Source organism: Anaerococcus sp. Marseille-P3915, from assembly GCF_900258475.1.
Classification (GTDB): domain Bacteria; phylum Bacillota; class Clostridia; order Tissierellales; family Peptoniphilaceae; genus Anaerococcus; species Anaerococcus kampingae.
Map to the genome: position 1 here is coordinate 612,774 of NZ_LT984887.1, position 115,343 is coordinate 728,116.

Genomic DNA, 115,343 nt, shown 5'->3' on the forward strand with positions numbered 1-115,343 from the left:
GTCTACATATACCATTGATACAAAAGACTTATCCTCATCATAGTAGCCATCAAACTCTGGATCATCTTTAAAAGGAAATTCATCTTTGATTGTTAAATCCTTAATTGATGATTTGCTTGGAAGTCTGCCTTGTGTTTCCACAAGGTCACTTGCTAATATTCCTAGATAATCACTCGCCATAAATAAGGCATCTTCAATAGTATCACCTTGTGTACCTGCCCCTTCCAAATCTGGAAAGTAAACAAAGTAACCACTTTCTTCTGGTGTATAATAAAAAATTGCAGGATAAGAAACTAACATAATATACCTCTCCTTTTTTAGGAATTGGGACTATAAAAGCCCCGCATCCTTTAAAATACCACGCTCAGTTCCCTTTTTAAGTTCACCATGTGGTATGATAATAGGTCTTGGAAGTCCGGGCTTAGTCATTTTTACATGACTCCCTTTACCTCCATCTACTTTTATAAAACCATGTTTTTTAAGTAGCTTGACCATTTCATTTTGTGTCATCGGCATTTTTATACCTCCTGACACATTTATTATACTACGTATTAATACGTGGTGTCAATTCTAACTTCATCGAATGAACCTATTTCAATATTTTTGCAAAACAAAAGATTTCTCCACTCGCTACGCTCGGTATAAACACGGGTAGGCAGGGAAATTCGTTGCATTATAGTAAAATAAAAAAATCTGGATTGTCACTGCTCTCCTTCTCAAACGCAGTGAGAGAACCCATGGTTCTTTATGTATTTGGTTCTGTAACTACATCGGTATTAGGTAACTATAACCATAGCCTTATAACAACAAAAGTTTTCGAAGAAAACATCTCCTTCGCTTTCATCGACCTAAGACAAGCCCGTCGGCTCTCAGAGACATGTCTATTAGAACTTCTAGTCGTTATTACTTTCTTAAATCAAAGCACAACTACATATACTCTTCGTATAAGTAACATGTCGTTCATGGTTTTTCTTAAAATTTGAGTATACGTAATAGGTTTCTCCACTACGGTCGAAACAAGGGAAAGGTATAAAGCTCGGACGTCACCAACCTCCCTTCTCGAACGTAGTGAGAGAACTCATGGTTCTGTTTATAGATGATTTGGTAATTACATCGGCATTAAGTCTATATTGCTATCACCTAATATAACAATAAAAGTTTTCGAAGAAAACTATCTCTACCAAAATTCTTCTAAAACAACAGATTTCTTCACTCGCAGGCTAGGTCGAAACAAGGGTGTTGAAATATAGCTCGGACGAAACAAGGGAAGAAAGAAAACTCAGTTGTCGCCACTAACCTTCTCGAGTGAAACGAGAGAACTCATGGTTCTTTTAATAAAGGGTTCTGTATCTACATCGGCAATAGGTAAATATAACCATCACCTTATAATAACAAAAGTTTTCGAAGAAAACTATCTCTACCAAAATTCTTCTAAAACAACAGATTTCTCCACTCGCTAGGCTCGGTCGAAACAAGGGTGTGGAAATACAGCTCGGTAGAAACAAGGGAGCAGAAAAAAACTCCCCAAACCCAACTCTGGGTCTGAGAAGTTTGTCTTATCTCAATAAGTCTGATCTGATGTAGCCTTCACGGCCGTTAAATCTTACCTTGGACCAAGCTACTCCGTCTTGGTAGATTTCTTCTATGAAGTCAACTTTGCTTTCAGCTGGCACTGATAATATAAAGTTTTCTTCAAATGAAGTTGGGCCTTCTCTTAGGTTGGCTAGAACATTTGTTGTCCTAGTTTGCTGATTAGGCTGATTTTTATTAGCTTGAGCTTGGTTTTGCTCAGGTTTTTCAGCTGGTTTCTTAGCTTCTTCCTTCTTAGGCTCTTCTTTCTTCTTTTCTTCCTTAACTTCTTCGGCTGGCTTTTCTTCCTCTTTGCCTTCTATATTATCAAATACAGACTCTACTTTTACATCTCTTTTCTCATATACTTCTTCCTCTTTGCTGCATGATGCAAGCAAGACAAGGGCAAAAAGAGTTAAAATTATATTTCTTAATTTCATTTCTTTCTCCAAAAATCAAATATAGATCTTTTCTTCTTTTTAGCTTCCTTAATCTGGTCATATCCTGAGCCTATATACTCATTATCCAGAATCTTTTGTGGATTAGTTTGAGATAATATTTTAAACTTATCCTCCCCTATTATATCAATGATTTCTCTTTTTTCATCCATGATATTTGGGCTTCTCCACTCTGATTGGTGGGCATCAGTTCCTAGGAAATGGACCATATTTCTCTCGAATAAGGTCCTTGTGGTCCTTTGGCTTGAGACTATTGATGAGTAATTGACCTGGATTAGAGCTCCCATCTTGATGAAATCTAGAAGATAGTCAGGATTTTCCTTGACATAGGCATATCTTTCAGCATGGGCAATGATTGGAACCAAGCCCTCCAGCTGAATGTTAAAAATCAAATCCTTAAGAAATAGGGCCTTGTTCATAAAGGGCAATTCCAATAGAACATACCTGCTATCAGCAAGTTTGTTTAGACTACCATCATTTATAAGCTTGACAGTATTTGGCTCTACCTGGATTTCATGGCCTGGATAAATTTTAAAATCCATGCCTCTTTTTGCAATCTCTGCATTAAGGATGGCAGCTTTTTCTCTAATCTCGTCAGGGTCAACCATATATCTAGACCTATCGAAGTGGCTTGTGGCAATAGTTTTTGTAAAGCCATTAGCCAGGTAGATTTCAACCATCTTCATCGATTCTTCAATCGATCTAGACCCATCATCCACGCCATAGATAATATGGCAGTGTGTATCAATCATTAATAGTATCCCTTATAATTAAATTCTTTTACATCAGCAAAGGTAAGGACAGCACCAATAACCTTGGCATTAACCTTCTTTAGATTATCAAGGGCTCTAGCTATCTCTTCCTTTTTGGTGTCGTTGGATTTAATTGCAAAAATCATACCATCGCAGAAGGTAGACACAATTGATGCATCTGTAAATAGACCTACTGGAGGTGTGTCTATAAATACATAGTCAAAAGACTGGGATAATTCATTGACCAAGTCTTTGATATGGTTAGAAGCTAAAATCTCAGCTGGGTTAGGTGGTGTTGGACCTGAAAGAAGCAAGAAAAGATTCTCCTGACCCTTATCCCTATAAAGGGCCCTATCAAGCTCAAGCTTACCTGTAATAACATTGGTAAGACCCACGTTATTATCAATACCAGCCACAACACCTAGCTTAGGAGCTCTAAGGTCGAAATCCATTAGGACAACCCTCTCGCCATTTTCGGCAAAAGATTGGGCAAGTTTGTAGACTACAGTAGTCTTACCCTCACTAGGCTTAGAAGAAGTCATAGCAATTATTTTATTTTTATGATCAATATCTGAAAATTGGATATTAGTTCTAACAGAACGAATAGCCTCATCATATAGACTTGAATTGTAATAAGAATGTTTTTTAGCCATAATCTCCCCCTACTTTCTTACCTTGTGCTTATCAGGAATCAGACCAAGAACAGGAATATCAAATGCCTCAGTCACTTCTTCGCTAGTCTTAACCCTAGTATTAGATAGCTCCATAATAAGAGCAATACCAATACCCAAAATAAAGCCGAGCATAACACCTATAGCGGTATTTCTCATAACATTTGGTGAAGATGGTGCTTCAGGCAAGGTCGCCTTATCTAGGATTTGGACATTGTCCACATTCATAATCTGAGTAATAGAATCCTTAAAGATCATAGAAGTCTCATTGGCAATATCAGCTGCCCTTTGAGGTATGGTATCGACGACCTGGACAGAAATAATCTGAGTATCCTTAACAGGCTCGATAGATACCTTATTAGAAAACTCCTCATAATCCATATCAAGGTTAAGGTTAGCAATAACCTTATCAGCAATCCCCCTAGATTTAACAATCTCAGAATAAGTAGAAACTAAAGCCCTGTTAGCATTAATCTGACTAAGCTCCACATCTGCTTGCGGATTGTTTTGATCAACATTTTGTTTAGAGCTACTAACAATCATAGAAGTATTAGCCTCATACTTCGGACTAATCACATACTTAGAAAGCCCAAAAGCCCCCGCTCCCGCCAGGATAGCAAGAATCAGAATCAGTAAGCTATGCTTAAGAATCTGCTTACCCAATTCCAATAAATCAATTTCTTGTTCGTTCATTAAAATCTCCTCGTAAATATTTCTTTGTATAATAATTTAGTATGAAAAAATACTATATCTAACTACTATTTTATAATAAATTGACTTAAATTTCAATGATTATTTGCATTTATATCAATAATCCATCTATTTTTATTATTAAATCCTATAAGTCAATTTAATTCATCTATAAAACAATCAAAGTTATTTTAAATAACACTATTTATAAATTTTATCTATGAGATATTATTTTTGACGTTTTAATTGACTTTGTGAAGTCTTATAATATGATATAAATGATAAAATGAAAGGAATTAGATATGAAAAAACTATCACTAGATAAATTAGCAGATACTATTAGTATAAATAGGAAAAAATTAAAAATAACCCAGCAAGACTTGGCTGATAAGACAGGTATAAACAGATCTATGATAAGCAGAATAGAAGCATGTGATTATATGCCAAGTATAGACCAGCTTCAGGCTATAGCAGAAGTTCTCGATTTTGAACCTGTAGATCTATTCATAGAAGAGAAAAAATCTCACGCTCATAAGTCATTAGATAAAAAATATAAGATAGCTGTTGCAGGCACAGGCTATGTAGGTATGTCTATAGCTACTCTATTAGCTCAACACAATTCTGTAACAGCTGTGGATATCATTCCTGAAAAAGTTGATATGATAAATAATAAGATATCCTCTATTCAAGATGACTATATAGAAAGATACCTAGCCGAAAAAGACCTTGACCTAGTGGCAACACTTGATGGAGAAGCAGCCTATAAGGATGCCGACTTTGTAATAATAGCAGCTCCAACAAACTACGACAGCAAAAAGAACTTCTTTGATACGTCGGCTGTAGAAGATGTAATAGAATTAGTCCTAAAGGTCAATCCTGATGCCATGATGATTATTAAATCTACCATACCAGTTGGCTATACCAAGCATGTAAGGGAAAAATATCATACAAAAAATATAATATTTAGCCCAGAGTTCTTAAGAGAATCCCAAGCTCTCTATGACAATCTCTACCCATCTAGGATAATAGTATCTTGTGATGATGACTCAAGAGAAGCGGCAGAAATATTTGCCACTCTCCTAGAAGAAGGAGCTATAAAGTCAGATATAGATATCCTATACTTAGGCTTTACGGAAGCTGAAGCAGTTAAGCTATTTGCAAATACTTATCTAGCCCTAAGAGTGTCCTACTTCAACGAACTAGATACCTATGCAGAAAGCAAAGGCCTAAATACAGAAGAAATAATCAAAGGAGTCTGCCTAGACCCTAGAATAGGAGACCACTACAACAACCCATCCTTTGGCTACGGTGGATATTGCCTACCAAAAGATACCAAGCAGCTCTTAGCAAACTTCGACCAAGTCCCACAAAACATGATATCAGCAATAGTTGATGCTAATAGCACAAGAAAAGACTTCATAGCTGATCAAGTATTAGAAATAGCGGGCGCTTATGCAGCAAATAGTAAATGGGACCCTGAAAAAGAAGAAAATAAAATAATAGGTGTTTATAGACTTACAATGAAATCAAATTCAGACAACTTCCGCCAATCATCAATCCAGGGTGTTATGAAAAGAATAAAGGCAAAGGGAGCTGAAGTTATAATCTACGAACCTACCCTAAAAGATGGAGAAACATTCTTCGGGTCAAAAATTGTAAATAATTTGAATAAATTCAAAAAAATGAGTCAGGCTATTATAGCTAATAGGTATGATTCAGAATTAGATGATGTGAAAGATAAAGTATATACTAGAGATATATTTAAAAGAGATTAATTTTAATGAAATCTGAAATAGATATATTTAAAGAAGACTTAATTAATTATTTTTCATTGGAAAATACCAACGAAAAAATACAATTAGGAAATTCTTTAATTAAAACATGGAGAGAAAGTAAAAACAAATTTGAGCATTTAAATACTCATATATACCTAGTAGTTCGTGATTTATTATCGGTTTGTTATTCACAGAATAATTACTCACCCATATATGATATATATAAAATTATTTGTGATCTTCCTTACTTCAAAGATGAGAGTAATTCTAATAAATTTATTATTAGAAATATTGTAATCAAGTCTTTACTTATAAAGTACTTAGAGACAGAGAGAAGTGATTTATTTCAAATAGCTAAGAAGCTAATACAAGAAAATAAAATAATAAAGGATGAAGTATTTTTTGATTTTATAAATCTTAGTTATTTTGATGCATTGAAAAATGAATTAAATAACTTTAACATGAATATTGATTTCATTACATCAATCCAAAATAATAATATATGGACAGAAATAACATTTATTTTACCTTTTCCATTGAAGTTATCAGAAATTCAATATAAATATAAAATTGATAAATTAAATGTTACTGTATCAACCGAACTATTTCAATCTGAAAATAAAGATAAGCTTAATATTAAATCAAATTCTGGTGCATTAGAAATGAAATATGATAAATATGGTCTTGTTACAAATACTGAGGTTAAGATTTGTGTTAATAAATATATGTCTATTGATAAACAGGTAAATATATTTCAAACTGACGAAAAATATCAAATTTCTGAACTATTACATGAGGCAATTTTTATATTAAATAAAATAATTGATTCGCGAAGAATAATTGGTGACAACTTTTGGCTGAATAATATCAATATGTTCATGATTAAAAGTGTATCAGCCAGAATTTTTACCCCAAAATATGAAATAAGAAATATACCATTCTATAGTGGGCATAGTTATCAATTAAGTGATAGTTACAAATATAACTCAAAAGGTGAAATGATTGAGATTAATAATAATATTAATCTACTAAATAATAAATTACTTTGGAAGTTAGCCCTTGCAGATAGTAAATCATATCTGCTTATCAATAGACTTGAAGAATCAATAATACAATTAAATATTTCATTAGAAAATTTCTTTAATACTGTCGTAAGTGAATTGTTAAAAAAATATATGGACAATACAGACTATAATAACTTTATAAACGGAGTAATTGACTATTCTAAATCAGAGCTTGAAAGCATAATAGAATATGATCAATTTGTATCATTAAAAACTAAAAATATTATAAAAGAACTCAAACCATCTATATTTCAGTATATTAAATACTACTATAAATATGTACCAGAAAATAACAGAATAGATTGTAGCAAAACTCAAATAATATCGTCTGTTAAAAAAATTAGAAAATACAGAAACGATATAGTACACGGTAATAATTTTGAACCTATAACAACGGAGCATGTATCAGAAGCTATAAATGAATTTGAAAATTTAAGTAACAAATTTTTATTAAGTAAAGAACTTTAAAATACAAATTAAGTTAAATTAAAAAAGGAAAATTATGAACAATATAGACTTAAAAAATAAAACAATATTTATAACAGGCTCTGCTGGCTTTATCGGCAGCAACCTTGTTTTAGAACTTTTAAAAACCCAATCCCCTATAAATATAGTGGGAATAGATAATATGAACGATTATTATGATGTAAACATCAAAAAATGGAGACTTAAAGAAATCGAAAGATGTTTAGAAAATCATGATGATTCATCCTATACCTTCTACCAAGAAGATATAGCAGATAAGGAAATAATTGATAAAATATTTAAAGAGCATGAGCCAGATATAGTTGTAAACCTAGGTGCCCAAGCAGGAGTACGTTACTCAATTTCCAACCCAGATTCCTATATCCAATCAAATATGATAGGGTTTTATAATATTCTTGAAGCCTGCCGCCATTCTTACGACAATGGAGCAAAAGGAGTAGAACACTTAGTATACGCTTCTTCATCATCTGTATATGGATCAAATAAAAAAGTGCCTTATAGTACGGATGATAAGGTAGACAATCCAGTATCACTTTATGCAGCAACAAAAAAATCTAACGAACTAATGGCCCATGCCTATAGCAAGCTTTATAATATCCCATCAACAGGCCTAAGATTTTTCACAGTATATGGACCAGCAGGCAGACCAGACATGGCCTACTTCGGATTTACAAACAAACTCCTTAAGGGAGAAACTATAGAAATATTCAACTACGGAAATTGTAAAAGAGACTTCACCTATATAAATGATATAGTAGAAGGGGTAAAAAGAGTAATGCAAAAAGCACCAGAAAGAAGAAATGGTGAAGATGGATTACCAATTCCACCATACAAGGTATATAATATAGGAAATAACAATCCAGAAAACCTCCTAGACTTCGTAGAAATCCTACAAGAAGAGTTAATAAGAGCAAAAGTCCTCCCAGAAGATTATGACTTTGAATCTCACAAAAAATTAGTCCCAATGCAGCCTGGCGATGTACCTATCACATACGCCGACACAAGACCACTTGAAGAAGATTTCTGTTTTAAACCTGATACTAGCCTTAGAGAAGGTATTAGGAAATTTGCTGAGTGGTATAAAGAGTTTTATAAAATATAACATTCAAATAAAAAATTTCGTTATAAATGGATCACTATTTATAGCGAAATTTTTATTTTACATATCTAGTTTTTATAATTAATAAAATTATTATTAATATAGTCTTTAGTAGCGTGTTGATTTGGGATAATTTTACCTGGATTACCTATTACTATCGAGTGATCAGGTACATCAAAATTAATATATGAATTTGGTGCAATCAATACATCATTCCCAACTCTAATCTTTCCTACTATTGTTGAATTGATACCTATCCATACCTCATCACCTATTATAGGCACACCTTTTTTCTTTCCCCTATTTTCTTGACCGATTGTTACACCCTTATGAATATTACAATTATTTCCTATGGTTACATTAGGATTAATAGTTATAGCAAATGGATGTCCTATATATAAAGCATAGCCTATTTTGGCATCAGCTGAAATTTCAATAAAATTTTTATTCCTATTTACCACAAATAAAATCTTGTAAACAAATTTCATTACTCGATTATTAGTAGCTTGGTATTTTCTAAAATATTTCTGAAATTTAGGTAACTATTTTTATTTTCTCCATATCTAAATATATCAGATTCTAATTTCTTATCCATTACTTTAATCCTTTCATTTTATCATTTTAAATTATAAAAATTCTATCATATAATATTTAATGGCATAAATAGATTACAAAAAATAGGAGTAGTTAAACTGACCTTTTTTACATAATTACACGTATTCTATTAATAAAAGTAAGACCTTAAGAATTTTAAAATTTACTTAAGGTTTTTTATGATCTCAAACTTGTCGATTAATTAAATCTTACTTCATATAAAAAATCAAAATTTTATTCTAATCTTTGAAAATATACTTTTTATATATGTCTTATAAAAAATAAAGTTAATTAAAAACATAAAAAAAATTGAAATTAAAGAAACTTTGAAAGCATAGATTATCCAAGTAATCCATGTTAAATCTTCTATCTTAAATAAATTACCAATTAAAATAATTACTAAAACAGTTATAATATCTATCATAAATTGTTTTATAAAGTTACTAAACGGCCAATGAATGAGATTCTTAGAGTCATATATTGCCATCCATATTGTTTGATAAAACATTGCAACTAATGTTCCAACGGCTACACCAGCTAGTCCTAAAAACTTAACTAATACTATCGAGATAACAATATTTAATATTGATGCCACTACATAATTACTTTGTGTTTCTTTATAATGGCCCCCAGCTAGTATAAGTAAATTATACGGTAATCTCAAACAGTGCCCTGCATTAGCCGCAACTATTAGCATTGAAAATACTGGTTGAATATAATTAGCATCGTGTATTCCTGCTGTGTATATTGCTACAAATGGGACAATTAGAACACTTGTTACACCGAATATAAAAATAGTACCTGTATGAATACTCCATTCAACCCAGCCAAAGAAATTTCCTAACTTTTCTAACTCATTTTTTGCAAGCATCTCACCCATTAGTGACTGAATACCATTAGTCATAGATAAAAGTAATCTTTTTACACCAGATACAACCAGATTATATACTGAATAAATTGAGACAGCTTGAAGTCCCATAAAAATCGTAAGAACAATATTATCAGTTCCATCTAAAATAACTGCAGCAACGTGTTGAGCAATACCATTCCATTTTTGCTTAATTGGTTCTCCAGTATATTTTATCTTCCAATCAATATTGTAATTTCTCTTTACATAAACCGAAAGAATAAGTGGTCTAAAAAGATATATAAAAGACGTAGTTAGTTTTACTATGTGGATAGAAGCCCCTAATTTTATTAATATAAAACAAGCTAATGTATTTATAATTAAAGTAATTGTTTGTATATTATAAGAAAAGTAGCCCCTTTGGTTAGCTGTAACTAGCAAACTATTTACAATTCCAAAATAATATTGAGCAAAAGAACTTATACTTATTACGAGAATCATAGTAGCAGAATATAAGTATCCAAAATTACTCTTTGCAATTAATGGATAAGCAAACATAAGTATAATTACATAAATAAATAAAGTCCATGCTAGTCTAGTAAAAAACTTCTGTCCCGATACTACAATTTTACTAATTTCATTATCATCTTTACTTGCTAAAGGTCTATAAAGAGATGATTGGATAACAGCACCAACACCCAGCTCTAGAAAAGCTATAATAGCTAAAAATTGAGTGATAGAATTAATTAATCCATTTACCTCTGATCCGTAAGTTTGTAAAATTAATTTAGGTACCACAAACCCACATATTATAGTGGTTATTTGAAATACCAGTGATGAACTTGTGTTGAATGCTAAAAGTTTTCTTCTGTTCATTAAGATTATTTCCTTATATTATTGGGTTTTAGCAGGTAGATTTATCCAGCTACCTAACTTAACATCCCATTCAAATGGTTCTATTTTATCAAAACCACTCCCATCAAAAAATGTTAATTCTCCAAAATAAATCTTATCATTACTTAAATATAGATCAACTCTAACATGTGGTATTCCTTCGGATAAAATCTCTGCAATTTCTTTCATCTTTTCGAAATGATCTGGCTTAGATGGAATAATTTTAGCATTAGGCATATTAAATGTAAAGCCTAACCAATTGAAATCCATGTCAAAAAAATCACCTGTAGTTTCTTTATTAGTATTCCTATCCTGGTATATTCCAACCACTTTAGCTTTGCCATCAAAACAGTAAAATTTGTAATCCTTTAAATTTGTACCTGTTTCATCAGTCATATATTTTTCAGCAATAATCTTTCTAGGGACATCTTTATAAGGCCATTCTCTACCTAAAAGGTAGTAATCCTGTTTTAATCCTTTTCTCAAGTTTCTTTTAACTTTTTTTATATCCAATTTTGATTTATCTTTACATATACACATTCCAAGACCCGAATTATGATTACACTTTAGTACAAACTGGTTTGGAAGAGAATCGAAATCAATATCATCAGGATTATCCCAGACACCAATCAGTGGAATAAGATATTCATCTCCAATTTTTTCGGATATATAATCTCGCACTTTGTACTTATCAACCATAATAGTATATTCTGGTCTTCTATTATAAAGTTTTAACCATTGTAACTTTTCATTGAATGTTGTTGGGTTATATAAATTCAATCCATACCCCATTGATGCATCAAAAAGCTTTACTAAAAATTTTGCATCGTCCGTGTCACTCAATATTCCGAGTTTAGAATTTACCCTAATTCTAACCTTGGGATTAATTAAATAATTTATAACATTTTCAAAAACATAATTCATACTAATTCTCCTCAATAATTTTAATGAATGTATTTTTATATGAGCTCTAACGATTTACATAAATGATTTATATGGGACCACTCCCAACCCATTATTAAATAAACCATATATATAAAGTGCTGAGAATATAAAAGTAAATATAATTATGTATAATCTTCTATATTTAGACTCATATACAATATTAGGTATTGATAAAGTAAATAATATTGAAAAATAATTTGTAACTCTAGTAAATAACGAAAATGATATCGCACCCATTTGTATATAAATGGCTCCAAAAGAAGACTCATATCTCATAATTTCACTGTTCACTTTATTTTTCTTTAATAATACTCCTATAAAAATTACAATAAATGCATAGAAGAATAGAAGTTTAATTCCTTCACCACTAACCGCCACATTAGAGTAATTATTACTATACAAATTATATATTTTAGGTAATAATATACTAAATCCTATATAAGACAAAAGTATATATATAATATTTAATTTAAACGATGTTGATTTTTTTCTATTATACGATAATACATATGTCAAATAAAAAAATATTGCTGTTTTATGGAACGAAATAGCTAATAAAACTAAGATAAAATATTTTATCAATTTATTTTTTTCTAAACACCTAAAGGCTATAAAACATAAAACACATGCAATGGATTGGCGTAAAATACACATATTGAAACCGATAAATTCTAATCCAGAATATATCAAAAAACTTAATGCCGGATATTTTGAATCCTTATATATAATAATTGAGAAAATGCCAAAAGTTATACAAAATACGATAACTTCAAATATTCTAAAATTTCCAGTAAATAATGCAATAATTTTATTTAATAGAACATAACCCGGATCATAAATATGATTTGTAATAAAAAATTTCATACTAAAGTTAGGGTATAAATTTGAAAAGTAACTTCTGTAATTAATAACATCAACACCAAGTTCTTCATGCCTAAATATTCCAATTGAAAGTATTAATAAAAAACACACTATAAAACTTATATCTCTTAATTTTATTCTGTAGTCAAATATTCTTATATTTTTGAAAGTTGTTTCTAAAAAAATATTAAATAATAATACTAACAGAAGTATAAAATATATCTTCAAATAATTCTCCTATAAATATTTTTACTGATAAATTACTCATTTAATTTTAGACTTTCTAAATACTCTATCCAAGAGTTTAAAACAAAGGTAGATTTATACTGATTTGCATTTTTTTTACTTTCTTTAGAATACTTATCTTGTAATTCCTTATCTTGTAAAACATCTATGATAGCAGAGCTTAATTCTATATAACTACCTGTTTCTACTAAGAGTCCACTTTCATCATCATTTATAAGCATTCTAGGACCTCCACACGGGCAGTCAGTTGATATAGATGGGACTCCTGCTGCTAGTGCTTCCATAAGAGCATTTGGCATTCCTTCATAATCTGAAGATAAAACAAAAATCTCAGCTCTACTAAGAACACCAGGTATATCATCTGAATTTCCGCATAATTTTATATTATTATTCAGTCTCTTTTTATCAATAATATTTTGAAGTTCATTTCTTAATGATCCCTCACCATATATATATAACTTAGCATATTTACATTTTTTAACAACTATTTCAAATGCATCAATAAGCATCTTATGATTTTTTTGCTCTTCAAGTCTTCCGCAAGTGACTATCGTATTCTCTTCAACGTTTCTTTGAATCTTAAAAAAATCATCTTTAACAGCATTATAAATTACCTTTGATTTTCTCTGTAGTTTTTTTGGAAACCAAGCTTGAGCTTCATTAGTTTGGAATACACATCCATCAGCTATAGGCATTATATAGTTACCAACAATTTTACCTAATTTACCTGCATATTCTTTTTCTGGATCATTTCTTACTGAAACAATACATTTTGTTTTTAAACCTATGGAAGACAATATAGCTCTAAAGTTTGCTTCAGCCATAAAAGAAATTAAAAAATCAGGATTTTGTGTCTTAAGTATTTTCCTTAGCTTGTGAATAAGTACAAAATTTCGTTTTATCCTATTTCCGGTATCTTGTTTGTCTAATAAATTAATCCTATTTATGTTTTTAGGAAAATCATATTCATTGTTACCTTCAAAGGTTGTAATTACTGTAGTTTTGTAATTTTGTTCGTGAAATCCAGTAGCCAATTGTAACATTGCACGTTCTGCTCCACCTTTTTCAAGGTTATTTATATATAATACTATATTTGGTTTTGTTTCCATAATATATCCTTAAAATATACGCTTAATTTTAGTAAATCACAAATTCAAATAAAAATTTTGGATAGACTTTGCTACTTTTTTAATATTAAACTCACTATTAACTAATTCGCCATACAAATTTTTATGTTTACTGTTCTTTAAGCTGAAAATTTTATTTGACCATTTTTCTAAAGAGTCATTATCGTCTATCGAGATAAATTCTAGATTTTCAGTATACTTTACTTCTTTTGTAATTCGGTCAGAAGCGACACATTGTAATCCTGACGCCTGTGCTTCGACTAAAGAAACAGGCAAACCCTCATAAAGTGATGGAAGTATAAATACATCGAAAGCTTGTAATACTCTGTTGATATCATTTCTAACACCTAAAAATGTTATTTTATTTTCTATTAATGTACCCCTAATACTTTCATATAAATTTTCTTTTACACCTTTACCCACAAGAACTAACATAGCATCGGAGTATTTTTCTGCAATTATTTTAAACAATTCAATAATAAATTTGTGATTTTTGGGATAAGTATAATTAGCTACATGACCTATAACAAACTTATTGCTCAGATTTAGTTCATTTCTGACTTCATTCCTAATACTTTCATCAAAAATGAACTTTCTCATTTCTATCCCATTATAAATAATAGAAAATATAGACTTTGTACCAAATAACCACTCACCTGACTCTGTTGAACAAGCCAAATTATAATCAGAGTATTTTACAATATCTCTATGCAAGTAATCAACGATTATTTTTTTAAGTCCAGTCCCGGATGATGTTGAATGACTATGTGCTATTGTTATCAGTCCATAATTCTTTGCAATCTTTAAATAAATGGAAGCCGTGCTATCTAAATGCCCATGAATTATTTGCCAGTTTCCTTTGCTTAGGAGCTTATTCCGTGCAATTTTATAATCTAGTATATTATAAATCCTAAATCTAGGAATCGGATAAATTTTGCCTCCCAAACTTTCTATTTCATCGTCATAATGGCACCTCTTATTAGTATGAACAGCGAAATCAAATTGCACCTTTGTCCTATCTATATTCCTATAAATATTCATTATTAGAGTTTCAGCACCGCCTCTATCCATTCCACCAATCACATGCAAAATTCTTTTTATATTACTCAAAATATCTCCTAATTTTATTTCTTGAAATCATAACGTAGAATTATAAATATATCTCAATTCCTTCTCTACAATTAGAGAATCATACTTTTTTATTTTTTTAAAATTGTGTTCTCGCATATTTAATCTCTTATCTAAGTTGTCAGCTAATTCCATAATTCTATCGGATAATTGATGCTTATCATTAACATCAACAATAAAGCCCCCTAAACCATCATCAATAAGATCTCTGTTTCCTCTAATATCTGATACAATACATGGTAGTCCACATGCCATTGCCTCCATTACTGATCTTGGGAGTCCTTCTCTTAGTGACGTAAGTAAAAATATGTCTGATGCTTTCATTATTTCTATGACATCATCCCTATAACCAAGAAAAAATATTTTACTTTCTACACCTTTTTCTTTAGCATATTTTTTAAGCTCGACCTCACTAGGCCCAACCCCACATATCAAATATTTAATGTTATCTTTATCCTTAACCAAAGATAAAGCGTCTATGGCAGCTTTATAATTTTTATTTTTTTCTAATCTCCCAGCAGATATTAATACAGTATCTTCAAATTTAAGTCCTAATTTATTTCTAATCTCCTTTTTTGATACATCAATGTTTTTAATACTTGTTGTATCAATACCTACTCCATGTACTTTGAAAACTTTACCATTCCTTTTTAACTTGAATTTTTTTGCTGCTTGATAATCTTCTTCATTTAAAGTTATAATTACATCAGTAAACCTAGCCAATATTTTTTCAGAGAATTTAAATAAAATATTTTTAAAAAAAGGTTGGCCTTTAAAAAAATGAAAGCCGTGAACTGTATATATTATTTTATCAACATTGTATCTTGTACCAACTAATCTTCCTATTAGGCCACCGATAGGAGTGTTACAATGAATTACTTTTATATTGTTGTTTTTTACTACTTCACTTAAATTCTTATACGCGATTATATTATCCTTAATATTTAACAAGTCCCTATACGTATGAGAGTCAAACATTTTTACTGGTAATTCACATTTTAACCCATTTGGATTACTTCTATTTGTGCCAAAATATACAGTATAACCCATGTCAATAGCAGCTTTTAAACATGGTTTACTGACATTAGTTAATTTTACTTCTGTTCTACTTAATTGTTCTTGAACTGTTGGTTTAGAACTATTTGATAAAAACACATATCCAATCAATTCATCTCTCCTTGATTAAAAAAATCAAATCTTATAGTTTTTATGGCTCTTTCGGCAATAGATATAGCTTCTTTTGGATTCGAAGCTTGTGATATTACAAATCCTGACCTATCTCCGCTACACTTTATTCCATTGAGAGTTTCATTAACACCACTAACTAAAATAACATCTTTAATTCCAAACATATTCTTTGCTTCATTTAATCCATAAATAAATTTGATTTTACCTTTATTATATTTAAGATATCTAATAGCAGAAGCTAAATTCAGTTTCTTCTTTAAATTAATATCTTCACCAATAGATAATTTAATACAAGCTTCAACCATATTTACTCCTGTCGAATAAGGAACTAAATGTGTTGTTATATTATCTCCACCTAATCTAGCACCAATTTCAACAATCTTTGGACCATCTTTTGTCACTTTAATTTCTGTATGTGAAGGTCCATATGTGATTCCAATTGCTCTATTAGCATCTACTGCAACTTTCTTTATCTTTTCAACTAATGAAGGTTCTAACTGCGATGGCTGACTATGACCCATCTCTACAAAGTATGGTGCTCCTGTGGTTAACTTGTCTGTAACTTGTATAACATGGCAAATGCCATCTTTAGAAATTGTTTCTACACTGACTTCTGGTCCTTCCATGTATTCTTCAACCATCAAAGTAGAAGAATTTGAATTATTTATACAATAATCATATATTCTTCTTAAATTTTCTGAATCATAATTGTCGACTAGTCTTATACCTCTACTTCCTGAATTGTCAGCAGGCTTAATTATGCACCTATAATTTTTTTCTCTAATTTTATTGATTGCTTTAATGTAATCATCATAATTAGATACAGAAAAATACATAGGTATAGGAACATTATTGTTTCGCAATGCCTTTCTCATTTTAGACTTGTTAGTTGCATTTATAGCTGTACATTCATCTATCCCTACTAAGTTTAATTCTTTTGCAACTTTTGCTACAGTAGTCATAGGCCTGTCACTTGCAATTGTGATTATACCATCTATTTCATTTTTCTTGGCTTCTTCTAATACTTTTTCTGTATCAGTAGTGCTAACTACAATTTTTTTATCTGCATATGAAAAACCTTCTGCATTAGGATTCATGTCAACTGCTATAACATATAGTCCCATTTTTTTTGCTTCCAAAATAGCGGGGATTTGTAAAATACTTGCCCCTAAAATCATTATTTTCTTCATGTTTAATACCATCTCAAATTATGCTTACATTAATTTTAATCTTCGATTATATCTAAATTCCTGTTGACATTGTTTCTTTTTAATAATGCTAATATAGTCAGAAAAATAATCTTAATATCAAACAATAAGGATAAATGCTCAACGTAATAAATATCATTTTTTAGTTTTTCCTTTGTCAAAACAGAATTACGATTTATAGCTTGGTTATATCCTGTTATACCAGGCCTAACAGTAAGAATTATTTTTTCTTCTTCAGTATACTTGTCCAAATACATCGGTGTATCAGGTCTTGGACCTATAAAGCTCATGTCACCTAACAAAACATTTATTATTTGTGGAAGTTCATCTATACTTGTTTTTCTAATGAATTTTCCATATTTAGTAACTCTTGGATCATCATCTCCATTATATGTTGAACCATCCTCTAACCTTATATCTGGTGCATTTTCTTTCATAGAACGCAACTTATACATCTTAAATGGTTTTCCAAAAAGTCCTGTTCTTTCTGCCTTATAAAATATAGGTCCTCGATCTTCAATCTTTATAACAATAAAGGAAATAAAAATAACCAACATAACTGGTATCATTAAAATTAATGAAAATATAATATCAAACATTCTTTTAGTTAACCTAAATGGCAGTGACCCAGTTGCCACCATATCACTTGACATAATTAAATAGCTCCTGATACTTACTATTGTCTAAATCATTCTTATAATCTTGCATCATTAATCTAAAATCTGAAAACTTAGGGATATAACCAAAGTCATCCCTAGCTTTTTTCATAGAAAATAAATATGAAGTGGTATTATTTTGTATATCTGGTCTGTAGGTAATTTTAGATTTTTTTTCTATATTAGGGGCCCAAACATCCGCTATAATTTCTGCTTGTTCTTGTAATGTAACACCTTTACCAGATGACATGTTGTAAAGTCCTTGAGTACTCTCGCTTTTTATAGCCAAATAGAAAGCATGAGCTACATCTTTAACATAAGCTATGTCTCTACTTAAATTTCTATCACCAAAAATGCATAGATCCTTCCCTTCTTTTGCATTATCAATAAAAATTTTTAAGCCTGATTTTTTTATTTTCCCATTAACGTAAATAGAGTCGTGAGGTCCTACACCATAAACTGGTGGAAATCGAAACCAAGCATTTTTCATACTATATTGATTATTATAATATTGCATAATATCATTAGCAGCATTTTTAGAAAAAACATAAACAGCATGATCTCCTTCGTATATATAATCTCGTGGTTCATCCTCAGTTATAAGTTTTTTGCCCCATGCACCTCTAACATCTGCATATGAACATGTAGATATAACTCTTTTTATTTTATTCTTTCTGCAATATTCAAGAAGATTTATTGTGCCAATAGTATTTACTTCAAAATATTCTGCAGCATTTTCTACATTTTCTAAATCTGCTTTGGAATTTGCTGGTAACAATCCACCCAATAATATTACTCCCTCTATATTCTGAGTTGGAAGTGAGTTAAAGTCTTCAGGTTTAGTTAAATCTAAATTAATATATTTCACACCTAATTTATCGTAATGTTCTCTGAACTTATTATTTCTCCCTGTTACTATAATATCGCAATCTTGTTTCAGAAATTCTTCTACGGTATATACACCTATAAAACTAGACGCACCTATAATTAAATACATAAATCATGCTCCTCAATAATAATTATAATTACAAGTATTTACTTAAAATTATTTCGTAGTTATTTATAACATAATCAACTTCTTCATCTGTAAGCTTAGTATGAAGAGGTAGTGTTATTTCATTTTCATATCGCTTATAGGCATTTGGATAATTTTTTATATCAAAACCTAAATTTTTATAAGCTGTTAATAGAGGAAGTGGTTTGTAATGTACGTTACAAGCTATTCCCGCTTTTGCCATTTCTTCTATTATTAAGTTTCTATCTTCTAGGCTTATTCCTGGTACTCTTGTTATATAAAGATGTCCTGATGATGAATGAATATCGTTATAATGGTCCAAGACTTCTATGCCTATAGGCTTAAATGCTGCACCATATTTTTCAATAATTTCCCTACGTCTTTTTAGAAGCTCTGGGTATCTTTTTACTTGAGCTAGACCAATTCCAGCTAGGACATCTGTCATGTTGCATTTATACCATGGACCAACTACATCATACTCCCATGAGCCTAGTTTAGTTTTGCTTAAGGCATCTTTTGATTGACCATGTAAGGATAAAAGTTGATATTGTTTGTATAATTTCTCATTATCTAATCCTTCTCTATCTTTCCATGTAGAGTATCCACCTTCAGCTGTAGTGAAGTTTTTAACAGCATGGAATGAGAAGTTTGAGAAATCTGCTACTGATCCTGTCTTCTTGCCCTTATATTCAGCTCCTAAAGAGTGGGCAGTATCAGCAACTACAATTATCCTTCCGAAATTTTCTTGAATTTCATTATTTGGCTTAAATAGATTCTTCTTTCTTTCTACTATTTCAAAGATTTTATCATAGTCACAAGGTATACCTGCTAGGTCAACAGGAATTATTACCTTTGTCTTTTCTGTAATAGCTTCTTCTAGCTTTTCATAATCCATCTCTAGATTATTTTCCTGAGTATCTACCATTACAATTTTAGCACCTACATGGTCTATTACTGAGGCAGATGCAGTATAAGTATAAGCACTGGTTATAACCTCATCTCCAAGTCCAATACCTAGGACTCTTAGGGTCATCTCAGCTGCAGCTGTCTGTGAATTTAGGCATACACCTATGTTAGTATCAGTAAATTGATTTAATTCTTTTTCTAGTTTCTTTGTTTTTGGTCCTGTTGTTATCCATCCAGATTTGAGTGCATCAACAACTTCATCTATCTCTGCTTGTGATATGTCTGGTGGCGAAAATGGTATTTGCATCTTAACTCCTTTGTTTTCCTATAAAAGTAGTAATAAGTTTATTAATTATGTCTACTATATCATCATTATCTAAGTGTTCTTCATTGATTACCGACTCTAGGTCTTGGAAGAAGTCTTCCCTTGAGAAATCTAATGGCTTCCCTACAGATATGCCTTCGTGGACTGTTTCTGATAGGTTTTCCTCATCCATTAGCTTTTCTTCGTAGAGCTTTTCTCCTGGTCTAAGACCTGTGTAGACTATCTTCATGTTTATATCCGGTTCATAACCTGATAGCTTGATTAGCTGTCTCGCTAGATCATCAATCTTAACAGGATCTCCCATATCTAGGACGAATATTTCGCCACCCTCAGCAATTGAGCCTGCTTGTAATACTAGTTTTACAGCTTCCTTAATTGTCATAAAATATCTAATAATATCAGGATGGGTAACTGTGACAGGGCCCCCTTCAGCTATCTGTCTTTTGAATAAGGGTATTACTGAACCATTTGACCCTAGGACATTTCCAAAACGTACTGCTACAAACTCTGTCCTTTGAGATTTGCCTGCTAATTTAATAGCTGGGTCGACTGTGAAGGTGTGGTCACCATCTCTTGCCACTATCTTGCTTAGCATATTGTAGTTCTGATTTTCTCTTACATCGTTTAGACCTTGGATTATCTTCTCACAGACTCTCTTTGTAGCTCCCATTATAGATGTAGGATTTACAGCCTTGTCTGTGGATATTAGGACAAAACGCTTAGTATTATATATAAGTGATAAGAGTCCCACTATATAGGTACCTCTGACATTATTTTTGATAGCCTCCATTGGGCTTACTTCCATAAGTGGTACATGTTTATGGGCTGCTGCATGGAATACTATGCTAGGCTTATATGTTTCAAACACCTGCTTAACCCTGTTGTAGTCTCTTACTGATCCTATTAGAGTTAATAAATTTAAATCTTTATGAGTTCTTTTTAATTCTTGCTCTATGTCGTAGGCATTGTTTTCGTAAATATCGAATATTATAAGAAGCTTTGGACCATATTGGGCAATCTGCCTACATAACTCTGATCCAATTGAGCCTCCACCTCCAGTGACGAGTACCACTTGGTCATTGAGATATTCATAGGTTTCGTTAGAAAATATTTTGACTGGTTCACGACCTAGGAGGTCTTCTATCTCTACATCCTTCATCTTGGATACTGATAGCTTGCCTGATACTAGCTGATAAAGTCCTGGTAAGACCTTGACTTCTGCATTTGTATCGCTACAAATGCTTAAGATTTCTTTCTTATCTCTTTCTGCCGCAGAAGGTAGGGCTACTAGGATTAGGTCTACTAATTCCTTATCCACAAGCTCTTTTATCTTATCTCTACCGCCATAGATGATAGTATTATCTATATAGCGACCCTTCTTGCTTGGGTCATCATCTATAAATCCTACTACCTTTATTCTTGTATTTTCCTGAATGTTGGATTTATTTATATCTTCCTTTATAGTTTGACCAGCTGATCCTGCACCAATTATTATTGCCTTCTTATATGAAGGATCTCTCCTTAGTGTATTATACTTAGCTTGAATAAGGAGCTTTTTAGCAAACCTTAGGGCGACTGTACCTGTATATTGCATAAGATATCCAAATATGAAATATGAGGCAGGCATCCTTTGATATAATAATGTTATACCTATAATATGAGTGAGTAGCGATAGAATACAAGCCAAGCTAATATGAATAAGTTCATTATATGAAGCATATTGCAAAATCATCTTATAAAGTCTAAAAAATGAATATATAATAATTGTAATAGCTGTATTTATAAAAGCATATTTGGTAAACGCCGACAAGTACTCCATAGGTATGGCTGAAAAATCCAAATCAAACCTAAAATACAAGGCAAAAAAGTATGAAAGATTGATTATTATAATATCAAAAAATAATAATATTAAAAACTTAATTAGTATTCCCTTTTTATCCTTCATTGTTTCTCCTTCCAAATCCAACTTTAGTTTTGGCTATATTAATGAATTTTTGTATTTCTTTTATATTAGCAAAATAAATTAGTATCAAATATACTATTCCTGGAATTATAATAGATATCGCTAGTGATAATATCAAATTAAATCCTGACATCACTTTGAAATGTAAACTATAGGCTATGGCAGCCATAAAAGAAGATGATAAGACTATCTTAATCAAAGATGATAGGTTCTCCCTATAATCAAATTTGTCAAACTTGATATAATAAACGATACTTACTATTATAGAAGCTACTGCTGTAGAAATGCTTGTAGCATAAGCTAGTCCATCTATACCATATTGTTTTACTAATATTATATTTAATACAAAGTTTATTACTTGTTGGATTAGAATTATTATTAATGGAGATCTGGAATCTCCTATCGCATAAAAGGCATTAGACAATATTCTCATAAAAGAAATGAAAATTATGTATGGGCTATAAGATACAATAAGTGATGATACTATATTTGTATCTAAAGATGTGAAAGCATGCCTTTCATAAGCTAATTTTATAATTGGATTAGCTAGGGCCATTAGTCCAAATGTGGCCGGTATAACTAGGGCCATAGTGAGTATAGCTGATGATGAAAGCTTTTCTTTCATCTTATCGAGCTTTTTGGAATGAGCAAAGTTAGCTATTTCTGGAAAGGTAATTGTAGCTATTGTTAGTGTTATTACTTCTACTATGAAGTCTAGCATATTTTCAGTATAAAAAACCTTGGCTACTCCATCTATGCCAACATAGGCTGAAGCCATCGATTTATCAACTAGTAATGATATTTTATTTGCAGCACTTGATATTATTACGGGAATCATTATTAAAATCATCCTATTTATATCAGGGTCAGCAAAATTTATTTTTAAACTATATTTAAAGCCTTTTTTCCTGCTAGCAAATGGAAATCTTATAAATTGTAAAATATTTGCTATCAGGGTTCCTATTATAAGTATATATGGATTGTTGAAGGCTCCTGTCATAATAGTTGATGAAATAATTATTACATTAAGTATCAATCCTGATATTACTGGATCAATAAAATTACCTTTTGCATTTAAATATCCTCTCATCACAGAGGAGTATAAGAATGTAAATATAGAAACTGCCATTATCCTGGTCCAAGATATGGCCATTTCTAAAGAATGGCCAGACAGTTTTGGTGAGAATATTTTTGCTATTGGTCCTGCAAATAAAATAATTAATACAAATACTATTATTCCACAGACCATCAGAACGTTAATTAAGTTTGATGTAAATAGGTCAGCTTCTTTATCGCCCCTATCATTTTTAACCTTAGTATAGATTGGTATGTAGGCAGATACTATTCCAGCTACTACTGTATACATCATTATATCTGGAATAGTTGTAGCTGTGACATATATGGACTTAATCTCCCCAGCTCCAATAACAGCAGCCATTACTGATTCTCTTACAAAACCAAATATTTTTGTAATAACAGTCAATATCATTATGATTACTGTCATCTTTCCCATATCTTCCCCTACTTGTTATTTTCTTCTATACTTTCCTTAACTTTGTTTTTAGAATCTTCGTTTGGTACCATCATATATAATCTAGAATCTGGCATGAGAGCTGATGGTAGGTCCATGGTACCCGCTCCTTCTAGAGCTTGGCTCTTTATCTTCCATGATGTGCCTTCATCTAATTGTCTATTGACTAATTCTATCATTTTATCATAAGGCATGTTTGTGTTTACTGATTTGAGGGCTACACCTGCTATGTCTCCGAAGTTTAGGAGCATTTGAGGGCTAAGCATTTTTCTTATAATTCCCTCTATTATCCTGGTGTGGTTCTTGCCCCTGTCAAAGTCTCCTGCTGCTTGGTGGTATCTATCTCTTGCAAATACTAGGGCAGCAGTACCATCTAGGTGGTTTTTACCCTGAATGAAATTATAGCCATCCGCTGAAAATGCCCTTGGATTTTCTACTTCTATACCACCTAAGAGGTCTATTAAGTCTTTTAGGGTGGTGAAGTTGACCTTGGCATAGTAGTCGATATTCTCTCCAAAGAGGCCCTCTAGAGTTGCTATTGACTTGTCTACTCCATATAGGCCGGCGTGGGTTAGCTTGTCCTTGCCTATGCCTGGGATATCGACGTAGGAATCCCTAGGTATGGTTGTGATTAGGACCTTGCCTGCTGTTGGGTTGACACTTATTATAAGGTTGACATCTGATCTAGACACTGTGGATAGGGATCCATAGGTGTCTATACCTGATATATAGACATTAAAGGAATCATCTTTAGCGACTTCTTCCTTTTCCTTTTCTTCGCTCTTGCCTTCTACTAGGACTGAGTCTAGGATTCTGGTCTGGTCTGCGAAGTCTTCGATGTTTTCTTCTATGATTTGTCTAAAGCCTTCATTGAGGAGGATTACTTCCTCTTTGCCGCTTAAAAGGCTCTTGGCCAGGGTTATATAGTCTACGTATTTAACCTTGGATAGATTACCCTGATATTTGTCATTATATTCGCTTATTATCTTATCTATAGTTTCTTCATTGTCTGCCTCAGATGTAGCTAGACTAGCATCCTTTATATCCTCTAGGCTCTTATATGGTGAATCTTTCCTTACTATATAGGACATCTGTGTTTTTGTGATGTTCTTATTTTTGTTGATTTCATCGATTGTCCTGATGGATGTATTGGCATAGGACATGGCGACTCCCTGGCCTAAGACAATAAAAACAAGGGCTATCAAATAAAGCACGTTAAAAGCGCCTTTGATTTTACCCTTGGTGTATAAAAGAATATAGATAAGCATAAGCAAAATAGAGCTTCCTATTACTAGTATTCTGTATTTCATTGGTAGAATATTGTATCTATTGATAAAATAAGCAAAGGCTATATTCATCAATAATGAAATTATTATTATGATTTTTGGAAGATATTTTTTTATTCTTTCCATTAGTTTCTCCTGTGTTTAGTCTACCTATATTATCTTTTATTATAAGTTTTTTGCAAGATAGTAAAAAGCTTAACAAAATACTATGTGAATTGATTAAATTCATGTTAAGACATATTGGTATATATTAAATTATAATATAAAATTGTGACTTTGTAAACAAAATCAAGGGTTCGTTTATGTTATTCGCCAATAAAGTCAAGAAAACTAAAATCAGTTGTTTTTTCTTGTGGGTTTGGGATGGAATTGGTTTGTTTTATGCGAAAACTTTATCTCCCCTCGTTTCGACCGAGCATAGCGAGCTGAGAAATCTGAGATTTTTTTATTAATATTTTTAAAGATATATTTGTGCTTTGATTTAAGTAAATAATAACGCCGGAGTAGTTCTAATAGACTTCTCGACGGAGCTCGAAGAAAGGGAAATGTAAGATACACCTACTGCCGATGTAGATACGGAACCCTATATATACATATCTATGAGTTCTCTCACTCCGTTCGAGAAGGGAAGGTGTCTGTTCGGAGAGGCTTCTCAGGACGAGCCGACGGGCTTGCCACTACTGTCGAAGCAAGGGTATTTTAAGTTTTCTGCGAAAACTTTTGTTTTTATGAGGTAATGGTTGTATTTACTTAATGCCGATGTAGGTACAGAACCCTTTATATAAAGAACCATGAGTCCTCTCACGAAGTTCGAGGACGGAGGTTGGCTGCGACCGAGCCATGTTTAAACACCATTTTTTCGACCGAGCTTGCTCTCCTCCCCTTGTTTCGACCAAGCTTGCGATTGGAGAAATCTTATCCTTTACATTTCAAACGCAAGAATTTTGCGTTTGCTTTTGTTCATTCTCGTTTGTTTATCAAACTTAAAAGCCCTCTTGTGTTTATTTTAGAGGGCTTTATCTTTTTATTGGTCTTTTATTTTTACTGCTACCATTTTGGCTTTGGCTCTTATTTCTCCTTTTGCTTCTAGGGTCATTTCTATTATTGCTTTTCTTTCTCCTAGTTCTGCTAGGCTTGACCTGATTATGATTTCTTCATCCATTGGGGTTGGTTTTTTGAAGTCTACTTCTAGTCTGGCTGTGATGTATCTTTGGATTACTGTGTTTTTAGTTAGTTCTAGGCCCTGTGCGTGGTGGTTGAAGTAGGCTGCGCTGGCTGTGCCGTGACAGTCAAATAGCATTGCTATCATGCCACCGAAAAGGTTGAATGGGACTCCTCCTGTGTACATCTTATCTGGTTTTACCTTGCATATTACTTCTTTTACATCATCAGTTGGGTAGGATTTGAGGTGGAGGCCTTCTTTATTTTGAACACCACATCCCCAGCAGTGTTGGTATTTTTCGCCGTAGGTCTCTTGGATTGCTACTTTTTCTGTCATTTCATTTCCTTTCCATACTCTCAATATTGTTTTTATGTTTCTATTATATTTGATTTTATACCCATAAATATGAACTTTATAAACAATGCTACAACTCAAAAAATCGCTCGATTATTGAGCGATTCAGATATTTTTATATTAAAGTTTTGTTAAAATTTATGAGCCTTTATTTGAATTACCACTATAAAAAAACGATAGTTACAGCTACCGTCTTTTTTGATTCTCATGAAGAATCGCACTCTACATTTTCCTTGAATTAATCAAGGGCTTTTTTGATGACCTAAGAGGTGGCTTCTCTTACAATTATTATATCATTATTTAGGTATTTTACAAGCTAGAATTGTTTTTAACTATTTATTTAATGGTTCTTATTTGAATTTATTTCTTCTTACCCTTTTCAAGGATTCTCATTAGATTTTCCTTGCCATTTTTGAGGTTTTCTTTGAAGATTTGCTGGATATTTTCTTTGCCTTCTTTTGTTGAGATGTCTTCTAATTTCATCTCTCCCTTAAAGACTTGCTCCATGATTGCTATATAGGCTGTTCCTAGGGCCGCTGTGATTACTCCTGCTGTGCCTGCAGATATAGCACCTCCTGCTATAGATCCTGCTCCTGGGACTAGTTTTATTATATTGGCTACAACTGTTCTTCCCAAAAGTGTGGCACCTCCTGATCCCAAGGTGGATGATACTAGGGCTGTGATAACTGATTTATTAATATCAAAGCCAAATATGACTGTAATTGATGCTATCATTGCGATTTGGGTTGGGATTAGTAAAGTAGCATCGGCAAAGGGAATTGGGGCTGCACCTTGACCTGTGGCAGCTAGGGCCGCTGCAGCTACAGCCTTAACTGCTCTTGACTTTTTTGCTTCAAGATTTGCTATCTGTACGTGTTGGAGGGTGTCTTGGAGCTCTTCTGGCAGAGCGTGTCCCATGATATTTATAAGCCTATCTAGGCCGAAAGACTTAACTGTGCCTACATCTTCTATCTCAAAGTCCTTGGCAAGGACTGGCACAACTTGGATAATATCGAGGTTTTCATCCTCAATTATAGAACGGAGTTTCTCGGCATTTTTCTTTGAAATTGACTGGGTTAGGACAATTATGATTGGAACTTGGGTCGTCCTATTCTCATGGGTGAGCTCTCTTATCCACTCGATTTCTTCTGGCTCTACCCTATTAGAGCTGGTGTTTATGCAATACCAGATGCAGTGGATTGCCTCATTGATGTCATTTTTGCTAAGGCCCTTATTAATTGTCGCTATTATCTCAGATTTGACCTCTTCCTGGACATCTTTCCCAAGCTCAAAGCCCTTGGTATCGTAGATATTTAGAGGGACTCCCTCCTTGCTTATCTTTCTCATATGACTTGTTACAGGCTTACCCAGGCCCTCCTCGGCTAAGTTATCTTTAAATACAGCATTGATAAGAGTAGACTTACCTACTCCAGTCTTACCAGCCACTATTATATTTAGCTTATTTAAGTTATTTATTTTTTCTTTTATTAGGTCAATTGCCTCCTGGGCAATGTTTATAGCATCTAAGGCCATGGGTCCTCCTTTATAATTTTAAATTCATACCGCTAATCTGGTATAATTATTTTGAAAGCGAACGATAAGAAAATGAATTACTTATATAAATACTATACTCCAAGAAATTTTGATAATATAATTATGACTTCTGAAGAAAATATTCTTACTGGTCTTTATTTTGAGAAGGCATTTCCTTTTGACGAGAATGATTTTATAAAAAATAAGCCCGATATTTTTAAGGAGACCATTAGCTTTCTAGATTTATATTTTAAAGGAATAAATCCAGGTTTTATCCCTAAATTTGCCTTGCCTCATATGAGTGATTTTAGAAAAAGTGTAATAGAAATCCTCCTTACTATCCCCTATGGCAAGGTCATGACCTACAAGGAAATAGCAAGCCTTATTGCCAAGAAAAGAAAAATAGAAACTATGTCAAGCCAGGCTGTGGGTGGAGCTGTTGGAGCCAATCCTATTTCTATAATCATCCCCTGCCATAGAGTAATCGGGAGCAACATGAATCTAACAGGTTATGCAGGAGGGTTAGATAATAAGTACGAACTACTAAAGATAGAAGGCCATGATATGGTTAAGTTTAAAATGCCAAAGAAAGGAAAATTCTTATGAAAAGATGCTCATGGGTAAATCTTAATAACCCTGCCTATGTGAGCTACCACGATAAGGAGTGGGGAAATCCTAATTTTGATGAAGACTATCTATTTGAGATGCTTATTTTAGAAGCCTTTCAGGCAGGTCTTTCTTGGGAAATCGTCCTAAATAAAAGAGAGGCCTTCCGCAAGGCTTATGATGAATTTGATTTAGAAAAAATACTAAGCTATGATGAAGCAAAGATAGACGAGCTTCTAAATAATCCTGATATAATTAGAAATAAGCAAAAGATAAGGGCTAGCATTACAAATGCTAAGGTTTTTAAACAAATTGAAGAAGAATTTGGATCTTTTTATGCTTACTTAAAAGGCTTTGTAGGAGATGAGATAATCTATGAAAATGATAAGACCACTTCAGAAATCTCTGATAAGCTCTCAAATGACCTTAAAAAACGCGGCATGAAATTTGTAGGATCTACGACAATATATTCATTCCTCCAGGCGGTAGGCTTTATAAATTCTCATGATGATGAATGTTTCCTAAAGAAAACTCCCTAACTTAGATTTCCTAAGCTAGGGAGTTTTTTCAGTCCATATTCTTAAGTTTAGTAAAGTTTTTAAATTCGTAAGGATTTCTTGCCTTAAATAGTGGATTTATCTTCCATTCTCTTTTTATGCTTGTTGGAAGGGTCGGTTTGCCTAAAGCTAGGCTTTCTTTTGCCTTTTTTATTTCTTCATCCATGAAATCTTCTTTGATGATATTTTTGGATTAGGTGAGATGTTTTATTGTGTATTCGTGGGCTGGATAGACTAGGGTTTCTTCTGGAAGAGACCTTAGTTTATCAATTGTTTCAAAAGAAAGGTCGAATCTTCCTGTAAAGACTCTTCCACAACCTGATGAAAATAGGGCATCTCCGCAAAATAGCCTGCCATCTACAAGGTAAGAAATATGGTCATAGGTGTGTCCAGCTGTATTTATTACTTTGAAATCATAGTCTAGAAGATTAAAAGAATCCCCTTCTTTTAGGGTCTTATCATTTAAATTTTCTATTTCTATAGGCCCAAATACTCTAGCCTTTGGATATTTTGCCTTAATCTCTTCTACCCCACCTACATGGTCTAGGTGCTTGTGGGTAAGTAAAATTGCCACAAGATTTTTACCTTCTAAATATTCAAGGGCTGGCTTGGCTTCGCCTGGATCAACTAAGATTATGTCTTTATCTTTTTCTATGGTCCAAATGTAATTGTCTTCAAATGCTTTTATATAAGAAACTTTCATATAAACTCCTTCGAATGACTTATACCCAATCTTTTTACCTTTTATCCATTGGGATGTATTCTTTCTTGTCATTTAAAGACTTATAGGCAGGCCTTATTATCTTTTCATCTTCAATTTGCTCAAGTCTGTGGGCACACCAACCTACTGTCCTTGCTATGGCAAAGATTGGTAGGTACAAATCTTTTGGAATATTTAGCATATCATAGACAAAACCTGAATATAGGTCGACATTGGCACATGGAAGATAGGCCATGTTTTTCCTATCCTTAATAAGCCTTGCCCCAATATTTTCGACCCTTTCTATAAAGAGGAAGTCCTTCATCCTGCCCTTTATCTCTGCTATCTCTTTGGCCTTCTCTTTTAGAAGAAGTTCCCTAGGGTCTGATAGGGTATAAACTGCATGGCCTAGGCCATAGATTAGACCCTTATTGTCAAAGGCCTTTTTATCTAGGATATCTTCTAGATAGGCTTTAATCTCAGCCTCATCTTCAGTGTTTTTAATATTTTCCCAAATATTATCAAGCATCTTGCTTACCTTTATATTGGCTCCTCCGTGTCTAGGACCCTTGAGAGAGGCAAGGCCTGCTACGATTGATGAGTAGGTGTCTGTGCCTGATGAAGATACAACGTGGGTTGCAAAGGCTGAGTTATTTCCTCCGCCATGCTCTGCATGGATTATTAATAAGAGGTCTAAGATTTCTGCTTCCTTCTTGCTATAGGCCTGGTCAGGCCTTAGCATGGAAAGAATATTTTCTGCAATTGACTTATCTGGGCTTGGATTGTGAATTATGAGCGACTCTCTGCCAAATTTATGTAGTTTTGCCTGGTAGGAATATATGGCAAGGAGGGGAATCTTGGCTATGAGCGATAGGGATTGGGCTAGGACATTTTCTATAGAAGTATTGTCCGGGTCCTTATCATATGTATAAAGGGCAAGCATTGAACCCATCATCTTGTTCATTATGTCTGTACCTGGGAGGTTAAGAATGGTGTTTTCAAAAAATCCCCTAGGTAGGGTCATATTTGATGCTAGAATTTCCTTAAAGCCATCAAGCTCTTCTTTTTGGGCTAGGCTATTAAAAATCAAAAGATAAATAACTTCCTCAAAGCCAAGCCTGTGGGTATCTTCAACATCTTTTACAAGCTTTGTTAGGGGATAGCCCCTGTAGTAAAGCTCGCCATGGGTGGGGATTTTCTTGCCATCTTCTATCTTATAGCCACAAACATCCCCCACCTTGGTTATGCCAACCAGGACTCCTGTCCCATTTTTATTCCTAAGGCCCCTTTTTATATCAAATTTGTCATAGAGGCTCTTGTCTATGTTGTTTAATTCTTTGATAGGACCTGCGTATTTATTAATTTCCATCCTAGGCCCCTAAATTGTCGATTATCGCTTGGGTGATTTCTTTTGTAGTGGCAGAACCACCCAAGTCTCTTGTGTAATTTGTCTTATCTGATAGGGTCTTATAGATTGCATCTCTTATCATTTTGGCCTTAGCATTTTCTCCTATATCATCTAGCATTAGGCAGAGGGTTAAGAGCATGGCAATAGGATTTGCAAGATTTTGACCAGCTATATCAGGGGCTGAGCCGTGGATTGATTCATAAATTGCAATGTCCTTACCCTTATTTACTCCTGGCATAAGGCCAAGACCGCCTACAAGACCTGCTCCAAGGTCTGATAGGATATCGCCGTAGAGGTTTTCTGTGACAAGAACATCAAATCTATCTGGGTGCATGACCATCTGCATAGCCGTGTTATCGACTAGGATTTCTTCCATTTCTATATCTGGATAGGCTTTTGCGACATCCCTTGCCACATCTAAAAAGAGTCCGTCGGTTAGCTTCATTATATTGGCCTTGGTTACGACACTCACTTTTTTCCTGTTTTGAGCTTGGGCGTAGTCAAAGGCAGCTCTTATAATTCTTTCTGACTTATCTCTTGTGATTATCTTTATAGAGTGGGCTTCATTTTCTGAAATTTGCTCTTCAACTCCTGCGTAGAGGTCCTCTGTATTTTCCCTAAAGATTACCATGTCTACACCATCAAATTTTAACTCTAATGGACCTGGGGCCTTGATTGGTCTGATATTAGCGTAAAGGTCAAATTTCTTCCTTAATTCTACATTTATAGACCTAAAACCATGGCCAATCGGTGTTGTGATTGGGCCCTTGATGGCGATTTTGTTTTTATTTATGGAATCAAAGAGAGCTTCTGGTATATAGGTGCCTTCCTTTTCAAATACGGAAAGGCCTGCATTTATCTCTTCAAATTCTAGGTCTAGGTCTAGGGCCCCAACCACTTCCTTCATAGCTTGGCTTATTTCTGGGCCTATACCATCACCCTTTATTAGTGTTACTTTCATACTTACTCCAATACTAAATTTTTAGCATAAGCTAGGTAGCCTCCTTCTAGGAGAACTTGCTTTTCTCTTTCTGAAAAATCGGATTTTAATTTTATCTTGATATTTTTTGTCAAATCTTCTAAGAAATAGGAATCTTTTTCTATAGATTCTTTCATATTTACAATTCTAATATCATCGTATTCGTCGATTTTATCATAGTCTGCAGGGTCTTCAAATACTAGTGGAAGAATTGCGTTATTTATGAGGTTTGACCTATGAATTCGGGCAAAGGACTTGGCAACGACTGCCTTTATTCCAAGATATAGAGGAATTAGGGCTGCGTGCTCTCTAGATGATCCTTGGCCGTAGTTTTCGCCTGCAAGGATCACTCCACCGTCCATGTCTTCACATCTTTTCTTAAAGTCGTCGATTTTAGTTGTGAAGGCATATTCGGATAGGTAGGCAATATTTGACCTAAATGGCAAGAGCTTGGCATTTGATGGACAAATATCATCGGTTGTTATTCCATCTCCTGCCTTAAAGACTACCTTTTTATCTATATCGCTTGCCTTGCTTGCCTTTGGGAAAGGCTTGATATTTTTTCCTTTTATAGTTTCTTTTATTCTTTTGGTATGGTCATCTTCTGGTCTTATAAAATAGGCATCTGTATGGTTAAAGTCTACGTCTTTTGGAAAATTTTCCTGATAGTCAAGCTCGCTAGGATCTGCTATATAGCCTAGGACTGCACTTACTGCACAGGTTTCTGGACTTGCAAGATAGATTTTTGCATCCATGGTGCCAGACCTCCCCTTAAAGTTCCTATTAAAAGACCTTAGGGAAACGCCGTCTGATTTTGGTGCCTGACCCATACCTATACATGGACCACAGCCTGATTCTAGGATTCTTGCTCCAGCTTTTATCATTGTAGCAAGGGCACCATTTTCTGAAATCTTTTCTAAAATTGTAGCAGAACCTGGTGATATAACTAAGGATACATCTGGATGGACCTTCCTTCCATCAAGAATTGCCGCTACCTTCATTAGGTCCATATAGGATGAATTGGTACAAGATCCGATAGCAACTTGGTCAAGCTTTATCTTTTCTAGATCACCCACAACTGCATATTGGTCCGGATAATGTGGCTTGGCTACAGCTGGCACTATCTTACTTAAATCTATGTCTATAGTTTCATCATAAAAGGCTCCTGGGTCAGCTGATATTTCCACATAGTCTTCTTCCCTATTTTGGCTCTTAAGATAAGCCAAGGTATTTTCATCTGATGGGAAAATCGAGGTGGTCGCACCGAGCTCTGCTCCCATGTTGCAGATGGTTGCCCTGTCTGTTACAGAAAGACTCTTGACCCCATCACCTGTATATTCCATGATATAACCTGTTCCACCCTTTACGGTGAGCTTGCCTAGGATATAGAGAATTATGTCCTTGGCATTGGCATTTTTATTTAGCCTGTTGGTTAAATTCACCCTAAAAACCTTAGGGACTTTTACAAAATAAAACCCCCTAGCCATGGCAACAGCTACTTCAAGGCCTCCTGCCCCTATAGCAAGCTGGCCAAGGCCACCGGCTGTAGGTGTGTGAGAGTCAGATCCTAAGAGGGTTTGGCCGGGCTTTGCAAATTGTTCTAGATTTACCTGGTGGCAGATGCCTGCTCCAGCCTTTGAAAAGGTAATACCGTATTTGTTGGCAGCCGACTTTATAAATTCGTGGTCGTCAGCATTTTCAAAACCTGCTTGCAAAATATTATGATCTATGTAGGCAAGAGAGTTTTCTGTGGCGACATTTTCTATATCCATTGCCTCAAGCTGGAGGTAGGCCATAGTACCTGTCGAATCCTGGGTAAGGGTTTGGTCGATTTTTATTGCGACTTCTTCCCCTGTTTTAAGCTCTCCTTTTAGTAAATGATTTTTAAATATTTTCATAGCTAATGATAAAGCCATATGAACTCCTTTTTACTTTAATGTGATATCGTATAGTGGGTATTATACTTTGAATTTTTAAAAATACCATCTAATATTTATCCATGAATTATTAAAGAAAAATCACCCCGCCACAAAAGATGATCTTAAGCGACAGAGTGATCTATGAAAATTATTTTTTAGTATAGTTTGGAGATTCTCTTGTGATTTGAATATCGTGTGGGTGGTTTTCTACAAGAGAAGCTGGGCTTATTTTGACAAATCTTGCTTTTTCTTCTAATTCTACTAGATTTTGGGCACCGACATATCCCATACCTGACCTTAGGCCTCCTAGAAGTTGGTAGATAACATCACCTACTGATCCCTTGTAGGCTACCCTACCTTCTACTCCTTCTGGGACATATTTTTTGGTATCATTTTGGAAATACCTATCACTTGAGCCTGATTTCATAGCTGCAAGAGAGCCCATGCCACGGTATTCCTTAAATTGCTTACCTTCAAACATGATTGTCTCTCCTGGAGATTCTTCAGTACCAGCAAATAGGGATCCTGCCATTACTACACTTGCTCCACAAGCAAGAGCCTTTGTAATATCACCAGAATATTTAACACCACCATCAGCTATTATTGGAATGTCGTATTCCTTAGCTGCCTTATAGCAATCGATAATGGCTGATATTTGTGGAACACCAACACCAGTTACAACCCTAGTTGTACATATTGAACCAGGACCTATACCTACCTTTACACAATCTACTCCAGCTTCTATGAGGTCTTTGGTAGCTTGGCCTGTGGCAACATTGCCGGCTATAACTTGTAGTTCAGGATATTTAGCTTTTATCTTTCTTACAGCATCCATAACTCCCTTTGAGTGGCCGTGTGCTGTATCTAGGGCGATGACATCGACTTTTGCCTCTACTAGGGCATCAACCCTTTCCATCATATCGCCTGTAATACCAACACCTGCACCGACTAATAACCTATCGTGTTCATCACGAGCTGAGTTTGGATACTGGCGAGTTTTTTCAATATCCTTGATGGTAATAAGACCCTTAAGTTTGAAATCCTCATCAACTATAGGTAGTTTTTCAACCTTGCCAGATTCCATCTTTTTGACAGCATCAGTCATTGAAATACCAACATGACCCACTATCAAGCCATCTTTTGTCATTATATCATCAATAATTACACTTGGGTCTTCTTGGAATCTTACATCACGGTTGGTTAAAATTCCCTTAAGATACATCCCATCATCTACTATTGGCACTCCTGAAATCTTGTAATTTGACATAATTTCTAGGGCATCCGCAAGGGTATTGTAAGGATGAAGGAAGAATGGATCAGTTATAACCCCATGCTCGCTTCTTTTTACCCTGTCGACTTCTCGAGCTTGCTCTTCTATGGACATATTTTTGTGGATGATACCTATGCCGCCTTGTCTAGCCATAGCTATGGCCATCCTAGATTCTGTAACTGTATCCATGGATGCAGACATGAGTGGGATATTGAGCTTGATTTTCTTAGTCAATCTTGTTCCTACTTCAACTTCATTAGGTAGGACCTCTGAAGGACCTGGTACTAATAGTAAATCATCAAATGTTAAGCCGTCTCCAATAATTTTCATAATAACCTCATTTCTTTTTTGAATTTACCTAGCCAGTACTGGCTAAATATAAGCTGGAATAATTATTTTTCTTACTATACTTTGATATAATTTTAAGTCTAGCATTAAGATAAAAAAAAGAAGCCAAAAATAAATTTAGCTCCTTTAGTAATTATTCTCTTGCTTTTTTTGATGCGTAGGCAAAAACTATGGTATCTGGTCCTGTGTGAGCTCCTATGGTTAGGCTCATTTCATAGAGATTTACCTTAGATATACCTAAATCTTCTATTTCCTCTTTAATAATTTCTGCTTCTTCTCTATTTGATGAATATGATAGGTAAACTTCATTACAGATACTTGTGTCTATATTTTCTTCAATGTCTTTTAGGACCTTAGCTATAGCTTTTTTTCTACCTCTTACATTCTTATATTGGGTTATCTTTCCATCCTTATCTGTAACTAGGATTGGTGCAATTTTCATAGCTTGACCTATGATTGCCTTGCCTTTTGAAAGCCTACCACCCTTTTGAAGATACATTAGGTCATCAACTACAAATTCTACCCAAATGTAAGGAATTTTTTCCTCAAGGATTTTTTTAATCTCAATCATATCTAGGCCCTTGACCTTTAATTTGTAAGCCATATCTAAAATTAGACTTTCTTGAGTCGAACCTGCAAGAGTATCCACTATTTCTATTCTTCTATCTGGAAATTCTTCTCTTAGGTTTTCACAAGCTATAGAAGCATTTGTAAAAGATGAAGATAAGCCTGATGAAAATCCTACATACAAAATATCCTTGCCTGCTTCAAGTACTTCTCTGAAGTATTCTTCATAAGTTAAAGGATTGGCTGCAACTGTCGTGTGCTTTTTACCTGCTTTAACAAGCTCGTAAAATCTATCTAGGCTAATACTCTCTTTATTTATGCCATATTCAACCCCGTCTAGAACTGTATTTATTGGGATTAAACTAATGTTTTTATCTTTTATTTCTTGCATATCAAAATCTATACAAGAATCTCCTAGTAAACAAAAATCGTTCATATATTACCTCTATCTTTATATAATCAAATTTAGATTCTTGCTATATATTATACCATAATTTGCTTATAAAGATATTATTTGACCTGAAATTATTTATAATATATAGATTATATAATTTTTTAGAGGAATTATTCTCCTATAGCATTTCTATAAAGGCGGCCATTCTTGTGTTGAGTTGACCCAGATCTTGGGATGAGAAGTCTGTTTCTACATAGGTATATGGGATATTTTTTTCTTCCTGGACAAATCTTTTTATTTTTTCTCTTTCCACATTATAGGTGTGGCAAGCTACAAGGTCCATTTCCACAACACCATCTGCCTTATATTCATCAATTAATCTGCCTAGAAGTTCAAATCTATTGGTATCAGGGCTCATTACTGAACAACCTATGTCTATGTACCTATCGGCAAGTGATTTTATTAGGTCATCAGCTTCTAAATCTACATTTCTATCGAAATTTTTCTCTCCTGAGCAGTTCTCAAAGGCTACTATAACTCCCCCATTATCCTCGATGGCCTTGATTACCTTTTCTGTAGCTCCTCCCATTGGACAGCCTGTTACAACAATTCTTGGTTTTTTCTCCCTAGCAGATGGGTCATATTCATCGACTATTCTCTTTGCAAGAGCATTTATTTCATCTGCAAGACCTTTTTTATCCATTTTAAATTGGGTACCGTAGGTGACATGAAAAAGATCTAGACCTGACATCGGTGTTGGGTCAAGCTTCATGGTCTGGGCAACATTTTTCTGGGCATCTCTTATGTCATTGCCAAGCTTTATAGCTGATCTTAATTTCTCTTCTGTGATTTTTTCGCCTAATTTATCTTCAATATAGGTCTTAAATTCTGCTACTTCATCTGCCCAATATCTCTTAGCCTTTTCATCTTGTTTATTTGGTAGGTTCATCATATAGACTGGCTTTATTTCATCCATTAGCTCATACATTTTCTTTTTGCCATCACAGGTTGTCTCACCTACTATCACATCAGAAAAGTAGAAGAATGGGCACTTATCAGTTTTGGCGAAGCCGTAGGAAGATTTTATAAGCGGGCAGAGATTAGATGGAAGGTCTTTTTCTGCTTCTGGAATGGTCTCATCGCTAGTTGAGCATAGGCCTACCGTTGCTGCACCTGCTGCCCAAGCGATTTCAACTGGAAAATATGTACAATAAGCTCCTACTAGGGGTATATCCTTATCCTTTAGTTCCTTTACACTTAAAAAAGCATTTTTCCTCGCATCAGCAAATTCATCAAATATTTCTGGTAAATCTTTTATTACTTCATTCATCTTTTTTTCTTCTCCTTAGCTAAGTATGCTGCTCCAAGAGAGCCAGCAAATTGTCCAATTTCTACATTTTTTACTTCTTTGCCAATTAGATCTGAGAGGACCTCTGCAAAGTAGGATACATTTGAAAGGCCACCCGTTAGGATAAGCTCATCGCTTTCTCCAATTTTGTTATACATCTGCCTGACCTTTTGGGCGACAGAGCCTACAATTCCTGCTGCTATATCTTCTTTCTTCCTACCCTCGCCAATAAGGGATGTTATTTCTGTTTCGGCAAAAACCGTACACATAGAAGAAATTGCGATAGGCTCTCCAATCTTGGCTAAATCAAATAATTCATCTATGCCAAGGCCTAACTTATTAGCCATGACCTCGATGAATTTGCCAGTTCCGGCAGAGCACTTGTCATTCATCTGAAATTCTGATACTAGCTTATCTTCAATGAGGATGGCCTTAGTATCTTGGCCACCAACATCAAGAACAGCTAGATTATCAGACCCTGACAAGACCCTAGCCCCTCTGGCATGACAGGTTATTTCTGTAATTACAAAGTCAGCGTAATCAACACTCACCCTACCATAGCCTGTAGCTGTGACACGGGTCTGATCGCTTGTTACATCTATGCCCCTTTCAAGAAGCCTAGTTTTAATGTCACAAGCTACTTCCTTAGAGGACCAACCAGTCGGGCTTACAAAGTTAAAGGTCTTATCACCTATAACAGAGACCTTGCTTGCAGTTGAGCCAATATCTATCCCTACATAATTCATTTGACTTCTCCCAGGTCATAAATTTTATCAAAAGCGACCATATTTTCTTCTAAAATCTTTTTTGTTTGATTTATATCTGTAATCTCCGCCTCAAAGGCTAGGCCGCATCCTGCTGATATCTCATTAGGGATAGGGATAAGCCTTCCTGCGAAATTATTAGCTTTGGCAAAATTCTCCATCATCATGGCATCAGTTGTTGTATCAAATGTTATTACTATCATCTTTTTTCTCCTAAAATCTCCTTAAGGGCTAAGATTACTTGGTCAATCTCTTCTTTCTCATTAAAATATGAAAAAGAAAATCTTACAAGACCATCATAATCAGTCCCCAGGGCCTTATGGCAAAGAGGTGCGCAATGTGCACCAGACCTTGTAGCTATGTCATAGTCATCAGATAATATTTGAGCTAGCCTATCTGAAGGAATTTTTGACGACCTAAGGGCTACTATCCCAAGCCTTTTAGTCAAATCCGCAGCTCCAAATATTTCAATATCTGGGATTTCTTCAAGTCTCTTTGTAAAATAAGCAAGTAAGTCCATATCTTTCTTTCTAATATTAGCAAGACCTATTTCGTTTATGTAATCTAGACTAGCATTTAAGGATAAGATCCCGTGGCCATTTAAGGTGCCTGCTTCTAGGACATCTGGCATTTGCCTGGGATGATTTTTATCAAATGATGCAAAGCCAGCACCGCCCACCTTAATAGGTTTCGGAACAAGCCCCTCTCTTATGTATATTCCCCCTATGCCCTGCATGGCAAAAAGCGCCTTATGACCTGTAAAACAAAGGCAATCAATGCCATTTTTTTCAACATCTATATCAAGAAGTCCCGCACTTTGGGCAGCATCTACGATTAAGATAAGGCCATGTTTTTTACAAAGCTTAGATATAAAAGCTAAATCTGTGATATTGCCAGTGACATTTGAAACATGACTTATGATTATGGCCTTAGTATTAGGCTCAATTAGGCCTTCTATCAAATTATAATCAAGTAGGCCCTCTTTCCTATCCTTAAAATCTATAAAAGATATTTCTGCTCCTTCAGCCTCCTTAAGATACAAGGGACGGAGTACTGAATTATGGTCAATGACAGATGTTATAACGTGATCTCCCTTGCCAATAAAAGAAGATATAGCAATATTTAAAGCCTCTGTAGCGTTGGATGTGAAGGCAATCCTTCTAGGGTCTTTTATATTAAAGAGCCTTGCAAGTTTTTTCCTAGTATCTAAAACCATATGAAGACTTGCTAGACTTATTTTATTAAAACCCCTGGATTGATTTCCAATTTTATTAAAATTTTCCATAAGCCTATCCTTAACAAGGTCTGGTTTTGTAAGACTTGTGGCTGCATTATCTAAATAAATCATATTCATCCCCTATCTTTCTTTCCCCCACTATTATCTAATATATCAGCTTACTTGTCAAACGTTTTACTAGCCTCAAATATTTATATTTCAATTCTTTGATAATGCTTATCAAATTCCTATGGTATTGTTTGCAAGTTCTTTTTCATTTTTAATAAAATTTGGTAAAATATTAGAAGGAGGCCTTATGAAAAATTTAGAAGTATGCGGTGGTTGCAATGCGAAAATTGCCGCTGGTAATTTAGATTCCCTATTAAAGGATATAAATCCCTATAGAAGGGATGATATAATAGTTGGCTTTGACAAGAAAGATGATGCAGCTGTTATAGATATAGATGGTAAGACTTGTATAATTCAGACCTTGGATTTTTTCCCTACCATGGTCGAAGACCCTTACCTTTTTGGGCAAATCGCCGCTGCCAATGCCCTAAGCGATGTCTATGCCATGGGTGGAGAGGTGATTTCTGCACTAAATATAGTAACCTTCCCTCTGGAAGAGGACTTTGCTATATTAAGAGAAATCCTTCGTGGTGGCAATGATAAGGTTACTGAGGCTAAGGCAAGCCTTACAGGAGGCCATTCTATCCATGATAAGACCATAAAATACGGCCTATCTGTGACAGGCAAGGTAGAAAAATCTAAAATTTGGAAAAATAATACTCCAGAAGATGGCGATGTCATCTTACTTACTAAAAAAATCGGCACAGCCTTAGTCACTGCTAATTATGCCCAGGGCCTTGTAAGTGAAAATGACTTTAAGGCTTGTGTGAGCCAGATGGCTAGGCTTAATAAGTATGCTAGGGATATATTTGTAAATTACCATATCCACGCCGCTACAGATATCACAGGCTTTGGACTTTTAGGGCACCTGTCAGAGATGGCAGGAGATGACTATTCTATAGTAATAGATAGCAAAAAAGTACCTATCTTAAGTCCAGCAAAGGACCTTGCAGGAGAATTTCTCTACACTTCAGGGGGACAGAATAACAGATCCTACCTATCAGATAAGGTCGAGTTTATGATTGATGACTTTGCCATGGAAGAAGTCCTCTTTGACCCACAAACTTCAGGAGGCCTGTGTGTGGCAGTAGAAAAATCAGAGGCAGAAAAAATTAAAAATGAATTTGAAAAACAAGGTCTAGAAATTTGGCAAATCGGCCAAGTTATGAAGAAAAGATCTTACCCTATAATTGTAAAATAAGGAGATGTTATGAAAAAAATTGATTGTTTAGGAAAAGTTTGCCCAATACCAGTAATAGAAACAAAAAAACTTATTAAGGAAAATCCAGATGAAACATACTTCGAAATCCTTGTAGACAATGAAGTTGCTACGCAAAATCTAGCCAAGATGGCCAAGGAATTAAAAATAGAGTCATCTTGTGAGAAAATCAAGGATGGGGTCTATAGGGTAAGTCTAAAGAAAAACCCTGAAGAATTTTGCGAAATCATGGAGGATGCCCAAGCTATGAATACATCATCATATGTTGTAGCTATATCTGATGATAGGATGGGAAATGGCGACGAAGACTTTTCTAAGAGCCTACTTGAAGGCTTTATCTATGCCCTTACAGAACAAGATGTACTTCCAGAAAAAGTGATTTTCTATAATAGGGGTGTCTTTTTGACTAGCGATAATGAAAAAACTATAGAAGATCTCAAAAATCTCGCTGACAAGGGTGTAGAAATCCTTTCTTGTGGACTTTGCCTAGGCAATTACAAGCTTAAGGAGAAACTAGCTGTAGGAGAGATTACAAATATGTATAAGATTGTAGAAATCTTAAGAAGTCACCACGTTGTTAGCCCATGCTAGGAGAAGAATTTATCCTCTTCTCCTTCGCTAAATTTGAAGACCCCGCCAGGGCCCTTGATAAGGTCAAAGATTTCAAAAAGGCAAGGCTCATACCCCTACCTCCAGAAATAGATGCAGGCTGTGGCTTTGCCCTAAGAATTAAGAAAGAAGATTTGGATAAGGCTTTGAAAATACTTACGAAAGATGATTATGACAGAATTTATTTAATGGGAAAAGATAAAAATGGAAGGAGGCTAATAGAAAAATATGTATTTTGACAATGCAGCAACAAGTCTCCATAAACCAGATGCAGTAAAAGAAAAAATTATCGAAATATTAGAAGCTGAATCTTTTGGTAATCCATCAAGGTCAGGTCACCTTTTATCACAAAATACCATGATGGCAATTTATGAAAGCAAGAAGGCTTTTGCAAGACTCTGCCATATAGGAAATCCTTCAGATATCCTCTTTAGCCCAAATGCTACTTATGCCCTAAATTTTGCTATCCTTAGCCTTATAGAAAAGGATGACCATGTAATAACGACGACTACAGAGCACAATTCTGTCCTTCGTCCCCTCTACCAAAGTGGTGCTAGCCTTTCATTTTTGGACTTTGATGAAAATTTCAATCTAAAATACCAGGACCTTCCAACCTTGCTTAAAAAAAATACAAAATACCTTGTAGTAAATTCTGCATCAAATCTTTTAGGCAATGTCAACGACCTTGATAGGTTATATGACTTTGCAAAAGAAAATGAGCTTATAATGATTGTAGACCTAGCCCAAAGCCTGGGACTTGTTGATATTGATATAGGAAAATATGAAAATTCCCTCTTTGCTTTTACCGGCCATAAGTCCCTCTACGGCCTAAGCGGGACTGGTGGCCTTATTAAAAATGGAAGCTTTGCTTTCAAACAAGTCTTTTCTGGCGGAAGCGGTATAAATTCATTTGCTAAAAGCATGCCAGCTTCCTTCCCGCAAATCTTTGAGCCAGGGACACAAAATTTTGTTGGACAAGTCGCCCTAAAAGCAGGAATTGATTATATCTTAGACGAAGGAATAGATAAAATTAATAATAAAACTCTTAGCTTAGCCAAAAGATTTTATAAGGGAATAGAAGAGATCAAAAATATAAAATTCTATTCTAAAGAATGGAAATACCTAGAAAGTCCAATCGTATCCTTTAATATAGGAGATATACCATCTGATGAAATAGCCTTGATCCTTGATGAAGACTATAATATCCAGGTAAGACCCGGAGCCCACTGCGCTCCCCTAATCCACAAGCACTTTGGCACAGAAATTCAAGGCATTCTTAGGTTTTCATTTTCATATTTTAACACTAATGATGAAGTGGATACTGCTATAGATGCTATCAAAGAAATCTCTCAAAATATTTTATAAATATCTGGATGAAATTTTAAAATAGGAGTTTATATAATGAATACCCTTAAAATAAAATTTAGTGATGAAGAGATAAAAAGCTTAGAAACTCTTGCAAAACAAGAAAATCTCTCTCTAGCAGCTTGGGCTAGATACACTTTGATTGAAAAAATTAAAGAAGATTTTGATAACGAATTAATAAAGGATTATTTATTAAACAAAGATAAGATGAAATTCTACTCTGGTGACCAAGTGAAACTTGATCTTGGCATATAAAACTAATAGACCCAAATCGGGTCTATTTTCATATCTTATTCTAATTAAATTTCTGGCTTTGGCCAGATTTTTTGTTTTTAATCATCAAGATTTCAGCCATTATGGATATAGCTATCTCTTCTACTGATCCATTGTCTATATCAAGGCCTATTGGGGTGTAGATCTTATTTAACTTATCCCTATCATAGCCCTCTTCTTCTAGGTCTTTGAAGACAGATATTACCTTAGCTTTTGATCCTATCATTCCTAGATATTTGTATTCCTTATCTAGGATATTTCTTAAAACTTCAGCATCCTGGCTGTGGCCCCTGGTGCAGAGGACTATATAAGTTTTTTCTTTATCGAAGTCTATTTTCTCTATAGCTTCATCAATTGACTCTGCCAAATATTCCTTTATGCCTGCAAAGTCAGGAGAATCTTTGAATTCTTCCCTATCATCTATTACTGTTACTTCAAAATTAGTCCTAGTAGCAATCCTTGCTAGCTTTTGTGATACATGGCCTGCACCAAAGATTATAAGGCGACTTGATGCCTTAAAATATTTGACAAAGCCACGAGAATTGCCCCCACAAGACATCTTAAGCTCTCCATCTTTTGAAAGATTATAGTCAAATTCAAAAGATTCGCCATCTTTAAAGCCTTCGATAGTCCTTCTAATCACATCTGCTTCGATTTTGCCTCCACCTATTGTCCCAAAAGATCTTCCATCAGATAAAACAGCCATGAGAGAATTATCCTCACCTGGGGTTGACCCCTTATTTTCAATAAGAAAAACAAGGCTAGCGTCTTTGCCTTTTTTATTTTCCTCATAGATTATCTCTAAAATTTCAGCTTTCATAGGCCCTTCCTTCTTTTTAATATCAAAAGTCCTTCCAACGCTCCACCACCGATTAGCCTTGCCTTATCTGATATGGTTTTGGCATTTTTAGGTATCACTCTTGGGTCTACATCACCGATTTTCATTCCTTGATAAACTTCTAATCCTTCATTTATCATGCCACGAACCATCCCATCAAGGCCAGCTAGGACATCTTTGCCGGAAACTTCTGCTACGACATCACCCTTTTTTACAACAGAACCCAAATCTTTTATTATGTGGACCTTGCCAGAAGCAGGGGATCTTAGTATTCTTTCTGTGGTAAAGCCATTGATACTACCAGGATTACCTGTATTTGCAGCTGCAGGACCCTCAAAAATTAGCCTACCTAGGTCATGGCCACGATTAGTTTCTATTACTAAATCTACATCACGCCCTGCCTCAAAGCCTGGACCCAGACCTATGGTAATGGGTGCCATATCCTTATTTGTGCCTAGATTTTTCTTAGCAAGGATACCATCAATTACACATATAGGCCTTAGTTCTTTTATATATTTTCCTTCAGGGTCTACTGCGACAGCTATAAGATTATCTTTAAAGGCCCTCTGGATTTCTTCTATATTTTCACATCTTACAGCCCTTATATCCTCTATTTGGATCTCTCCTTTAAAAATTGCCTGGGCTACCGCCACATTTCTTCTTATACAGGTTGGTCTTTCTATCTCAAGAACCAAAACATCAAAGCCTACCCTATTTAATTTCTGGATAGTCCCTGTGGCGACATCTCCGCCGCCCCTTACTATTACGAGATTTTTATTCATGGTCACGCCTTAATTTCTCGTAGGCTTCGAGAGTATCTATGTCTATAAGCTCATCTTCTGAACCTATCTCGACCTTATTGGTTGGATTGTCTTTGGCAAAAACCATACCACCTTGGTCTTCTTTTAGGCTTAAGAGTTTATCCCTAAAGCTTGGTGGGAAAATAACAGGTGCTCCTCTTCTAAGACCGACAACTGGATAAGTCATTTGTGGATTTTCCTTAAAGCTTGCTATTAATTTCTCACAAGTTTCCTTGCTTAGGAGTGGTTGGTCTGCTACAAAAAACATCATCGCAGCATCTTCTTCACACGCATTTACCCCTAATTTAATTGATGAAGACTTGCCAATAGCATTATTATCATTTTCTAGACTAACAAAGCCCCTATTTTTAGCATCTGCTAGGATTTCTTCATAGGATGATGCAACTATGACCTTGTCAAAGTCTAGAGATTCCAAGAGGTCTAGGGTGTGCTCATAAATCTTTTTACCCTTAAAATCTAACATTAGTTTATTTTTGCCCATTCTTTCTGAAAGACCAGATGCCATTAGTATTGCGTTAATTTTCATAAAATTTTCCCTCCTTTAGTGATCCATATCTTAGTTTAATATCAGCAAAGTCAAATTCTTTCTTAAATTTTTCTATATTATAATAATCTTCCTTGCTTTCTACTTGATTAAAGAAAAAATATTTCTCCTTTTCAAATACCTTATAAAAGCCCTTGTCATAGGCTATTAATTTATTAATCATCTTAGAATCTATAATACCAGTACCTATATTTTTTGAAAAGCCCTGGAAATTATAAATAAAATCACTACTTGCCAGCTTACCCATAATTTTAATTGGTAGGATACCTATAACTTTTGTTGTTAGATCATAGATTACAGGTTCATGTGGATACCAAAATTTAAGAGGCAAGTTTCTACAACCATCTGCTTCTATCAAAACATAATCAAAATCACCTACGATTTTCGAAAGATTTTCATAGCCAATACTTGCTAGCTTATCCTTATCAGGGACTTTTTCTCCTAGGCAGATTATTTTTGCTTTCTTGTCATCAAAATAATCATCAAAGCTCGTAAAAATCCTATCAAAACCTTTTTTAGGCAGGGCGATTTTGGTCGAAGTTGTGACTAGGACCCTCCCCTTTTTTGACAAGCTAAGGGCAAGACTTGCCATAAGACTAGTCTTGCCCCCTGCTCCTGTTATAGAAATTATATCATGCTTTTTTATATCAAATATTTCATTTATTTTATTCATTAAAGTTCTTCTTTGGCTTGCTGTAGGCGGTTTCTACCATTGGAAAATCCCTACGGAGAATGCCATCTAGCTTATAATAGGCTCCTTGAACAGCTGGAGCTATCGGAATTGTCGCAATTTCCCCTACACCCTTAGCACCAAATGCCCTATCTAGGAGCTCATCATCTGGCTTAGCCACAAAGGTCGTTTCTATTTCAGGTATCATAGGTGCTCTCCATAGGCCAAGATTACCGTATTTGGCCTTAACCTTGGACTTATCTAGTTTGAAATCTTCTGTAAGAGCATAGCCTAGTCCCATGACTATACCACCTTCAAGTTGGCCTTCGATGGCCTTTGGATTGATAACCTTGCCTGCATCTGTCGCAGCCACTACCTTTCTTATTGTTCCATCATCATTTAATATTACCACATTTGTAGAAAAACCGTAGGCTATGTGGCTAACTGGATTTTCTTTGTCAGAATTTAATGGGTCTGTTGGGTCAAAATATTCGTGGAAGTATTCTTTTCCCTCTAGCTTACTTATATCATCAACCTTATCCAAATCTATTTTTAATTTTTCTGTAACTTTCTTGATTGCTTCACCAGAAATCAAAGTTTGACGAGATCCTGATGATGTACCAGAATCTGGTGAATTTCCTGAATTTGGATGAATTATATTTACCTGATCAAAGCTTAAACCTAGGACATCTAGGGCCATTTGCTTAAATACTGTTTGAGCTCCTTGGCCAAGGTCACTTGCAGCACAATAAATATTTACCTTGCCATCTTCTATTCTTATCTTTGCCCTACCCTTATCAGGAAGACCTACACCTACACCGGCGTTTTTCATAGCGCAGGCAATACCAGCCCTGTCAATATTTTCTTCATAGACATCCTTAACAGCCTCTAGAGTTTCTACAAGGGCTGTAGATGAATCTGCGATTTGGCCATTAGGGAGGACTTCTCCAGGTCTTATAGCATTTTTGTAGCGGATTTCCCATGGAGAAATGCCTACTTTTTCTGCTAAGAGATTTATATTACTTTCAAAGGCAAAGTTTGATTGGCAAACTCCAAAGCCCCTGAAGGCACCTGCTGGTGGGTTGTTTGTGTAATAACCATAGCCATCTATCTGAGTATTTTCATAATGGTATGGGCCAACTGAGTGGGTACAAGCACGCTCTAAAACAGGTCCACAAAGAGAAGCGTAGGCTCCTGTGTCCATTTTTATTGTTGCCTGCATGGCTAGGAAGTTGCCTTCTTCATCGCAACCAAGTTTGAATGTTCCAATCATTGGGTGTCTTTTTGGATGGAATTTTAGTGATTCGTCACGGCTAAATTTAATTTTTACCCTAATTTGGAATTTATAGGCAGCAAGGGCTGCAAGGTGTTGGCAGGAAACGTCTTCCTTACCACCAAAAGCACCACCTATAAGTTTATTTTCAACTACCACACGTTCTGGTTGATCTTCCCAACCAAACATGATTAGGGTTTCCTTTCTAGTATCATATACAGATTGGTCTGTAGTATAAATCTTGACCCCATCCCCAATTGGCTCAGCTATTGCACATTCTGGCTCAAGGAAAGCATGTTCTGTAAAAGGAGTGGTGTAAGTCTCTTCAACTATATATTTACATTTCTTAAAGGCTTCTTCGACATTGCCACGGCTTACGTGACGCTCTTGGCAAAGATTGCCTGTAGGATGGATGAAAGGAGAATTTGGATTTTCTGCTTCTGCAATAGATGAAACTGGAGTTAGCTCTTCATATTCAATCTCAACAAGCTTTTTAGCTTCCTCTAGAATCTTATCATTTTCGGCAACCACTAGACAAATAGCATCTCCCTGACTTCTCGTAACATCTCCCTCAGCTATAAATACATCCCAATCTTGGAAGATATGGCCAACCTTATTATTTGGTACATCTGCAGCTGTGAGGACTCCATAGACACCTTCTAAAGCTTCCGCCTTACTTTTATCGATCTTTAAGATTCTTGCTCTTGGGTACTTACTCCTGATTGCAGAAGCAACCTTCATATCATCAAAAATCATGTCATCGACATATTCGCCGATTCCTAAGACCTTGTCGTGGGCATCAATTCTAATAAATTCATCCCCAACCTTTACTCTGTCATGCTCATCTGTAGTCATTTCAATAGAGCCATTTATAATCTCAGAGGCAAGCTTGATGCCCTCGACAATTTTTACATAGCCTGTACACCTACAAATATTTTGCTTGATGCCTTCTTTTATTTCATCTTTTGTAGGATTAGGATTTTTTCTTATAATAGCTGCCCCACTCATTACCATACCTGGTATACAAAAACCGCATTGGACAGCTCCTGCCTTTGAAAAGGCATGGACAAAGGCCTTTTTTTCAAGTTCTGTTAGGCCTTCTATGGTAAGGATTTCCTGGTCTTTGAGTTTAGATAATCTTTGAGTACAGGCAAGTTTTTTGGCATCGCCAACTATGACTGAACAAGTCCCACAAGCACCTTGGGAACAACCATCTTTTACAGATGTTATATGTAAATCGTCTCTTAAAAACCTTAAAAGGCTCTTATCTTCATAAGTTTCATAAGTATTTCCATTTATTTTCACAAGGAAAGGCTCCACATTCGGGAGTCTTTCGCCAATTAATATATTTGTCATCTAAAATTTCCTCTTTATAAATTTTCCTCTGCCCTTTTCGGCTTTATATTCACTATTTTCTAAGATGACTTCTCCCCTAGAAAGGACCATCTTTACTTTAAAATCACTTTCAAAGCCCTCATAGGTCGTGTAATCACAGTTGGAGTGGCGATTTGTCTGACTTATAGTGTATTTTTCCTGGTCAAAAACAACTATATCTGCATCTTTTCCAACTTCTAGACTTCCTTTTTTGTAGCCTAGGCCAAAGATTTTTGCAGGATTAGTACATAGTAAATCTCTTAGCCTTTGTGGAGAAACGCCTCTTTTTAAACCTTCTGTAAGTACTACTTCCATCCTCTCCTCAATTCCAGGAATCCCACCTGGGGCATTTAGGAAATCATCCTTGTAAGGAAGCTTCTCACTTTCATAGAAGAATGGACAATGGTCAGTAGCAATTACATCAACTGTCCCATCTATAATTCCCTCCCAAAGGGCATCTACATCGGATTTTTTCCTAAGTGGTGGAGCGCATATATACTTAACACCCTGGCTTTCCCCGCCTTCTAGATATTTTTCATCGGTTAGGGTCAGATATTGGGTGCAGGTCTCACAGTATAGGTTTTTGACACCTCTTGCCCTTGCCTTCCTGATTTCTCTAAGACCTAGGGCTGATGAAGTATGAACTATATAAAGTTTTGGAAAACCAGCCACTTCGCTTAGATAAATAAGCCTATTAATAGCTTCTGCCTCAGCCTCAGCTGGTCTAGTCTTGGCATGGTAGATTGGAGCAAGATTGCCTTTATTTTTCGCTTCTTCTCTAAGATCTGCAATCATCCCGTCATTTTCACAGTGGACACAAACAACAGTTCCAGTTTCCTTTGCTTTTTGAAGGACCCTTAACATATGCTTATCATCTAGCATGCCACCGTAGGTTGTATAAATCTTTGTAGAAACGATTCCTTCGTCAAAAAGTTTTTCTATTTCATCTAAAATATCATCAGTTACTTCTTGGATAGCTCCATGGAAGGAATAATCAATTACAGCATTACCCTCAGCCATCTTGTGATATTTTTTAATCTCATCAGAAACAAGGCTTCCCCTAGGACCAAAGGCTATATGGTCAACAATAGAAGTAGTTCCACCAAAGCTTGCTGCCCTTGTGCCTGTATAAAAATCATCAATTGAAATAAACTTGCCAAGATCAAGTGATAAATGTGTATGAACATCCACCCCACCAGGCATAGTTAGCCTTTCCTTGCAATCGATAGTACTGTCGGCATATCTTTCAATATTTTCAGATATCTCTGAAATCTTTTCATCTTCTATATAAATATCACGGATAAGAAAATCGTCTTCTCCAATAATTTTCGCATTTTTAAGTAAAATACTCATTAAAACTCCTTACAAATGATATGTAACATATCACCCTTAAAAATAAACTTAGCAAATAACGTTTGCACTCATATATATTTTATCATAAATAGTCGATTTTGATAAGGGCTTTTTGAAAAATTTTTGTTTTTTATTTTTCCATAGTTTTAATTTATAAAATATTCAAATCCACTAATACTTGACATATAATTTCATATTATCTTTATCAAGATAACGAGATTTAAAATATAGATATTTTATTGATTTTTATACAATTGCTAATATAATGAAAGAAAGAAAATGTTTTAAGGAGAAAATCATGAAAAATAACAAACTACTCATCCCTGCCCTAGCAGTCCTCTTGCTAAGTCCTACAGTATTTACCCTGCCAAAATCTTATGCAAGTGTAGCTCCAGGAGCAGATAAAAGTGAAGATTCTATTAAAAAAGAAATCGCTTCCAAGAAAAGCGAATTATCCAATCTTAATGAAGAAAAAACACAAACTGAAAATGAACTAAATAAAGTAAATGAAGACCTTGATAAGTTAAACAAAGAAAAAACCGAAACTAAGAATGCTTTAAATGATAAAAATATTAAGATCAAGTCAAATGAAACCCTCATTGATGAAAAAGCGAGCAAAGAAAAGCTTGATAAGGAAATATCTGATTTAGAAGGAAAAATCTCTGAAAAGGATAAATCTTTAGAAACTGCCAAAAAAGAAGGCGAGGAAATCCAAAAACAAATTGATGATATTGAAGCTAAAGATAAAAAGGAAGAAAATCCTAAGCAAAATGAAATAGATGCAGAGGCTGAAAAGAAAAAAGCTGAAGAACTAGAAAAGCAAAGAAAAGAAGAAATAGATAAAGCTTGGAAACTCAACAGGATTTATAATGATGCTAGACAAAATTTGATAGAAGTAAAGGTTGAACACGGTATTTTAGAATACAAGTATAAAGTTAAAAACGAATTCCTAGGTAAAGTTTTAACCAATTCTAGTGATTACAAGACAGAAGATGTTGAAAACTACCAAAAAGAAGTAGAAGAATTGAAAAAAGAATTTGAGGCTTCAAAAGTAAAAGTTAAAAACACTGAAGAAGCTGTAAAAGTTGCTAAAGACAATCAAATTGCCTTCAGGGGATTTACCTACGAAGATCATACTTCTGAATCAATAGATATAGGCAAGGAGGAAACAAAGCATAAATCTAGAGGCGATTTTAAGAATAACACTCTTAGCCAAAAAGAAGTAGAGGACAAAATTAAAGAATTAAATAAAGAACATCAATCTGCACTTGATTCATATTTTAAAATAACAAAAAATCACACATCAATTACTGATGCATTAAACGAAAAATATGCCATAAGAGAGAAAATTGAACTTGAAAATGAAATAAGTAATGGTAAAAGAAGATGGCTTTTTAGTATACAATCCAAAAGTAAAAACGACTTCTATTATCTAAATAATGTTGAAAAAGTAAATAAAGACTCCGAAGAAGATTATAAAGAATACAAACAAAAAGAGAAAACTTATAATGAAATAAAGGAAGAAATAAATAAACTAACTTCTGAGAGAAAATCGATAGAAAGAGAAGCAACCCCTTATGAGGAAAAACGAATCAAACTCGAAAATCAACTAGTCTATTACAAAGAACTCCTTGATCTTATCAAAAATGGTGGACCAAAGGAAGAAGAATCTAAAGAAGATCCAAAATTAAAAGAATTAAGAGAAAAACTTCTAGCAAATAAGACAAATGTTTCTAATTTAGAAAATATTATCAAAAATCTCCAGAAAGAACTTGACCAAGTAAAGAGCGATAAGGAAAAAATCGACTCACTTACAGACGAAGATAGATCAAAACTTAAGAGTGAACTTGATACTCTTAAGGGAGAAAGGGAAGAAATTCAAGCTAGACTTAATGAAATCAATGCAAATATCACAAGTAAAAATCAAGAAAAAGAAAGACTTGAAAAATTACTAGCTGAACTTAATGATAAGATATCTAAGCTAGGCAAGGACATAGATGACTTAAACCTATACCTTTATAATCAAAATATTATCTATGACTACCCAAGCTTGATAAATGAAAAATCATCCGAAGAAAAGGTAAATGAAATCCGCCAAAGATCTATCAACAAATTAAAAATTGCTTATAGAAATAGCGTTAAAGTTGTAGAGAATGCAGAATATTATCTAAAGACTGCTAAAATGTCAGATGGTAAACGTGACTTATTAAAATATTTAATTAACAAGCAAAAAGAACTTCACAAAAAAGTTGAAAAAATCATAAATAAATTTGAATTAGAAATTTAATAAAATACTAAATCCCAGGAAGACTATATTTCCTGGGATTTTGCTTTATTGAGACTGTGTAAAATTTTGTGTATAGAAACTTCCTGATTAGGTAAAGTAAGTATATTTACCCTCTAGCTTCTATCTCGATTTCTATAGCCTCTTCAACAGCTCTTAGGATATTTTCATAACCAGTGCACCTACACATATTGCCTGCTAAAAGCTTTCTAAGCTCACTTCTATCATACCTTTGCCCCCTAGCTACTATCTCTGTGGCTGTTATTATAAAACCTGGTGTACAAAAACCGCATTGGACTGCAGCTTGGTCGATAAAAGCTTGTTGTATAATTGATATTGAACCATCGCTTGCTACTAGACCTTCTGTAGTCCAGATATCTTTTCCTTCTGCCCAAATTGCTAAATATAGGCATGAATCGACGCTTTTTCCATCGATTAGGACAGAACAGGCTCCACACTCGCCTACCTCACAACCTTTCTTAACTGATGTAAGACCAAAGTCATTTCTTAGAAAATCTGTAAGACTAGCTCTAGTATCGACCATCTTATCAACTGGAATGCCATTTAGGGTACACCTTACTCTTTTATAAGAAGGATCTATATCAGATAGTTCATCTATTCTCGGAGCAAAGGGACCATATTCCCTGCTATGTTTAATTTTCATCATTTTCTCCTTTGTAAATACTTAGGATAGCTTCTAGGTTTCTTATGCAAATTTCATATAGGATTTGAGTACGAAGAGCCTTGCTTGCTCTCCAAGAATCTCTTGGCGATAGCTCTTCAAGGGCAAGTTTAGCAAAGGCTTTGATATTTTCTTCTGTTAAGACTTTGCCAACAAACTCTTCTTCTGCCTTATAGGCCCTAACAGGAATTACTGATGCAACTCCGTAGCAAGCCCTGATTTTTTCTATCTTTAAATCACTATCGAGTTTAACTAGTGTAGCGCAAGAGCTTGTCGCTATATCCATGGCATTTCTCATGGCGTATTTAAAATATTTTCCTATACAATTTTCATAATTTTCTTTTGTAAGTGTGAAACTTTTTACAAATTCCTTATCCTTTAAATCAACCTTTCCAAGGCCTAGGTAAAACTCTGTAATTGGGACGCACCTATTTTCATCAGCACTTACAATATTTACAAGGGATTCTAGGCAGAATAACATCGGAGCAGAATCTGCAGAGGGAGCTGCGTTACAAACATTACCCCCAATTGTGGCTGCATTTCTAAGCTGTGGACCACCTGCAGTAAGGACTGCTTCGGCTAGCTCTGGAAGGTTTTCTTTAATTATAGGATTTTCTGCTATTTCTGTAAAAGTAGCTAGGGCACCTATTTCTATATCTCCCTCATCATCAATGGTTATTTTCTTTAGGTCATCTATCAAATGAATTGATAGAAGCTTAGGGCTTTCGATTGACCCTTCCCTAAGTTTAACTAGTAGGTCTGTACCACCTGCTATGACTTTAAGGCCTGGATCTTCTGCTAGTAATTTGCAAGCCTCATCTATAGAGTAGGCTTCTTTTATTTCTCTTATATCGTACATCTAATCCTCCTTATAAGTCATTATCTATTAGTCCATTTTCCTTAAAGAGTGGGAAGAGGACATGTGGGGTCATTGGTATCTTATTTACAGAAATACCAGTCGCATTTAAGACTGCATTTCTTATTGCAGGGGCTGGAGAACATGTTGGAGGTTCTCCTAAGGACTTGGTATTAAATGGTGAAGTTGGCTCTGGATTTTCTACAAAGTAGACTTCAAATTCTGGTGTATCTGCAATCGTACCTAACTTATAGTCAAGGAGGTTGTCATTTAAAATCCTACCCTTGTCATTGTATTTCATCTCTTCAGTTAGGGCATAACCTACTGCCATACTCATGCCTCCGTGGGCTTGAGCCTCTGCTAGCTGTGGATTTATAATCTTACCAGCATCATGAATATTTATAAGCTTAAGAACTTCAACTTTGGCAAGGTTTATATCAACCTTGACTTCAGCAAAACTTGCCCCAAAGGAATAAGCGTTAGTCCTTACTGTGTGGGTTGTTTCTGCTGTTATGTGTTGGTTTTCAGTCTTTAGGGTGTAAAGGGCTTCTGTAGCAAGTTCTTCCATTGTCAGAAGAATCCTACCATCTTCTTTTCTAACTATATTTGAATTTACGATATCTAGGTTATTTGGGGTTATCCTTGTCTGTAGATAAGCCTGGTCTAAGATTTTTGCCTTAAGCTCTTTGGCAGTTTTTGTTATGGAAAAACTTGCCATATAGGTTTGACGAGATGCGTAGGCACCTAAACCAAATGGGGATATATCTGTATCTTGGGTTGAGATTATATGAATATCTTCTATTTTCATTCCAAGACAGTCAGCTGCCATCTGAGTGAAGGTTGTATCAGCACCTTGGCCAATTTCTGTTTCAGGCAATTGCATCTGAACAGACCCATCTTCATTTACAATCATCCTACAAGAAGAAGATTCTAGTGATATTGGGAAAACACCTGTATTGTACCAATAAACAGCACATCCTACCCCATACCTGATATTGCCGGTTTGGTTTTTGTATTTTTCCTTCTTGCCATAATAATCCATAGCTTCAGCACCTTTATTTAGACAATCTCTGAAGGAATCATAATAATTTTCATTGTGTGAAAATGGATCGACATAGCCCTTTGGCATTACATTTCTAAGTCTTAATTCAAGCGGATCCATGCCAAGAGCCTTGGCTATATCGTCTTGATGGGATTCATAGGCAAACATAGCCTGAGGAATGCCGTAGCCTCTCATAGCACCACCTGTTGGTAGATTTGTATAAACCGAGTAAGCATCGCCCTTGATATTTTCACAAGGATATAGCTGATGGAAACAGTTAAGCCCCTTGGCTGCTATGGAATGGCCGTGGGAAGCATAGCCTCCACCATTAGAGTAGGTTTCAACTCGTCTTGCAACATAATCACCATTTTTTCTAACATAAGATTCGAGGTGGATTTTCATGGCATGCCTTGTCCTAGTTGAAACGAATGTTTCTTCTCTAGTTGGAAGAAGCTTTACAGGATGACCGCCTACTTGGGTTGTTAGGAAGGCACAAAGTGGCTCATAAAGCGCATCTTGTTTATTTCCAAAGCCTCCCCCTATGTATGGTTTTATAACCCTGACCTTGCCCCAGCCTATGCCTAAAGCTTGGCCTATTACTCTTCTAATTATGTGTGGGATTTGAGTGGAAGCTACAACTACAATTTTGCCTGCCTCTTCGTAGGCATAAACATCTGGGTTTTCCAAATGTGAATGGGAAATTATTGGAGTTTCATAGTCCCCTACTATCTTAATTAGTCCTTCTTCCCTTATTGCTTCTTCGAAATTACCTCTGTTATTTGTGGTATGCTTTAGGATATTGTTAGGACATTCGTCATGAATTGGGACTTTGACATCTTTTATAGATTCTTTTGGGTCAAAATTCGCAGGATATTCTTCATACTCAACCTTAATCTTTTTTAAGGCTCTTTTACAGGCTATCTCATCACGACCAATAACTACAGCTATGTCATCTCCGTAAAATCTTACATGTTCATTTAAGAGATGTCTATCTGCCACATCTTGACGTTCCATTTCTGTAGACCAAGGGTGGCCTGCTGTTGGAAACTGGATTTTTGGCACATCAAAGCAAGTTACAATCTTTACAACTCCTGCGACCTTCATAGCCTCGCTAGTATCAATATTTAAAACTCTACCATGGGCAATATTTGAATGGAGGATTTTGGCGGTGTATGCATCTTTTGGGATAAGATCTTCTGTAAATTTGGCTCTACCTGTGACCTTATCAAAAGCATCTACCCTTTTGATTTTTTTACCTACGTACATTATGTTTCCTTTCTTTAATTAAATGGCTCTTATTAGTATAAATATATCACATTTTCATAAAAAATTATAGTATTTTTTAATTTTCCAAAAGAATAACCCTCCAATTCTAAAACTGAAGGGTTAAACAATTTATTCTTTATCCATCATTTCTCTTTCACGAGCTTCTTCTGCTATTGTCTTCTTTGGTAAGATTATATTTAAGAAGAAGACTATTAGAGTTGACATTACTACTGGTGAAGATATAAATATCATCCTGAACCATTGTGGGAATTGCTCTAGGGCTACTGGGTTAACTTGGGTGATACCCATACCAAGAGCTATGGCAAGACCTGTTATGGTCACATTTCTAACACTCATTTCATCAGATGTGATTAACTTCATACCACTCATTGTGATTTGAGCAAATACTGTTACTGTAGCACCACCTATTACCGCTTGTGGAACAGAAAGCATTAGGGCACCAAATTTAGGAATAAATCCTGCTATAAGGATCATGATAGCTGTAAGTCTAAGAACTGCTCTTGATACTACCTTTGTAAGTGATACTATACCTACGTTTTGTGAATAAGAAGCTGTAGGAAGACCACCGAAGAAGGCAGATACCATATTTGTAAGACCGTAGGCCTTGATTCCTCCTTCAAGCTCTTTTTCTGTTGGTTGTCTATCAAGTCCACCTGTTGTTGTAGATGAGAAGTCTCCTACCGCTTGGATAGAGTTTACAACAAACATTACACCCATAGTTATGCAAGCATCTAGGTGGAAGTCTAGGCTAAAAGGCATCACTTTTGGAACTGTAAACCAAGCTGCATCTGCAAGCTTAGAAAAGTCAACTATGTTGAAAAATAGAGATGCAATATAGCCTGCAACAATACCAATAAGGATAGCTGATAATTTTACAAGACCCTTACCAAACATATTACAAATTAGAACAACAGCAAGGGTTATAAGGGCTACAATCCAATAAACCATAGCACCTTGGTTAGGGTTTCCATTTCCTCCTGCCATATAGTTAAGGGCTACTGAGTAAAGGGAAAGACCTATAGTAAGAACTACAGTACCTGAGACCATTGGTGGGAAGTATTTGTAAAGTCTTTTGATATTCATTCCCACAAGGAAGGCTATAACGCCACCTACAATTTGTGAGGCAAAGACTGCTCCAATTCCATACTTGACAGCAACAGAGTTAATTACTGGGATATAAGCAAAAGATACACCCATTATCATTGGAAGTCTAGATCCAAGACCTAGTTTTATAATTGGATATAGCTGAAGGAAGGTGGCAAGGGCTGCTACAAACATTCCTGCTTGGATTAGATAAATTGACTGAGCCGCAGTAAGGGCGTGGTCAGTATTAGCCAAAGTATTTGTTAAAACGATTGCTGGAAGTGTATTACCCACAATCATCGCTAGCAAATGCTGAAGGGCTATAGGAAAAGATTTCTTTAAATCAGGCTTACCATCTATATCAAATAAAGATTTTGATACGGGGCCAGTTGTATTTTTTCGCATAATTTCTCCTTGTTTATTTTTGCCTAGAGCTTAGGCCATATTTCTTTTGCTCTTTGTCTTGATTTTTCGTGTATTTCTTTTTGATCGATAGTTTTTATTTCCCTATCTTTCATTACGATTTGTCCATTTATGATTGAATCTGTTACTAGTCCACCATTTAAGCCAAATATGGCGTGACCCATCCAATTGTTTTCATTTAGAGGAGTCATTGGGTCATAATCTAAGGCTATTATATCAGCGTATGCTCCTTCTTTTATCCTTCCTACAGGATTTTTTAAGAACCTATCCATTATTTTTGGATTGTTCTCAAATTGTAATTTGATTGCTTCTCCAAAGCCCTTGGTTGGGTCATGACTTTCATGAGTTAGCAAGACTTTTGCAACCCTCATTGATTCAAACATGTCATTGGTGTAGGCGTCTGTTCCTAGGCCTAAGAGGATATTTTTCTCTAACATCCTTAGGACTGGAGGAGCACCTACCGCATTATTCATATTGCTTTGTGGGTTAAAGACTGCCATGGCATCTCTTGCCTTTAGGATATCCATCTCTCTTTCATTTATATGGACATTGTGAATGGATAGGGTATTTGGCCTAAATATTTCATAAGCATCTAGCCTATCTACCACTCTTTTGCCAGACATCTTAAAAGTTTCCCACTCATCTTCGATTCCTTCTGCTATATGGACATGGTAACCATTGTCAAAGCCTTCCATAGCTTTCTGGCATTTAGCTAAAGAGTCATCAGAGAGGGTAAATGATGCATGTAGGCCAAATAAGGCATTTAGCATATCATCGTGTTTTTCTGCTTCCTTTATCCAATTTATATTTTCAGCTATTCCCAAATCTCTCTTATCTAGACCATCCCTATCTGATACCTCATAGCAAAGGCTCGCTCTTATTCCAAGCTCTTTAGCAGCATCTGCCATGGTAAAGAGGGAGCCTTCTATTGAGTTAGGTCCTGAGTGGTGATCTATTATTGTAGTTACCCCATTATGGATTGATTCCATAAAGGTTGTAAGAGCATTTAGCCTAACATCTTCTAGGGTAAGTTTCTTATCTAGAGCCCACCATAGATTTTCTAAGACGTGGAAGAAATTATCTGTTGGGTTTGAAACGCTCATTCCCCTAGCATAGGCTGAATAGCAATGAGAATGGGCACAAATAAGCCCTGGCATTACAAGCTTATCTGAAAAATCTACTATCTCTTGATTAGAATTTTCTTTTTTTATTTTTTCAAAATCACCAATTTCTTTTATGATTTTTCCTTCAATGAGGATTGCTGAATCTTCATAGAAATTATTTGCCTCATCGTTGGTGATTATTGTCTTTGCCTTTATTATCATTGTTTCTCCTTATAGGTAGTAAGAATACCTAGCCTCTAGGGCTTTTATTATTTTGACAAAAGTCTCATCGATTCTTGGATCATCGATTTTTGCTTCTATTACATTTTTATTTGCAAGCCTTATCAAATACTTATCGTCAGAGATTTTAAGGATTCCTATTTGTTCTGACATATCAAAATCCATTTTTTCTTTAAAGACTGTGAACTTATCCTTGTAAGGGGCTCCCTTGTGTGGGCAGAAGCTTTCGCAGTTGCCGCACTCATTGCAAAGACCATCTAAGTGAATTGTTTGTCTTTTATTTTTAAAGCCGTCTACAAAGATTGCAACATTTGCCCTATTTGGACAAACTTCTGTACATATTTCACAAATATTATCGCATGATAGGCATCTAGCTGCATCTTTTTCTTTTGGAAGCTCTAAATAGCCACGCCTTTTTATTATTTGATCAAGTGGTTTTTCATAAGAAACTTCTATAAAATCATTTTCAAGATTTTCTTTTTTGAGTATATCCTTGGCAATTATTTTGGCGTCTGCTATTGCATTTACAATTGATTTTCTTCCCTTGGTTATGTCTCCTGCAAAGTAGACATTTTCTATATTTGATTCTTTAGTATCGAGTAGATTTATTTTCTTATCAATGCTTACGCCTTGATCTTTGAGATTATCAATATTAGACTTTGAACCTGTTGCTATTATTAGATACTTATATTCTTCTTTTAATTTGCTAATATCTATTGCTTGGTCGTTATTTAATTCGTAAGCTACTCCGACTTTTTCAAGAAGTCTTATATCTTTTTCTATGACTTCTTCACTTACTAGTTCATTGGCATAGCCATAAAGCTTGTCTGATTTTTCTAAGACCTTAGCTTCAAGGCCATTTCTTCTAAGAAAGATTCCTACTGCTAGGCCTGCAGGACCTCCACCTATTATAATTGCCTTATTTTCAGTCTTTATAGGGCTTGATGTAAGATTATCTATATATGTGTCATAGTAAGCATCTACGACTTCTTTTTTGACTTCTCTTATATTTATTCCTGCCTCGTAGTCAACCCTAGTGCAGGCTTTCTTACAAAATTCATAGCAAGTTGTTGCTAGTATAGAAGGAGCTGTATTATCAATTGCAATTGTCTCCATTGCTTTTTTATAATCTCCAAGCTCTGCATATTGAAGGTAGGCTGAAACTTGTTGACCTAAAGGACAACCATCTTCCTTACAAGGTGCTAAGTAACAATCAACTAAAGGAAGATCACTTTGCCAATTTCTTGCTCTTAGTCTTTGCTTTGGATTTTTCTTATAAAGGTCGATTGAATCAAGCTTATCAACTAAGCCTTTTAGCTTCTTATTATCTATTCCTTGGTAGTCCCTACCCAAAAGCTCTTCAGTTTCCTCAGCTAATTCTTTTAGTCTATAATAACCACCTGGTTTTAGAAGTGTAGTTGATACTGTGATAGGTTGGTTAAAAATTTCAAATATTTCTTTTATATTAAGTCCATCGGCACCACCACAATAGCTCATTGGAAGCTTACCATCAAAGGCCTTTGATAATTTATAGGCTGCTGAAATTGTTAGAGGAAGTAGGGCCCTACCAGACATGTACATATCATCACTTGGTAGTTCTCCTCTTTTTTGGATAACTGGGAAAGTATTTGATAATTTGCAACCAAAGACTAAATTATTATCTTTGCCTAATTCTAATAATCTTGTAAATATCTCTATAGATTCATCAAAGCCTAGGTCATGATCAAACTGGGCCTTATCAAAGTCTATGTATTTATATCCTAGTTTATTTAAAATTTCTCTTGCATAGTCGTATCCAACAAGGGTTGGATTGCACTTAACAAAGGTATTTAGGCCCTTATCCTTTATCAAATAGGCAGCTATTTCTTCTATCTCACCTGCTGGTGTACCATGCATGGTTGATAAAGTCATAGAATTACAAACCTTACCATCTATTGCTTCTATATCTTCTAGATTAACGTTTTCAAATTTATCGATATTTTCCTTCAAATATGCAATAGAATCCTTAAAAACTCCAGTTTCACTTGCATCCATCAAGGAATTTATAAAATTATCTACCTTAGGAGATTTAATTCCCTCAAGGTTGTAGCCAACAGACATGTTTAGAACAAAATCTTTTTTATCTGCTATGCCAAATTCTTTGGCAAGGACTCTTATGGCAATTTCTGCCTTTATGTATTCAGCTGCTGCATCTTCTATCTTAAGCTCTGTAGACCATTCGCAGTTGTAGGCCTCATCTTCTGAATTTATACATGGCTTTGGAATGGCTGCCATGAGCTCTTCCCCATCCATTATCTGACAAGTCTTAAGCTCCATATACCTACCACCTGCAAGATATGATGCTATCAAGTTTTGGGCAAGCTGAGTGTGAGGACCTGCTGCAGGACCAACAGCCGAACCAAGTTCATCACCAAAAACAGTTTTTAGGCTTTTTCCGCTTGTATTTTTATAAAATTTTTCTTTAGATATAGAAAATACGCTTTCCTCATTTATATATTCTTCCAAGGCCCATTCTATAAGCTTGGGAAATTCTATCAATCTCATGTATTCACTCATACTTACTTCCTTCCTAAAGAAATAACCCCATACAATTGTTTGAAATTATATGGGGTTTTCTCCTTAACCTATCCAAGTACCTGTCTTGCCGCTTAGGGCTTCTTTGGCATTTTCTAAGCTTGTTATCACTGCTTTCCTACCATCTTTGCTTGTTACAAATTCTAATGCTGCTTCAATTTTTGGTAGCATTGAACCTTTTGCAAATTGGTCTTCTCCTATATATTTTTGCGCCTCTTCTACACTAAGTTTATCAAGGTCTTCTTGATTTTCCTTACCGAAGTTAATGGCAACCTTTTCAACAGCTGTTAAAATTACAAGCACATCACTATCTACTAGCTCTGCAAGTTTTGCTGATGAAAAGTCCTTATCAATTACTGCATCAACTCCAACATATTCATCATTTTCCATGATTACAGGAATTCCGCCACCGCCTGCTGCTACAACTACACAACCACTATTGTATAAGGTTGTTATAGCTCTTTTTTCTACTATATCAACAGGTTTTGGACTTGCAATTACCCTTCTATAACCACGACCAGCATCTTCCTTCATAACAAAGCCATGTTCTTCTTCTAATTTTTTAGCTTCTTCCTCGCTATAAAAATCTCCTATTGGCTTAGTTGGATTAGAAAAAGCTGGATCTTCAGCATCTACCATTACCTGGCTTACAAGGCTAACCACTGGATTTTCGATTTTCTCTTTTATAAACTCATTTTCAAGTGCATTTTGTAAATGGTAGCCAATGTAGCCCTGGCTCATAGCCCCACATTCTGCAAATGGCATATAAGGAACCTTGTCATTTATACTTCTTCCAGCACTCATGGCAAGTTTTATCATGCCTACTTGTGGTCCATTGCCGTGGCATACTATTATCTTATAACCATCTTTAACTAGATCTGCTATTGCAGATGCTGTTATCTTTACCGCTTCTTTTTGCTCAGTAGGGGTATTACCTAAGGCATTACCCCCAAGAGCTACTAATATTTTTTTATTCATTAAACTTCCTTCTAATAAATTGTCCATAACCTTGTTTACCAAGGTATTCACCATCTTTGAGAATGAAATTACCTCTGCATAAAACTGTATCTACTTCATAATCTGATTTCATTCCTTCGTATGTGGTGTAATCAACAATTGAATGTCTATTTTCTTGTTTTATAATATATTCTTTTTTATCTAATACTATAATATCAGCATCTGCTCCAGGAATTATATTTCCTTTCTTTGGATATAAACCAAAAATTTTAGCAGGATTGATCATTAATACTTCAATAAGTCTTTCTAAACTAATTCCTCTTCTTAAACCTTCACTAATAATTAATTCAACTCTTTCTTCAACACCAGGTATACCACCAGGGCAAGTTAGAAAATTATCTTTGTGAGGTAGTTTTTCTGTTTTGTAGAAGAATGGACAATGATCAGTAGCTACTACGTTTACATGGCCGTTTCTAATTCCTTCCCATAAGAAATCTTGATCTGATTGTTTTCTCAATGGAGGTGCCATGATATATTTAATACCTTCTTCGTTACCGCCTTCAATATACTTATTTTCATTTAGCATTAGATATTGGGTACAGGTTTCGCAGAAGAGATTTTTAACCCCTCTTTTTCTTGCTTTAATTATTTCTCTTAAACCAAGTTCTGTAGATGTGTGAACTATATATAATTTTGGAAAGCCAGATATTTCAGATAAATAAATGAGTCTATTAATTGCTTCAGCTTCTGTCTCTGCGGGTCTTGTTTTTGCATGATAGATAGGATCTAACTTGCCTTCTTTTTCTGTTTCAGCTCTTAGTTCTTGAATTGATCCATCATTTTCGCAATGAATACAAACGACTGTTCCCGTCTCTTTAGCTTTTTTCAATACCCTTAATATTTCATCATCATTTATCTTTCCACCATATGTGGTATATATTTTTTCCGAAACAATTCCTTCATTTTTATGGAGTTCTTCAATTTGTCTTAGAGTTTCTTCTCTAGCATCTTGAAGTGCACCATGAAAAGAATAATCAATTATAGCTTTACCATCTGCAAGCTCATGATAATGTTTTATCATTTCGGAAACATAGCTATCTTTTGGTCCGAAAGCAATATGATCAACAATACTAGTTGTTCCACCATGAGCAGCAGCTCTTGTCCCTGTATGAAAATCATCTACAGCTACATATTGTCCTAAATCCAAAGACATATGAGTATGAACATCGACTCCACCTGGTAGTGTAAGTCTATTTTTTGCATCATATATCTCACAATCTTTTTCGTCCAGATTATGTCCTATAGCTTCAATTTTTTCATCATTGATTTTTATATCTGCAATATTTTCACCAAATAAATTTGCGTTTTTTATAATTATAGACATACTTTCTCCAATATTTTACTTTCTTATAAATTTTATATATATATAATATAAGATTCCAGTTGCGATAACACCAAATACATAAGCATTATTAAATATCCAGGACAAACTTTCTACATATTTTCCAATAAATATAAGTATTGTCATAGCTAAAAATAATATAATAACAGGTATATTCCATCCTTTATTATAAAAATATTTTCCGCCATCAATTCTGTAGGTATCTACAATATCAATTTCTGTTTTATAGTCAAATAAATATGCAACAAGATATATTCCTGAAATCGGACCAATTAATGCTCCTAATAATTGTGTAACATTAAATATTAAATTATAAGCACTTGAAAGTGAATCCCATGGGCGTGCTAATAAAGCTAATAGTGCTACTCCTATAGTTACAGTCTTATAATTAAATTTATTCTTAGTCAATGTTGCCGCAATGTTAACTGGCGGTATTAGGTTTCCAGCTACATTTGTTGTTAATACAGCCATAATAATGAAAATAGAAAAAACTATCCTTATTGCTACACTTGGAAAATGACCAACCAAAACAGCTGGTTCCCAAATTTCATCACCAAAAGCTAGTAGCCCACCTGCTGTACCACACATTCCAACAAATGATATATAAAATGTCATTAAAGGAGCACTTATTATTTGACCAACACTTTGAGATTTTTGGTCTACACAATGTCTTGTAAAGTCAGGCATTGATAATGCAATACCTCCATCAAACGCAATCATCGCAGAAAGTGCTGGCCAAAATAGCTTCCAAAAATCAACATTAGGATCCGCTTTTAAAATTTCTACATTTAATAAAGCGTTTAAACTCCAGTCGGCTGTTGAAAGCCCCCAAATTATTACAATTAAGCTTAAAACTATAAGAATAGGAGCTGAAACCCCTTCTAGTAGTTTTACAGCTTTACTTCCTGAAGCTGCAATATAGACATTCATTATCCAAAATATTATGAATGAAATGAATTGCGATGTAAATCCCATGTTTAACCAGTTTGGATATATTGCGCCAATAATAGTATAGACCGCTTGCCCACCTATCCAAGCTTGAACTCCAAACCAAAAAACACCTAGAACCGCTCTAATTATCGAAGGGAATATAGTACCCTTATTACCGAAAACGATTTTACTAAGCGTAGGATATGTCATTCCATACTTCGTTCCAAAATGTCCTAAAGCTATAGCTACACCCATAACTATAGTATGTCCTAATACAACGGTAAATAATGCTTGCCCCCAGCTCATTCCAGAAACAAGCAAACCACTTGCTACTTGATAAACTGCGATAGATACTATCATACCAATCCAGAGATTGGCGATGTCTTTAGTTCGCCAATCTCTTTTATTTGATGGTATAGGAGCACTCATATCGTTATAGTCGTTATTGTACTTTTTGATTTCTTCTAATCCAGCGTTTGTTAAATCTACAATATCGCCTTTTTGTACTTGAGTGTTTTTTACATCCATTGTAAACTCCTATTTGATTTCAAATATTATTTATTTTCTTGTGTGTATACTAGTGGAAGAGCTGCGTATACTGCTGCACATGTTACTAGGTCTTGTTTGAATGTTACTTCGTTTGGTGCGTGAGCTTGGTCTTCTGCTCCTGGTCCAAATCCTATTGTTGGGATGTTGTGACGACCCATTATTGCAACACCATTTGTTGAGAATGTCCATTTATCTGTTAATGGACGAGCTGCTCTTTTTTCTTCTTCTTTTGCTATTGGAGGAGCTATTCTCTTATCACCGTATAGGTTTTTATAAGCATCTTCTAGAGCTTTTGTTACTTTATGATCTTCTGGAATTACCCATGTTGGGAAGTAAGCTTCTTGTTCATATTCAAGGCCTGTCCAGCTAGCTCTCTTATAGTCATACATTGATACTTTTGCACCATGTTTTTTAACTGATGGTAGATCTTCGATTTCTTTTATACAAGACTGCCATGTTTCACCAGCTGTCATTCTTCTATCTAGTGAGATTGAGCATGAGTCTGCTACTGCACATCTAGATGGTGATGTGTAGAAGATTTGGCTTGTTGTTACTGTACCACGTCCTAGGAAGTTTGCTTCTTTATATTCTGGGTTATATTTTTCATCTAACATTTTTACTAGACCCTTGATTTCTACTGAATCATCTGCTGGGTTTTCGTTTAATGCTTCGATTTCTTTAAGGATGTCAGCCATCTTGTAGATTGCGTTGTCTCCTCTTTCTGGAGCTGATCCGTGGCAAGATATACCTTGTACATCCACTCTCATTTCCATTCTTCCTCTTTGACCTCTGTAGATTCCGCCGTCTGTTGGTTCTGTTGATACTACAAATTCTGGTCTGATTCCTTCTTGTTCTATCATATATAGCCAGCAGTTACCATCACAGTCTTCTTCTTGAACTGTTCCTGTTACTAGTACTCTATAGTCATCGTTTAGGTAGCCTAGATCTTTAAGGATTTTTGCTCCATATACTGATGCTACAGGTCCACCTAGTTGGTCAGAGCCACCACGTCCGCCTATAAGATTTTCATCTTCAAATCCATCATATGGGTCAAATTCCCAGTTGTCTATATTTCCTATACCTACTGTATCTATATGGCCATCAAAGGCAATTTGTGTTTTTCCTTCGCCCATTTCACCAAGTACGTTTCCTTGGCCATCGATCCAAGCTTTGTTAAAGCCTACTTTTTCCATTTCTTCTTTTATTCTTTTTGCCTTGTCGCCTTCTTCACAAGATTCACCTTTTAATTTGATTAAATCTCTTAGGAAAGCTACCATATCTTCTTTGTATTCGCCTGCTTTTGCCTTTATAGCTTCAAAATCAATGTTTTTAAATTCTGTCATTGTATTCTCCTCTTATTTGTCTAATCTCTTGTTTGCTTTGTCTACTAATTCTCTTAGTTTTTCTTCTGGATTTTCTATCTTTTGTAGAAGTATCATTGCTGCTATGATGTATGGTTTGAAGCTTGCTTCTTTATATAGAGGAACTCTATATCTATCAAATACTGATTCAGCTACTTCACCATGTTCTGCAGATACACCTGTAATGTCTGCTGGTAGGCAGTGCATGTATAAAGCTTTGCCATCTTTTGTTAGCTTCATCATTTCTTCTGTACATTCCCAATCCATGTGGTCTTTGTTTTGTTCTAGAAGTCTTTGTTCTAGTTCATCTATTCCCTTTTGGTCGCCTTCGCCATATAGTTTTGTTCTTTCTTCCATAGCTGCAAATGGTGCCCAAGATTTAGGATATACTATGTCAGCATCTTTGAATGCTTCTTCCATTGAGTTTGTTACTGTGAAGCTTCCGCCGTATTCTTCAGCGTTCTTTCTAGCTATCTCTTCTACTTCTGGCATGATTTCGTATCCTTCTGGGTGAGCTAATACTACATCCATACCAAGTCTTGTAAATAAGCCTGATATACCTTGTGGAACTGATAATGGTTTACCATATGATGGTGAGTATGCCCATGTCATCGCTACTTTTTTGCCCTTTAGGTTGTCTATTCCACCAAATTCGTGAATTACGTGGTTAAGGTCTGCCATTGATTGGGTTGGGTGGTCGATGTCACATTGTAGGTTTACTAAGGTTGGTCTTTGTTCTAGAACTCCGTCATCATATCCTTCTTGAACATATTCTGAAAAGTCTTTCATGTATTTATAGCCTTTACCTATATACATGTCATCTCTTATACCTACTACATCTGCCATGAATGAGATCATGTTTGCTGTTTCTTTAACTGTTTCACCGTGAGCTATTTGGCTTTTGCCTTCGTCAAGGTCTTGAACTTCTAGACCAAGTAGGTTACAAGCTGAAGCAAATGAGAATCTTGTTCTTGTTGAGTTATCTCTAAATAATGAGATTCCAAGTCCTGAATCAAATATTTTTGGAGAGATATTTTCTTCCCTCATTGCTCTTAGGATGTCAGCAGTTTTCCAGATAGCTTTTAGTTCGTCTTGTGATTTATCCCATGTATGGAAGAAGTCATCACCAAATAGGTTCTTGTGGTCTAGTTCTTGTAGTTCGTCGATTAATTTTTTGATGTCTTGTGTCATTTTTCTCTCCTTATATTTATTATTTTTATTATCTTTGAATTGTGTATTTGTATTCTGCTTCGTTTGGATATATACCATCCCAAACTACTCTTAGGTAGTGTTCGTAATCTGTATCTCCTTCAGTAGAGATTAAAAGAATTACTGAATTTTCGTCTAGTTTTAAATCTTTTTTGATTTCTTCTAAGTCTTTTCTTTGTAGAATTTCTGAAAGAGGGCCCATTGTTGCAGCTCCACTTTCACCAGAGATTATTTTCTTATCATCTTTTAGAGGATTGCCTAAAATTCTCATTCCTCTTGCTGCTGAATTATCAGGTACTGATAAAAATGCGTCTGCATAAGAATGTAGGACTGGCCAGCCAACTGTTACTGGTTCACCACAAGCAAGACCTGCCATTATTGTATCCATCTTGCCAGTTACATTGTGAATCTTGCCATCATCTGCCTTGGCTGTGATAAAGTTACAGTTTGCTTTTTCTGGTTCTACTACACTTATAAATGGCTTTTCTTCTCCCTTATAAACTGATGAGAAGTAACCGGTTACCCCAGTTGCAAATGAACCTACACCTGCTTGAGCAAATACGTGACTTGGTTTAAGTCCAAGTTCTTTTAATTGATCATTAGCTTCTTTTGCTAAGGTTGCATAACCTTGTATTATCCATGTTGGAATTTTTTCATAACCTTCCCAAGCTGTATCTTGAACCATGACCCAGCCTTTTTCATCAGCATTTTTGCTTGCTAGACGTACGCAGGCATCGTAGTTTAGTCCTTCCATTATTTCACATTCAGCGCCTAGGGCTCTTATGTTATCACGTCTTTCAAGTGCTGATCCATCTGGCATGAGTACAACGCATTTTTGTTTTAATTGGTGAGCAGTCCATGCTACTCCTCTTCCATGGTTACCATCTGTAGCTGTTACGAAAGTTATTTCTCCAAGTTTTTCCCTAACTTCGTCTGAAATCATTTTCTCAAATGGTAAGTCTTCGATATCTACTCCCAACTTATCAGCTATGTACTTGCCTATAGCAAATGATCCACCCAAAACCTTGAAGGCATTAAGACCGAACCTATAAGATTCATCCTTTACAAATATGTCTTTTACGCCAAATTGCTTAGCAAGGTTTTTTAGTCTTACAAGTGGAGTTGGCTCATAATCAGGGAAACTCTCATGAAATTTTTGTGCTGTATTTACAACTTCCTCATTTATAAAATCTAGGGAAGCCTTTTCTCTTTTACTAATATCATTTAGTACTATGTTATATCTCTCTTCCAAAATTACATCCTTTCGATTATTTATCGATACATCCTTCACTTAGCCCTTAAGTCGGGATTTGCAAATTCCATATCTTAAGCCATAATAAATATAAGTGGTATGTGATATATCACTTATATTATAAAACCTATTTTACATATTGTCAAATAATTTATTAACGTTTTCATATTTATGGTAAAATTAATTAGGAGAGGGATTAAAATGACTAATAATAAAAATAATAAAATCAAAAGAACTTTTGTAAAAGATCAAGCCTATAATATACTCCATGAACAAATTATTAATGGAAATCTTAAACCATATACCCAGCTTAAAATAGCAGATTTATCTGAAGAATTAGGTATTTCTAGGACTCCAATTAGGGAAGCAATCCTAAAACTTGAAAATGAAGACCTAGTTATAAGCAAGGCCAACCAATGGACCATGGTAGCCCCTATAAAGGTAGAAAGGCTAAAGGATATCTACCACCTAGTTTATGAATTGGAAAGCTTTGCCCTTAGGGAAAATTTTTCTAAAATAGATGATAAATTTATTGATAAGCTAGGGGCTATTAATGAAGAAATAAAGATTCAACACATGAAGGAAAATATAATGGCAGTAATAGAGTTAGATGATGATTTTCACGATTTAATCATTTCTTTATCTTCAAATAAAGAAATAAAACCTATTATTGATAGGCTTAAAAAGCGTATTAAAAGATTTGAGATTGCTTTTTATAGGGTAAAAGATTTTCAGAAACCACCTTCAACTTATGATGAACACCTTTTACTAATTGATTGTTTAAGAAAAAGGGATTTAGAAAAATCACTAGCAGCCCTTAAGGAAAATTGGACTACAACCATTTCTGATAAGTCTATAGAAAAAATTAGTAAGTTGTTAAATGTCGAGAATTAACAACATATAAAAAAACCTCTCACCAAATTTGTGATGATGAGAGGTTCTCTTTTAATGCCTATCTATTCCAGCTATAGTCTCAAGCCCATGAATTAAAAAGCTTTTTATTATTTCAAAATTTTCCCTACAAGCCTTAGGACTTCCTGGGAAATTTATTATCAGACTTTTATTTCTTATACCCGCCTCAGCCCTAGAAAGATAGGCCATAGGTGTTATTTTTGCTGATTGATTCCTTATTGCTTCGCTTATACCTGGGCATCTCTTATCAAAGACGTCTAGGCTTGCTTCTGGTGTTATATCCCTTTGGGCAAAACCAGTTCCCCCGCTTGTTAAAATCAAAGAAATTTCTTCATCTGAATATTTGATAAGTTTTTCCTTAATCTTATCAAAGTCATCTGATATTATCTCGTATTTTTTTACTTCAAAGTCAAAATCTTTTAATAGATCAACTAAGACTTTCCCGCTCTTATCTTCATAGATTCCAGCGCTTGCCCTGTCAGAAATAGTGATTACTCCTGCTGTAAAAATCACAAGAGTCCTCCCTCAGCCATTTCCAGGAAATCTTCTTTTTTAAGGTCAAGTCCTGCAAATATCCTAGGAAGGAAGAAGTCAAAGCTTGTTATCTTTGAATGGATACTTGCTCCTGGTACTCCCATTAGATAAGTTTTATCATCCTTTGCAACCATCAGCATATTGCCTGGTTGCATAGGGATTCCTTGAACAATGACCTCTGCTCCTGTTTTTCTTATTGCTCTAGGTGTTATATCATCAGGATCTACGCTCATTCCACCTGTAAATATTACAAGATCTGCACCAGCATCTTTAAATTTCTTATAAGTTTCAACAAGTCTCTCTTCATCGTCAGGTAGAAATTCAAAGCCCAAGATTTGGGTTTCAAAGTGGCTTAGTTTTTCTTCCAAAACAGGCCTAAAGGCATCTTTTATCCTACCATAATAAACTTCATCACCTGTTATGATGCATCCTACTTTTAGTTTTTTAAATTCTTTTACCTCGAAAACTGGACCAGCATTTAAGATTTCCTTAGCCTTCTCTACTTGCCATTTATCTGTCCAAAGTGGGACAATCCTTGCCCCTACAAGCTTATCGTGAGGCTCTACCCTTATGTAGGATTTTTTGCATGTGATTGTATAATCTCCAATTTCATTTATAGCTCTTAAAAGCTTCCTGTTGATTATAAAAAGTCCTTCCTCCTTGCTTGAAAGGTTGATTTTACCCTCGCTAACTTCTGATATTTCAATATTAGAGCCAGCAAGAAGTGGGCCAATCGCACTGATTGCATCTTCTTCGTGGACTTGATTTTCTTCTAATTCTCCTACATATATGTGATCTTTGCCAATATTTTTAAGTTCTTCTATGTCAGCCTCTTTTACGATATGACCCCTCTTAAATTTCACACCCTTAAAACCGTCTTCCATAATTGCTGTGAGGTCATGGAGAAGAGGCAAGCCAATAGCATCTTCAACTCTTATCTTCTTAATCATTTTTTATCCTTATTTTATCTTCTGGAAAAATTTCTCCTTCTTTTTTGACTATAGTAAAAATCCCCTCAGTTGGCATAATGCACTCGCCTGTAAGATTTCTAATCTCGCAACCCTTGTGGCATTCTTTGCCAATTTGAGTAACTTCAAGCTCACATTCACCTATCTCAAGAATTGTCCCAATAGGCAAGGTATGAAGGGTAATTCCCTCTGTCATTATATTTTCAGCAAAATCTCCAGGTTTTAAACTAGGAATTTTCTCTTTCATTTTATTTAAAGACTCAATTGCTAAGAGCGATACCTGCCTATGCCAATTTCCAGCGTGGGCATCACCGATAATTCCGTGGTTTTTCTTAAGGGTAATACTCGGAACTGGAGTCTTAATCGTCCCCTTTTTTTCGCTGATATTAACCGATATAACTTTCATTTTTGTAGTCTCCACTCTTGCCACCTGTCTTTCTAAGCAGCTTGATTTCACCAATTTCTATATCTTTTTGAACGGCCTTACACATATCATAAATTGTTAGAGCAGTCACGCTTACTGCTGTGAGAGCTTCCATCTCTACCCCAGTCTTTGCATTTAACATAGCTCTTGCAAATATTTCTATGACTTTTCTCTCATCATCCATCTTAAATTCAATATCGACTGATGTAAGATTGATAGGATGACACATGGGAATTAAATTTGAAGTATTCTTAGCCGCCATAATTCCAGCAACCTTAGCAACTGTTAGCACATCTCCCTTTTGAATTTCTTGATTTTTGACCATGGTATAGGTTTTGTCATTTAAAAAAACCTTGCCTGTAGCAAGGGCAAGTCTATCGGTGGATTTCTTATTAGAAACATCGACCATCCTTGCCCTACCATTTTCATCTAAGTGTGTGAATTTATCCATCTATCCTCCTATCGAGCTCATTGTTCGAGCACTTTCTGAGCCACTTTCATCTAGCTTGTGACTTTGGGGTTTATTATAAATTGTAGCTTTGATTAGCCTTTCCTTATCAGGTCTAGACAAGCCCTTTATTGAAATCTCATCCTTTGAATGCAGGCAGGCCTTAAGTTTGCCATCTGATGTAAGCCTAATCCTGTTGCAATCACCACAAAATTTATGGCTAAGAGGTGAAATTAGACCAACCTTTCCCTTATAGCCTTTAATTTTATAAGTCCTCGTAACCCCATCAAAGCCAAGGTCTTTCTTTTCATAATCTTTAAGCAAATTTGAATTTTCCTTGTAATTATTTTTATCAAAAGCAAGATCAGCACCAATTGGCATCAGTTCAATAAACCTTACTTCGATTGGCTTATCTTTGGTTAATTCTATAAAATCTGAGATCTCATCATCATTGAAAGCTTTTATAAGAACAACATTTATCTTAACCTTAAAACCTAAATCTATTGCCTTATTAATCGATCTAATTACCTCGTCAAATCCATCAGATTTAGTAATTTGCTTAAATTTTTCCCTATCTAAGGTATCCAGACTAAAATTAAGCCTTGAAATCCCTAATTCTTTGAGCCTTTCAAGCTTGTCATAGACCATTGATCCGTTTGTAGTTATGGCAAAATCCTCAATACCATCAATTTTTGCTAGCATTTCTACAAGGTCCATTAGACCACGTCTTGCAAAGGGCTCACCACCAGTTAACCTTATTTTCTTTATCCCTAGACCTACCATTATCTCCACAGTTTGGCAAATTTCTTCAAAAGATAGGATATCTTCATGCTTTAGAAGGTCTATTCCTTTATCACCCATGCAATATTTGCACCTAAAATTACACCTGTCAGTGACAGATATTCTTAAGTATGAAATTTCCCTTCCAAATTTATCTTTCATTTTATCCCTCTTTCAAGCAAATAAGAGCTTCCTCACTTATTGTTAAAAAAATCGGTCCGTCTTTAAGTTTATTATAGGCTTCTTTACTAATCTCAATCTTCAAATCTTCATAAATTTTATTGTCTTTATTGTAGACAATTATAAAAGAATTGATATTTTCGATTAAGCGATAAGTCTCAATTTTAATAGAGTCATCGGTTAATGGACCATTGCTTAATCTAAATACCTTATCTTTTATGCCAATAATGTCTCCATCAAATTTACGGCTCGTCCTTATAGATATACCCCAAGCCTTAAGGAAAATCTCATTATCTTTAATAACAAAAGTCGAAAAGTTCTTAATTCCAATAAGCTTAGACTCAGTAATATTTGTAGGATTTTCAAAAAACTCAGATTTATCCTTAATACAATTAGTCTTGCCAGAGCTAATACTTACGATACTTTCACATATCCTGTATACCTCTTCCTTGTTATGACTAACCAGAATAGTTTTAAGCTTGTAAGTATCTATAAAATTCATGACTTCTTCTTCAATTTCTGACCTCAAATATTCATCCAAGGCAGAAAATGGTTCATCAAGGAGAAGGATTTCAGGATTATTAACTAGAATCCTACAAAGGGCTGTTCTCTGTCTTTCTCCACCAGAAATTTGATATGGATACTTATCCTTAATATGAAAAATCTTCATTTCATTTAATTTATCTTCAATATCAACTATATTTTTATCCCTAAGACCGGCTATAACATTTTCCTTAACTGTAAAATTAGGAAATAGAGCGTAGTCTTGAAAAAGAAAACCAACACGTCTTTCTTGAGCTTTGAGATTAATTTTCTTTTCGGAATCAAAAAGAGTCCTGCCATTAAGGATAATCTTGCCTGAATCAGGCTTAATAAGACCTGCTATAGCCTTTAAGGTCAGACTTTTCCCAGAACCAGAAGGTCCCAAAAGTCCAAGCCTTGAATCTTCCATGATAAAGTCGGTATCCAGAAAAAAATTTTTGAAAGTTTTTTTAATCTTACATTCTAACATCAGGAAGACTTCCTTTTCTCAAATAAATTTATAGAAATCAAAACAACAAAGGATATTAAAACATTGATCATAACCCACCTATAGGCCATTTGGTCTTGGCCAATCCTCCACAACTGGTAAACTGTGGTAGAAATTGTAGCAGTCTTATTGGGAATGAAACCAGAAACCATGCTAGTAGCTCCATATTCACCTAGAGCTCTAGCAAAAGATAAAATTATTCCAGCAATAATCTCCTCCTTGCAATTAGGAAGTATTATCCTCCAAAATATCCAGGTATTTGATTTGCCAAGGGTTTGGGCAGCAAAGCTTAAGTTTTCATCAAAGGCTTCAAAAGCCCCCCTGCTTGTCCTATACATAAGAGGAAATCCGACAAGGATTCCAGCTACAACTGCAGCCTGCCAATTCATAATCAGTTTGATATCAAAATTTCCTAAAAATTTACCAAAAAAATTATTTGGTCCCAATATTTTTAAAAGAAAAAAACCAAGAACTGTAGGAGGAAGGACTAAAGGCATAGTCAAAATCACATCGAGTATGCCCTTAAGTGTTCGTGGTAGCTCTTTAATCTTATAAGCTAAAAATATTCCAAGGAAAAATATAAAAATTGTTGAAATTGTGGCAATTCTTATAGAATTATATAAAGGAAATAAATCCATTATTCAGCCTGTTTAAATCCATATTTTTCAAAGATTTCCCTAGCCTTATCGCTATTAAGAAAAGATATAAACTTATCAGCATCTTCCCTATTTTTGCTATCCTTAAGAACAGCCGCAGGATATATTACCTTCTTATCTAAAAGGCTAGGATCAGCCTTAGCTACAATCTTAAGACCAGCAGTCTTTGCATCAGTAGAGTAGATAATTCCACAATCAACAGCACCTTCGCTAATCCAAGATGTCACTTCCTTAACATTTGAACCAAAAGTAACCTTGCTTTGGATTGTATCCCAAATGCCCATATTCTTAAGAAGAGATTCAGAATATTGTCCAACAGGAACATCAGCATTGCCTAGGGCAATTGTATCAACAAGGTCAGTATTTAAATCCTCAAAAGACTTGATATCTTTACTAGAATCTTCCTTTACTGCAAGAGTCACTTCATTTTCTAGAAGGTTAAAACGTGAATCAGGATCAATCTCAAGATCAGAATCCTTCTTATCACTAGTTGGATCTAACTCATCCATTTGCTTACTAGCTGCTGAAATAAAGACATCGCAGGCTGCTCCCTCAGCAATTTGGCTTTTAAGAGTACCTGAAGAATCAAAGTTAAAAACAAGATTCACCCCAGGATTATCCTTTTCAAACTCAGCCTTAATCTCAGTCAAAGACTCAGTCATAGAAGCCGCAGCAAAAACAGTCAAACTCTTCTTATCTTCCTTATTCACTTGGTCCAACTCAGTTTTCGCATCCACTTTAACATCCTTAGCATCATTACCCTTAGCTCCACAGCCCACAAAAACAAGGCCGCAGAGCAAAGAGATAGCCACAATCCTAAAATTTCTTTTCATAGTACCTCCCTAATTTCTAAAATTGACTACTTTCTGGATTATTATATCATATTTTAAAAACAAAAAATATAGGAAAATGTATTTACTAAATTGAAAAACTATCGAAAATTCAAAGCTTAATAAATTCAAAAATAATTAACTAGTTAAGGGCTGATTTCACTAGAAATAGCTAATTGTTCATTAGAACCTATGTCAAAACTAGGATCACTCCCGCGTGTGCGGGTATTACGCCTTATCACTACCCCCAGTTTCAAGGTCATCTGGATCACCCCCGCGTGTGCGGGTATTACAATCCTAAAAAGTCTTAAAGAACTTGAGTCTTAGGATCACCCCCGCGTGTGCGGGTATTACGATATCCAATGATTTATTTTGAAAAAGATGGTAGGATCACCCCCGCGTGTGCGGGTATTACACTAAGTTATCCTCTATTTTTCAATCTTTTATTTTATATTTTCCAAAAATTCATTCACTTTGCTAGATAATATTGCAGTTATTCTTGCATCATCTAGGGCTCTGTGTTTTTGCGTATGCTCTATACCGTATTTATTTAAGGCGGTCTGAAGTTTATAGTTTTTCATAAATAAATTTTCTTTTTTTACATACTCCATTAGATCATAGCATTGATTTCTTATCATTTGTAATCCATTTTGTTTAAGGCGTGTATTTAAAAATTTAATATCGAATGCAAAATTATAACCTACTAGTTTATAATTACATATAAAGTCCATAAGTTCTTCAAGGACTTCTTTTTCATCCTTTCCATCAGCCAAATCTTCTTCACTTATTCCTGTTAAATTGACAATTTCTTTGTTTAATTTTATATCTTGCTTTATAAAATATGGTGATGTTGCAGAATAGGTAAATCTATTCTGCGCATTGCTTTTTTTATTATATATCTGTATCAAGCCATTAATTTTTATAGAAGTTTTTAAGTTGAGAATGAATTTTTCCACATTTTTATTAAAAATAGGCTCACTTAATAGAGCTTATGAAATTAATATTTTTTTCTTAAGCAGCTTTGTATTTTATGATGTTTAAATCTTTATTTTCTATTTTTGATGACAGTTTATTTAAGTTTAGTGCTATTGATAAGAGGCATATTTCACTTATTATATTTTCTTTTCCTCTATGGTGGAATCTGTTGTAGTTTAAGCCTGACTTTATTTTGGAAAATGCTCCTTCGGCTTGGATTGATCTATTTAATCTTTCTTCTATTCCTTGGTCAGATATTATGTTTTCTAATGATTCTTTCCTATATTTTTGGAAGGTTTCTGCTATGTAGATTCCTTTAGTTTTTTGACCATCTTTGTTCCAATCAAAACACCTATAGACCTTTGTAGTTGTTATATATCCGCTTTTTCTTTTATTGTATCTGTCCTCGCATCTTATGAATTCTTTGCCTTCTTGTGATATATATTTGTCTTGACTTTCATCATAGATTAGACTTCCCTTAAATTCTTGCTCTTTTTTATATTTTCGTGTTTTTGATTGCTCATAGTTTGATGGTTTTATGTACGATGTTAGCTTATTTTCTTCTAGATATACATAGTTTTCTTCACTTTCATATCCTGCATCTGCTACTATTTTGTCTAGTTTGTTTGGATAGTTTTCTTGTAGTTTTTTTAAGAATGGTTTTAGGGTGTACATATCGTTTGTATGGTGGGATATATTTTCACCTATGATGAAACCTGATGCGCTTGCAAGCTGAATGTTGTAGGCTGGCTTTAGTTGACCATTTCTCATGTGGTCTTCTTTCATTCTCATGAAGGTTGCGTCATGGTCTGTTTTTGAGTAGGAGTTTCTGTAATCTCCCATTATTTCTAGGTGTTCTTGATAAGTTTCTAACTTATTTTTCCAATCTTTTAGTTGTTCATAGTCTCGTTGGAGTTGATGTTTTCTTTTTCCTTGACCATGTACGAAGTTTATTTTCTTTTCTTTACATTTTTTACTTACTTGATTAAATACTATCTTTACTACTTCTAATACTAACGATGAGCTTAGGTCTTTATTTAAATTTAAGTGTTTTATTATTCTAATTCTTAGTTTTTCTTGCCATTTTTCTATGCTTCCTCTCCAGACAAAGCTGTATCTGTTAGCATAGGCTTCTATTTTCGTTCCATCTATGTAAATGCTTGATAGGTCTATTTGCTTTTCTTTTATTAATATTTGGACTATTTGCTTTAATAGGTTGGGTGCTAGTTTTACTATTTTTTGTCTGAACCTATTTATGGTAGAGTGATCTGGCGGATTTTGTCCGTCTAGTAAATATTTTATTCTTAGATCATATTTGCATGATTTTTCTATTTCCCTTGATGAGAATATTCCTTCTGAATAGCAGAATATTACTATCTCTAGCATGGTTACTGGATTTACAGTAGGTTTCCTTCCAAATGATGAGTAGACTTTTTTTAGTTCTGTTAGGTCTATCCTTTCAATTATATTTTTTACTATCCTTAGTTTTATATCATCTTGGATGTATATTTCTGTGTTAAAGTTTAATTTTAATTGAATTGTATCACCAACTAGTGTAAGATTAGTTAATGATGATGTATTTGTAACGGTTTTCATAAATACATTGTATCAGAAAAAGACGAGGATTTCACTTTCCTCGTCTTTTTCTATGTTAGGACTTTTGCAACAGCCCCCTTTTGAATTAGTCTTTACTGCACCTATCTCTATAATTTTATCTGTTTTGTAATCTAGGCCGCTAGTTTCTATATCTACAACTACATAAATGTTCGTTGACTTTCTACTAGCATATTTCTTTGCCTTCCTAGTTTTCGCTTGTTTGCTGAAACCAAATTTTACTTTATCTTTATCTTCTTTTCTATTCTCAATTAAGACTAGAGGTATACCGTCAAAATCAACAGGTTTCCTGCTTGTATTTATGCATTTAAATTCATATCCTATTTCATTTCGATATGCATAAGTTAAGGTCGCAGATCCATCATCAATATTTTCTATTATTCTTTGCCGCAAATTTTCTCTAACCTTGCTATTGAAATTCCCTACATATACACCTGTATCTATTTCTTGCATCCATTTTGTTAGATCACCTCTTAGGGAATTCTTCACTTTTGATAAAGTTATTACAGTCAGTGGCATTAGTCTCTTTCCTCATAACTTATTCCATAGGCTACATGGCCTTCCTTTTCATCCCACAAATAGATATTATCAAATTCGAATGCTTCTTCTTTATCTATTTCCATTAGATATTGTAAGTCTTTATTTATTTTGCTGACTAATTTGGTTTCTCTAATAATATCTCTCATGGCTAATCTACATTCGCGCGATATATCTTCACTTGACTCGTATTCACTTGTAATCTTAAATGCTAAAGGGATTGTTATATCAGCCTTATAAAGATCTGCTATATCATAAACAAAAGACTTATCATGACCAGTATGAACAAAGCCAAGGCCGCTTGACATTCCTAATGCTTGTATTACACTTTGGCATATTCCATATAAACATACATTACATGCAGAAAGTGCTTGATTTATTAAGTCAGAATCTTTAAAATCTTCTACTTTGTAATTTCTTCCTTTCCATTTTATTTCATATTCTTTAGAATATTTTCTATATACCCCTCTTATTCTAGATCCTTCTCTTCCACGTAATTGTTGCATAGTTAAATTTTCAACATCTTCATCTTCAAATCTCATTTGATACATTTTTCTTGCAACTTTTAGTCTAGTTCTACTATTAGATACTAATTTCGCCTGTTTTTCCAAAAATTTAGTAGAACTTGCTAATGGTCTGCCATTTGAGTAATTTCTTACCCCATTTTCTCCTACCCAAATTATAGATGTTCCAGTATCCCCTAATAATTCAACGGCTCTATGAGTTATTTCCACTCCTGGTCCTAAAAGAAGTACTCCTATCATAGCTGCTGGAATTTTAACCATTCCTCTTGAATCAGTAGAGGTGATTGCACTATCTATTCTATTTATTTTTGATTTTTCTATATAGATAAAGCTAACCCTATCAGATATTCTGGGCAATTCATTTATCTGTGTCTTAGAATTAAAATAGTTATCAGTCATAAGGAATCACTGTTAATAAGCCAAATCCATAAGCTTTTTTTCTTCCAATGCCATTTATCAATGCTTCTTTAAATTGATTAATATCTTTTATAGTCAAAATACCCTCATAAGTAGCTGAAGCTAATTGATAAACTTTATTGTCTTCCCTTTTAAAATCTAGACTCCCAATATCTGAAATCGAAAACTCATTATATTCTACTATAAATCCATTTTTCTCAGCTCTTTCTAAAAAAAATTTTCCAAGATTTTCATTTTTTACAGGTAGTATCCTACCTCTTCTTGTTTTTTGACCGTTTGCCTTTGAAAATACAGTATTCAATTTTATTCTAAATCTAGCTTTCATTCCATTTTCAAGTTTTCCTATAAAAGCATCATATAACTTGCTTTCTCCAGAATCTTTTATTCCGTATTTTTCCAATCTTTCAAGATCTGGCTTTGTTTGACTGAGTATTAATAGGTACTTTTTCCCACCAATATTATCTATTCTCCAGAGTTTTCTAGTTCTAATTTCTTTATCTATTTCATCTGGAAAACAAGATTCTACAAAACCATGGTAAGAATTTAAATCTCTTAGGTCTCTTATTTTTTTTCTATTGTATATATCTAATTCTACTCTTGATAAATACATATTTTCTCCTTAAAGTTTTGCAAATATATCATGGTCAGTCTGATTTTCAAAAAACATATCTACATACGTTCTTGTTTCATACCTTATTCCAAACTTTCTAGATTCTTGTGAAAATGTTATGACCCTGTCATTTCTTATGTTTTCTTTTCCGTCTTCTAAATCTGCATCCGAGTAAATATTTGCCCTATAAAATGGATTTGCTTTCTTGTAATTATTACTTGCTTGCCAAGGATATTTTTTTATCAAATCCATTATCTTTTCATCATATAAGCCTAGCATAAAATCAGCCTGAACTGGACATGATCTCCTTCCCATAAATAGCTGGTAGTATGGATTTTTAAGGGCTTTATAAATTTCTTCAATAAATTTGTCTTCACCACCCAATGCTACTACAAATACAGCATCCTCTAGGTAATATCTATTTGTTACATAATTTCTTTCAAGACTTCCATTCTTTTTATATTTTGCTGCTATATGATAGTCTCTTAACATTTTTCCTTCTTGATCAATTCTTACTGCAAAATCTATCTTATTTAATTGTTCTATATTTTTATCATTTCTTTTTATTCCCATACTAGCTGCTATAAGCCCAATTATTCCTGACTTTGAAGGGTAATAGTCAGTATATCTTGTCTCAAACTTAGAGTTAGTCCCCCGCGCTTGCATAGGGCCAGCTAGTTTTAATAATATAGTTTTCATCTCTAAGTCCTATTTAAGATTTTCCATTAGACTTGCTTTAAGATTTTCTATTAACGATTCTAGAGATTCTTCTTTTTTACCAAAATTACTGAATTCCTTGTCATCTATAATTAAATATGACGAATATAGAGGCTTGTCGAGTATTTTATTATATTTTTCATACTCATCGCTTAACTTTATGATTGATTTTTCTACATAACCATCATTTGATCTTATTGGTTTTTCAAAGGCTGTTATTAAATTTAGAGGTCTGTCTGACCTTAGTGATAATACTATGGAAGATGGCAAGGTCTGGTTTGCAAAAGTATTGATCTTTCCTGTTGGCATTGACTTAAAAAAGCCTTCAATAAACAAGCCCACTGCATATGCAAAGGCATCGTCATCACCTAATTGTCTTCTAAATTCATGAAGTCCTATATTTGCATACCTATATACTGTTGATGAATTATATTCAACTGTACCAAGCATTCCTGCGCCTGAATTATCATCTGGTGCTAAATCATCTACTGCTGTATAAAAATCAAATTCTCTTTCTATTGGATGAGTTGAAATTGCGTGAGCAAATTGACATGATGCATCCTCATTTAAAGTTGGGTCATCTGCAACCATCCTACCAAATAAACAAATGTCTATTGATGGATTATCATTTAAAATGTCTTGTAAGGTTTTTTTATCCTTGATGCCTTCTAAACTTGCTTTAGCGAAGTTTTCTGCTTGCTTGTCGCTGATGAAAAATAAAGCTTTTACTTTACCATCTTTTGTTGAAATCTTAGCTTTATTCAAGCTATCTTCTGCTAATTTCATTGCCTCTTCTTGACTCTTACTTGGGTCTAAATCTATTATTTTATCAGCTATGAATTTAACTAAATTTCTACTTCTTACTCCTTGATTTTCTAAATTGCCATTTTCATTAAAATATGCTCTAACAGCTTTTTTCCAGGATTGAGAGCTAACTCTAGATCTTGTTACTCCGCCATATTGAGCTGTTTTAGGGCTTCCTGTATCGTCCCTATTAATATTTGCTGGTGGTAGAGTTTGAATTACATGTATATCTAAAAACAGTCTATTTTTCATCATATTCTCCTTTATTATTTTCATTTTTACTACTTCTATAATAATCTCTTGCCCATTTTATTCTAATTGAATCCTTGCTATTATATTTGTTATATTCGTATAAATCCTTAGCAAGGGTCGGGAAATCAACTTTATCATCTGTTTTTGAACGCAAAATTTTTATTAGCTGTCTTAAGTGTTGTTTTAGCTCATTAAAATCACTTGCATTTATCAAAGCATTAAACCTAAGATCTGTAGAGTTACTTTCATCTTTTTCAGATGTTTTTATAGACTTAAGACTCATTCCAAAACTTTTGCTTTTACCTTCTTCAATAAAAATTACTTGGTCATCTTTTCCTTGTTGATATAAAGCATAAAGTTGTAAAACCGTCAATAGCGTATCTTCAAAGGAATTTAGCTTATGACTTACTCCAAGTTCCTCTTCTGGTACCATTGAAAATATAAAAGCCAACGACTCTATATTTTCACCAATAGGTCTATTAGAAGAGTTTCTTAAATTTGCTAATATTGCCTTGGTAGATGGATTTTCCCTCGTTTCATTTAAGTATATTATTATCTTTTTGCTCACTTTATATATACTATTTTTTTCCATCGTCTACCTCCTTTCCATATTTATATAATATTGCACAAAGCTTGTTAAATGCAGTGGCTATATTTGCCGGCTCTTTCTTTTCTTTACTATCCTTATCTTTGCTTACGATTTGTTTCATAGTGTAATCATATGCTCCAGCTTCTTCAAATACTTTTTTTGCTTCTTTATATATTAATTGGTTCAAATCATTCTTCCATTTCCCCTCGGTATCTATCATTGAATCTTCTTTATTAATTGCTTCTATCATATCTCTAAAAGGTTTATCTATTATAGCGTACATTTGCTCAACCTTGTTTTTTGCAAAATCACTCTTTTTTAGATTTCTGATTGCCTCAATATCTTTAAGGAACCCTCCGTATATTCCTCCAACTATTTTTTTAGTGTAATCAACCATTTTATTAATTCTAAATATCCATCCCTCTCCAAGGTCATCTACAAATACATCAAGATTCATATTCATCCTGTCATATATTTCATTTATCGGAACCCAAGAAGTTGCATTTCCATCATCTTCTAGGCTTAATACTACTAATGATATTATTTCAAGATCTACTATTTCAGAAATCTCATCAAACCAGTCAATAATTCCTGGTTTTCTTGATTTAGCATCTATATTTTCAGATTCATAATTTTCATATGACATTTTAATTTGCCCAAAGTATCTCCACATAGATTGATTTGCTGGATGTTTTTTTGGAGTGAATTGTCCTTTATTTTCTCCCGTATTGTTATATTTAAATAATGTCATTGGCTCTAGGAAATTATCGGCATGATTAACTTCTGGGAGTTTGATTAATTTCATAGAGAAAGGCTCTTCTTGTTTATGATTAGGATCTATAAAAAGCGCTCTAGAGTAAGCGGTATAAAGACCAGCTATATTATCAATATTTTTTTCAAAGTCAAGGTAAAAATTAATTAGTTCATCATCGGTCAATTCCCAAGCTGTTTTTTGGATATTATAAGTGTATTCGTCGGCTGTCTTGTTATATATCACAAAATTTAACATCAATGTCTCAAAAAGATCTGAACCCTTGAAAAATATTGCTCCCAAATCATATAGCCAACCTTTTGAATTGCGGCGCTTATATTTTTCTTTACCATAAACTGTCTTATCAGCTAAACCTGTATAAGACTGAAAAGTTATTAGCCATCTAGCAATTTCATCATTTGTCAAAATTTCTTTATTATTTTCATTTGCTGACTTTGGTGCAAATAATGCAACTTTATTATCCGACTCAGTTATAGTTCTATTAATATTTTTTCCTGATATCTGTCCAATAGTTTTACCCTTTATTTTGTCTAGACTCATATATTCATCTGTCACTTGATAAAACGGTCTTTTATCATCATAAAGATAAAAACTATCTTTCCAACATTCCAGATAATCTATTATTATTTGAGGAAATTTTCCCATCTTCCAAATATTTTCCCAAGTATCTAACAAATCATCCATATAACTTTCATAATTATCTTCATCTACTTTTTCTAGCTGCTGCATCTTATCACTTATTTTTAGATAATCATAAGGATCTCCATCTGCATCATATTTTGAAAATACTGTGTGCATAATAGCTAAAACCAGCCTCATTACAGCAAAATCTTGAATATGCATATCTCCACAAATATCAATATAATCTGCAGATTTCTCAAATATTTGTCGAAGACTTACTAACTTTCTAGATCCCTTCTTATCTAATAAAACCTCTATCCAAGGATCATCAATTAGATTAAACCTTCCCATATTTACTCCTTTCTTTCATAAATCAATCCTAATTTTTTATCATAAATTAAGATATAATCTTCCATTTCATATTTTAGATTTTCATCAAAAATTATTGCCAAATTATTTTTAAGCCACTTATGGTTATCCCATTCCTTTAACTTTTTTATATAAGTCATCTCTAAATTTCTAATTATTTTATCTATAGACTTAGTATTTGCTACCGCAAGTGGAAGTCTTATGGTTTGATTAGCAATTTTCCTAGAAAGGGCTTCATCAATGTTTTCTATTTTTTTATCACTATCAATTAATCCATAACCATCGCCAATTTTCCTTAAGCATATCAATTCTATACTATCAACACTGTCACGAACTTGAGCTGATGCTTTAATATCAGATATCTCAGCATCTGCTTTAGGATTTACAATCCATTCTTTTATATTATTTCTTTCTTTTATAGCTTGCTTTGGATCTGAAATCCTATAAACTTTGGCCTTATCTTTTTTATTTTTCAATTTATCTTCATAATCTTTCTTATAAGTCATATAATTGATCATGTCATTTTGTTCAAGCATTAAATCTTCATCACCATAGACTTGATTAATTAACTTAGGTAATTCATTAGGCAATTCAAGGTAATTTGGTAAATAATATTCAGTTCTCATTAATATATAGGGACTATAAACATAAGTAGAACCCTTATCAAATTCGTAAGAAGAACATGATAAGACGTAGCATTTTGGATTTTTAAAATTACCGGGTCTGTGTCTATCATTTTCCTCATGTCTATGAAGTCTGCCTATTCTTTGTATTAACAAATCTATAGGAGCAAGTTCTGTAAATAATACATCAAAATCAATATCCAAAGACTGTTCCATAACCTGAGTCCCTATGAGAATTTTAAACTTAGGCCTATTTGCACTTTTTCCAACAATTTTCATTAGGATGCTTTCTTTTTCATACCTATCTTCAGCAATGAAAGCTGAGTGAAGAAGCTCTACATTCTCATCTCCAAAAAGATCAATACATTTTTTAGCAAGTTCTTGGCTTTTTCTAACTGTATTCACTATAATTCCAAATATCCCGCCCTCCTCTGATATTCCTTTTATTTTTTCAATAACCAAATCAGATTCATTCTTATTAAATTTAATTAATTCAATAGTTTTATCTTTATTTTTCTCAAAATCGGTAAATTGCTTAATATTTTTCCCATCAGAATATGTTAAAATAGGATATGAATAATTTTCTTCAAAATCTTTAGGGTATATCAAATCATCTACTTTGCCTTGACCTTGTACATAGGCTTTTATCAAACTATTTCGTTTAGATATCGGGAGTGTTGCAGATAAGATTATAATTGGAACCTTATAGGAACTAAGCCATTTTATTGCTTCTTCCAGGTAGACACTCATATAGGCATCATAGGAGTGCACTTCATCAATAATAACAACCTTATTTGCTAGGCCTAAGTGCTTTAACATGAGGTGTTTTTGTTTTAGAGATAAAAGAAGTAACTGGTCAATAGTTCCTATGGTAAAATCATCAAGTATAGATAATTTTCTTCCAGCAAAATAGCTATTAACTCCTACTCCTCCTTCACCATCAAAGATATTTTCCGACTCCTTAAGAGACTCATACTCGCTATTAAGGTAGGCCTTGCCATGTATTAACCTTATAGCTTTCTTTGTCTTATCAAGTTTAGATAGATTATTCAACCACTTTTTCATCCTCGAAAATATAGCATTAGATGTAGCTTGACTTGGAAGTGCAAAATATATGCCACTCCTTTTCGCCTTGTTCGCCAATATTTCAGCCATCATAAGGGCTGCTTCAGTTTTTCCAGAACCTGTCATTGCCTCATAAATTATTATGCCTGGGTCTGAAATATCAGAGACTATCTCTCCAACTAGGTTTTGATCATATCTTGGTTTATTTTCAAATCTTTTTTTAAAAGTTTCAGGATAATAAATCTCGTAAGGCTTCCAAGTAGGATTTTTTACGTCTAACCATTTACGTAATCCCAATTCAATCCTATCATCAACACAAGCCTGTTCATCTACCTTTATGAGAGGAAAATAAGTTTCATTGCTTGTCAACCGGTCTGAGAATATCAAAAGACCCGAGAAAATCACCTGAATATTTTGAGGTAAAATAAACAAATTCGAAATATCATTTATTCCACTATCTTTAAGTGCTGTCTCAAAAAAATACCTATGCATATTTTCCCAAGCCTTATAAGTATGGCTATTAGGGTCATTAGTCTGGTAGATTTCTTCAACATAATTGATTCCTAGATTCGTTACCCTCTCAGACATTGGTCTACCATGATGAGCTCCAGCAATGCATGCAACAGTCGAATTAACACCAAACTTATATAAAATATATTCGCTTAAGTAATTATGCCTGAGATTACCATAATTTCTGCCATCATAAGAAAATCCACCCTCACTTAATAGATCAAAAATAAATTCATCTAAAGAATCATCTCTTGGAAAGGTTTTCTTAAAAGCGAAGCTTGCTGAGCTTTTCCCAATATCGTGCGTTGCTCCCAAAAACATGGCTAACTTCTTGCCATAATCTTCATCTACTCCATATTTTTGTGTAAGTATTTTTGATATCATATCCTTAACACCATCACTTAACCAATGGTCCCACAATGCTCCTGCAATTAATCCAGTTTCTTTAAGATGAAAATAAAGTGGCAACCAATAAAATTGATCGTCAATGCGTTTTTTCTTAGCCCATAATTTCTTATAATCCATAATATTTACCTGTCTATAATATAATATGTAAATGCCTCGAGGCGATATCCTGTTTTCGTGCTTATTGAAAGAGGTTTACAAAATACCCTCGCGTTTGCGAGAACATCCTTCATATTAAATATAAAACCGGATCACCCTCGAGGATCGAGCAATATATAAAACGATAATTTTTTATATTTAATGTCATATCACAATTAGAAAGTATTGTCAATATATATAGTAATAGCTAACACTTGCTTTACTAGAGTAAGTTTGGTTTTAGAAAAATATTTTAAACCACTTAAAAAAGCATCCAGTAAATCTAGATGCTATTTTTATGCTTTATTATGAAAGCCACCAAGACCCATCTGATCTTTGGTGGAGATTACCTACTCTTTCTGAAATTATATTTGAATCCAAATCTTTTATAATTAGCTTATCATAATATCGGTAGTCTTCGCCTGCCATATCCTTTACATCATCCCATCCTTCTTCAATCCAGGCATTGATATAGACCTTTCCATCATCTATCAAAAGAACTGACTCATTTCCTGCAAGCTTGACAGTTTTTCTATAAGGATAGTAAATCTCAAGATGGTCAGAGTCTTGACTTATTAGATGAAGGTTTGATCCAATAAGGGAAAGATTATAGGTAGATAAGTCTTTAATTTTGTAATCAAAAATTTTCTCTAAAATCCCCTCTAGATAATACTTATAAATATTTGCAAGACCTTCATTAAAGTCTACTTGCAAGATGTAAAAAATATCTCCTATATAAATTGGTCTCCCGTAGGCTATGTTCTCTTTTAAGTCAAAAGGCAGATAAACTTCACCTGTTTGGTAGTCATAAAATCTTATTATTGATCCCTTATAGAATCCATCGTATTTGATGATATCTTCTATCTCAAAAAGGTCATCCATATCGGATAAACAGTAGGCAAAACGGGCTTGCCCTGGGATTTCTTCAATGTAATCGCCATTTATTTCTGTAAATTCTTTAAAAATTTTTTTCATATTCCTCCTTCTATGGTCCACTGTAATTTTATTGAACTTACTTCTATCACATAATATTCGCAAGCTAAACCAGGATCTGGGTAAGATTTTGCAAGGTCTATTGTTATATCTCCTAACTTTGCCTTTTTAAAATCATTTTTATTTCCAATAAGAATATACTGGGCTCCTAGATATTCAATCATACCACCAACAACCTCTCCTGGCAGAGCTTCCCAAGGCTTTTCTATGTCAATTCCAAACTTATCCAAGTAAGCATCCAAGTCTGGATAGACTTTCTTTATTTCTTTAATATAATTTTTGCAATAGGCACAATCACATAGGCCATCATAATCTTTATAAAATTGTCTAGTTTCTTCTATAGTCATTTTTCTATATCCAAAGCCATTTTTTCTTCATCGTCCAATACAAGTCCTGATTCACTTGTCCTTATTGTTAGATGCTTATAATATTCTTTATTAAAATATTTCATAAATCTCCTTAATCTTTCAAAAATACTTTTAATTTTTTAGCATAGGCTGCTGGATGCTCGTGTAAATATTGTCCGTGTCCCATTCCTTCAAATATTTCCACCTTCATTTGTGGTAAATATTTCATTAAATTGTCCTGGCTAATTTCTGGGACTTGCTCTTGGCTTCCTCGCCAAAATAGGACAGGCTTATGAAAGTTTCTTAAATTCTCATTTATTTCATAATGGAAAATATACTTACACACATTTTTAATTGATTTTTTACTTATCTTTTTATAAGTCATTTCAATTACACTATCATTATCTTTTCCCATAAGCCAATCAATCATAAATTTAGGAATTGGAATTGATTTTTTGATCATGTATGTTCCTATAATAAATGCCTGAGTAAAAGGATATGCCTTCCGGCCCAATTCTGCGGTTATTGGAGCATCTAGTAAGACTTTTTTAACCCTGATATTTCCCCTACTAATTAAATCTACTGCAAGAGTCCCTCCCATGGAAAAACCACAGAGACCATATAAATTTCCCTTTAGGTCTTTTAGTATATAATTTTCTATTATAAAAAGCTCTTTTTTCATACTTTCTAGGTCATTTAAGTCACTTTGACAATGCCCATCAAGCTCTACTAAAATCAAATAATATTCTTTTAAATAAGGCAAAAGTCCTCCAAAACACAAGTTAGCACTTGATGCTAGACCATGGATAAATAGGAGTGACTTATTATCTTTATTTCCGTAAGTAAGGAATTTCATACTTCCACCTTTTTAAAATAAAGTCAAAATATATCCATCTATTAGGGATATAAGAAAATACATAAGCAAGGCCCTTAAAAAAGCTTCTATGTGTTTCTTTGGGTTTTGATAAAGACTTTTTTCTGGGATTTTTGTAAATCTAATTCTTTTTGTATTTCTCCACCACAAGAGGTCAATTATGATTAGATCAAAAAGATTCAGACCTTGACCTAAAATTGATAAGGCTATAAAGTTTTTCATAAATCTAACTTGTCGTATTTTTAAGCCAAGAATGAAAAATAAAAGAGAAAATATTATAAAATTTCCAATAAAAGTTGTTACTTTACTTCTTTCCTTAAATTTTCCTTGATAATCAATTATTTCTTTAATTTTAGATTGGACCTCATCTGGGTAGGAGTCATAGTTTTTCAAATTTTTCTCATCTGTACCCGTCCCTAAAAAACATAGGCCAAAAAATATTAGACATAAAATAATTAACTCAATTACAAGCGTAAGCTCCTCCTTAAAGACTTCCGTAATCGCCTTTGTACTAATATAAATTCAATACTTCAGTAATTCTATTATTTCATCCTGGGCATCCCTACCCTCTTTAAAAAATCTCACCAAAGGATAGCAGTGGCACATGCCCTCGCCAACAATAATTTCATGGGAGGCTCCATAGGCATCCATTACTTTTTTAAACTCATCAGCATAGGCATATAAGCATTCATCTGACCCATAATAAAAATATATCTTTGGAAATCCAGAAAAATCTCCCTTAGTCCCATCAAGCATATATTCAGGCAAGTCTTTATCACCCTTTAAGATTTCCCTTGCAGTTATTAGATATGTAGGCTCTATCATTACATCTTTAGATTTAAGCCCATTTATTTTTTCCCATATTTCCTTATTTTCAGGTAAGTTTAGGTCAGGAATTCCTCCTGGAGATACTGATATTATTTTCCCTGGCATAGGGTAAGGCCTACCCAAAGCATTATTGTGTAAAAAAATCCCAATGGCAAGATCAGCCCCTGATGAAAACCCGAGAACACTTATATTTTCTGCCTTATAAGTTTTTGTCATTACACCATAAGCCCTTAAAGATACCTCATAAGTCTTATCTACTTTTACATCTTCTGAACAAAGAGGATAACATAAAAACCATACATCCTTATTAGTTTTTTCCATGATTCTTTCTGCCAAAGAAAAATCTAATTTATTAGGCTGGGTAATCATTCCCCCACCAAACAGATAAAATACAGCGCCAGCAGTTGGATTTTCATTTTTTTGATATGCAATTAGCCTATAGCCCATCACATCTTTTTCAATAAGATGATAATTTTTCCTATGAGCTCTCTTCAATGCCTTATCTAAAACAAATACTTCCTTTGCATTTTCTCCCCTTGCATACTCAAGCATCTGCTCTTTATTTTTTAAAAACATTTTTTTAACACCAAGCATCCTTACAAGGTATGCTGCTAATTTATATGTTATACTCATATCACAACCTTCATCACATTATAATATCTTATATACTGATACTTATTATCACCATTATTATACCGTGATTTTAGTAAGGTAAATTGGTTTTTATTAAATTCTAACTAAAAATGACTCTTAAGATTTCTCATCCTAAGAGCCATTTCTAATTTCATTTATCAGATACAAAATAATTTTTAATAAAAACAATGCCAGCCAAAGCAAGTGCAAAGCCCAAGCCAGTATAGAAAAATCCTATAAAAAAATCTGGGGCTAGGCCAGAAGCCCTAAGCCCAATCCCAAAGGTCATCATAAAAGCCATAATCAAATAAGATTTCTTATCAAAAAACTTCCAAAAAGGCATATAAGCATCATAAGCCATAATTCTATTCGTGTGATTTTTAGTCATTTTTAAAAACATACTACCAAAAACCATAAAAACAACAAGACTTAGGCAATATAAATACCAAACATGATCGATAGACCTATAAGCAATAATCCCAATTCTCGCAACATTAAAACCCGCCATAAACCAAACTAGGCCTGCTATCAATAATAAATTTCTTTTCCTAATCTTAACCATCTATCTCTCCCTATTTTAAATTTATAAATTATGAGTTTCTTTATTATTTATTTGCAAAAATTATTTTAGTAATTTAAGTAAATTATTTAGCCATCTTTGAAACTTCTGGCCAGATTTCTGCAAAACTTTTTCCATCAAATATGTCAGATATGATGCTTTCCCCTAGAAGATCAAATACTTTTTCATCCCCTAAATAACCTAGCATAATATCATTATCAACACTAATTATAGCATCCTTATTATTGTATGTAAATTCAAATCCATCTCTAATTTTTTCCAATCAGAAGGAGTAAATAGACTTTTGCCTGAAAAAATATTATCTAAATCTTCTACTAGGTATTCAGTAAAATATTCATCATCTGATATCACATGGTTTATAGACTTTGGTTTTAGACTCGATATCATTGCAAGGTCATATACCATCTTAAGCCTATCTATTTGGCTTGACTCTATTTCTATTTCGCCTTTTGCCTTTTTAGAGATTAATCTTCTCCAAAGGTTTGCTTTCTCTCCAAATACATTAAAGTATCTATAATTTGTGCTTAAAATTTTATTTATTAACTTTTCTAATAATTTCTTATCTTTTATATGATGGCCTATTATAAAGCAGTGATCTCCTTTAATTAATTCAAAGTCAAAATTATGACTATCCATAATACATATATTAGGCCAAAGCCATTCATTATTGCAATACATCTTATCCTCTATGATTCATGTAGAAATATCTTAATACTCATCTTAAGCCACTTACCTCTCATTTCTTTATCGATTACTCTTGCAAAAAGTTCCTTGCCTGCATCCATCAATCTAGAAAAGATGACATTGTCTTGTCGTGGGACATAGCCAATTTTTTCCTTATTTAAAGTTTCTATACGTATTGCTTGAGGATCTGCTTCATTTTCAACCTCACGATAAAATACCAAGCGATCATCCTTTTCTAATTTTGAGCTTATGGCTTCGATATCTGGAATATGACTTGTTCCTGCCACATAGGTATCAAAAAGATAAATGTCTCTTTCAAAAGGTTTTGGTAAGTCTAGTCCCGTTTCCTTATTTATAAGATAATCAAGAAGGCCAGCCTCATCTTTTTTTATTAAATCACTCATATATATCCCTCATTAAATCTTTTATATATTCTTCTTGAGTTCTTATAGCTTCTTCATAAGCTTCTAGATTATTTTTCAATTCTTTTAGCTTATCTGCTCTTTTATTTTTATCTTCTACAAATTCTTTCCAGGTATAAGGCGGCTGGGACTTGATTAAATCTATATCTTTTTGAATTTTTCCTATAAGTCCCTCCAGCCTTTTTACTTCATCTTTCAAAGCTTTATCAGACAAGGCTTCTTTATCTGTGTCTTCGTTAGAAATAACAATATCATAAATTGTTTGAATAGTCATCAAATCTCCATTTTTATAGGAGTCTGTGGCCTTATAGAAAAATTCTTTTTCCTCTTCTGTAATAGCGGGATTTATATCTGGATGAATCTTTTTTACAATCTTCTTGTATAAGGTTTTTATTAGTATTTCTTCTTCATCTGTTAAAAAGTCCATTTCTGAACGTTTTAAGGCTTCTTTCATGTCAGATATTTTTCCATCTAAGACCTTTTTATATTCAGCAAATTCATCGTCCAGGTCTTTTTCAATAGTTTCAATATCTATGCTTTCTTGGCGGTTCTTTTTTGCTTGAATCATCTCCTTCTTTCTCCTTAGGCGGAGATATTTGCAGTAGGCCTTATAAAGATTGTATTCAAGACTTCCAAAATTAAGCATATATTGAGTTTTGATATTTTCACAAATAACAAATTTTAGATTGTCTTTCTCATAAACTAAATCTGTTAAAGTTTTTTTAAGTTCTGTGATTTTTTCCTTTGCTTCTTTATAGGCTGGAAACTCTATAATTTCTCCCATTAGATCCTCCATTTAAAACTATATTATTTTAAAGCTTTGGGCTTATCTTTTATTTCCACGATTGCTAAAACAATTGTCAAAATAAATAAAATAAGGGAAAATATTCCATAAAGAGTAAGATCCTTCATTATTCCAAGTTTAAATAATCCGCCAATACAATAGGTGTAGATACAAAACCAAAATATGATTACAGTCCAGTCTTTTTTATGGCTTATAATTATATCTTTTCTTTTATTCATTAGATAAGCTAATAATTTCATTAAAACAAATATCCATATAGCTAGAAAGGCTAAATAAGCAAACCATTCATCAGTGATTTTATTTAAAAGTAATGAAATATAGCTACAAACTCCTACAAAAGCTACTCCTCCAAGGCCAATAAGGATTGACATCAAAACCCTAATCTTCTCCTCATCATGATTTTTCTCCCAACTTTTTAAAGTCATGTAAATAATTGAAGGCACTTCGAACATATAGCCCAAAAAATTCACCCAAATTACAGACATAAACATATGGTGGTTGATATCTAGATTTATAGGACGACCATCCCAAACCCAGAAACCTCCATCTAGCCTAGTAGCTACTACATCTAATAGCAAATCCATACTCACAATCAGCCATCCGCTTAATAAGGCTGTCATAATGTTACTAAGTGAAAACTTCTTGGCTATCCTTAGGGCAACGACACTTATCCCACCCCACATGAGCCCTCCAAAAAAAGGAAATTGGTAGGGTGAAAACCCAATGCTTATGTAAAAATCATTGCTGTAATGGTAGATATCTGTAAGTCTCACTGCCAATAGCTCTAAGGAAACACCAGCTAGGGCTCCAGATATCAAGAGTCCAAGTTCCCTATAAGATTTATTTTTAATAATATCTAAAAGTAAAATTAAAACTATAAAATAACAAATAAGTTCAAAAGAATTAATCCAATTCATAACTTTCTCCTAAAAATCCCTTATATTGCCTGCATTGTTAGCTTAATGAACCTCTATTATCTTAAAATTATCTTACCTTAAAGATTTAATTTTAGTAGAAACAAAAAAAGGCGGAGGCTTTATTTTATTTAAAACTCCTCCGCTTATTTTTTAATAATTATTTACTTGTCAAAAATTTAAACTTTTGTTTGAAATTTTATTTATTAACCTACCCCTATCAAAGATCGCATTATATCATACATTGTAGGTGAATATGCCTCATTTTGTATTTGTTTAGACCAATCAAATACTTCTTCTCCATTTAAAACTTCATCTGGAAGGGTCATTGTCCCATCCTTCATACTAAGTGAAGGCGAAAACTCATAGACATCATCCCTATATCTTATGGTGATTTTTCCATTTGGACCAAGGTCACTCATATTTTGGCAAATAAATGTTGGGCCGCAACAAGCATTTGAGTCTAGGTATATATTATCCACTTCTTTTAGTTTTCCATCTTCTGATATTTCTAGCTCCTTAAGAGCAATTGATGCATTTTTATATTTAGGAATTAGTAAGTAACACTCTTCACCTATTAGATATGGCAAGTCGCCTACTTGACTTTCTTTGATAGTTACAAGCATACTTGGATCTTTATAATTAAATAAGTTACTTGTCCAAACATTAAGCTTTTCTAAGGTATCTTTTAAGCTATCCTCATCCACAGCCCCTCCGAGATAAATCATAAAGGCCTTGTACTTGTCATCATATGGGTCTATTCCAAGCTTTGTAGCCATCCTTATATACTCGTCAGAAATAGGATTTTGGTCAAAATCATTTGTATTTAGTTTTAAAATTGGTGAGCAATATCCCATTTGTGAGCTTTTATATTGATCAAAGAGAAAGGTTGGCTTGCCCACTTCATCTATATAAATTTGACCCTTCTTATTTTCGTAATTGTCCCATAGGTCATTTAAAACCAGACCTGTGTAATTACTTGGGTTATAAATGTAGGAATAATCGGTTGTATCTCTATAATAGATGCTTGTATAAAGGGCCTGGTCTTCTCGCAAGGAATTTTCAACCATAGGTAAAATCTGATCCTTACTCACTCCCAAATCTGCCATCAACTCATCATCGCTAATGAAATTGCCATCAGGAAGGGAAAAGTTATAGACCTTATAGCGTATAAATTCCCCACTCCAAATATCGTAATTTTCAATCATTATGCTTAAGACCTTCTCATCTTGATAAACAGAAAATGTGGCATAAGCCCCTATCTCCTTGCCTTCTATATCCTTCTTATGTTCCTCATATTTTTCCTTAATTCTAGCGGCTATCTCATCGATTTCCTCGTTGGCTTTCTTTGCATCATCAGATTCTAAAAGAATCCTTGGTAGGTGGATGCCATAGTCATACAATTTGGCATATTCTATATGGTCTTTATCGATAAAATCATTCCATACTTGCCTGTCCTCAACATAAGAAGAAACTGAGCCTAACTTTGACCCCTCAACTTGTTTTAATTTTTTTGAAAGCTTTGACTCAGAAATTTTATCTTGAGTTCCCGTATTATCCTTCTTATTTGAGATATATGTATCATGCTTTACTTCTGCGTCTGGCTTAACCTTATCATTACCTTTCTGACAACCAGTAAAAATAAAAGTAGCCAGCCCTAGTATTACAAAAACCTTAGACATTCTTTTCATAATATCCCTCCTTATAATTAATACCCAGAAAAAGCCTATATTCCCACTTTTCAATGATTTTAAAGAAAATATGAAGGAGGAATTTAGCCAAGAAAAAAATAATTTATGATGAGAATTATTAAGAAGAAATCTAAAAAGGGCTCAAAACCGAGCACCTTTTAATTTCAGATCAATCTACCCTTATCAAATCTATTGTCTGTCTGTCTAAAATTCTCTTTAATGAGAAATGATAGATTATTAGATTAATCCCAAAGACGACTAGTGAGAATACTAGGAAGCTTTTGTAGTCATAATATTCTATTAAAGTACTCATTCTTAAATCAGAAGCGATTAATGATATTATAAACATAACACCTAAGCTCACCATAATAGCAGTTATAAAGGACTTTACCTGTTCTCCAATAAATTCTCTTTGATAGATGTTCTTTAATTCATCTACATCCATTCCACAAGAGTAAAGACTGCCGATTTCTTTTTTTCTGCTCATAAGACTTAAATTAATGGACGAGTAACCGTTGGTGATATTTAATACAAAGATGATTGAAGCAATACCTATTGCAAATTTTATGAAACTTTTCACGTCCTTATATTCATTTTTTGCGATTTCTTCACCTATTGTGATATTAAATCTATCTTCAGGTGAAATTTGTTCTCTAATCATGGCCTCTACATATTCCTTTACATCTTTGGTATCAGAGTCTTTTACCTTCATATTCAAAGTATAGGCATATCCTGTATATTTCTCATCACCTGATTCTTCCATAAGTTTAAAATAAGTGTCAAAATCTGTATAAACTTTTACATCAAATGGCATTGTTCTCGACTTATATTTTCCCAAATCTGTTATAGTCTTTGAAATTTTAATAGTCTTATTATAATCATTTTCAAAGTTAATATCCAAAGTCTGTGGATTTTCAAAATATGGAATTCTCTTTGCCTTAGCTATTGGAATAGAAGAATCTTCTTGAATTGTATTGTAGAGGACAAATTCACCCTTCTTTCCTCCAAGTTCTTTTAAGTCTTTTTCTTCCAAGGCGATGATAAATCCATCCATACCCTCTGACTTATATTTTTCTATATTCTTTCTCGCTTCCTCGTCTAAACCTGCTGCCTTTGCTTCTTTTGAAAATTCATTTGTATTTTCCACTTGAACATATTTATCTTTTGAAATATATGACTTGTCGTTAGGAATTTTATCTACAATTTCATTTAATATCTTTGGGACTTGATTCTTTTCACTAAAATAATCAACAGAAAAATTATAGCCATTATCGTAACTAGAATAATCTCTGTAGTATGTTGATATGCCTATAGTGATTATAAATACTGAAATAATAATTATCCCTATTGCAGAAATATATCTCTGTGATTTTATTGAAGCTAAGTTGTTAAGTTTTAATTCCTTCCAAAAATCTTTGGCTCTTTTCTTCTTTGATTTTGAAAAATCTATATTCCCTCTTATGCCGTCTATAATGTTTATTTTAGAAATCTTTTTCGCAGGGGATTTAATAGCTAGTGCCACAATTGTAAAAGAAACCAAAAGTATTGCTAAACTTAATAAGGGATTAAACTTTACCAGATTAAATTCACTTAATTGTTTGTCTATTTGAATGTATTTGTACAGATAATATATAGAGAAAAAGCCTACAAGATGTCCTAAAAGTATTGGAATTGCAGTTGTAACAAGTCCTTCCTTTAGAAGTAACAGATATATTTGTCCATTGCTAGATCCTATAGACTTGTAAATGGAAAGCTCTCTAATCTTCCTTAACCCCCAAACCCAAAAGATATTTTTTATAAAAAACACAAAGATTGCTATACAGCCAAGAACTGATAGAACGGTAACAGCCTTGCTCTTTATATTTTGTAAGGCTTCGTGTTCTACTCCATAATAGTTTATAAGACTTTTAGAAAATTCTAAATGAACATCTTTACCTAGTATTTTGTTTATTTCACTTTGTATCTTATCTCTATTTTTGTAAGCTTCTTCAAATGAATGAAATTTTACAAAGGTTCTAAAAGTGGTCATTTTATCTTGTAACCCTAGAGAAAAACTTAGTTTACTGTACTTGTTGTATACATCTCCGTAAACACCGACTAAAGTAAAGCTTTTAGAATCTTGGCTCTCAAATTTTTCCCTGCCAGTATTTGCACTTGTTGTACCTATCTCTTCTCCATCTAAAAACCTTTTGCCTAAATCAAGTTCTATCTTGTCGCCTATTTTAAGTTCATTTTCCTTTACAAGACTTTCAGATAGTACAATTTCGTCTTCCTTTGTTGCAAATCTGCCTTCAATAAGTCTCGAATACTCTCTCATTTTATTGATTGCTTTGTCTTGATAGTTTATAACGACTAAATCGTCTCCAAGCTTTCCGTTGTCAGGATCAAGAGACATTTTCCCAGCCAAGTCAATATCTTTAATGGAATTTAACTTTTCAACATCCTCATTTGAGAGTTCTTCTTTAATCTCCCCATGATAAAAGCTTGAAGCCATATAATTACCATAGTTGGATCTCAAGCTTCTATATCCAAAATAAAAAATAAAGGTGAAAAATAGACTTACAATAAATAAGGAAATAAAAATGGGAAAATTCTTCTTATTCATGTTTCTCATCTCCTATTATTTTCCCATCAACTATAGTGACAATTCGATCTGCCTCTAGAGCGATTTTTTCATCGTGGGTTATTAGGATTATAGTTTGTTTTAGAGTTTTATTAAAATATTTGAAGATTTCAATTATTTCCTTAGAATTTTTCCTATCGAGATTGCCTGTTGGTTCATCTGCTAGGATGATTGATGGTCTATAGATCAAAGATCTTGCTATGGCAACTCTTTGCTGCTGGCCACCTGATAATTCGCTTGGGAAGGAATCTAGTTTATTTTCTATGCCAAGTTTACTTACAATATCTAAGAAATCTTCCTCATTGATTTTTCTTTTATCTAGCTTTAAAGGTAACTCTATATTGTGCCTGACTGTCAAATTTTGGATCAGATTATAAAATTGATAAATGAGCCCTACCTTCCTCCTGCGAAATAGGGCAAGTTCCTTTGATGTATACTTAGAGATGTCATTGCCATCTATGTAGACTTTGCCAGAAGTTGGGCTATCTACTCCTCCTATAATATGTAAAAGAGTAGATTTTCCTGACCCACTTGGACCAACTATCGCTACAAATTCACCTCTTTCTATACTAAGGTCTACCCCATCTAGGGCAACCACCTTAGAATTTCCATCACCATATTCTTTTCTTAAATTTTCTACTTTTAATATTTCCATACTTTCCTGCCTTTCTTAAGCTAAGTATATAAAAGTAAAGTGATTTTTAGGTGACATTGTAGAATTTTATTTCAAATCTTGCTCCCTTATCAGAATTGCTAACAGAAATCTCCCCATTATTTTTTTCTACAATAGCTTTAGCCATGGCAAGACCTATACCAAAACCTTTGGAATCTGGAGTCTTGTAAAAGCGTTTGAATATCTTTTTGATAATATCTTCATCGATTCCTCCCCCATCATCTTCAATAATCAGATTTGTGTAGAGAGGATTTTTGTAAGATGAAATGGTGATTTTTTGACAATTTGGCCTATTATCAGCATTTTTAAAAATATTGATAAGGGCTTCAGCCAACCAATAAAAATCTCCATAGATTATATTTTCTTTTAAATCATTATTAATTTCTAATTTAGTAGACTCTTTTAAAGATAAGGTATCAAGAGCGTAGGCCACTAATTCATCCAAACGTATCTCTTCCATTTTCATTAGATCCTTATTAGCATCTAGGCTTGATAACTTGAGCAGGATATCCGATAGAGAATTTAATCTTAGGGTCTGCCTTTTTAAAATCTCAATATCTTCATTTGTAGGATAATCCATTTCTAGATTTTCTATAGAAAAAACCATGGATGTGATAGGAGTTTTTATCTGATGGGCTATGTCTTCTAGATATTCTACTTGCTTTTGGCTATTTCTAGTGGACGTTTCCTTAGCCTCAACTATCTCTATAAAAAGTTTATATATCTTATCCTCAAGAAGAGAAAAATCATCCTGCTTCATGGGTATAGAGTAATTTTGATTTCTCATATTTTCTATCAAATTAATAAGGTCTCTTATCCTATTTTTCTTCCTTTTTTCCAAAAAATAATAAAGTAGGCAGAGGCTTATTATCCAAAATACATAAATCATTTAGTCCATCCTATAACCTATTCCTCTGACAGTTGTAATGACTTCCTTGTCTAATTTCTCCCTGATTCTTTTAATGGTCGATGTGAGAGTATTATCATTTACAAACTTATCCCTGTCTTCCCAAAAGGTTTCTAAAAGCTGACTCCTAGTGTAGACCCTGTGGGGATTTTTGATAAATAAAACTAGGATTTCATACTCAAGTGGAGTGACCTCTATATTTTCCCCCTTATAATAAAGCTTTGAATCATTTAAATCTATTTTCAAATCCTTATAGGCAATAGCTTTATCTTGGCCAAGGGGAATAGTCCTTAAAACCGCATCAATCCTAGCCCTTAAAATAGCAAGGGAAAAAGGCTTTGTAAGATAGTCATCCGCCCCTTGATCAAGGGCGGCAATTATAAAATCCTCATCATTTTTAACAGTTGTAACAAGAACCCTAATATCTTTTTCCTTCAATTTTTCTATCAAATGTTGTCCATCCTTATCAGGCAAATTAATATCGAGAAGAGCCACATCAAAGTCGATATTTAACTTGAAACTAGCCTCATAAAAAGACCCAGCTATTTCTACCTCATAGCCATTTTTAGTCAGATATTTTTCCATCTGCAAGGCGATATCTTCATTATCCTCTATAATTAAAATCTTTGGCATTAGAAAACTCTATATTCTTCTAATTCTTATTACAATAATCTCATAAATCCGCAACAGCCTAATTCAGAAAATTCTTCAAAGCCTAAAGAAGAATAAAATCCTATTGTTTCTGGAGCTATATCTGTTGTTAATTCAATTTGTCTGACATTTGGATATAAATCCATCATAGAGTCAAGGAGGGCTTTGCCTATTCCCTTTCTTTGGTAGTCTGGCAAGACTAATATATCTTGGATAAAGATAATAGTATATCCATCTCCAACAGCACGAATCACGCCAAGAAGTTTTTCATCTTCAAAGGCTGCTAATATTTTTAAGGAATTTTCATATCCCTTAATCAAGACATCCATATCATCAGTGTAAGAAGTCCAACCAACCGCATCATAAAGATCTCTTATCTGGTCAATCTTAAAATCTGTATATTCTCTAATTTCCATATTTTCCTCACTTATTTATTATAGTTTTCTTTATAATTTCATATTAGAAGTCTAAAGCTTTCAACTTTATATATTAACATCAATCTTAACACATGTTCTCTTTTTTCATACTATATTTTTTGTCTTCCGTTTTGCTATAAGAAATATTCATAAAATTCAAGACAATTATTTACAATTTCTGGTTTTGATAAATTTTTGTATAGAGCAATCTAGCTATAAGAAAAAACAAACACTTTAATTAAAGTATCGTACCCTATAATTATCTTCAAAGATTTATTAGTATTTTTTCTCATAATATCTATTTACGAAAAAGCTAAGTATAGGGTAAGAAAAAAACTCCAAGAGTAAGTATAGTAGCAGGCAAGTATTCCTTTATGGAAAAACAAATTACAGCAACTAGGCCCATGATAAGCATGAGAATAGGTGTCATCCCAGCATTTACCTTTAAATTCTTTATTTAAAAACTTATGAGCGATGAAGGTATAAACTCCTCGCCTTTAATATGCTAAAACTTTATCCTTTAATTTCTAGGAATATTACTTATAATCTTGCTTATATCTATAAATTGGTTTAGACTTCTAAAAACTTGAAAAATTGATGATTGTATTATAAAATCTTCGTGAGTTTCTGGAAGTTCCATCATATGAAAATGTTCTTGTAAAAATTCTATCCTTTTTTTGACCTTAATTATATCTCCATTATCACTAAGATTGTTTGCAGTATCAATCATTAGATCAGATATCAATTTCCCATCGGCAAATTCTTTAGGTATTGATTTTAAATCATCATACATCTCCATCAAAAGATCCATCTCCCTTTCCCTATGGCTAAGACCTATCATTAGATTCTTGCTATTTTCTATACGATTATCATTTTCAATAATCGCAAGATCAAGGGCCTTGTTTATGTCATCTTCAAGCTTTTTGATCTTTCCTTCATATATTTTAACATCTAAATTATTTACAAGAGTATCACCAAAAAATATCAAGATATCCTTGATATCTCCATCAATATCCTCTATCCATTTTTTCAACTCATCCTGACTTTCTGGTGCATATAAGTTAGTAAGCATGGCAAATCCTGTTCCTATTAGGATAAGACCGAGTTCATTAAAGATAATTGATGAATTAACTTCTCCATAGCTTAATAAATGTGTAACAACCACGCTTGAAGGACCCAGACCTAGTTCAATTTTTAATAGGAAAGATATAGGGACAAATAAGAGTAAATATAGGCCAAATGCCCAAGTTTTGTAGTCAAAAATTTCAAATACCAAAATCCCTAAAACAAGGGCTATTGTGGCAGATAAGCTTCTTTTAAGTCCACCCTTAATAGTCGCCTTTCTAGTCTCAAATATATCAAGGATGGTAATAATCCCTGCTGAAGATGAGAATCTAAGTCCTAAGGCCTGGGCTACAAGTAAGGATAGGGTAGCTGCTATAGCTGTCTTTATAGTTGTGCTAAGTAATGTTTTATTCATAATTATTCCTAATTGTAAAACTAATTTTTATATCTTTATATATTTTAATTTAATCTTTGCTTTACTGATCGTGGGTATTTCATATAATACTCAAATATTAACCTAAGCAAAATATTTAAAGCATTAGTTTTTTTATAACAAGCTTGCGACCATATCGCCGTGCCTTTTTTCATCCACCCTAACACTTTCGATTTCTGGAAACTTTTTTGCTACTGGAGCATAATTTTCAGAAGCTTTATACTCTCCCCTTGCAATTTTTGGATACAATCTTTTTTTACCGATTAGCTTATAAAGGATAGGCATAAAGAAAGCCAAGGTTTTCTTTGGTTTTAAATTTTTCCTTGTAAGTTTATGAAATACCGCAGCATGATGACCCTCCTCTGCTGAAAGCTTTCTAAAGGTAGCCGCATCATTTTTATCCTTAACTACATCAGCAAGGGCTTGGTACATCAAAACTACATCTAATTCTCCTTGTTGAGATTTTAATAATATTTTCATATCTTCTTTACTTATAGTCATATTCTCTCCCCTAGTTTTTATTTTCATTTTATATTGTTAAAAAATTTCAATTTATCTTCGATATATTTATTATATAAATTTTCAGATAAAATGACAATAAAAAACCCGACTTAAAACACTTTATAACGTAAGTCGGATAATTTTACTAGTTATTGTTTTTTATTGAATGGGCAACTGATTTTACATGACTTGAGTGGTCAGTATGGATAAAATTTTAATTCTTAAAAAGGCTCGCATGTGGAAATATATACTCAATTATTCCTAAATTCTATTAACTTTTGTATTAGGGGTATATAAAATTATAATCTCTTAAATTTTTTGTATCCGAAAAGTACATGGATGACGCGCTGCTTCAAAAGACCTATACCACGGATTTCCTGACAAAGAAGCGCATCAAGAACAATGCTCAATACTACGATGAAGTCGACCACGAAGCAATCATTACAAAGGAGCTATTCATGCATGTGCAGGCAGAGCTTGTACGCCGTCGGGTAGTCCATGTCAGCCCGAAAGGAAAGAATGGTATGGATACAATAAATAATAAAGAAACAAAGGCTGAAGAATCAATCTATGAAAAATATAAAAATTCAGCATTCTATAATAATAGTAAAACTAAAGAAGCCTATTTAAAACTAAGTGATGATAAAAAAGAAAAGCTTGATAATGTGAATATAGACGGAAAATATCCTTTAACCATAGAGGAAGTCAAAATTCAGGCATGTTTAAATTGCCAATTCATAAGAGTGAATGGATATATTCATTTATGATTGATAAGAATAACAGCGGAGAAGTTGGTGAATATGATGGACAATTCGAAGATGCCCAACCTAGTGAAAAACAAGCAAGTAAAAAGCCAAATTCTGAAATTATAACAAATCAAAAAAATCAAGTCAAATCAGTCTAAGCAAAGTCAAAAAGTAGAACCTATTCAAAGTCAAGAAAAAGTAGTAACTGAATCTAGCACTAAGACAGTTGACCAGCAAAGCTTAGTACAAGCTAAAACAAGCCCAACTTCATATAAAACAATTGCAAATACAAACGTAAAAACAGGTATCAAAGGAACGAGACCAATAGTGCTAGTATTGATAATCTCAACTATAGGATCCCTCTTGCTAAACAGAAAGAAATTTGAAAAATAAATAAGAAGATGTTATGATTTAATAAAGATAAATTTATTTTTTACCAGAGTTAAAAAAGCCCTAGCTCTGGTTTTTGTATTAAATAAATAATTTTTTAAATATCCCTTCGCAAAAAATAATCTTGGCAAAATCTTTATTGTTATTATTATAATTTCTATAGGAATCTTTTGAAGATTCTTCATATATTTTTAGAAAGTGTTCCTTGCTTGGTATCCTGAATTCGATTCCATTAAAATTAACAAGGTCTATATCCTCTTCATAGATTCCAGCAAAATCATGAAGGGAACTAATGCTTCCATATTCTACACTGATTTCACTTTTTTTGAAATTCATGTTCATGGATGTCAATAAGATCATATCCTAGGACTCCCATTATTTTTAATATCTTATCCCAGTCATAAATCCTATCATAATCAGGATCCTCCCAACCTCTTGAGTCTCCGGGCACATGAATATCAATGTCTGATGGATTCCATTCGATCTTTGTAATAAATTCTAGACCTAATGACCCCATTAGGGTTTGCCTTATGCCAATTTTATTTAATTGTAAACATATGATTTAAATTCATCAAATAACTTACTCATTTATTTTCCATTTATTTTTATAATCGACAGCTTATATCTTAAGATTTCAAAAAGTACAAGTAGTTAAAATATAAAATATCAAAACATTAAACATACAATTATGATTTTAGATCCTAACTTTAGTCCTTCAAAATATATTTTTCCATTCTATAGATAATATATACCATGCCTAGAATTGAAGGTATTTGTATAATAAACAAGCCAATAAGCCAGTCATATAGGTTAAAAACCTCACCTAATACCATTGTAATCAAGCTAATAACAAGGCCTACTAAACCTAACTTGATGCCAGACCTATACCAATATTCATTTCCATTTATCCAATTTGATTCACTTTTAGCAAGTCTTGGAAGAATGTAATGGGATAAGCCCACATACTTATATGAATCTAATCTCTCCCTTCCTCCTCTAAATTCCTCTATAATTTCTTTTGGAGGGTAAGGTTTTGGATTTTTTAATAGATTAAAATTTACGATAATAATTAAAATATTTATTCCTAACAATAGTAAATATAATTTATTTGTCATTTTCCACCCCTAATAGAAAATATATTAAGATACCTTCTCGGCAATCATAACACCAATCGGTGCAAGACCTCCATATACTAGTCTCATTTCAAGTACTGAAAATCCATATTTCTCAATGAAAGCTTCAAATTCTTCTTTATTCCATTCTTGATACATCCTAAACCCAAAAATAGACATCAAAGTCTTTTTGATTTTTCTTTGTTTCCCCTCTTTCCATAGAAAAGTTGGAGCGAGCAAAATTCCACTAGCTTTTAACACCCTATATATTTCTCTCATTGCATAATCTGGATTTGGCATGATATGAAGAGCATTAGAGATTAACACACAATCAAATTTTTCATTTGCATAAGATAATGCTGTTGCATCGGCTGTTTCAAATGTAAGATTTTCATATTGCCCACGTTTTTTAGCTTCTATAATCATCTGTTCTGAAAAGTCCGTACCAAGCCAGCTTTTACTATGTTTTGAAAGAATAAAAGATAATTGACCTGATCCACAAGCTAGCTCAAGCACTTCCATGTTTTTATCCAAATAAGGACAAATATATTCACAAACTTTATCATATACTGCTTCATCTTTTTTCATAAAAGGTGCATAGAGCTTAGCAAATTTATCCCAAAAATTTTTACTGCTTTTGTCAATCACTTGCAATCCTCCTCTATATATAAATTACCCTATTTATCTTTATATTAATATTATACCTTGTAAAAATTAATAATAGCTGTTCCTATCCAATTAGGAATACTAAAAACTAGAGATCTGAATTAGAAAAGTTTTAAAATTGAAAATATGTAAAAAAGCTATATCTCCCTACCGGCATCTGATATAAAAATCTCTAGTAGATAGGAATTATAGCTATTAAAAATAATTAATGATTTGCTCAAAAATCAACTTCTATTTTTCATTCAAACTAATTTCATTTTTCTTAATTCTAAGGCTTAAATCCTTGATATTTTTTTCTATTTTAGATATAATTTTCCTAAAAAACTCATCGTCTTGACCTGTTGGATCTTCTAAATTCCAATCTTCTGTATATTGATTTTCTACAATCGGGCAAATTACATCACAACCCATAGTAATTGATATGTCAATATCTGGCAAATCATCAATAAGCTTTGAATATTGAATTTTCTCCATGTCAATATTGTATATATCTTTCATTAGCCTGACAGCATCTTGATTTATTTGGTTTTTTATTTGTGTTCCAGCTGAGTAGGAGTCAAACACATCTGAAGCAAATTTTTTCCCTAAGGCTTCTGCAATTTGGCTCCTACAGCTATTATGGACACATATAAATGCAACTTTTGGCTTTCTCATTTTAATTTACACCATTTTTTCTAATAATTCTTTTACTTCATACTTGTTTAAAACTTTGCCATATGATACAACTTTTCCCTTTATAACTAAGGCTGGAGTAGACATAACTCCATAACTTGCGATTTGAGAAAAGTCTGTAATGTGGTCTATTGATTCTTCAACATTAAGTTCAGCCAGTGCTTCCCTAGTTGATCTTTCTAAAGCAATACACTTAGCGCAACCAGAACCTAATATCTTTATCCCCTTTTCTTCTGCTTTTTCTATATTATCTGACGAGTAATTTACATCACAACAAGTTGATTTTTTAACATCCTTATTATTAACAGGCTCACAATTTCCTCCACAAGTACAGTTTTTCTCTTTTTTACCAAATAATCTCATTTTTCCTCCTTAATCCATATATATTTTTTCTTTCTTATTAATTATTTCATTTTACTTCCCCGTCATATTAAAAAAGGGCTAATAATATTAAATAAGTAACCTACAACAATTATGCCAAAAATACAAATTCCTATAAATAGGAATAAAAGCTTAGGTTTAACTGCTTTTTTTAACATAATCAATGATGGTAGGCTTAGTGTAGTAACTGCCATCATAAAAGATAGGACGGTTCCAAGTTGGGCGCCTTTTGCCAATAGAGCTTCTGCTATTGGTATAGTTCCAAAAATATCAGCATACATTGGTATTCCTACAATAGTTGCCAAAACCACTCCAAATGGATTATTGCTTCCTAAGATATTTTCCACCCAAGTTTGAGGGATCCAATTGTGTATCAATGACCCAATGCCCACACCTACTAAAATATAAGGGAAAACTTTTTTGAAAGTATCACTGACTTGAGTTTTAGAAAAATCAACCCTATCTTTTACTGTTAAGCTTGGAGAGCTAATATCAACTTGACTAGCATTTTTTATAAAATCTTCTACATAACTTTCCATATGCAGTTTTTCAATAAGGCTACCACCAGCTACAGCAATAATTAGCCCAAAGACTACATATGCTAGGGCTATTTTACCTCCAAAGATGCTCATTAGTAAAATAAGGCTACCCAAATCAACCATTGGAGAAGATATTAAAAATGAAAAACTCACTCCAATAGGCAAACCAGCACTTGTAAAGCCCATGAAAATAGGGATTGAAGAGCATGAACAAAAAGGTGTTACTGTGCCTAGTAAAGCAGATATAATATTTGCCCACAATCCATCAAAACGTCCCAGAATTTTTTTGCTTCTTTCAGGTGGGAAATAGCTTTGTATATAAGAAATTATAAAAATTAACACGCAAAGTAATATTGTAATTTTTATAACATCATATACGAAAAATTGTAAACTTCCTCCAAGTTTTGTGCTTATATCAAGGCCAAGATTTGTCAATATTTTTCCTATCAATTCATTGAGCCATTTCATACCTAGAATTTGATCTTGAATAAAACTCCACATACCTAAACTCCATAAACGTTATATTCTTGATTTTCTAAAAACCAGTGTTTTGTGTTATTAGCAATATTTACTAAGAATAACATAACTGGGACTTCAGTAAGAACACCTACTGTGCAAGCTAATGCAACTGGTGAATCCATCCCAAATATTGCTATTGCAACAGCTACAGATAATTCAAAGAAATTTGAAGCTCCAATCATGCCTGCTGGTGCAGCTATTTCAAAAGGTAAGCCTACTTTTTTGCTTACACCATAGGCAATAGTAAAAATTAGGAAAGTTTGAATGGTAAGTGGAATAGCTATCAATAAAATATGAAATGGGTTTTCTAAAATTACATTTGCTTGTGAAGAAAATATAATTATTAGAGTCAATAGTAGTCCAACTGTTGTCATTCCATCAAATTTACTTAAAAATTGTTTTTCAAAATAATCCTTTCCTCTTTTATCAATTACTGTTTTCCTTGTGATAACACCTCCTAATAATGGAAAAGCAACAAATAAAAACACACTAGTAAATAATGTGCTATATGGTACTACAACATTAGACACACCTAATAAAAACTTCACTATAGGTACAAAAGCAATTAAAATTATTAAATCATTTGTGGCTACTTGAACCACAGTGTAAGCAGGGTCACCCTTTGTAAGAGTCGACCACACAAAAACCATAGCAGTGCATGGCGCAGCTCCGAGCAAAACAGCTCCCGCTAAATAATCACCTGCCAAATCATTAGGAATGATATTTTTAAACATAATAAAGAAAAACAAATAAGCTATTCCAAACATAGTAAATGGTTTTATTAGCCAATTAACAGCCCATGTTACAAACAAACCTTTTGGATTTTCTCTAACTCTTTTAATACTTTGAAAATCTACTTTCATCATCATTGGATAAATCATAATCCAAATTAATATCGCTATCGGCACAGATATACCAGCAATTTGAATTTTACCTAAAGCAGATGGGATTATAGGTATATATTTTCCTATAAGTACCCCAACAATCATGCAAAACAATACCCATAAAGTTAGGTATTTTTGAAATACATTAATTCCTTCATTCTTATTTTTTTCCATAGTTCATCATCCTCCTTTAGTATAGACATATTCAAATATTTCTATGTATGGTACAAAAAAATTACTTATCCCAATTGTGACAAATACATCCCTCTCCGTTATCAAATATTTCCTTTAAGTCGGATTGCATCTCATTTAAAATCTTCTTATTGGCAATGTAATATATGTTTTTTCCTTCTCTTCGACTAATAACTAGATTAGCCTCCTCTAATCTTTTCATATCATTAGATAGGGTTGGTTGTGTTATATCAAATTTCTCTAATATCTCACAGGCACAGAGCTCATCGCAAGATAACATGTCTATAATTTCTAATCTTTTTGGATCACTCAAAACTTTTAATTTTTTTGATAGATCTATATATTTATTCTTCATGTAACCTCCTTCATCTTTTCGTATAAAATTATACAATTCATATAGAAGATTGTCAATGTGTTTTTTCCTATCTCTTAAATAATTTTTATTCTTCCTTTCCACCATCTCAACCAATTTATCTCTATAAACTTGTGTTATTTTCTTCATTTCACTTAAAATATTACAATTTATTTAGACTTTGTAAAAATTTACCAATGTAATGTTCGACCCAAGTAGAATTTAAAGCAAAAAATTAGGCCTTTAAGATTTCTTATAAAGATCCTAAAAGCCACCTGTTTCAACAGAATTATAGCCTATCAACTAAATTTCTTGACATTAATACTACAGTCTCCACATGTCTTTAATTATGGGATAGAAAAAAGGAATATAAAAAATTGAAAAAATAATTTTTTCTGGTATGAATATTATTATTGTAGAAAAATTACAAATAATTACCCGAGGAGGTAAAATATGAAAATCTTTGAATCAATAAAAAATAGGTGGAAAAAATTCTTGGAAAATCTAGCAAAAGAAAATAAAAAACTTTTGGAAATGAAAGATTAGATTGTTGTTCAATGAACAAAAGAGAATATAAATAAAGAAAAAAATGACCATGGCGGAGACTGTGTAAAATTTTGTGTATAGAAACCTCCTGATTAGGGTAAGTAAAAACTAATCAGGAGGAATTTTTATGCCAAGAAAAAAACAGAAACAAAAAGAAGCAAAATAGCAAACATGTTAAAAAAATTAATGAAAGACCTAAAAGCAGTGTACAAAGTACCAACAGAAGACTTAGACTTAACAAATTTAGACATCTTTAAAGAAAAATGGGGTAAAAATACCCAATGTGTGTAAACTTTTAGAAAAATAACTTGGCAGAATTATTCACATATTTTAAATATCCATAAGGAATAAGAAAACTAAGATACAACAAACGCCATGGAAAACTTCAATAGGCAATTAAGAAAAGTTACTAAAAACATGACAATATTTTCAAATGACTACGCACTACAAAAAGCTTGTATCTAGCAATGGTAGATGCCTCAAGTAAGTGGACCTATAGGATCCGTCGCTGGGACTAAATCTTATTCCAATTATCAATATTTTTTGAAGGAAGTTTTAATTAAGATAAAAACTTAGTATGAAATCGGCTGCAAATTTCATGAAAATTCGACAGTTTATTAAGCCCAAGTAAAATTAAGACAAGCTCCATTCCTATAGGAATTGACAAATATTGATACATAAAAAATGTATTAACCCTTATCCTTATATCAGGATTTAGGTTTATGCACAAAATTATTTACAGATTCAAAAAATTTGACAGTACCAATTATTTTTGTACTTTGATTTAGATAGTCTTTCTAAAAATCTTTCGAAAAAATATATTTTCAGAACTTCTTGCGACTTTAAAATTTTCTTCTCTGCTAGGCTTTTTATCTTGCCCTTTATACTCTCGATATTAATCACGATAATGCCTCCATATATTTCCTAATTTCATCTTCTATTTTTTAAATAGTCTACTGTATTTTATGAGTCGTCTTAGATTTTTATTTGGTGATTTAAAGTATCTTTTTATGGCTTCTGTGAAAATCTGCTTATCTATTTTTTTCTCTGTCGATTATTATATCGCAAATTGTTAGATCTATATCATAAACTGGAATAAGATTGCCTTGTGGTGATTTTATTTTTGTCTTTCCTTTTTCTACTTTAATTGATACATTTTCAAGTATCATTTGTTATTTGATTTTCTTTGTTAAATTTCTTGTTTCAAGCATAATTTCCATATATTATTCCTCCATTTCTTATGTAATCAATTCTAACAATAAAAAATAACCAAATTATAATTACGGTATTTTTTGAAAAAATATATAAACTTTGAAATGAGCTTTGAAAGAAGCAATCACAGTAAATGTACGGACACTTACGAAAAAATTAATGGAGCAGACCTTTATGGCATGCTCCATTTTTTTAATTTTTACCTTGTTAGGGAGAACCCTAAGACCTCTACATCTCTAGTAAGTATTTTGGGGTTCTTGTTAAGCTCTAATATTTATTTTAAAATAAGTTGTATAATTGACCTAGGGCGACCTTGTCTACTGGATCACATGAGATTTTCTTTCCTTCAATTGTTACTTCATAAGTTTCTGGATCTACCTTAATGTTTGGAGTTTCGAAGTTTAGTTTCATATCTTTTTTGCCGATGTTTCTACAATTATGAACAGGTAGTACCATTCTTTTTAGGTCCAGCTTTTCTTTTATGCCTGCTTCATAGGCTGCTTTTGAAACGAAGGTCATGCAAGAGTTTCCGATTCCTCCGCCAATGGCTGCATACATTCTTCTATATATAACAGGTTGTGGTGTTGGTATGGATGCGTTAGGATCTCCTGATGGTGCCATTATTATTAACCCATTTTTTAGTATTTGTTTTGGACGAACTCCAAAGAATTTTGGCTCCCAAAGGACTAGGTCTGCACGTTTACCGACTTCGATTGAACCAATATATTCAGATACTCCATGGGCTATGGCTGGATTTATAGTGTATTTGGCTACATATCTTTTAGCCCTAAAGTTATCGTTATTATTTCCTTCATCTTCTTTAAGGGCTCCACGTTGGTCCTTCATCTTTGATGCTGTTTGCCATGTTCTCATGACAACTTCTCCTATCCTACCCATGGCTTGAGAGTCTGAAGACATTATTGAGAATACTCCCATGTCTTGGAGAACATCTTCTGCAGCTATTGTTTCCGGTCTAATCCTTGAGTCAGCAAAGGCTACATCTTCTTCTATGGTTTTGTCAAGATTGTGACAAACCATAACCATATCCAAGTGCTCATCTGATGTGTTTATGGTAAAAGGCATGGTTGGATTTGTTGATGCTGGAAAGACATTATTAAATCCTGCTGCAACTATTTGATCTGGTGCATGTCCTCCTCCTGCTCCTTCAGTATGGAAGAAATGTATAGCTCTACCACCAATAGCATCTAGGGTATCTTCGATTGTACCACCTTCGTTAAGGGTGTCGGTATGAATGGCAACTGCAATATCGTACTCATCAGCAACTTCAAGGCTGGCATTTATAACGGCTCTTGTTGCTCCCCAGTCTTCATGAATCTTTAGTCCGCAAGCTCCTGCTTTTATTTGTTCATAAAGTGGCTCTTTGCTTGAGCAGTTACCCTTACCTAATAGTCCAACATTTACTGGATATCCTTCGACTGATTTTAGCATAGCTTCTAGGTGGTTAGGGCCTGGAGTACAGGTTGTAGCATTTGTTCCATCAGCAGGGCCTGTTCCGCCTCCGATTAGGGTAGTAGTTCCTCCTGCTAGAGCGGTATTTGCTTGATCGGCTGATATAAAATGAACGTGGGTGTCAATTGCTCCAGCGGTTACGATTTTATTTTCGCCTGAGATTATCTCAGTGCTTGCCCCTATTACAAGACCAGGGTTGACATTATCGTTCATATCAGGGTTACCTGACTTGCCTATTCCTGTAATAATACCATCCCTAATTCCTATATCTGCCTTGTAGATACCAGTATAGTCTAGGATAATCGCATTTGTAATTACTGTATCGCAAGTTCCTGAGGCATAGCTTGCAGTTGAAGATTGGTTCATACCATCTCTTACAGTCTTACCACCACCAAAGATTGATTCATCTCCATAAATTGCATAATCTTTTTCTATTTCTATTATAATATTTGTATCTGCTAGTCTAACTTTATCGCCTGTAGTTGGCCCATACATAGACCCGTATTTTTCTCTTGAGATTTTAAATGACATCTATTCCTCTCCATCACTATTAATATTAGCGTAGGCTTTTTGAACTAAGTTTTTCATGGCTTCATCTTTTTTTATATCATGGGCTACACCATTTGTGAGTCCGTTAAAGCCGATCACCCTTCCATTTCCGCCGATATCTATTAATCTAACCCTATGGGTTTGACCTGGTTCAAATCTAATAGCATTTCCTGCAGGAATGTCTAGCTTTTTGCCAAAGGCCATGCTACGATCGAATTTCAAAAATCTATTCACTTCAAAAAAATGAAAATGAGAACCGATTTGTACGGCCCTATCTCCAGTATTTGTTACTTTTATTTCAATAGCTTCGAAATCTTCATTTAAAATTAAATCTTCGTCTTTATAAAAAATTTCACCTGGAATCATTTTTGCCTCCTACACTATTGGTTGATGAACTGTTACAAGCTTGGTTCCATCAGGAAATGTGGCTTCTATTTGTACATCCTTAATCATTTCAGGGACACCTTCCATGACATCATCCCTAGTTAGAATCTTCCTGCCTTCTTGCATCAAATCTGAAACAGTCTTGCCATCACGAGCCATTTCATAAAGCTCGGCACTGATTAGAGCGACTGCTTCAGGATAGTTTAATTTAAGTCCACGTTCTTTACGCTTTCTGGCAACTTCTCCAGCTGTAAATATCATCAAGCGTTCAATA

General features: G+C 33.7%; 114 protein-coding genes and 3 pseudogenes (2 of these 117 cut by a window edge). 15 read left to right on the forward strand and 102 right to left on the reverse strand.

Features of this window, described 5'->3' with window-relative positions; genetic code table 11:
- The 6 genes from C8269_RS03060 to C8269_RS03085 form a co-directional block, all read right to left on the reverse strand.
- A protein-coding gene (locus tag C8269_RS03060; RefSeq protein WP_106460382.1) for a type II toxin-antitoxin system HicB family antitoxin crosses the window boundary here: on the reverse strand, positions 1 to 300 show its 5' portion. 144 nt of this gene lie to the left of the window's left edge; only the first 300 of its 444 coding nucleotides appear in the window; it begins with the start codon at positions 298 to 300; its stop codon lies off the left edge, out of view.
- A 30-nt stretch (positions 301 to 330) separates the two neighbouring features.
- A complete protein-coding gene (locus tag C8269_RS03065; RefSeq protein WP_267895192.1) occupies positions 331 to 510 on the reverse strand; it encodes a type II toxin-antitoxin system HicA family toxin in 180 nt (59 codons plus the stop codon).
- A 1,046-nt stretch (positions 511 to 1,556) separates the two neighbouring features.
- Positions 1,557 to 2,009, reverse strand: coding sequence for an SH3 domain-containing protein (locus tag C8269_RS03070; RefSeq protein WP_106460384.1), 453 nt, complete (start codon positions 2,007 to 2,009; stop codon positions 1,557 to 1,559).
- Complete coding sequence (locus C8269_RS03075; RefSeq protein ID WP_106460385.1) at positions 2,006 to 2,779, reverse strand: tyrosine-protein phosphatase; 774 nt, start codon at positions 2,777 to 2,779, stop codon at positions 2,006 to 2,008. Before C8269_RS03075 ends, C8269_RS03070 begins: the two co-directional genes overlap by 4 nt.
- A complete protein-coding gene (locus tag C8269_RS03080; protein WP_106460386.1) occupies positions 2,779 to 3,432 on the reverse strand; it encodes a CpsD/CapB family tyrosine-protein kinase in 654 nt (217 codons plus the stop codon). The genes C8269_RS03075 and C8269_RS03080 overlap by 1 nt, the downstream gene beginning before the upstream one ends.
- 9 nt (positions 3,433 to 3,441) lie before the next feature.
- The gene (locus tag C8269_RS03085; RefSeq protein ID WP_106460387.1) at positions 3,442 to 4,143 is read right to left on the reverse strand and encodes a YveK family protein; all 702 of its coding nucleotides are present in this window, start codon (positions 4,141 to 4,143) and stop codon (positions 3,442 to 3,444) included.
- Positions 4,144 to 4,442: 299 nt separating this feature from the next.
- On the opposite strand from C8269_RS03085, the gene C8269_RS03090 reads away from it, so the two are divergent.
- Genes C8269_RS03090 through C8269_RS03100 form a run of 3 tightly spaced genes read left to right on the forward strand, consistent with a single transcriptional unit; the run spans position 4,443 to position 8,567 of the window.
- Positions 4,443 to 5,915 carry a nucleotide sugar dehydrogenase gene (locus C8269_RS03090; RefSeq protein ID WP_106460388.1) on the forward strand — a complete coding sequence of 491 codons (1,473 nt, stop codon included), beginning with the start codon at positions 4,443 to 4,445 and terminating at the stop codon, positions 5,913 to 5,915.
- Between the two features lie 5 nt (positions 5,916 to 5,920).
- Positions 5,921 to 7,447, forward strand: a complete 1,527-nt coding sequence (locus C8269_RS03095) for a hypothetical protein (protein WP_106460389.1) — start codon at positions 5,921 to 5,923, stop codon at positions 7,445 to 7,447.
- Positions 7,448 to 7,481: 34 nt separating this feature from the next.
- Positions 7,482 to 8,567 carry a GDP-mannose 4,6-dehydratase gene (locus tag C8269_RS03100; protein ID WP_106460390.1) on the forward strand — a complete coding sequence of 362 codons (1,086 nt, stop codon included), beginning with the start codon at positions 7,482 to 7,484 and terminating at the stop codon, positions 8,565 to 8,567.
- A 65-nt stretch (positions 8,568 to 8,632) separates the two neighbouring features.
- Here the strand turns inward: C8269_RS03100 and C8269_RS03105 are convergent, their stop codons facing one another.
- The 16 genes from C8269_RS03105 to C8269_RS03180 all read right to left on the reverse strand — a co-directional run bounded on the left by C8269_RS03105 (position 8,633) and on the right by C8269_RS03180 (position 28,333).
- Positions 8,633 to 9,052, reverse strand: a complete 420-nt coding sequence (locus C8269_RS03105) for a serine O-acetyltransferase (RefSeq protein ID WP_106460391.1) — start codon at positions 9,050 to 9,052, stop codon at positions 8,633 to 8,635.
- A 332-nt stretch (positions 9,053 to 9,384) separates the two neighbouring features.
- Positions 9,385 to 10,881 carry a lipopolysaccharide biosynthesis protein gene (locus tag C8269_RS03110; RefSeq protein WP_106460392.1) on the reverse strand — a complete coding sequence of 499 codons (1,497 nt, stop codon included), beginning with the start codon at positions 10,879 to 10,881 and terminating at the stop codon, positions 9,385 to 9,387.
- 18 nt (positions 10,882 to 10,899) lie between these two features.
- Positions 10,900 to 11,823 carry an ATP-grasp fold amidoligase family protein gene (locus C8269_RS03115; RefSeq protein WP_106460393.1) on the reverse strand — a complete coding sequence of 308 codons (924 nt, stop codon included), beginning with the start codon at positions 11,821 to 11,823 and terminating at the stop codon, positions 10,900 to 10,902.
- Positions 11,824 to 11,877: 54 nt separating this feature from the next.
- On the reverse strand, positions 11,878 to 12,933 hold the full coding sequence (locus C8269_RS03120) for an EpsG family protein (RefSeq protein WP_106460394.1): 1,056 nt from the start codon (positions 12,931 to 12,933) through the stop codon (positions 11,878 to 11,880).
- 32 nt (positions 12,934 to 12,965) lie between these two features.
- Positions 12,966 to 14,060 (reverse strand): glycosyltransferase family 4 protein, encoded by a 1,095-nt coding sequence (locus C8269_RS03125; protein ID WP_106460395.1) that lies wholly within the window; start codon positions 14,058 to 14,060, stop codon positions 12,966 to 12,968.
- Between the two features lie 36 nt (positions 14,061 to 14,096).
- Positions 14,097 to 15,188, reverse strand: coding sequence for a glycosyltransferase family 1 protein (locus tag C8269_RS03130; RefSeq protein WP_106460396.1), 1,092 nt, complete (start codon positions 15,186 to 15,188; stop codon positions 14,097 to 14,099).
- Between the two features lie 27 nt (positions 15,189 to 15,215).
- The gene (locus C8269_RS03135; protein ID WP_106460397.1) at positions 15,216 to 16,373 is read right to left on the reverse strand and encodes a glycosyltransferase family 4 protein; all 1,158 of its coding nucleotides are present in this window, start codon (positions 16,371 to 16,373) and stop codon (positions 15,216 to 15,218) included.
- Positions 16,370 to 17,584, reverse strand: coding sequence for an ATP-grasp domain-containing protein (locus C8269_RS03140; RefSeq protein ID WP_106460398.1), 1,215 nt, complete (start codon positions 17,582 to 17,584; stop codon positions 16,370 to 16,372). Before C8269_RS03140 ends, C8269_RS03135 begins: the two co-directional genes overlap by 4 nt.
- A gap of 35 nt (positions 17,585 to 17,619) precedes the next feature.
- Positions 17,620 to 18,255 (reverse strand): sugar transferase, encoded by a 636-nt coding sequence (locus C8269_RS03145; protein ID WP_199792149.1) that lies wholly within the window; start codon positions 18,253 to 18,255, stop codon positions 17,620 to 17,622.
- A complete protein-coding gene (locus C8269_RS03150; RefSeq protein WP_106460399.1) occupies positions 18,245 to 19,255 on the reverse strand; it encodes an NAD-dependent epimerase/dehydratase family protein in 1,011 nt (336 codons plus the stop codon). The genes C8269_RS03145 and C8269_RS03150 overlap by 11 nt, the downstream gene beginning before the upstream one ends.
- A gap of 28 nt (positions 19,256 to 19,283) precedes the next feature.
- The gene (locus C8269_RS03155; RefSeq protein WP_106460400.1) at positions 19,284 to 20,486 is read right to left on the reverse strand and encodes a DegT/DnrJ/EryC1/StrS family aminotransferase; all 1,203 of its coding nucleotides are present in this window, start codon (positions 20,484 to 20,486) and stop codon (positions 19,284 to 19,286) included.
- Between the two features lies 1 nt (position 20,487).
- Positions 20,488 to 22,449, reverse strand: a complete 1,962-nt coding sequence (locus C8269_RS03160) for a polysaccharide biosynthesis protein (protein ID WP_106460401.1) — start codon at positions 22,447 to 22,449, stop codon at positions 20,488 to 20,490.
- Complete coding sequence (murJ, locus tag C8269_RS03165) at positions 22,439 to 23,980, reverse strand: murein biosynthesis integral membrane protein MurJ (protein ID WP_106460402.1); 1,542 nt, start codon at positions 23,978 to 23,980, stop codon at positions 22,439 to 22,441. The genes C8269_RS03160 and murJ overlap by 11 nt, the downstream gene beginning before the upstream one ends.
- An 8-nt stretch (positions 23,981 to 23,988) precedes the next feature.
- On the reverse strand, positions 23,989 to 25,410 hold the full coding sequence (locus C8269_RS03170; RefSeq protein ID WP_199792150.1) for an LCP family protein: 1,422 nt from the start codon (positions 25,408 to 25,410) through the stop codon (positions 23,989 to 23,991).
- Positions 25,411 to 26,308: 898 nt separating this feature from the next.
- Positions 26,309 to 26,782 carry a hotdog domain-containing protein gene (locus tag C8269_RS03175; RefSeq protein WP_106460403.1) on the reverse strand — a complete coding sequence of 158 codons (474 nt, stop codon included), beginning with the start codon at positions 26,780 to 26,782 and terminating at the stop codon, positions 26,309 to 26,311.
- 378 nt (positions 26,783 to 27,160) lie between these two features.
- Entirely contained in the window at positions 27,161 to 28,333 is a 1,173-nt protein-coding gene (locus C8269_RS03180; RefSeq protein ID WP_106460404.1) for a GTPase, read from the reverse strand.
- A 72-nt stretch (positions 28,334 to 28,405) separates the two neighbouring features.
- On the opposite strand from C8269_RS03180, the gene C8269_RS11110 reads away from it, so the two are divergent.
- The gene (locus C8269_RS11110; protein WP_106460405.1) at positions 28,406 to 28,939 is read left to right on the forward strand and encodes a methylated-DNA--[protein]-cysteine S-methyltransferase; all 534 of its coding nucleotides are present in this window, start codon (positions 28,406 to 28,408) and stop codon (positions 28,937 to 28,939) included.
- Entirely contained in the window at positions 28,936 to 29,478 is a 543-nt protein-coding gene (locus C8269_RS03190; RefSeq protein ID WP_106460406.1) for a DNA-3-methyladenine glycosylase I, read from the forward strand. The genes C8269_RS11110 and C8269_RS03190 overlap by 4 nt, the downstream gene beginning before the upstream one ends.
- Before the next feature lie 28 nt (positions 29,479 to 29,506).
- Here the strand turns inward: C8269_RS03190 and C8269_RS11115 are convergent, their stop codons facing one another.
- The 11 genes from C8269_RS11115 to C8269_RS03240 all read right to left on the reverse strand — a co-directional run bounded on the left by C8269_RS11115 (position 29,507) and on the right by C8269_RS03240 (position 40,541).
- Positions 29,507 to 29,662, reverse strand: coding sequence for a hypothetical protein (locus C8269_RS11115; protein ID WP_325034679.1), 156 nt, complete (start codon positions 29,660 to 29,662; stop codon positions 29,507 to 29,509).
- Between the two features lie 27 nt (positions 29,663 to 29,689).
- Positions 29,690 to 30,199: an MBL fold metallo-hydrolase gene (locus C8269_RS03195; protein ID WP_325034680.1), complete on the reverse strand. Its 510-nt coding sequence runs from the start codon at positions 30,197 to 30,199 to the stop codon at positions 29,690 to 29,692.
- 34 nt (positions 30,200 to 30,233) lie between these two features.
- Entirely contained in the window at positions 30,234 to 31,565 is a 1,332-nt protein-coding gene (locus C8269_RS03200) for a citrate synthase (RefSeq protein WP_106460407.1), read from the reverse strand.
- 1 nt (position 31,566) lies between these two features.
- Positions 31,567 to 32,565 carry an isocitrate/isopropylmalate dehydrogenase family protein gene (locus C8269_RS03205; RefSeq protein WP_106460408.1) on the reverse strand — a complete coding sequence of 333 codons (999 nt, stop codon included), beginning with the start codon at positions 32,563 to 32,565 and terminating at the stop codon, positions 31,567 to 31,569.
- 2 nt (positions 32,566 to 32,567) lie between these two features.
- On the reverse strand, positions 32,568 to 34,499 hold the full coding sequence (locus C8269_RS03210) for an aconitate hydratase (RefSeq protein WP_106460409.1): 1,932 nt from the start codon (positions 34,497 to 34,499) through the stop codon (positions 32,568 to 32,570).
- A gap of 151 nt (positions 34,500 to 34,650) precedes the next feature.
- Positions 34,651 to 36,102 (reverse strand): IMP dehydrogenase, encoded by a 1,452-nt coding sequence (gene guaB, locus C8269_RS03215; RefSeq protein WP_106460410.1) that lies wholly within the window; start codon positions 36,100 to 36,102, stop codon positions 34,651 to 34,653.
- A gap of 151 nt (positions 36,103 to 36,253) precedes the next feature.
- The gene (locus C8269_RS03220; RefSeq protein WP_106460411.1) at positions 36,254 to 37,123 is read right to left on the reverse strand and encodes a DegV family protein; all 870 of its coding nucleotides are present in this window, start codon (positions 37,121 to 37,123) and stop codon (positions 36,254 to 36,256) included.
- A 136-nt stretch (positions 37,124 to 37,259) separates the two neighbouring features.
- A complete protein-coding gene (locus C8269_RS03225; protein WP_106460412.1) occupies positions 37,260 to 38,411 on the reverse strand; it encodes a double-cubane-cluster-containing anaerobic reductase in 1,152 nt (383 codons plus the stop codon).
- The gene (locus tag C8269_RS03230) at positions 38,408 to 39,175 is read right to left on the reverse strand and encodes an acyl-CoA dehydratase activase (RefSeq protein WP_106460413.1); all 768 of its coding nucleotides are present in this window, start codon (positions 39,173 to 39,175) and stop codon (positions 38,408 to 38,410) included. Before C8269_RS03230 ends, C8269_RS03225 begins: the two co-directional genes overlap by 4 nt.
- Positions 39,172 to 39,396: a DUF3343 domain-containing protein gene (locus C8269_RS03235; RefSeq protein ID WP_106460414.1), complete on the reverse strand. Its 225-nt coding sequence runs from the start codon at positions 39,394 to 39,396 to the stop codon at positions 39,172 to 39,174. Before C8269_RS03235 ends, C8269_RS03230 begins: the two co-directional genes overlap by 4 nt.
- The gene (locus tag C8269_RS03240) at positions 39,393 to 40,541 is read right to left on the reverse strand and encodes an aminotransferase class V-fold PLP-dependent enzyme (protein ID WP_106460415.1); all 1,149 of its coding nucleotides are present in this window, start codon (positions 40,539 to 40,541) and stop codon (positions 39,393 to 39,395) included. The genes C8269_RS03235 and C8269_RS03240 overlap by 4 nt, the downstream gene beginning before the upstream one ends.
- 184 nt (positions 40,542 to 40,725) lie before the next feature.
- On the opposite strand from C8269_RS03240, the gene selD reads away from it, so the two are divergent.
- Genes selD through C8269_RS03265 form a run of 5 tightly spaced genes read left to right on the forward strand, consistent with a single transcriptional unit; the run spans position 40,726 to position 43,986 of the window.
- Positions 40,726 to 41,739, forward strand: a complete 1,014-nt coding sequence (selD, locus tag C8269_RS03245) for a selenide, water dikinase SelD (RefSeq protein WP_106460416.1) — start codon at positions 40,726 to 40,728, stop codon at positions 41,737 to 41,739.
- A 9-nt stretch (positions 41,740 to 41,748) separates the two neighbouring features.
- Complete coding sequence (gene yedF / locus C8269_RS03250) at positions 41,749 to 42,348, forward strand: sulfurtransferase-like selenium metabolism protein YedF (protein ID WP_106460417.1); 600 nt, start codon at positions 41,749 to 41,751, stop codon at positions 42,346 to 42,348.
- The gene (locus C8269_RS03255; RefSeq protein WP_106460418.1) at positions 42,342 to 42,605 is read left to right on the forward strand and encodes a DUF3343 domain-containing protein; all 264 of its coding nucleotides are present in this window, start codon (positions 42,342 to 42,344) and stop codon (positions 42,603 to 42,605) included. Before yedF ends, C8269_RS03255 begins: the two co-directional genes overlap by 7 nt.
- Positions 42,595 to 43,731 (forward strand): aminotransferase class V-fold PLP-dependent enzyme, encoded by a 1,137-nt coding sequence (locus C8269_RS03260; protein WP_106460419.1) that lies wholly within the window; start codon positions 42,595 to 42,597, stop codon positions 43,729 to 43,731. Before C8269_RS03255 ends, C8269_RS03260 begins: the two co-directional genes overlap by 11 nt.
- 36 nt (positions 43,732 to 43,767) lie before the next feature.
- Entirely contained in the window at positions 43,768 to 43,986 is a 219-nt protein-coding gene (locus tag C8269_RS03265) for a DUF6290 family protein (protein WP_106460420.1), read from the forward strand.
- 40 nt (positions 43,987 to 44,026) lie between these two features.
- Here the strand turns inward: C8269_RS03265 and C8269_RS03270 are convergent, their stop codons facing one another.
- Genes C8269_RS03270 through hydA (C8269_RS03295) form a run of 6 tightly spaced genes read right to left on the reverse strand, consistent with a single transcriptional unit; the run spans position 44,027 to position 50,877 of the window.
- The gene (locus C8269_RS03270) at positions 44,027 to 44,824 is read right to left on the reverse strand and encodes an XdhC family protein (RefSeq protein ID WP_106460421.1); all 798 of its coding nucleotides are present in this window, start codon (positions 44,822 to 44,824) and stop codon (positions 44,027 to 44,029) included.
- On the reverse strand, positions 44,821 to 45,624 hold the full coding sequence (gene yqeB, locus C8269_RS03275) for a selenium-dependent molybdenum cofactor biosynthesis protein YqeB (protein ID WP_199792151.1): 804 nt from the start codon (positions 45,622 to 45,624) through the stop codon (positions 44,821 to 44,823). The genes C8269_RS03270 and yqeB overlap by 4 nt, the downstream gene beginning before the upstream one ends.
- Complete coding sequence (locus C8269_RS03280) at positions 45,617 to 46,189, reverse strand: nucleotidyltransferase family protein (RefSeq protein WP_106460423.1); 573 nt, start codon at positions 46,187 to 46,189, stop codon at positions 45,617 to 45,619. The genes yqeB and C8269_RS03280 overlap by 8 nt, the downstream gene beginning before the upstream one ends.
- Entirely contained in the window at positions 46,179 to 46,880 is a 702-nt protein-coding gene (gene yqeC / locus C8269_RS03285) for a selenium cofactor biosynthesis protein YqeC (RefSeq protein ID WP_106460424.1), read from the reverse strand. Before yqeC ends, C8269_RS03280 begins: the two co-directional genes overlap by 11 nt.
- The gene (gene xdh, locus C8269_RS03290; protein WP_106460425.1) at positions 46,873 to 49,506 is read right to left on the reverse strand and encodes a selenium-dependent xanthine dehydrogenase; all 2,634 of its coding nucleotides are present in this window, start codon (positions 49,504 to 49,506) and stop codon (positions 46,873 to 46,875) included. The genes yqeC and xdh overlap by 8 nt, the downstream gene beginning before the upstream one ends.
- Entirely contained in the window at positions 49,507 to 50,877 is a 1,371-nt protein-coding gene (gene hydA / locus C8269_RS03295; protein ID WP_106460426.1) for a dihydropyrimidinase, read from the reverse strand.
- A 298-nt stretch (positions 50,878 to 51,175) separates the two neighbouring features.
- Here hydA (C8269_RS03295) and C8269_RS03300 point away from each other — a divergent pair, with 298 nt between their 5' ends.
- Positions 51,176 to 53,164 (forward strand): hypothetical protein, encoded by a 1,989-nt coding sequence (locus C8269_RS03300; protein ID WP_106460427.1) that lies wholly within the window; start codon positions 51,176 to 51,178, stop codon positions 53,162 to 53,164.
- Between the two features lie 106 nt (positions 53,165 to 53,270).
- On the opposite strand, the gene xdhC is transcribed toward C8269_RS03300, so the two are convergent.
- The 12 genes from xdhC to dpaL form a co-directional block, all read right to left on the reverse strand.
- The gene (xdhC, locus tag C8269_RS03305; protein WP_106460428.1) at positions 53,271 to 53,825 is read right to left on the reverse strand and encodes a xanthine dehydrogenase subunit XdhC; all 555 of its coding nucleotides are present in this window, start codon (positions 53,823 to 53,825) and stop codon (positions 53,271 to 53,273) included.
- Positions 53,815 to 54,702 (reverse strand): xanthine dehydrogenase subunit XdhB, encoded by an 888-nt coding sequence (gene xdhB, locus C8269_RS03310; protein ID WP_106460429.1) that lies wholly within the window; start codon positions 54,700 to 54,702, stop codon positions 53,815 to 53,817. Before xdhB ends, xdhC begins: the two co-directional genes overlap by 11 nt.
- 10 nt (positions 54,703 to 54,712) lie before the next feature.
- Positions 54,713 to 57,007 carry a xanthine dehydrogenase subunit XdhA gene (gene xdhA / locus C8269_RS03315; protein WP_106460430.1) on the reverse strand — a complete coding sequence of 765 codons (2,295 nt, stop codon included), beginning with the start codon at positions 57,005 to 57,007 and terminating at the stop codon, positions 54,713 to 54,715.
- Between the two features lie 129 nt (positions 57,008 to 57,136).
- A complete protein-coding gene (locus tag C8269_RS03320) occupies positions 57,137 to 58,516 on the reverse strand; it encodes a uracil-xanthine permease family protein (RefSeq protein WP_106460431.1) in 1,380 nt (459 codons plus the stop codon).
- Positions 58,517 to 58,539: 23 nt separating this feature from the next.
- The gene (gene ssnA / locus C8269_RS03325) at positions 58,540 to 59,859 is read right to left on the reverse strand and encodes a putative aminohydrolase SsnA (RefSeq protein WP_106460432.1); all 1,320 of its coding nucleotides are present in this window, start codon (positions 59,857 to 59,859) and stop codon (positions 58,540 to 58,542) included.
- 9 nt (positions 59,860 to 59,868) lie between these two features.
- The gene (locus tag C8269_RS03330; protein WP_106460433.1) at positions 59,869 to 62,433 is read right to left on the reverse strand and encodes an FAD-dependent oxidoreductase; all 2,565 of its coding nucleotides are present in this window, start codon (positions 62,431 to 62,433) and stop codon (positions 59,869 to 59,871) included.
- Between the two features lie 63 nt (positions 62,434 to 62,496).
- Positions 62,497 to 63,429: a carbamate kinase gene (arcC, locus tag C8269_RS03335; protein ID WP_106460434.1), complete on the reverse strand. Its 933-nt coding sequence runs from the start codon at positions 63,427 to 63,429 to the stop codon at positions 62,497 to 62,499.
- Positions 63,422 to 64,792 (reverse strand): dihydropyrimidinase, encoded by a 1,371-nt coding sequence (hydA, locus tag C8269_RS03340; RefSeq protein ID WP_106460435.1) that lies wholly within the window; start codon positions 64,790 to 64,792, stop codon positions 63,422 to 63,424. Before hydA (C8269_RS03340) ends, arcC begins: the two co-directional genes overlap by 8 nt.
- Before the next feature lie 15 nt (positions 64,793 to 64,807).
- Positions 64,808 to 66,268 carry an NCS1 family nucleobase:cation symporter-1 gene (locus C8269_RS03345; protein ID WP_106460436.1) on the reverse strand — a complete coding sequence of 487 codons (1,461 nt, stop codon included), beginning with the start codon at positions 66,266 to 66,268 and terminating at the stop codon, positions 64,808 to 64,810.
- A 26-nt stretch (positions 66,269 to 66,294) separates the two neighbouring features.
- Entirely contained in the window at positions 66,295 to 67,632 is a 1,338-nt protein-coding gene (locus tag C8269_RS03350) for a YgeY family selenium metabolism-linked hydrolase (protein WP_106460437.1), read from the reverse strand.
- Between the two features lie 12 nt (positions 67,633 to 67,644).
- Complete coding sequence (gene ygeW, locus C8269_RS03355; protein WP_106460438.1) at positions 67,645 to 68,841, reverse strand: knotted carbamoyltransferase YgeW; 1,197 nt, start codon at positions 68,839 to 68,841, stop codon at positions 67,645 to 67,647.
- A 28-nt stretch (positions 68,842 to 68,869) separates the two neighbouring features.
- Positions 68,870 to 70,111 carry a diaminopropionate ammonia-lyase gene (gene dpaL, locus C8269_RS03360; protein ID WP_106460439.1) on the reverse strand — a complete coding sequence of 414 codons (1,242 nt, stop codon included), beginning with the start codon at positions 70,109 to 70,111 and terminating at the stop codon, positions 68,870 to 68,872.
- Positions 70,112 to 70,312: 201 nt separating this feature from the next.
- Here dpaL and C8269_RS03365 point away from each other — a divergent pair, with 201 nt between their 5' ends.
- Positions 70,313 to 71,005: a GntR family transcriptional regulator gene (locus C8269_RS03365; protein WP_106460440.1), complete on the forward strand. Its 693-nt coding sequence runs from the start codon at positions 70,313 to 70,315 to the stop codon at positions 71,003 to 71,005.
- 51 nt (positions 71,006 to 71,056) lie between these two features.
- On the opposite strand, the gene C8269_RS03370 is transcribed toward C8269_RS03365, so the two are convergent.
- The 37 genes from C8269_RS03370 to C8269_RS03540 all read right to left on the reverse strand — a co-directional run bounded on the left by C8269_RS03370 (position 71,057) and on the right by C8269_RS03540 (position 104,455).
- Positions 71,057 to 71,536, reverse strand: coding sequence for a MogA/MoaB family molybdenum cofactor biosynthesis protein (locus C8269_RS03370; RefSeq protein WP_106460441.1), 480 nt, complete (start codon positions 71,534 to 71,536; stop codon positions 71,057 to 71,059).
- Positions 71,533 to 72,507 (reverse strand): molybdopterin-binding protein, encoded by a 975-nt coding sequence (locus tag C8269_RS03375; protein ID WP_106460442.1) that lies wholly within the window; start codon positions 72,505 to 72,507, stop codon positions 71,533 to 71,535. The genes C8269_RS03370 and C8269_RS03375 overlap by 4 nt, the downstream gene beginning before the upstream one ends.
- The gene (locus tag C8269_RS10790) at positions 72,500 to 72,931 is read right to left on the reverse strand and encodes an MOSC domain-containing protein (protein ID WP_158698374.1); all 432 of its coding nucleotides are present in this window, start codon (positions 72,929 to 72,931) and stop codon (positions 72,500 to 72,502) included. Before C8269_RS10790 ends, C8269_RS03375 begins: the two co-directional genes overlap by 8 nt.
- Positions 72,912 to 73,400: a cyclic pyranopterin monophosphate synthase MoaC gene (gene moaC, locus C8269_RS10795; RefSeq protein WP_158698375.1), complete on the reverse strand. Its 489-nt coding sequence runs from the start codon at positions 73,398 to 73,400 to the stop codon at positions 72,912 to 72,914. The genes C8269_RS10790 and moaC overlap by 20 nt, the downstream gene beginning before the upstream one ends.
- The gene (gene moaA, locus C8269_RS03385) at positions 73,401 to 74,339 is read right to left on the reverse strand and encodes a GTP 3',8-cyclase MoaA (protein ID WP_106460443.1); all 939 of its coding nucleotides are present in this window, start codon (positions 74,337 to 74,339) and stop codon (positions 73,401 to 73,403) included.
- 1 nt (position 74,340) lies between these two features.
- Positions 74,341 to 75,369: a sulfate/molybdate ABC transporter ATP-binding protein gene (locus C8269_RS03390; RefSeq protein WP_106460444.1), complete on the reverse strand. Its 1,029-nt coding sequence runs from the start codon at positions 75,367 to 75,369 to the stop codon at positions 74,341 to 74,343.
- Positions 75,369 to 76,025 (reverse strand): molybdate ABC transporter permease subunit, encoded by a 657-nt coding sequence (gene modB / locus C8269_RS03395; RefSeq protein WP_106460445.1) that lies wholly within the window; start codon positions 76,023 to 76,025, stop codon positions 75,369 to 75,371. Before modB ends, C8269_RS03390 begins: the two co-directional genes overlap by 1 nt.
- Positions 76,025 to 76,876: a molybdate ABC transporter substrate-binding protein gene (gene modA / locus C8269_RS03400; protein ID WP_106460446.1), complete on the reverse strand. Its 852-nt coding sequence runs from the start codon at positions 76,874 to 76,876 to the stop codon at positions 76,025 to 76,027. The genes modB and modA overlap by 1 nt, the downstream gene beginning before the upstream one ends.
- 440 nt (positions 76,877 to 77,316) lie before the next feature.
- Positions 77,317 to 77,829 (reverse strand): 3'-5' exonuclease, encoded by a 513-nt coding sequence (locus tag C8269_RS03405; protein WP_158698376.1) that lies wholly within the window; start codon positions 77,827 to 77,829, stop codon positions 77,317 to 77,319.
- A gap of 55 nt (positions 77,830 to 77,884) precedes the next feature.
- Positions 77,885 to 79,444 (reverse strand): IS1182 family transposase, encoded by a 1,560-nt coding sequence (locus C8269_RS03410; RefSeq protein ID WP_106460448.1) that lies wholly within the window; start codon positions 79,442 to 79,444, stop codon positions 77,885 to 77,887.
- 12 nt (positions 79,445 to 79,456) lie between these two features.
- The gene (gene cas2e / locus C8269_RS03415; protein WP_106460449.1) at positions 79,457 to 79,981 is read right to left on the reverse strand and encodes a type I-E CRISPR-associated endoribonuclease Cas2e; all 525 of its coding nucleotides are present in this window, start codon (positions 79,979 to 79,981) and stop codon (positions 79,457 to 79,459) included.
- Entirely contained in the window at positions 79,981 to 80,922 is a 942-nt protein-coding gene (gene cas1e / locus C8269_RS03420; RefSeq protein WP_106460450.1) for a type I-E CRISPR-associated endonuclease Cas1e, read from the reverse strand. The genes cas2e and cas1e overlap by 1 nt, the downstream gene beginning before the upstream one ends.
- A complete protein-coding gene (cas6e, locus tag C8269_RS03425) occupies positions 80,915 to 81,550 on the reverse strand; it encodes a type I-E CRISPR-associated protein Cas6/Cse3/CasE (RefSeq protein WP_106460451.1) in 636 nt (211 codons plus the stop codon). The genes cas1e and cas6e overlap by 8 nt, the downstream gene beginning before the upstream one ends.
- Positions 81,551 to 81,559: 9 nt before the next feature.
- A complete protein-coding gene (gene cas5e, locus C8269_RS03430) occupies positions 81,560 to 82,249 on the reverse strand; it encodes a type I-E CRISPR-associated protein Cas5/CasD (protein WP_106460452.1) in 690 nt (229 codons plus the stop codon).
- 9 nt (positions 82,250 to 82,258) lie between these two features.
- Positions 82,259 to 83,323, reverse strand: coding sequence for a type I-E CRISPR-associated protein Cas7/Cse4/CasC (cas7e, locus tag C8269_RS03435; RefSeq protein ID WP_106460453.1), 1,065 nt, complete (start codon positions 83,321 to 83,323; stop codon positions 82,259 to 82,261).
- A complete protein-coding gene (casB, locus tag C8269_RS03440) occupies positions 83,313 to 83,915 on the reverse strand; it encodes a type I-E CRISPR-associated protein Cse2/CasB (RefSeq protein WP_106460454.1) in 603 nt (200 codons plus the stop codon). Before casB ends, cas7e begins: the two co-directional genes overlap by 11 nt.
- Positions 83,902 to 85,656 carry a type I-E CRISPR-associated protein Cse1/CasA gene (locus C8269_RS03445; RefSeq protein ID WP_106460455.1) on the reverse strand — a complete coding sequence of 585 codons (1,755 nt, stop codon included), beginning with the start codon at positions 85,654 to 85,656 and terminating at the stop codon, positions 83,902 to 83,904. The genes casB and C8269_RS03445 overlap by 14 nt, the downstream gene beginning before the upstream one ends.
- Before the next feature lie 2 nt (positions 85,657 to 85,658).
- The gene (cas3, locus tag C8269_RS03450; RefSeq protein WP_106460456.1) at positions 85,659 to 88,397 is read right to left on the reverse strand and encodes a CRISPR-associated helicase Cas3'; all 2,739 of its coding nucleotides are present in this window, start codon (positions 88,395 to 88,397) and stop codon (positions 85,659 to 85,661) included.
- Positions 88,398 to 88,721: 324 nt separating this feature from the next.
- Complete coding sequence (locus C8269_RS03455; RefSeq protein ID WP_106460457.1) at positions 88,722 to 89,390, reverse strand: hypothetical protein; 669 nt, start codon at positions 89,388 to 89,390, stop codon at positions 88,722 to 88,724.
- Positions 89,387 to 89,755: a hypothetical protein gene (locus tag C8269_RS03460; RefSeq protein ID WP_106460458.1), complete on the reverse strand. Its 369-nt coding sequence runs from the start codon at positions 89,753 to 89,755 to the stop codon at positions 89,387 to 89,389. Before C8269_RS03460 ends, C8269_RS03455 begins: the two co-directional genes overlap by 4 nt.
- A gap of 112 nt (positions 89,756 to 89,867) precedes the next feature.
- Positions 89,868 to 90,611 carry an alpha/beta fold hydrolase gene (locus C8269_RS03465; protein ID WP_106460459.1) on the reverse strand — a complete coding sequence of 248 codons (744 nt, stop codon included), beginning with the start codon at positions 90,609 to 90,611 and terminating at the stop codon, positions 89,868 to 89,870.
- Between the two features lie 12 nt (positions 90,612 to 90,623).
- Complete coding sequence (locus C8269_RS03470; protein WP_234025824.1) at positions 90,624 to 91,022, reverse strand: ABC transporter permease; 399 nt, start codon at positions 91,020 to 91,022, stop codon at positions 90,624 to 90,626.
- A 129-nt stretch (positions 91,023 to 91,151) separates the two neighbouring features.
- Positions 91,152 to 92,090, reverse strand: a complete 939-nt coding sequence (locus C8269_RS03475) for an alpha/beta hydrolase (RefSeq protein ID WP_106460461.1) — start codon at positions 92,088 to 92,090, stop codon at positions 91,152 to 91,154.
- Positions 92,091 to 92,241: 151 nt separating this feature from the next.
- Positions 92,242 to 92,652, reverse strand: coding sequence for a hypothetical protein (locus C8269_RS03480; RefSeq protein WP_106460462.1), 411 nt, complete (start codon positions 92,650 to 92,652; stop codon positions 92,242 to 92,244).
- Between the two features lie 82 nt (positions 92,653 to 92,734).
- Positions 92,735 to 92,857, reverse strand: a complete 123-nt coding sequence (locus tag C8269_RS11060; protein ID WP_267895193.1) for a hypothetical protein — start codon at positions 92,855 to 92,857, stop codon at positions 92,735 to 92,737.
- A 20-nt stretch (positions 92,858 to 92,877) separates the two neighbouring features.
- Positions 92,878 to 93,348, reverse strand: coding sequence for a hypothetical protein (locus tag C8269_RS03485; RefSeq protein ID WP_234025825.1), 471 nt, complete (start codon positions 93,346 to 93,348; stop codon positions 92,878 to 92,880).
- Positions 93,349 to 93,356: 8 nt separating this feature from the next.
- A complete protein-coding gene (locus C8269_RS03490) occupies positions 93,357 to 93,758 on the reverse strand; it encodes an HIRAN domain-containing protein (RefSeq protein ID WP_106460463.1) in 402 nt (133 codons plus the stop codon).
- Entirely contained in the window at positions 93,751 to 94,560 is an 810-nt protein-coding gene (locus C8269_RS03495) for a molecular chaperone DnaJ (protein ID WP_106460464.1), read from the reverse strand. The genes C8269_RS03490 and C8269_RS03495 overlap by 8 nt, the downstream gene beginning before the upstream one ends.
- Before the next feature lie 23 nt (positions 94,561 to 94,583).
- Positions 94,584 to 95,498: a carotenoid biosynthesis protein gene (locus tag C8269_RS03500; protein WP_106460465.1), complete on the reverse strand. Its 915-nt coding sequence runs from the start codon at positions 95,496 to 95,498 to the stop codon at positions 94,584 to 94,586.
- A gap of 203 nt (positions 95,499 to 95,701) precedes the next feature.
- Complete coding sequence (locus C8269_RS03505; protein ID WP_106460466.1) at positions 95,702 to 97,186, reverse strand: hypothetical protein; 1,485 nt, start codon at positions 97,184 to 97,186, stop codon at positions 95,702 to 95,704.
- Between the two features lie 169 nt (positions 97,187 to 97,355).
- Positions 97,356 to 99,791, reverse strand: coding sequence for an ABC transporter permease (locus C8269_RS03510; protein ID WP_106460467.1), 2,436 nt, complete (start codon positions 99,789 to 99,791; stop codon positions 97,356 to 97,358).
- Positions 99,784 to 100,464 (reverse strand): ABC transporter ATP-binding protein, encoded by a 681-nt coding sequence (locus tag C8269_RS03515; protein ID WP_106460468.1) that lies wholly within the window; start codon positions 100,462 to 100,464, stop codon positions 99,784 to 99,786. The genes C8269_RS03510 and C8269_RS03515 overlap by 8 nt, the downstream gene beginning before the upstream one ends.
- A 46-nt stretch (positions 100,465 to 100,510) precedes the next feature.
- Positions 100,511 to 101,371: a sensor histidine kinase gene (locus C8269_RS03520; RefSeq protein ID WP_106460469.1), complete on the reverse strand. Its 861-nt coding sequence runs from the start codon at positions 101,369 to 101,371 to the stop codon at positions 100,511 to 100,513.
- Entirely contained in the window at positions 101,372 to 102,022 is a 651-nt protein-coding gene (locus C8269_RS03525) for a response regulator transcription factor (RefSeq protein WP_106460470.1), read from the reverse strand.
- A 29-nt stretch (positions 102,023 to 102,051) separates the two neighbouring features.
- Positions 102,052 to 102,456 carry a GNAT family N-acetyltransferase gene (locus C8269_RS03530; RefSeq protein WP_106460471.1) on the reverse strand — a complete coding sequence of 135 codons (405 nt, stop codon included), beginning with the start codon at positions 102,454 to 102,456 and terminating at the stop codon, positions 102,052 to 102,054.
- A gap of 520 nt (positions 102,457 to 102,976) precedes the next feature.
- Positions 102,977 to 103,936, reverse strand: coding sequence for an aromatic acid exporter family protein (locus C8269_RS03535; protein WP_106460472.1), 960 nt, complete (start codon positions 103,934 to 103,936; stop codon positions 102,977 to 102,979).
- A 132-nt stretch (positions 103,937 to 104,068) separates the two neighbouring features.
- Positions 104,069 to 104,455: a ferritin family protein gene (locus C8269_RS03540; protein WP_106460473.1), complete on the reverse strand. Its 387-nt coding sequence runs from the start codon at positions 104,453 to 104,455 to the stop codon at positions 104,069 to 104,071.
- A gap of 458 nt (positions 104,456 to 104,913) precedes the next feature.
- Here C8269_RS03540 and C8269_RS11135 point away from each other — a divergent pair, with 458 nt between their 5' ends.
- Complete coding sequence (locus C8269_RS11135; RefSeq protein WP_199792152.1) at positions 104,914 to 105,222, forward strand: hypothetical protein; 309 nt, start codon at positions 104,914 to 104,916, stop codon at positions 105,220 to 105,222.
- On the forward strand, positions 105,219 to 105,359 hold the full coding sequence (locus C8269_RS10800; protein WP_158698377.1) for a hypothetical protein: 141 nt from the start codon (positions 105,219 to 105,221) through the stop codon (positions 105,357 to 105,359). The genes C8269_RS11135 and C8269_RS10800 overlap by 4 nt, the downstream gene beginning before the upstream one ends.
- A gap of 313 nt (positions 105,360 to 105,672) precedes the next feature.
- Here the strand turns inward: C8269_RS10800 and C8269_RS10865 are convergent, their stop codons facing one another.
- From C8269_RS10865 to C8269_RS03585, 9 genes are all read right to left on the reverse strand, one after another.
- Complete coding sequence (locus C8269_RS10865) at positions 105,673 to 105,951, reverse strand: hypothetical protein (RefSeq protein WP_199792153.1); 279 nt, start codon at positions 105,949 to 105,951, stop codon at positions 105,673 to 105,675.
- Positions 105,908 to 106,108: a hypothetical protein gene (locus tag C8269_RS10870; protein WP_199792154.1), complete on the reverse strand. Its 201-nt coding sequence runs from the start codon at positions 106,106 to 106,108 to the stop codon at positions 105,908 to 105,910. The genes C8269_RS10865 and C8269_RS10870 overlap by 44 nt, the downstream gene beginning before the upstream one ends.
- Positions 106,109 to 106,298: 190 nt before the next feature.
- Positions 106,299 to 106,706: a hypothetical protein gene (locus tag C8269_RS03555; RefSeq protein ID WP_106460474.1), complete on the reverse strand. Its 408-nt coding sequence runs from the start codon at positions 106,704 to 106,706 to the stop codon at positions 106,299 to 106,301.
- Between the two features lie 24 nt (positions 106,707 to 106,730).
- Positions 106,731 to 107,351: a class I SAM-dependent methyltransferase gene (locus C8269_RS03560; RefSeq protein WP_106460475.1), complete on the reverse strand. Its 621-nt coding sequence runs from the start codon at positions 107,349 to 107,351 to the stop codon at positions 106,731 to 106,733.
- Between the two features lie 249 nt (positions 107,352 to 107,600).
- Entirely contained in the window at positions 107,601 to 108,023 is a 423-nt protein-coding gene (locus C8269_RS03565; protein WP_106460476.1) for an arsenate reductase ArsC, read from the reverse strand.
- A 6-nt stretch (positions 108,024 to 108,029) separates the two neighbouring features.
- Entirely contained in the window at positions 108,030 to 108,404 is a 375-nt protein-coding gene (locus C8269_RS03570) for a thioredoxin family protein (protein ID WP_106460477.1), read from the reverse strand.
- Positions 108,405 to 108,466: 62 nt separating this feature from the next.
- Complete coding sequence (locus C8269_RS03575) at positions 108,467 to 109,462, reverse strand: permease (protein ID WP_106460478.1); 996 nt, start codon at positions 109,460 to 109,462, stop codon at positions 108,467 to 108,469.
- 2 nt (positions 109,463 to 109,464) lie between these two features.
- Entirely contained in the window at positions 109,465 to 110,538 is a 1,074-nt protein-coding gene (gene arsB, locus C8269_RS03580) for an ACR3 family arsenite efflux transporter (protein ID WP_106460479.1), read from the reverse strand.
- A gap of 61 nt (positions 110,539 to 110,599) precedes the next feature.
- On the reverse strand, positions 110,600 to 111,058 hold the full coding sequence (locus tag C8269_RS03585) for an ArsR/SmtB family transcription factor (RefSeq protein WP_321161875.1): 459 nt from the start codon (positions 111,056 to 111,058) through the stop codon (positions 110,600 to 110,602).
- Between the two features lie 303 nt (positions 111,059 to 111,361).
- On the opposite strand from C8269_RS03585, the pseudogene C8269_RS11065 reads away from it, so the two are divergent.
- Positions 111,362 to 111,489: pseudogene (locus C8269_RS11065) on the forward strand (LDCC motif putative metal-binding protein).
- Positions 111,490 to 112,216: 727 nt separating this feature from the next.
- Here the strand turns inward: C8269_RS11065 and C8269_RS10970 are convergent.
- The 5 genes and pseudogenes from C8269_RS10970 to ureA all read right to left on the reverse strand — a co-directional run.
- Positions 112,217 to 112,357 (reverse strand): annotated as a pseudogene (locus C8269_RS10970) (nucleotidyl transferase AbiEii/AbiGii toxin family protein); the annotation flags it as partial.
- A pseudogene (locus C8269_RS03600) lies at positions 112,354 to 112,593 on the reverse strand (type IV toxin-antitoxin system AbiEi family antitoxin domain-containing protein); the annotation flags it as partial. The pseudogenes C8269_RS03600 and C8269_RS10970, both read right to left, overlap by 4 nt.
- A gap of 352 nt (positions 112,594 to 112,945) precedes the next feature.
- The gene (ureC, locus tag C8269_RS03605; protein WP_106460481.1) at positions 112,946 to 114,667 is read right to left on the reverse strand and encodes an urease subunit alpha; all 1,722 of its coding nucleotides are present in this window, start codon (positions 114,665 to 114,667) and stop codon (positions 112,946 to 112,948) included.
- Positions 114,668 to 115,051, reverse strand: a complete 384-nt coding sequence (gene ureB / locus C8269_RS03610) for an urease subunit beta (protein ID WP_106460482.1) — start codon at positions 115,049 to 115,051, stop codon at positions 114,668 to 114,670. It lies immediately after the preceding gene.
- 9 nt (positions 115,052 to 115,060) lie between these two features.
- Positions 115,061 to 115,343: the 3' portion of an urease subunit gamma gene (gene ureA, locus C8269_RS03615; protein WP_004816472.1), read on the reverse strand. It continues 20 nt past the right edge of the window; the window shows 283 of its 303 coding nt (coding positions 21-303); the start codon falls outside the window, past its right edge — the gene reads right to left on this strand; its stop codon occupies positions 115,061 to 115,063.

Bases quoted from the DNA above. Each gene is read 5' to 3' on its own strand.
- xdhA (WP_106460430.1), bottom strand. From the start codon at position 57,007: ATGTACGTAGGTAAAAAAATCAAAAGGGTAGATGCTTTTGATAAGGTC.
- C8269_RS03270 (WP_106460421.1), bottom strand. From the start codon at position 44,824: ATGAAAGCTGAAATTTTAGAGATAATCTATGAGGAAAATAAAAAAGGC.
- C8269_RS03240 (WP_106460415.1), bottom strand. From the start codon at position 40,541: ATGATTTATTTAGATAATGCAGCCACAAGTCTTACAAAACCAGACCTT.
- C8269_RS03085 (WP_106460387.1), bottom strand. From the start codon at position 4,143: ATGAACGAACAAGAAATTGATTTATTGGAATTGGGTAAGCAGATTCTT.
- murJ (WP_106460402.1), bottom strand. From the start codon at position 23,980: ATGGGAAAGATGACAGTAATCATAATGATATTGACTGTTATTACAAAA.
- C8269_RS03575 (WP_106460478.1), bottom strand. From the start codon at position 109,462: ATGTGGAGTTTTATTCAAGATCAAATTCTAGGTATGAAATGGCTCAAT.
- ygeW (WP_106460438.1), bottom strand. From the start codon at position 68,841: ATGACACAAGACATCAAAAAATTAATCGACGAACTACAAGAACTAGAC.
- hydA (WP_106460435.1), bottom strand. From the start codon at position 64,792: ATGTCTATAATTATAAAAAACGCAAATTTATTTGGTGAAAATATTGCA.
- modA (WP_106460446.1), bottom strand. From the start codon at position 76,876: ATGAAAAGAAATTTTAGGATTGTGGCTATCTCTTTGCTCTGCGGCCTT.
- cas1e (WP_106460450.1), bottom strand. From the start codon at position 80,922: ATGACTGATAACTATTTTAATTCTAAGACACAGATAAATGAATTGCCC.
- C8269_RS03075 (WP_106460385.1), bottom strand. From the start codon at position 2,779: ATGATTGATACACACTGCCATATTATCTATGGCGTGGATGATGGGTCT.
- xdhB (WP_106460429.1), bottom strand. From the start codon at position 54,702: ATGTACGATATAAGAGAAATAAAAGAAGCCTACTCTATAGATGAGGCT.
- selD (WP_106460416.1), top strand. From the start codon at position 40,726: ATGAAAAATTTAGAAGTATGCGGTGGTTGCAATGCGAAAATTGCCGCT.
- C8269_RS03530 (WP_106460471.1), bottom strand. From the start codon at position 102,456: ATGGAAATTAGAGAATATACAGATTTTAAGATTGACCAGATAAGAGAT.
- cas6e (WP_106460451.1), bottom strand. From the start codon at position 81,550: ATGTATTTATCAAGAGTAGAATTAGATATATACAATAGAAAAAAAATA.
- C8269_RS03555 (WP_106460474.1), bottom strand. From the start codon at position 106,706: ATGACAAATAAATTATATTTACTATTGTTAGGAATAAATATTTTAATT.
- C8269_RS03200 (WP_106460407.1), bottom strand. From the start codon at position 31,565: ATGGAAATTAATAAATACGCAGGTCCTATCAAAGAATTAAACAACATA.
- C8269_RS03095 (WP_106460389.1), top strand. From the start codon at position 5,921: ATGAAATCTGAAATAGATATATTTAAAGAAGACTTAATTAATTATTTT.
- C8269_RS03080 (WP_106460386.1), bottom strand. From the start codon at position 3,432: ATGGCTAAAAAACATTCTTATTACAATTCAAGTCTATATGATGAGGCT.
- yqeC (WP_106460424.1), bottom strand. From the start codon at position 46,880: ATGAATAAAATAAATGAAATATTTGATATAAAAAAGCATGATATAATT.
- C8269_RS03115 (WP_106460393.1), bottom strand. From the start codon at position 11,823: ATGAATTATGTTTTTGAAAATGTTATAAATTATTTAATTAATCCCAAG.
- C8269_RS03145 (WP_199792149.1), bottom strand. From the start codon at position 18,255: ATGTCAAGTGATATGGTGGCAACTGGGTCACTGCCATTTAGGTTAACT.
- casB (WP_106460454.1), bottom strand. From the start codon at position 83,915: ATGGAAAAAAATAGTATATATAAAGTGAGCAAAAAGATAATAATATAC.
- modB (WP_106460445.1), bottom strand. From the start codon at position 76,025: ATGGATTTATTTCCTTTATATAATTCTATAAGAATTGCCACAATTTCA.
- C8269_RS03300 (WP_106460427.1), top strand. From the start codon at position 51,176: ATGAAAAATAACAAACTACTCATCCCTGCCCTAGCAGTCCTCTTGCTA.
- C8269_RS03455 (WP_106460457.1), bottom strand. From the start codon at position 89,390: ATGAAAAAAATTTTTAAAGAATTTACAGAAATAAATGGCGATTACATT.
- C8269_RS03090 (WP_106460388.1), top strand. From the start codon at position 4,443: ATGAAAAAACTATCACTAGATAAATTAGCAGATACTATTAGTATAAAT.
- xdh (WP_106460425.1), bottom strand. From the start codon at position 49,506: ATGACAAATATATTAATTGGCGAAAGACTCCCGAATGTGGAGCCTTTC.
- C8269_RS03065 (WP_267895192.1), bottom strand. From the start codon at position 510: ATGACACAAAATGAAATGGTCAAGCTACTTAAAAAACATGGTTTTATA.
- C8269_RS10870 (WP_199792154.1), bottom strand. From the start codon at position 106,108: ATGGGGTCATTAGGTCTAGAATTTATTACAAAGATCGAATGGAATCCA.
- C8269_RS03170 (WP_199792150.1), bottom strand. From the start codon at position 25,410: ATGGAAAGAATAAAAAAATATCTTCCAAAAATCATAATAATAATTTCA.
- C8269_RS03280 (WP_106460423.1), bottom strand. From the start codon at position 46,189: ATGAAAATTAACGCAATACTAATGGCATCTGGTCTTTCAGAAAGAATG.
- C8269_RS03390 (WP_106460444.1), bottom strand. From the start codon at position 75,369: ATGTTAGAATGTAAGATTAAAAAAACTTTCAAAAATTTTTTTCTGGAT.
- C8269_RS10790 (WP_158698374.1), bottom strand. From the start codon at position 72,931: ATGAAAGTTATATCGGTTAATATCAGCGAAAAAAAGGGGACGATTAAG.
- C8269_RS03255 (WP_106460418.1), top strand. From the start codon at position 42,342: ATGCTAGGAGAAGAATTTATCCTCTTCTCCTTCGCTAAATTTGAAGAC.
- C8269_RS03525 (WP_106460470.1), bottom strand. From the start codon at position 102,022: ATGCCAAAGATTTTAATTATAGAGGATAATGAAGATATCGCCTTGCAG.
- C8269_RS03445 (WP_106460455.1), bottom strand. From the start codon at position 85,656: ATGGGAAGGTTTAATCTAATTGATGATCCTTGGATAGAGGTTTTATTA.
- xdhC (WP_106460428.1), bottom strand. From the start codon at position 53,825: ATGAAAATTAAACATAGCAGGGAATATGGTCCCTTTGCTCCGAGAATA.
- C8269_RS03110 (WP_106460392.1), bottom strand. From the start codon at position 10,881: ATGAACAGAAGAAAACTTTTAGCATTCAACACAAGTTCATCACTGGTA.
- C8269_RS03375 (WP_106460442.1), bottom strand. From the start codon at position 72,507: ATGATTAAGAAGATAAGAGTTGAAGATGCTATTGGCTTGCCTCTTCTC.
- C8269_RS03465 (WP_106460459.1), bottom strand. From the start codon at position 90,611: ATGAAATTCCTTACTTACGGAAATAAAGATAATAAGTCACTCCTATTT.
- cas7e (WP_106460453.1), bottom strand. From the start codon at position 83,323: ATGAAAAATAGACTGTTTTTAGATATACATGTAATTCAAACTCTACCA.
- C8269_RS03535 (WP_106460472.1), bottom strand. From the start codon at position 103,936: ATGAATAAAACATTACTTAGCACAACTATAAAGACAGCTATAGCAGCT.
- C8269_RS03510 (WP_106460467.1), bottom strand. From the start codon at position 99,791: ATGAATAAGAAGAATTTTCCCATTTTTATTTCCTTATTTATTGTAAGT.
- C8269_RS03520 (WP_106460469.1), bottom strand. From the start codon at position 101,371: ATGATTTATGTATTTTGGATAATAAGCCTCTGCCTACTTTATTATTTT.
- moaA (WP_106460443.1), bottom strand. From the start codon at position 74,339: ATGAAAGATAAATTTGGAAGGGAAATTTCATACTTAAGAATATCTGTC.
- ureB (WP_106460482.1), bottom strand. From the start codon at position 115,051: ATGATTCCAGGTGAAATTTTTTATAAAGACGAAGATTTAATTTTAAAT.
- C8269_RS03225 (WP_106460412.1), bottom strand. From the start codon at position 38,411: ATGAATGAAGTAATAAAAGATTTACCAGAAATATTTGATGAATTTGCT.
- C8269_RS03500 (WP_106460465.1), bottom strand. From the start codon at position 95,498: ATGAATTGGATTAATTCTTTTGAACTTATTTGTTATTTTATAGTTTTA.
- C8269_RS03175 (WP_106460403.1), bottom strand. From the start codon at position 26,782: ATGACAGAAAAAGTAGCAATCCAAGAGACCTACGGCGAAAAATACCAA.
- C8269_RS03495 (WP_106460464.1), bottom strand. From the start codon at position 94,560: ATGGGAGAAATTATAGAGTTTCCAGCCTATAAAGAAGCAAAGGAAAAA.
- C8269_RS03585 (WP_321161875.1), bottom strand. From the start codon at position 111,058: ATGAAGAAAATAACACAAGTTTATAGAGATAAATTGGTTGAGATGGTG.
- C8269_RS03070 (WP_106460384.1), bottom strand. From the start codon at position 2,009: ATGAAATTAAGAAATATAATTTTAACTCTTTTTGCCCTTGTCTTGCTT.
- C8269_RS03320 (WP_106460431.1), bottom strand. From the start codon at position 58,516: ATGCGAAAAAATACAACTGGCCCCGTATCAAAATCTTTATTTGATATA.
- C8269_RS03140 (WP_106460398.1), bottom strand. From the start codon at position 17,584: ATGAAGAAAATAATGATTTTAGGGGCAAGTATTTTACAAATCCCCGCT.
- ssnA (WP_106460432.1), bottom strand. From the start codon at position 59,859: ATGATAATAAAGGCAAAGACAATAATCACCAACGATGAGGCAAATAAT.
- C8269_RS10800 (WP_158698377.1), top strand. From the start codon at position 105,219: ATGATTGATAAGAATAACAGCGGAGAAGTTGGTGAATATGATGGACAA.
- C8269_RS03475 (WP_106460461.1), bottom strand. From the start codon at position 92,090: ATGAGTATAACATATAAATTAGCAGCATACCTTGTAAGGATGCTTGGT.
- C8269_RS11115 (WP_325034679.1), bottom strand. From the start codon at position 29,662: ATGGATGAAGAAATAAAAAAGGCAAAAGAAAGCCTAGCTTTAGGCAAA.
- guaB (WP_106460410.1), bottom strand. From the start codon at position 36,102: ATGAAAATTATTGGAGACGGCTTAACATTTGATGATTTACTATTAGTA.
- ureC (WP_106460481.1), bottom strand. From the start codon at position 114,667: ATGTCATTTAAAATCTCAAGAGAAAAATACGGGTCTATGTATGGGCCA.
- C8269_RS03180 (WP_106460404.1), bottom strand. From the start codon at position 28,333: ATGGCCTTAGATGCTATAAACATTGCCCAGGAGGCAATTGACCTAATA.
- C8269_RS03195 (WP_325034680.1), bottom strand. From the start codon at position 30,199: ATGAAAGTTTCTTATATAAAAGCATTTGAAGACAATTACATTTGGACC.
- C8269_RS03410 (WP_106460448.1), bottom strand. From the start codon at position 79,444: ATGAAAACCGTTACAAATACATCATCATTAACTAATCTTACACTAGTT.
- C8269_RS03150 (WP_106460399.1), bottom strand. From the start codon at position 19,255: ATGTATTTAATTATAGGTGCGTCTAGTTTTATAGGTGTATATACCGTA.
- arcC (WP_106460434.1), bottom strand. From the start codon at position 63,429: ATGAATAAAAAAATATTAGTAGCTCTTGGGGGTAATGCCTTAGGTAAT.
- C8269_RS03235 (WP_106460414.1), bottom strand. From the start codon at position 39,396: ATGATAGTAATAACATTTGATACAACAACTGATGCCATGATGATGGAG.
- cas2e (WP_106460449.1), bottom strand. From the start codon at position 79,981: ATGCCACTGACTGTAATAACTTTATCAAAAGTGAAGAATTCCCTAAGA.
- hydA (WP_106460426.1), bottom strand. From the start codon at position 50,877: ATGAGTATTTTACTTAAAAATGCGAAAATTATTGGAGAAGACGATTTT.
- C8269_RS03460 (WP_106460458.1), bottom strand. From the start codon at position 89,755: ATGACTATAGAAGAAACTAGACAATTTTATAAAGATTATGATGGCCTA.
- C8269_RS03210 (WP_106460409.1), bottom strand. From the start codon at position 34,499: ATGGCTTTATCATTAGCTATGAAAATATTTAAAAATCATTTACTAAAA.
- C8269_RS03230 (WP_106460413.1), bottom strand. From the start codon at position 39,175: ATGAATTATGTAGGGATAGATATTGGCTCAACTGCAAGCAAGGTCTCT.
- C8269_RS03480 (WP_106460462.1), bottom strand. From the start codon at position 92,652: ATGGTTAAGATTAGGAAAAGAAATTTATTATTGATAGCAGGCCTAGTT.
- C8269_RS03540 (WP_106460473.1), bottom strand. From the start codon at position 104,455: ATGACTATAAGTAAAGAAGATATGAAAATATTATTAAAATCTCAACAA.
- C8269_RS03505 (WP_106460466.1), bottom strand. From the start codon at position 97,186: ATGAAAAGAATGTCTAAGGTTTTTGTAATACTAGGGCTGGCTACTTTT.
- C8269_RS03100 (WP_106460390.1), top strand. From the start codon at position 7,482: ATGAACAATATAGACTTAAAAAATAAAACAATATTTATAACAGGCTCT.
- C8269_RS11110 (WP_106460405.1), top strand. From the start codon at position 28,406: ATGAATTACTTATATAAATACTATACTCCAAGAAATTTTGATAATATA.
- C8269_RS03330 (WP_106460433.1), bottom strand. From the start codon at position 62,433: ATGAGTGAATACATGAGATTGATAGAATTTCCCAAGCTTATAGAATGG.
- C8269_RS10865 (WP_199792153.1), bottom strand. From the start codon at position 105,951: ATGATCTTATTGACATCCATGAACATGAATTTCAAAAAAAGTGAAATC.
- C8269_RS11060 (WP_267895193.1), bottom strand. From the start codon at position 92,857: ATGCTAGGTTATTTAGGGGATGAAAAAGTATTTGATCTTCTAGGGGAA.
- C8269_RS03190 (WP_106460406.1), top strand. From the start codon at position 28,936: ATGAAAAGATGCTCATGGGTAAATCTTAATAACCCTGCCTATGTGAGC.
- yqeB (WP_199792151.1), bottom strand. From the start codon at position 45,624: ATGAATAAAAATCTCGTAATAGTAAGGGGCGGCGGAGATGTCGCCACA.
- C8269_RS03485 (WP_234025825.1), bottom strand. From the start codon at position 93,348: ATGTATTGCAATAATGAATGGCTTTGGCCTAATATATGTATTATGGAT.
- C8269_RS03350 (WP_106460437.1), bottom strand. From the start codon at position 67,632: ATGACAGAATTTAAAAACATTGATTTTGAAGCTATAAAGGCAAAAGCA.
- C8269_RS03490 (WP_106460463.1), bottom strand. From the start codon at position 93,758: ATGAGTGATTTAATAAAAAAAGATGAGGCTGGCCTTCTTGATTATCTT.
- C8269_RS03125 (WP_106460395.1), bottom strand. From the start codon at position 14,060: ATGGAAACAAAACCAAATATAGTATTATATATAAATAACCTTGAAAAA.
- yedF (WP_106460417.1), top strand. From the start codon at position 41,749: ATGAAAAAAATTGATTGTTTAGGAAAAGTTTGCCCAATACCAGTAATA.
- C8269_RS03265 (WP_106460420.1), top strand. From the start codon at position 43,768: ATGAATACCCTTAAAATAAAATTTAGTGATGAAGAGATAAAAAGCTTA.
- arsB (WP_106460479.1), bottom strand. From the start codon at position 110,538: ATGGAAAAAAATAAGAATGAAGGAATTAATGTATTTCAAAAATACCTA.
- moaC (WP_158698375.1), bottom strand. From the start codon at position 73,400: ATGGATAAATTCACACACTTAGATGAAAATGGTAGGGCAAGGATGGTC.
- C8269_RS03345 (WP_106460436.1), bottom strand. From the start codon at position 66,268: ATGGATGTAAAAAACACTCAAGTACAAAAAGGCGATATTGTAGATTTA.
- C8269_RS03205 (WP_106460408.1), bottom strand. From the start codon at position 32,565: ATGAAAGTAACACTAATAAAGGGTGATGGTATAGGCCCAGAAATAAGC.
- C8269_RS03155 (WP_106460400.1), bottom strand. From the start codon at position 20,486: ATGCAAATACCATTTTCGCCACCAGACATATCACAAGCAGAGATAGAT.
- C8269_RS03570 (WP_106460477.1), bottom strand. From the start codon at position 108,404: ATGAGATTATTTGGTAAAAAAGAGAAAAACTGTACTTGTGGAGGAAAT.
- C8269_RS03365 (WP_106460440.1), top strand. From the start codon at position 70,313: ATGACTAATAATAAAAATAATAAAATCAAAAGAACTTTTGTAAAAGAT.
- C8269_RS11135 (WP_199792152.1), top strand. From the start codon at position 104,914: ATGCATGTGCAGGCAGAGCTTGTACGCCGTCGGGTAGTCCATGTCAGC.
- cas5e (WP_106460452.1), bottom strand. From the start codon at position 82,249: ATGAAAACTATATTATTAAAACTAGCTGGCCCTATGCAAGCGCGGGGG.
- C8269_RS03105 (WP_106460391.1), bottom strand. From the start codon at position 9,052: ATGAAATTTGTTTACAAGATTTTATTTGTGGTAAATAGGAATAAAAAT.
- cas3 (WP_106460456.1), bottom strand. From the start codon at position 88,397: ATGGATTATAAGAAATTATGGGCTAAGAAAAAACGCATTGACGATCAA.
- C8269_RS03260 (WP_106460419.1), top strand. From the start codon at position 42,595: ATGTATTTTGACAATGCAGCAACAAGTCTCCATAAACCAGATGCAGTA.
- C8269_RS03565 (WP_106460476.1), bottom strand. From the start codon at position 108,023: ATGAGAAAGCCAAAAGTTGCATTTATATGTGTCCATAATAGCTGTAGG.
- C8269_RS03220 (WP_106460411.1), bottom strand. From the start codon at position 37,123: ATGAACGATTTTTGTTTACTAGGAGATTCTTGTATAGATTTTGATATG.
- C8269_RS03515 (WP_106460468.1), bottom strand. From the start codon at position 100,464: ATGGAAATATTAAAAGTAGAAAATTTAAGAAAAGAATATGGTGATGGA.
- C8269_RS03160 (WP_106460401.1), bottom strand. From the start codon at position 22,449: ATGAAGGATAAAAAGGGAATACTAATTAAGTTTTTAATATTATTATTT.